Genomic DNA, 112,753 nt, shown 5'->3' with positions numbered 1-112,753 from the left:
CCACGCGGGCAACCTCGACCACGACCTCGCCCGGGCCCGGCTCCGGGTCCGGTAGGTCAACTACCTCAGCGCTTCCGGGGCCGACCACGACCAGCCCTCTCATGGCCAACCGAGCGTAGCGGCCAGGGCTTCGATGACGGAGATTCCGCGAGACCAGTCCCCCAGCTGGTTGGTCAGGTACGCGAAGCCGAGTCTCGCGTCAGGATCGGCGAACGCCACTTGTCCACCGGCGCCGTCATGCCCGAACGAGGCCGGTGAGAGGTACCGCTGCCAGTCGGACGGGATCATGACTCCGGCGCCCCACGCCTGGTACGGAGGTGGTCCGGTCACGAAACGTGGAAGACCCACGCTGCGTGGCTCCCGAAGCGCTTTGGCCATGTCCTCACCGATCAGCAACACCCCGTCCGTCGGCGTGACGGCGGCCGACCAGATCTTCGCCAGCCCGCTGGCCGATGCGGTACCGCTTACCGCCGCCAGCTCCGCTGCATGGACTCGCCGGCTGTTGAAGAACTGCGGCGTGATCTCGCCCAGAAACGACGTGGCGCGCTCGGACCAGTAGACCGATTCCGGGTCGCCCGCCGGATCCGCCGGCGGTGACGGGTCCTCGATCAGTTGACTCACTCGAGCTTCCTCGGACGCGGGGAGACCCAAGAAGGCTTCGGCGCGAAGTGGGCCGGCGATGTGCTCGTTGAAACACTGACTGATCGACTGACCGGTCGCGAGCATCACCAACTTGCTCGTGATCGCGCCGTGGGTGACGGCGTGGTACTGGTGATGCTGCCCCGGCGGCCACAACGGCTCCTGGCCGGCGAGGACATCAGCAACTGTCAGGTCGTCCAATGCCTGCTCGGGACTCAGATCACGACGCGGCGCCGACAGACCGGCCCGATGTGCCAGCGCATCCCCGATCGTGACCTGTTCCTTGCCATAGGCACCGAATTCGGGCCAGAGGTCTGCAACAGGGGTGTTCAGCGGCGGCATCTCACCACGATCGATGAGCAGAGCAACAAGCAGCGACGCGAGCCCCTTCGTGCACGAGAAGATCACCGTCAGCGTGTCGAGGTCGAACGGCTGTCCGGTTCGTACGTCGGCAACTCCTCCCCACAGCTCGACGACCGGTGCCCCGTCGATCCAGACCGACATCGCTGCGCCACTACTCCCATCGCCCGGAACAGTGCGGAAGAACGCATCGGCAACCGCGTCGAATCCGGGTGCCACCGTCAGCTCGCTCATGGTTCTCGATCCTCCGATCAGTGGACGACCACGCGGACACGGCCCAGGTTCTGTACCCGACCGAACGCGGTGGTGGGATCACCCTCGCGTTGCGAGGCGGCTCGCAGGACCGGGAAGTACGTGCCTGGCTTCGTGTAGGTGAACGAAGTCGTCACGTCGACCGTTGGCCTCGGCACGCCGAACGCGCGTGGGGCGAAGGTGCCGGCACCGCTGAAGTCCCATTCTGTCGCCACGACTTTCCCCGCTGCGGGCGGCACCTGGATCCTGGCTCGGAACGTCACCGGCCGGCCGGCGAGCACGTCGACGCGATCGGTGCCGTTGACGGTGAGGTCGACCACAGGTTGGATGCCGTGCCGCGCAGTTGCCCGGGCCGGGACACCGACTTGGCCGTTCGACACGTCGTACTGGGTCGAGCTCGGCGGCGTCACTCCCTGCTCGACCCAGGCGCTGAGATCACGAATCGCCTGCTGGACACTGCCGGTGTACTCGACGAGACGTGCGGCTCGAGAACCGGTGACCGTACCTTCGAGATGGTCGGCGTTGTCGTTGTACCAAAGGCGGAAGTTGTCGTCGAAGCGGCTGCCCAAGGCCTGCTTGACCTGTTGGGCGTACCAGTCGGCGTGCCACGGGTACGCGTCGACGTCGAGCAGGTTCCCGACCACGATGACCTTTCCGGTGATCCGGCCGGTGTAGGTCCCGCCGCCGGAGACGCCGGAAGAGATCAGCGGGCCGACCTCGACGGGCCGCTGCGGGTAGATCGGAGTGCCGTCTGGAACCTGACCGTCTCCGAACTCCCCGGCACGTACGAAGGAACGTTCACCCTGCCGCTGCCGGCCCGCCCCTACATCGCGATCCGCCTGCAGGCAGTCGATGACTAGCAAGCGGGCGCTCGTGACCGGAGGCGCCAGCGGACTGGGCGCCGCAACCGCTGAGCGACTCCGTACCGACGGCCTCGAGGTCGTCACCCTGGACCTGCATGGCGCCGAGGTCTGTCTCGACGTCACCGACGAGCACGAGCTCGCCCGGGTCGCCGATCAGATCGGGCCCGTTGACGTACTCATCAACTCCGCCGGCATCGTCGGGCCCAACAAACCGCTCGTGGACACCACCGCTGAGGAGTGGCGACGAGTCCTGGATGTCAACGTCGTCGGTACGGTGAACACCATCAGAGCCTTCGTCCCAGGCATGTGCGACCGAGGCTGGGGCCGGATCGTCAACTTCGCCAGCATGGCCGGGAAGGACGGCAACCCCAACCTGTCGATCTACTCGGCGTCCAAAGCAGCGGTCATCGGGCTGACGAAGTCCCTCGGCAAGGAACTCGCCACGACCGGCGTCCTGGTCAACGTCATCGCCCCAGCAGTCATCGCCACCCCGATGAACGACGACACCGCCCCGGACGTCCTCGCCCGGATCACCAGCCTGATCCCCATGCAACGCATCGGCCGCCCCGAGGAGGTCGCCGAACTCGTAGCCTTCCTCTCCTCAAACCGCCTCACCTTCTCCACCGGCGCCACCTACGACATCAGCGGCGGCCGCGCGACGTACTGACAGCTTCGGCTTGCCCTCGCAACTCGACACGCACCGGAATCTCACCGTCCGAGAACGTTCTGCAACAAGCTGCAAACTGACCCCGAACGCCTGCCGATCATCATCGCGAGTACATATACTCGCCGTAGCGGATTGTTACTTCGCCCGGGCAACCGAGGTTCGTTCGAGCTACTGCCGGGCGGAGCCGAATCGTTACGTCCACACAAAGCCCGAGCTCCGAGAATGCATGCCGGCGTGCGCTGAATCAATGAACAGTCTTGAGCATCGCGCCACGAAATACCTCGGAGCCCGAGATGATGCCGGGGGTCGAAGTGCACAATTCCACCGACGACGGGTTGCTACGTCAGAGCGAGCGATGCGCAGGGGACGGTACGCAGCGGCCCGGCCGGCCGCGACCCGGCGTGGTGGACAGACTCTCCATGGATCTCCCGATCGACGATCGGCAGCGGAAACTGCTCAGTCTGCTCCTGGCCGGGCATACCGACAGCAGCGCCGCCCACCGGCTTGGCGTCAGTCCCCGCACCGTGACCAACATGCTCCGGTCCCTGATGGACCGGCTTGGGGTCGAGAACCGGTTTCAGCTCGGGGTGGCCATCGGCGGCCGCACCGATCTACCGGCCGGCTGTACCCGAACCCGGGCCGACTGCTCCGCCCTGGGACTGAGCTGCAACCGGACCGGCTGCTGAGGAAGCCCTGCCCTTGCGGCCATCAGGTCCGCAAGGGCAGGGTCGGCTCACGACCCGGCCGGAGCTCCGTCCGCCTCGGACCAGAAGTGGACCGTCACGGTCTTGCGGGTGGTGGGCGCCGCGGTCAGTACGGCGGACACACCGTGCAGCGAGCGGGCGGTCGTCTCGATCAGCACGCTGCGAGTGAACTCCGGAAGAATGCGGGTCCGTGGTTCGTCGGAGTCCGGCGCACCGAGCTCGAGCCACCCGCCGAACTCGGGTCGCCAGTCCTCCGCGATGTAGGTGAACAACGAGTAGCGCCGAAGGCGGCCTGTCTCGGGATGGCGGTTCGATCCGACGTGGGCGTGATGCACGGCCCCGCTGCCCATCAGCCGGTAGCTGCCCCAATCACCGTCGGGCTCGGTACGCAGGCCGGCCGTCCCGGTCGCCTTCTCGACGACGGCCAGGACGTCGTTCCCGAGCAAGGCAGAGCACAGCTCCTGCAAGGCCGTCCCCGCCAGCGCACGATCCTGGGAGTGCCACCGCGGAAGTCCGGGCTTGGCAATCATCACCGAGGTGTCCGGATAGCCTGCCGCGGCGGCGCGGGCGGCGTCGGGGAGCAGCACACCGTCCCAGACCCAATGTGGGAACGGCGTGGCCGAGAAGCCATTCGCGGGGTGCGCGTCGAGTTGCGCTTCCAGCGCGGCGAAGTTGATCACGTTTCCTCCTGTTGTCACGGATGTCGGTCCTCAGTCGGTGTCCGGAACCGGCCGCACGCCGAGGACCGCCCGCCCGTTCGCACAGTCGCCGGTGGGTAGCGAGAAGCGCCAGCCGTGCTGTGGACACACGACGGCGTGCAGATCCGGGTCGTAGTCCTCCGGACCGAGCCGTCCGCCAAGATGCGGACAGGTGTCCGACACGGTGAACGTCCCCGCGGCGGTACAGAGCCGGAACGTCCCTGCACGCCGATCGCTCCGCAACCGCAGCTGATGCAGGTACTCGGCAAGGTCACCCGGCGAGCTGCACCGAAGGACCGACATCAGCTCCTCGTTGTAGGCAGCGATGCCCGGGCGCCACGCGGTGAAGCGGAACGAGAAGAAGAACTCCTCCCAGCTCGCCTCACCGGCGAAGATGTGCGGAAGGAATCTGGACTCGATCGTGAAGCGGTAGTCGGGCAGCTCGTTCTCCCCACGCCCCGGCCGGACACTCAAGTCCCGGAAGTCGACGAGCCAGAACCCACCGCCGGGCCCGCGAACGTCGAAGGCGACCAGGGCGTCCACGGCACTGCACAGCACCTCGCCCGCCATGAAGAGCTCGGTGAAGTGCGCGGCGAACGCCGGGTAAAGGTCACCCGTGGGGTACGGATGCTCGTTCAGTACTGCGGCGATCGCCGGGGCGCGCCGCTTTGCGTACTCCTCGAGGTACGGCTGCAGATCGGACCAGTCGAAGCTCGAGTGCATCCCGGCGGCGCGCGTCATCGATCCGCTCGCCACGTCGAGGATGTCGCCCGGCAGCGGCGCCTCCGTTCGCTTGGCCAGCTCGGGGTGCTCGTCCTGGAGCCAGTCCAGCAACTGCGGTGGGGTGGTGAAGACCGACGACGGTGACAGGAAGTACGGCGCGATTTCCGGATCCAGCAGCGCCGGCGGACCGGCGAAGGCGACGGCGATCCGTGGCTCCAGCGCCCGCATGTACCGGTCCCAGCGGCGCATCGAGTTGATCCGCTTCCGCTCGGCCGCCGCGTCCTGCTCCGCGGCCGAGAAGTCGTACACGAACGGGAACCAGGTCGCGCCGGAGAACTGGGCCAGGACGACGTCCACGCGCGGGTGCCGCGTCCGGATCGTCGCCAACTGGTCACGGTCGACCTGACAGTCGTTGAGGTTCACGACGACTTCACCAGTGGCGGTGTCCTCGATGATCAACGCCGAGTCCTGATGCCGTGGCGTCGGAGAGATCATCAAGCGCAGCCGCAACGTACCGGCAACGAACACTTCGTCGTCCCGTAGCAACGTCGGCGCCGGCGCCTGCAGTGTCCGGGTCAGCCGGCGCCAGCTCGGCAGCGGGTAGTCCGGCATCAGCAAGGTGACCCGCGGATCGAGAGCAGCGAGGACATCCGCGTCGAAGTGATCCTGATGATCGTGCGAGACGTAGACGTGGGTCGCCGTGTCCATCAGGCTGGCGCAGTGACTGTTGTCAGGCAACTGGTGCCAGCCGGACAGGAAGGCTCCACCCGCGGAGAACCACGGATCGCAGGCCAGGCGGACATCGCCGGTCTCGACGAGCAGGCCGGCATGTCCCAGGAACGTGATCTTCACAGCGTCTCCACGAATCGGTCGGCGGTGGACGGGGTGGCGGCAACGAGGTGGCGGCGCAAGTTCGGGTCACTGGTGCCGGCGAAGGGTTGCCCGGCGACGCGGATCTCCAGCCCCAGCGCGGCCAGCTGGGCGGTCAGTGCGGCGAGAGTCGGCACGTGCAGCACGGAGTGGAAGACGGCCGGCGCCGGGTCGCCGGCATCGGTGCCCACGGCAATGATGCGGTGACCGATCAACCGGCCGTCGGCGGCGACGAACCCTTCGCCGAGCAGCAGGTGCGGGCCGTCCCGGAAGACCGACCCGTTCGGTCGTCGCTCGACCTGCCGCCCGTCGTCGAAGCCGATGGCACCGTCCTCGGCGAGCCGGAGGTCGAGCAGCAGGATGCCTCCGGGACGCAGTCGCCGTACCAGACTGTCGAGCAGCGCCTCGGCCTGCAGCGGAGTGAAGAAGTTGAAGGCGTCGTAAGAGAGCAACACGGTGTCGAAGACGCGATCGGGCGGCAGCATGCCGGGATCAGTGACATCGCCCAGGACGAAGGCACACTGCGGCACCGACGCGAGCCTGTCACGCGCGTACGCAACGACCGCCGGCCCAGCGTCGATACCGACGTACGACGTCGCGCCGTGCGCCTGCAGTGCTTCGGCCCAAACGCCCGGGCCACACAACGGGTGCAGAACGTCCCCGGCAGCTCGCCCCGGAAGCCGGCGCCCGAGCCAGCTCAGCTGACGACCGACAAGGGCGGGCGGACGTGAGGAGTCTGTGGTGGCCGGGTCGAGCTGTTCGCGGAGCAGGCGGCGGCTGAAGGCCTCGTCGCCGTAGGGCAGCCCTGGCAGTTCCGCAAGGGCGGAATCACTCAGTGCGGCAACATCCGGCAAATGCGGACAGACGGCCGGGCCGCCGTTTCTCAGGAAAGCGGCGGAAATCTGCTCGACGGATTGCCGCGCCACTGTCATTCGCGCTCCCCTGCCGGAATTTGTCACATTCGCTTCTATCACCGGAATCGGTCGGCCCGGAACGACATTGCTGATATCCGCTATTTTGGCGGTCCGATGGACCCGACCGCATAATGGTCGGCATGTTCTCCGACGCTGCTCCGACGGTCCTGGACGTCCTGCCACACTGTTCTTCGGTCCCACGCGGCGAGTGGGCGGGAGCGGACGACGACAAACGTCCGCTGAGCGAGAAGGGCTTCCAGGAGGCCGCGGTCCTGGCCGTGGTGGCTGCCGAGGGCGTGCAGGCCGTCTACACCAGCCCGTCGGCCCGCTGCCGGCAGTCGGTCGAGCCGCTGGCGGCTGCCGCCGGAGCACCGATCACCGTCGACGAGCGGCTCCGGGAGGCGCGAGGCTTCCTCGAGCCCACGGCCTGGACCGAGGGCACGTTCGCTCCGGTCGGCCAAGCGCTCGGTGGCGCCTGGGCCGCCGGTCGCGGTATGAGCCTCGTCGACGAACTCGTGTCCCGGCACAACGGCGGCCAGGTCGTGCTGTGCTCACACGGCGATCTCATCCCGGCCGTCCTCGTCCACCTCGCCGCGGCCTTCGAGTGCCCACTCCCCCGCATCGTCGGGCGTGGCGGCTGGTTCCGGCTGCGCTTCGAGGCCGGCCGCTTGTCGATGACCGGGATGCACCCGGACGACGGCCGCTCAGCCACCCAGCGTCTGAAGGTCGGGTAGTACGTCACTCAGGAGCGATGCCATCACCACGATCCGGCCGCGCGTGGACCGATCCTGCGCGGCCGCCGCGCGCTCCTCGGCGGACATCTCCGCCAGCCGCTCGACGAACCGGGCCAGCGGCAGCCCGAAGTGGTAGCCGGCGACCAGGCGGTAGGCCAACGCGGTGTCGCCCGGGTCGAGCAGGCCGCCTGCCCCGCGTCGATGCCGCTCGAGAGCAGCCCGGCCGAGGTCGCCCAGATCGGCGGGATCGATACGATCCGCGCTCACCGAGGTCAGGACGAGCGTCGCCAGGTCCTCGCCCGCCGGTCCGCGACCTGTCTGCCCCCAGTCGATGGCGACCGTTCCGTCCGCCGTCTGGAAGACGTTCCGCGGAGTCAAGTCGCGGTGCAGCACGACCGCCCGCATCCGGCGCGTCCGGGCCACCACCTCAGCGTGATGCTCCTGCAGCGTCCGGAGTGCGGCGATGTCCTTCGCCGATACCACTGAGCGCAGGGCCGCGTCCGCCGTGCCCCACGCCCGTACTGCGCGGTCGACCACAGCGAAACGCTCCTGCAGCGCGGCCTGCTCGAGGAACGGGCGACAGAACCACTCGTGGTCGGTGCCGGCCACGCCGACCGACCGCGCGTGGAACGCGCCCGCCTCCTCGGCCGTCGCGAGCAGGTCGTCGGCCTTCCACTCCGTTCCCGGCGTGCCGTCGACCTTCTCCAACCACAGCCGCAACCGGTCTCCGGGCAACTCCTCGATTGCCAGACAGCGTGGCGCCCGGAAGGCCGGCGTGAAGATTGCAGTCAGGTCGGGCGATGCCAACGCGAGTGCTTCGCGCCGCCAGTACGCCCAGTCGGCCGGTCCTTCGCCACCGTCGTCGATCTGACGGGCCAGATCCCGGCGGGACGGCGTCCACTGCCGGTGGACGACCTGCTTGAGGATCAGCTCCCACGGCCGCTCCGCACCGCGGACCTGCGCCGTACCGCGGACGAGATGCAGGCCGTCGCTCGCCCGGCTCCAGCTGTCGTACACGACCGGCTCGGACGACACCGAGGTGATGTGCGCGTCCGGGTCGCCGAGCAGCAGCCGTACCGGCGCCTGCGCCTGCGCAGGGTCGATCTCGAGGTGGCCGTCCTCGTGGTGGTACGGCGGGCCTTCCATGGCTGTCTCTCCTTCAGGCGGCTTTCCGGACGGCGGCGATCGCGTCGTGCAGGTAGGAGCGCAGGCGGTCGCTGCTGACCTGCTCGAAGCAGGCAAGCGCAGCCTCGTGACCGATCTCCAGCGACTCCAGCTCGACGGCGAGGCGCTGCCGGAGGACCGCAGCCAGCGGTGAGGCGTCCTGCGGATCCGGCTGGATACGCGCGAGATAGTGAATCACGTTCGCGAAGGCCAGCGCAGCGTGAACGATGCCGAACGCGGGTCGCTCCTCGTTGCGCCACGGCGAGTGGAAGGTCGGCGCGTCGTCCGGGAACTCCACCCCTTCGGCGACCAGGGTCTCGTTGAGCCAGGAGTGGGTGGCCTCGTGCACCAGCGTCTCCCCTAGCCGAAGCGCCTCGTCCGGCCAGTCCAGCACGACGGTTCCCGGGAGGAAGTCGAGGGTGTGGCTGTGGCTGACCTCGTGCAGAGCGATCTGCCGCACGCGGACGACCACGGCGGTCGAGGAACGCACGACGTCGCTGCCGGTGGCGAGTGCGGCGTCGATGGCCGCGTTCAGCACGGTGGCAACCCGCTCGTCTCCCGCTGCGCTCGAGGGGGTGGACTCGTCGAGCAGCAGCATCCGGCTTCCAAGCCGATCGTCGTCGACGGGCGTGCAGTCGTCGGCGTCGACGACCAGCACCGGACCGACGGCTGTAGGCACCGCGCGCTTTCGCAGCTCGTCGCGTTGCTGCCACAGGCGCACCGCTCGCATGGCGCGCTCGGGGTCCGTTGTCCGGGCGGCCAGCTGCGCTTGCTGAAAGGCGTGGTGCAGGACCGCGTTGTCGAACGCATCCGGGACGTCTCTGCTCTCGCTCAGTTCGATGCCTGGGACCAGCGAGCGCAGGCTCGCGAGTACGGCGCGCTGCCGCGCGAGGCGTTCGCCCACCATGGCCGTCGTCAGCACGGTCTGCTGCTCGGCAAGGGCGGTGTCGGTGTCGGTGTCGGTGTCAAGCATGTGACTCTCGATTCTCTGCGATGGGATCGGCGGTGTGGTCAGCGCACAGCGCTCGGCGCGCACCATTTGGCGAGGTGTTCGGTCCGCTCGGCGTCCGTGAGCGGACGGATCTCGCGGATGTAGTCGAACGGAGACTTGACGGCGAACTGCCGGCGGTTCCAGCACGGATAGCTGGTCCCGATCAGCTCGGCGACGATCCCCATTCCGGTGATCCGGCCGAGCCGGTCCGTCAGGCCGGAACGCTCGGCGCGCAACTGCTCGAGCAGGACTGAACTCCGCCGGGCCGCGGACTCCTGCATCGGCCCGGCTGTGCGCGCCAGCCGGTCGTGCAGCTGGAAGGCCAGGCAGTCGGCGAACAAACCCGTCAGCCACCTCTCGTCGGTGTCCGGCAACGGCCCGGACCGCATTCCGACGTTCTCCTCGACGTGAAGCCACTGACCCATCCAGGAGCGAGCGGCCTCACGCACGAGCGCCTCCGCCCACGCTGTCGGCTCGGCCCCGGCGACCTGCAGCCAGGCCAGATCGGACAACTGGCTGACGCTGTCCGGCACCGGCGCGTCGGCCACGACGATCACTCCGACGGCAAGGTCGATCAGATAGCGCAATCCGACACTGTGCAGGGTCTGTACGGCGGCTTCAACCGCGGTCCGGGTGAACACGTCAGGGGCGTCGAGCTCCGGTACGACGTCGTCGGAGGACCTGAGCACCACGACCGAGGGGCCGTTCGCGAGCCTGATCACGGCCCCACCCGGGAGTGGGTCCGGTACCTCGACCGCCCCGGTGGCGCAGATCCCGGCCAGTGCGCGATCGCGCGCACAACCTCCGCCGGCGGCGTTGCTGTACGGCTCGACCCACAGCAGGAACGAGTGGATCGCCCGGCCGTCCAGTGAGGCGTTCCACCGGTGGTTGTCGGAGTTGTCGTCGTCGACAACGGGCAGCAGGAACATGTCGCCCCCCTCAGGCGCTGACCGGCAGCGCGGCCGAGACGTGATCGATGACCTTGCGCCGGTAATCGCAGTACCGGTCCTCGAAGCCGGTCCCTTCGAAGCGCAACCGCTCGGGCAGCGCGCCGCCGCGGCAGGACGCCTCGTGCGAGCACCCGGTGCACTGCGCGAGCAGGTTGGTCAGTCCGTCGCGCAGCTTGGTATTGCTGTTCATCGTCAGCAGGTCCTCCAGGCTGGTCGCGGTGTCGACGGTGCCGAGCAGTGCGGCGGGCATGCTGAGCTCGTCCGAGCTGCCGATCCGGCCGTCCGGGTAGAGCGTGACGACGAACGGCTCCTTGCGCAGGCTGTAGCCCGTGTAGCTCGTCGGCAGGTCGGCCAGCGACCGGATCACGCTGAAGAACGGCTCCAGGACGTAGCGCTGATAGCCGCCGGTACCCAGCCAGTGCTCGAAGGCCTCGATGAGGAAGTCGGCGTACTCCTCGGGCGTGGTCGCCCAGCCCGGCATGCCGACACCGTCGGGATTCAGGACCTGCAGCGATCTGCGGTTGGCCGTGCGATAGTCCTTCGTGGTCACGTTGAAGTCCAGGCAGCCGGACAGCTTGATCACCTTGACTGCCTCGAAAGCGCTCAGCGTGTCGAGGATCTCGCTCGCCCGGCCGAGGATCCGGCGGGTGACCACCGCGATCACTCCCACGTTGCGTCCGCGGGCAGCCAGGCCCTCCAGGGCCTTGACGACCTTCGGATAGGTGGGCAGGTCCTTGAAGTCGACCCGGTGCGCGTTGCCCTGCTCGTCGCCGTCCAGGCTCACCCCGATCTCGATGCCGGGCCAGTGCTCATCGAAGAAGTCCAGCCACGCGTTGTCCAGCAGGATGCCGTTGGTCTGCATGGCGATCGTCATCGGCCCCTCGTAGGCCTTCAGCTCCTCGAAGAGCGGCCCCATCCGCTTGCGGCCGATCAGCAACGGCTCGCCGCCGTGCAACTCGATCGCCAGCGGGCGCCCGCCGCAGAGCCGGAGGAAGTTCCGCAGCACCTCGGGCTTCATCATCAGCGCGTTCGGATACGGCTTGCGGCGCTCGTAGCAGTAGTGGCAGTTGATGTTGCAGATCTCGCCCGGCAGCTTGAGTATCGCCAGTACGGTGTCGTCGCGCTCCGGCATTCTGAGTTCCATGGCCAAACACCCTTCTCAGTGACGTTCTGCAAGGACGCCGGGCGATCCGGCCGTCCGGCTGTGCGCGGTCTTGCCGACCAGCGCGGCGATGTCGAGCCACTCGGTCGCCCCGACCGCCGCGTCGAGCGCCGCGAGCGACGGGACCCGCCCGGTGACGTCGGTCCGTCCGGGGAAGACCGACGTGTAGGGCACGTACGTGGTACCGGCCGCACTCCCGGTCACCTCGAGCACCAGCCGGGCCAACTCGTTGATGGTGGTTTCGCGGTTCGACCCGATGTTGAAGACGGCCGGCTCCGCGCGCCAGGCCGCCGTACTTCCGGCGAGACGAAGCAGTCGCTCGGTGAACTGATCGACGTCGGTGAAACACCGGCGCTGTGTTCCGTCACCGTGCACGGTCAGCGGCTCGCCGGCGGCCGCTTGCCGCAGGAAGGTCGGCAGCACCATGCCGTAGCGCCCACGTTGCCCGGGGCCGACGACGTTGAACGGACGGACCGTCAGGACCGGTCGCGATCGTGCGGCCTCGGCTCCCAGCCGCTCGAGCTCCCACTTGCCCGTGGCGTACCCGGGTCGGCCGCCGTCGTAGTCCAGCGGTGTACTGCGGTCAACCGGGACGTCCTCGCGCAGCGCCACCGAGCCGTCGGAGAGACCGTAGACCGCGGAGCTCGACACGAGAACAGCAGGTACGTCGCCAGTGACCGCCAGCACGTTCCTCGTGCCGTGGAAGCCGACATCGTATGCGTAGGCCGACTGACGAGCGGCAAGTCGCATGCCGACGATCCCGGCCAGATGGACGACCAGGCCGATCCCCTCTGCAGCCGTCGCGACGTCGTCGACGTCCATCACGCTGCCGCGGACGAGCGTCACGCCCGCAAGATCCGCCACCGACTCGGCACGACCCGTGGACAGGTCGTCGAGCACCACGACCTCGTGGCCGCGGTCCGCCAGAGCTCGCACGAGGTGGCTGCCGATGAATCCGGCGCCACCGGTCACGAGCACCGGCGCGCCCGGAGAGTCTGGGTTCCACATGGGCTTCTCCTTGAGTTCGGGGCGTGGCTTCGAGGTGACGCGTGCCGGGCCGACTGCCCGGACGACGGCCGGGACCAGCTGCCGGGCCCACAGCACCAGGCGGAGCCGCCAGCCGCGGCGATCCTGAGGTTCTGCCTCCTGGAGGAGACCGGCGTAGGTGACCAACTGGTTGAGGACGGCAACCGGCTCGGCCAGCCGGCAGATGTCGAGCAGGTCGCGGCGATCGAGTACGCCGTCCCACGCCTCGACGTACCGGTCCACGGCGGAGCGGCGGATCCGGGCGTCGGGGGCACTGCGCAGGGCCGGCGCGATGTCGTAGCAGGGATGGCCGACGGCGGCCTCGGCCCAATCCAGCAGGACTGTCCGCCCGTCGTCACGGGCGATGCCCCAGTTCCCGGGATGGAGATCGCCGTGGACCAGCGTGTTCCCCGGCGGCGCCGCGGTCAGCTCCGCGCAGATGGCCGAGAGCCGCCCGGCGGCATCGGCAACGCGTCGGTACTCCCCGGCCGACAACGTTGCCTCGGGTGGGCCTTCCACCGCGCCGAGAAGGTCCGGCTCCAGCAATGCCGGCGCGGCGGCGGCCAGGGCCTCAGGTCGTCGGTCCCAGCACCCGAGAGCCGTGAGCTCATCGGTAAGTCCCGTCCAGTGGCGCTGAACCGCCACCAGCGCCGCCAAGGCGGACCCACGGAGCGCCGGCGGTTCGTCTGTACCTGGCCGCAGGGCAACCTCGCGGGTCAGCCAACCCTCCTGCCACGGCGCGGACCCAACCAGCTCCGGCACCGAGCCGGGCGAGCGCTGTCCGACCGCGGCGGTCACTGGACCCTCGTGTTGTAAGGCCGCGTAGGTCTGCTTGAAGAACAGGACGCCGTGATCGGTAGGCACCGCCAGGACCGCGGACAAGGACCACCGCCGTACCTCCCGCAGCTGTCCGGTACGCCGCATGCCGAGCTCGGCGAGCCGTCGATCGAGCCGGGTCGCGGTCTGCGCGATCCAACCGGTCGCCTGCCACGGGCGCGGGGCAGGCCGGCGGTCAGTGCCGGAAGAAGCGTTCACCGGTCACGATCCAGTTCATGCCGTACTCGGCGCAGGCCTTACGAAGCGCAGCGCTGTCCGCGCAGCCCTCAGGGGTGACGAGCTGGGTCACACCGTGCCGCGCCGCGAGCTCGACGACCTCGACGAACGGGAAATGGTTGTCGGCGGCAAGCGTCAGACCCCGCGGGGCCGGTGCCTGAGTCCAGTCGAACTCGTGATCCGCGTCGGCCGGGTTCGCCAGTACCCGCGCGAGGTCGGCCCGGACAGAAGCGGTCAGGTCACCCTCGGCCACCCGAGCCCGCCAGACCGCGCGCTCGTGCGGGCCGATGTCCGCGCGGAAACGCAACGCACCCAGCTCGGGATGGCAACGACGCTGCCAGACGGCCGCTCGGCCACCAGCCAGCCGTGTGCAGTCCAGACGGTTCTGCTGACCCATGCCGATACCGGTGGTGAGTCCGTCCTTGACGAAGACCATCGCGTTGGACTGTGCATGCCGCACGGTCACGACGGCGACCGCCAGATCGTGCGGATCGCCGGCCACACCGTGCTCGACCCGGACCCCACCCGCGAAACCGGCCGGCGGAAGACCTGTTCGGGCGAGCCGCATACCACCGGTCTCGACAACAGCTCGCGCCGGCGCGCTCGGCACCGCGAAGGCATCCGCCGACCCTCGGAGCAGGATGAACCGGCCATGGTTGTACCGGGACAGCCGCTCGACGGCTCGCGCCGAGAACGCGGGGGCGATGACCCCGATCGCGTTCGCGAAGAACGGGACCTCCTCCTCGTCCACCGGTTCGGAGACGGCGACGAGATCTCCGTACGCACACTTCGGCGAGGTGCGCCGGGCTCGCAGGACAGCACTGGCCGACGGTGTCGGCGGCACCGGATCGCCGTCCGCGAACACGCCGGTCCCGGGCTCGACCGGCCGTGCCAGCGCGATACCGGCGGGCGAGGTGTGCTTGAACGACGCGCAGGCGGCCACGCCCGTGGTTGCACGGAGCGCGAGCGCCGCCTCCCACGCCCCCAAGGCGTCGAGCACATTGATGTACGACGGCGTACCGTGCAGCAGGTCGAACGACGACCGGCCAGGGACGACCGGCTCCGCCGTGGCCGCTTCGTGCGGGTTCAATCCGCGGGACAGCTCGATCATGTCGCCTCCGGGACAACCGCCGACGGTGCCGAGACCATCGCCCGCCGCCGCACCAGCGCGGTGAGTACGCCGACCTGCCAGCCGGTCTCCCACACGAGGCCGGATCGGCCCGCCGGAGCAGCGATCCGTGGCAACTGGGCAGGCACCTTCAGCCAGTCGCGGAGGTGCTCGCCCCAGGTGATCGGCTCGACTCCGTGCTCGGCGAACTTCGCTCGCAGAGCGACGATGTCCCCGCCCTGGAACCGTCCGCGCCGCCATCGACCGCGCTGGGTACTGCGCACGCCGACCGACACCGTGGTGCCGGCCACGCCGATCGGCACGCCGGCCAGTTGCGCCCGCCACGAGATGTCGACGTCCGCCAGGGCCGGCAGCCGTTCGTCGAATCCCCCGATCAGGTCGAAGAGCCGGCGGGACATGCCCATCAGTCCGCCCAGTACATGCGGTTTGAAGAGGCTGGGGGTCAGGATGTCGCAGAGCTGGTCCGGTGGGGTGCTCCGCAGGACGTCCGGCGGGTTCAGTCGCCGGTAGTCGATCCGCGCGGTGACGAACTCGTCGACCTCCAGCGCCGCCGCCATCGCGTCGAGGTAGTCGTCGGCGATCAGGTCGTCGGCATCCAGGAAAAGCAGCCGGTCGGCAGTGGCCGCCGCGCGTGCTCCCGAATTGCGGCCGGCACCCGTCCCCCGCCGGGTGCTGTGCCGAACCACACGCACCGCCCCGGGCAGCTTCGGCGCATACCGGCGGACCGTACCTGCCAGATCGTCGGTCGAGCCGTCGTCGACCAGTACGACGTCCCAGTCGTCACGCGGTCGTTGTGCCGCGAGCGCGGAGAGCTGGTTCCCGACCAGGTCCGCCGCGTTGAAGCACGGAATCACCACCGCCATCCGGCTCACGTCCGCTCCAGCACGGGCGTACCGGCCACGGCCGCGCCGTCGATCGCGCGCAGGAGCTCGGCCATGCGCTCGTCGCGATGGGCACCCGCCGTGTTCTCGAAGACGTGCACGGGAGGGAGGTACGGGGGCGGATCCTCCAGCAGGACCGACCGGTAGACCCGGGCCACCTGGTCCAAGGTGTACCGATTCTCGTAATGACGCATGCTCTTGCCGCGGGCAACGACTCGTTCCGCCGCGGTGGTCGCCGCGACGTCGAGGTAGACCACGAGATCGGGCAGCAGGCTCCCGGCCCGGTGGTGCCGGTCCAGCGTTCTCCGCGCCGGGACGCCGTACAGCACCTCCAGGTAGACCGCGTCGCTGAAGATGTACCGGTCGGCCAGCACGGCACGATCGCTGAGGAGGTCCTCGATCGCCCTCCCGTGCAGCACCTTGTCCCTGAAGTACGCCTCGGTGATCTGCTCGGGGGTGTGGCGATGCGGGCGGTCCTCGCGGACATCCATGATCACGCGCGCGGCCTGCGGATCCAGCCAAGAGTGCTGACCGATCCGGGACAACGGCCGGCCGGTGCCACGCACGTGTTCGGCGATCAGCCTGGCGGTCGTCGTCTTGCCCGCCCCGTCGATACCTTCCAGGACGAGGAATTGGTGTCTTGCTGGAGTGGACACGGCGCTCCTAGGTGAACGGTTGGTCATGACGTCGTCCTAATTGCGGCCCAGGCGAAGGCCGCACTCATCACCTGCGACATCGACGAGTAGGTCCAGCTCCCGTACCGGCCGAGCAGGGTGATCCCCCGATCACCCAGGAACTGCCTGGCCTCGTCGGCGACTGCGCGTGCCACGTCGGTGAACACCACGTAGGCCGGATCGCAGGTGATGACCCGGGTCCCGATCACCTCGGTCCCCGCGGGCAGCAGCCCGACCTCGCGGACCCCGTCCCGAACCGCGGAGATCAGTTCGTGGTCCGGGGCCGCGGAAGCTTCGGAGGGTTCGATGATCTCGGCCAGCAGGCCCCACCCGTCGTCCGGAGCCATCCGCGGGTCGAACTCCGTCATGAAGACCAGCCGGGTGAACGGAACGTCCTGTCGGGTGTAGTAGCGCCAATGGCCGGTGCCGACCGGACGAGGACCGCGGATCGCGAGGGCCACGGACCGCACCCGGTTGCGGGGCAGAGCCTTGACGTCCGCGGCCAGACTGCCCCCGGTGGCCTGCCGGCACAACTCGATCGTGGTCGGGAGTGGCAGGGTCGAGACACAGTCCCCGGCGTAGTGGAAGTCGGTGGTACCGCTGGGCGAGGACGTCCGCACCACCCGCCGGTCGGCGTCGATGCCGATCACGGTGTGCTCGGTCCGCAGATCTGCGACCTGAGCAGCAAGAGCCTCGGACAGCACCTCCATGCCGCGCGAGCCGTGCGCGGGACGTGGGTACCAGCCGGCCGAGTTGTAGCCGTCGGCCGGGCGCGCGGTCCAGGCTCCTCGCTCGACCTCGGCGATCCCGGGGCGGGTGAGATTCCAGTGGAAGCCCGAGGCCGACAACTCGCTCAGTGGCCGTCGCCAGAGCTTCCGGTTGTACGGGAAGAAGAACAACTCACAGAGCCGCGACCCGAACGCGCCGAGCAGCAGTTCCTCGTAGTTCGCCGCCGGATCGTCTCGGCGGTGAGCATCGCGCAGGTCCGCGATGCACGCGGCCCGTACGTCCGAGGGCAGACCGGAAAGGTTCAGCTGGACCGGAAAACGCGCGACGCCGTCAGCAGTCTCGACCCAGGCAGTCGGCGGGCAGGGCTGCAGGACTTCGCCGAGCAGCTCGTGGATGCGGCGCGCGACGTCGGGGTCGCTGAAATACAACAGATGAATGACGTGGTCGAACCAGTAGTCACCGATCCGCTCGGTGCGGACGAGGCCGCCCGGCCGCGCCGCGGATTCGACCACGACGGCTCGATCGGCGAGCAGCGAACCGGCCGCCAGGCCGGCCAGACCGGCACCGAGAATCAGCGTTTCGGTCTGCACGTGATGATCGGCCGGCCGGTCCCAGTGAATCAGGTCCGAGCGCCTGCCGAAAACGCTGGGAGAAGACACGGTCTCGATCACAGGAATCCGATCTCGGGAGAAAGAACAATGGGCAGTTCAGGTCCGGCCGGTCAGCCGCCCGGCCTGCGGCCGGCCGAAGAATTCGGCCGACCGCGGGTACTGCAAGGGTTTCGATCAGTCGTTGTCGGTCGCCTGGTCGGTGACGTGCTCCCACGGCTTCACCGAGACGGCCGCCGAGTGTGCGGTGTCCTTCGCGCTCAGCGCATCCAGGTCGTACGACTTCACTGCATCGACGAACGCGCCGAACGAGACTTCGTCCTTTGCCGGCATGGTGTTTCCTTTCGATCGATGGGACAACGTGCGGGGATGTTGCTCAGTCGCGGTCGCTGGTCTGCTCGGCGACGTGCTCCCACGGCTTCACCGAAACCGCCGAGGAGTGTGCGGTGTCCTTCGCGCTCAGGGCCTCCAGGTCGTACGACCTGACCGCCTCGACGAACGAGCCGAAGGAAATTTCGTCGGTGCTCGGCATTTCTACCTGCTTTCTCCCTTGACAGGGATCGGATAGACATTCACAACCGAGTGAATCGCAGCGATTGACGACGGTCAACAAGATCCCCGCCCGGGATATTTCGGATATCAGCAACACCGAGCCGCCGATGAATACACGGATTCACAGCTGAACGACATTACGGCCGACGATCCGGCCGCTCGTGTCGAAAAGCAGCCGGGCATTGTCGGCGAGCAGCGCCAGGTCGTAGGCCAGATGTGGCTGCAGGAGTACGACGATGTCCGCCGCCGCGACCGCGACTGCCAAGGATTCCTGGCACACGAGCACCGACGTCCCGACATCGAGCGTGCGCAGGTACGGGTCGTGGTAGGTCACCTCGGCCTCCAGTTCGACCAGGTGCTTGGCCACCGGGACAGCGGGCGCACCGCGGCCGTCGGCGATGTCCGCCTTGTAGGTGGCACCGAGGAGCAGGACTCTGGAGCCACGTACGCCCTGCCCTCGGTCGCGCAGCAGAGCGGCGATGCGTTCGACGATCCAGGCCGGCATCCGGTCGTTGATCTCTTGCGCCAACTCGGGCAGCAGGAGCGGCTGCCCGATGCTCCGCCCGCTGTAGGCGAGATACCCCGGATCCACCGGGGTGCAGTGGCCGCCCACCCCCGGGCCGGGACTGAAGGACTGGAAACCGAAGGGTTTGGTACCGGCTGCCGCCACCACCTCCCAGACGTCCACCCCAAGCCCGTGGCAGTACCGCGCCGTCTCGTTGACGAGGGCGATGTTCACCTGCCGGTAGGTGTTCTCCAGGAGTTTGGTCAGCTCGGCAGCCTCCGGCGTACTGACCTCCACGACCTTCTGGACCATCCGCTCGTACAGCACGGTCGCCGCCGCCGCACAGGCCTGGGTGATACCGCCGACCACCTTCGGCGTGTTGTGCAAGCCGTAGTCCCGATTGCCGGGATCGATGCGTTCGGGCGAGTACGCGAGGAGGAAATCCACTCCTACGCGGCGGCCGCCGTTCGCCAGGATCGGCAGCAGCAACTCGCGGGTCGTTCCTGGAAAGGTCGTCGACTCGAGAACGACCAACGCGCCGTGCCGGATCCGGGGCGCCACGGTGTGGGCGGCCTGCAGGACGGCTGACAGGTCGGGGGCGCCGTCGCGCAACGGGGTCGGTACGCAGATCACGACGGCCTTCGCGCCGGCGAGGGCATCGCAGTCCGAGGTCGGGACGAAACCGAGGTCGAGCGCCGCGGCGATGTCGGCGCCGGTGATGTCGTCGACATGACTGCGCCCCTGGGCAAGTCCGGCCGTCCGCTGTGTGTCGACGTCGAAACCCACGACGCGCAGTCCGTTCCGGACGCCGGCCATGGCCAGTGGCAGACCCGCGTAACCGAGCCCGACCACCGCCAGATCATAGAGTTCGGCCACTTCCGGCTCCTCCCTGAAAGACGGACGACACTGCCTTGGTAGCTTCGCCGAACCCGCGCGGCCGATCCACGGATCTGCGGATTTACGAACCCGGGAATTTCGGCGGAGTTGCGGAAATCGGAAATACTCGCCGACCGGACGTGGATAAGATCGCGGAACGCCGCTTCACCCGGAGGTTGTCATGGAAGACCAGACGAGTCCCACCCAACGGAAGTGCACACTGCTGGGCCGGCGATTCCGGAACCCCAACATCATGCCGGACGTGACCGAATTCCTCGCCCGCTGGAACAATCCGGCCGCGCCCCGGAAAGCCGCGACCCTGAAGCGCAGCACGGACGGGAACATCAATACCGTCGGCCTGCCCGGAATTCACGAGGCCGACGACCTGGATCCCGCGCATCCCCAATGGCGGGCAGCGATCGAGAACGGCGTCTGGCCACTCGTCGATGCGGTGACCACCGGCGGCTGGCAGGCACCCACCTACGACAGCTGCCAAGGCCACGCCTACCGGTCGTCTCCCGGCCTCGAGCCCGGATGGCGTCGGGTGGCGCTCCTGCCGCGCACGGAGGACGAGTTCGACCGGACCGCGGCCGCTTTGTGTACGGCGGTTCGGGGCGCGCGGTCCGCGGTCCCCAGTGGTGTGTCGGTCATGCTGACCACCTCCGACCTCACCTGTGGGTTCAGCGGCACGATCTACCCGACGCTCGATCTGTCCCTCGAGCCGGCCACCGACCCAGGTCTGTACTGGGCGGAGGTCGACGCCGCCACCGACACCCTTGCTCGCGCGTTGCGCGCGCACCCGCCGTCCGAGGCCGTCGAATGCGCCTGTCCCGCGTGAGGCGGGATCACAGCTGCCGGCACACCAGTCCGGCCACGGCGATGGTCGGTGCCGATACCTGGAACGGGGAGCGCTGACCTCGCTTACGGCAGGTACCCGCGGATGTGTGGACATCGTCTGCGATACCGAGGATCCCCGCCGAGAGAACGTCCTCGGCGGTGCCGGTGAGCTCGAAGTTGCGGAGCGCGTGAACGCGCTCGCCTCGCTGGTACAGGGCACCGTGGCTCACCAGCAGCCGGAAGTGGCCGGTGCGCGAGTTGACCGACGCGGCCCGGCAGCCATCGGCGACAACGACAGCCCCGGTCCCGACAAGGTCGGCCGGGCGCGCCCTTCCCGGATCGACGACCATGTTCGTCATCCGCGTCACGGCCGGTTTGTCGAAACGCTCCCGAAAGCGGTTCTGCGCCGTGCCCGGCTCGGACCCGCCGCCGACGTACGTCACCCAGTGCCCGCCCCGGACCAGGACGGCACGGCGAGCGGGCGTACCCACGTCATCGAGTACGGCGTGCGCATACGCACCAGGCAGATCCGGAACGTCCGCGACCGTGAGCTCGGGATGGACCCGCGTCGCCGGCGACCGCCAGCCGCATCGAACGTCCGGCTCCGAGGCATGACCGATCAACTCATGCATCAACACACCGGACACGATCGGCGAGAGAACCACTGTCCCGGGGCCTTCTTCGCATTCACCCACAGGTTCGGAGCCCGCCTGCTCGGCCAGTGCGAGCCAGCCCCGTACCTGCGCCGGCGGCGGCATCGTGAGACCACCGGTCCCGTAACTCCAGGCCATCGGAGCCCCGGCTGCAGCCCACTCGATCATGATCCGGCTCCGGGCCCGATGTTCCGCCCGAGCCGGGAAGATCAACGACCGGACCGCACAATCGACGCGCAGCCGCAGGGCGTCCGGAACGTCGCCCAGCAGCGCATCGACCAACGTTGTCGCGTTCGCCTCGAGGACTGCCATCAGCTCCGCGGCGCCGCTCGCCGTACCACCTGTCTCCGGCACCGGCTCGCCGTCCAGTGGCACGGCCCCGGCGATTCGTCTGAGGGGCCAGTCCGCCTCCTGATGAATGCCGACGGAAAGACTGAGCGAGTCGTCGACAAGTACGTCGCCCGCCATCACCGGACCAGGCCGGCGGCCTGCAACCGATCAAAGCCTGCATCGCGGAGCGTCCCGCCATCGAGGCGTGCCCAGGTGGCCAGCGCGGCCGGCGAGAGGCGCACCAGGCGGCCGTTCGGATTCACGGCGACGAGCCGACCGTCCGGATGTCGCGCCGGCAACCACTCGGGTGCACGCGCGCCGGTTCCGTCGAAGGCGTCGCTCAGCGTCGAATCGTACGTCGCGCTCTCGGTGCTGAGGAGCGCAGCCGCCAACAGCGCTTGCGAGCGGGCGATCGCCGTCAGCTGCGCCTCCCGGCTCAGCGGGATGCTCAGCAGCGTCGCGGCGACGTTGTCCAGGGTTGCCACCGGGGCGTCGATCTGCCGGACCTTCCGCGCCAGCCACTTGTCCGCGAGGTAATACCTGCCGTGACTCGCGGTCCACGCCTCGACGGCGAGGTGGACCAGTCGCGAGATCGCGAGTCCCGCGTCCTCGTACCGTCCGTCCGCGACTGCGCCCAGCGCATCCTCATGAGGACCCATCGCTCGGACGATCGCGAAGTCGACCAGAAAGCGCCGCAGGGCGTGCTCGTTATCGCGCAACTCGGTCATCAGCGCGGCGTACTCCGGACCTTCGAGCAAGGGAATGCTGTACCACAACCGGGTGACCGTTTCCGGCCGGACGCTGGGTCTGTGCAACTCGAGCAGCGACCGACGGCCCTCCCCGCCGATACCGGCGACGAACGCCCGCATGGACTCGAGCCAGGCGAAGTCTCGGTGCTCTATGTCGAAGCGGAGGCCATCGCGGCGCACGATCGTCGGCGTGGTCGCGTCGCCCGGTTGCCGGGAGATCAGGTGGATGTCGACGTCACTCGTCGAACCCCCGAGCCCGGCGGTCAGGCTGCCTGTCATCAACGCGACGGCACCGGACGCACCGGCCAATTCCCGGGCGATCGACGTCGCCGGCGGAACGATCTCGGCCAGCTCCGGCCGTCCGGCGCGCCGGCCTGCGACTTCGTGACTCGTCGTCATCACACGCTCCTTCGTGTCGGCATCATCTCCGGGCGATCGCAATCATGTTCGGGCTCGACATGGCCAGCCGGCCGCCGTCCCGGGCGCAGAACTCCACCGACCCGAAGCCAGCCGAAAGGAGCCACCCCTCCAGGTCGCCCGGTGTCAGCAGGCGCAGCGACAGCTGGCAGCGGCTGGTCCGCCCCGCCCGCACATAGCGGCGGTCCGCGGTGAGACGGTTCCCGCGCTCGGTCAGCCGCATGTCGTCGATCAGGCAGTCGTCACCCAGGTCGACGTATTTCACGAGTCGATGCCGGTTTGCAAGCTCGGCGTGGAAGGCCACTGCATTGGCCGTTTCCAGCACGAGCACGCCGCCCGGTCGGAGCCTGGCGGCCAGCGTGGCCAGTGACCGTCGGCTCGACTCGTCGTCGTCGTACCCGAACGCCGAGAACCAGGAGATCGCGGCGTGCGCATCTGCCGTCGGCTCCAGCTCGGTGACATCGGCGCAGCGATAGGTGACACGCGGATGCCCGTATCGCCGGGCCGCGATGTCGAGCAGGTCGCGGCGCCGGTCGACCGCGAGGACGTTCACCTCGTGGCGACCGAGCTCCAGAGCCACCCGGCCATACCCGCAGCCCGCGTCGACCACCGAGTCACCGGGCCCGATCCCGGCCAGCTTCAGCACGAGCTCAACCTCGGCAGCCGTTCGCTCGGCCGGCTGGAACGCCTCCATGAAATGGACATAATTCTCGTCACACGCAGATTCACATCGATGGTCCGCAACCGCGGGCGACCGAGCCATCACACACCTCGCATCGGATCGAAACAAAAGAACGAGACAATGGATGGTGGAAATAACATCCCACCATCCATTGCGCTTGATCAGATCTGCCAGTCGAGCGTTTCCTCAACTTCTTCGATCTCGATTTCCTCGACCTTTTCGTCCATTGTTGCCCTCCTTCCGAGAACTCCCGGCAATTGGTCGTCATCACGCTACGCAGCAGCCAGAATCGGTGTCAACGGAAGCACTTCAGGCGAATCTGCGTGAATTAGCAGCGGCCCGGGCCTGTTCGCACGTTGCTGAAAATCGCAAATACTCGGCTGCCGCCGCCGCGACGAGTAGGGTCGGCGAGTGCCCGCCACGCAGACGACCCGAGACGCTTTAGCGCCGCTGCACGAACCGAACTTCCGCTGGTACTTTCTGTCCCGGCTGGTGAACCTGTCCGGGTCGACCATGAGCGGCATCGCGTTGGCGTTTGCAGTGCTCGAGACCAGCGGCTCGCCCACCGCCCTGGGAACCGTTCTGGCCGCTCACAGCATCCCGATGGTGGCCCTGCTGCTGATCGGCGGTGTGATCGCGGACCGGTTCAGCCGGGCCGTGGTGATCCAGTTCTCGAACATCGTGGCCGGTCTCACTCAGCTGGCGATCGCTGCGCTGGTACTGCTCGGAGTCGCCCAGATTTGGCAGATCGTCGTACTGAGCGCGGTCAACGGGCTCGTCGCGGCGATCAGCATGCCGGCGATCGCCGGGGTCATGCCGCAGCTCGTGCCACGCGAACAACTGCAGTCGGCGAACGGTCTGATGTCGGTCGTCCGCAACGCGCTGACCATCCTCGGCCCAACGGTCGCCGGTCTGCTGGTGGCCGGGGCCGGTGCGGGGTGGGCGCTCGCCTTCGACGGCTTCACGTATCTCCTCGCCGCCGCGCTGCTCACTCAGGTCAAGCTGCCGTCGTCGTCCCGCAAGGGAAGGAAGTCCGTGTACGCCGACCTCTCTGCCGGCTGGTCGCTGTTCGCCAGGACGACTTGGTTGTGGGTCGTCGTTCTGGTGTTCTGCCTGCTCAACGCGCTCAGTCAAGGAGGCCTGAGGACCCTCGGCCCGGTTGTCGCCAAGAGCACGCCGATTGGCGAGACGGGCTGGGGCCTGATCCTGTCGGCGCAGGCGGTCGGCCTGCTCGTGGCGACCCTCTTCCTGCTGAAGGTCAAACTCCAACGACCGCTGCTGGCGGGCATGCTCGGTTGCTCGCTCCTCGGGCTTCCGATGATCGCGCTCGGGCTGTCGTCGCACGCGCCGCCGGTAATGCTGGCGGCCTTCTTCGCGGGAGCCGGGAGCCAGGTCTTCGGCATCGGCTGGAGCCTGGCCATGCAGGAGAACATTCCCACCGACATGCTCGCGCGGGTCTACTCCTACGACATGCTCGGGTCACTGATCGCGGTCCCTGTCGGCCAGCTCGCGTTCGGTCCACTCGGGGCGGCCTTCGGTCTTCAGCCCGTCATCATGCTCGCAGGGGTCGCGTGCGTTGCCATCGCCCTCGCCACCCTCACAGTACGTCCCGTCCGCGCTCTGTCTCGCGCGGACGAGGAGCAGAGCCCGGGTTGAAGCCATCGGGTTACGGGATGATGGGGCCTTCGGGCTTGGGGATGCGGGGTAGTAGGAACAGGGCGACGAGGAGGGCGGCGAGGGCGAAGGTGGTGCCGGCGGTGAAGCCGTTGTGGAAGACGGTGGTGCGGGCGGCGTCGATCAGGTGTGGGTTGCCGGCGGCTGCGGCGGTGAGTTTGTCGACGTTGCGGAACGCGTACGTGGCCGCGACCGCGACGCCGAGGGCGCCGCCGACTTCCTGGCTGGTGTTGATCAGACCGGCTGCGAGCCCGGCGCGCTCTTCGGGGACGCCTACCTGGGCGGCGATCTGGAGCGGGACGAACGAGAGTCCCATGCCGAGCCCGGTGAGCACGAAGACCGGGAGTACGGCGGTGAGATACGAGGCCGAGCTCGGCATCCGGGCCAGCAACAGCAGCGCGGTGGCTACCATGACCAGCCCGATCGCGAGGACGACCTTGCCGGGGACCTTCGCAACGAGCCCCGACGCCAGGCCGGCGCCGACTGCGACCACGAGCGCGAGCGGCACGTAGGCCAGCCCGGTCTGCAGCGGCGAGTAGTTCAGAACCTGCTGCAGGAACAGGCTGGCGAAGAAGAAGACCGTCACCACCGTCCCCAGCAGGAACAGAGTGGCCAGGTTGGCGTAGCGCAGAGTGCGGGCGGCGAACACGTCGAAAGGCACCAGCGGCGCGGCCACGCGGCGCTCGACGAATCCGAAACCGATCAACAGCAGCGCGGCGATGCCGAGGCTGGCCACAACGACCGGGTCGGTCCAGCCGTGGCTGATGGCCTCCTCGAGCGCGTACAGCAGGGTCAGCAGTCCGCCGGTGAGCAGCACTACGCCGAGGGTGTCGAAGCGGCGTCGCGGGCCGCGGCTCTCCGGCAGTACGCGGGGCGCCAGCAGCACGGTGGCCAGGGCGATCGGTACGTTGATGAAGAAGATCCACCGCCAGCCCGGCCCATCGGACAACACCCCACCGAGAGTCACACCGGCCACCGACGCGATCCCGGTCAATGCTCCCCAGACGCCCAGCGCCTTGGCACGCTCCCGGCCACCGACAAACGTGGTGGTCAGCGTCGAGAGTGCGGCGGGCGCGATCATGGCCGAGCCGAGGCCCTGCAGCCCCCGGGCGGCGAACAGCAGGCTCTGGTCCTGCGCGATGCCGGCCGCCAGGGACGCGGTCCCGAAGACCGCAAGGCCGATCTGCAGCATCCGCCGGCGGCCGAACATGTCGGCCAGGCGAGAGCCGAACAGCAGACACCCGCCCAGGACCGTGCCGTACAGAGTCACGACATAGGGCAGGTTCGCCTCGTTGATCCGCAGCGCCTTCTCGATCGAGGGCAACGCGACATTCACGATGCTCACATCGAGGAACACCATGAACTGTGCGATCGACAAGAACGCCAGCACGAGGCCGGGCCGGCGGACCCCTCCCGCGACTCCCGTCCCACCAGAGACGGACGGTGCTGGATCAGCCTGTGACTCTCGTGCCGTACGGCCGGCGTCGGACATGGTCGTCTCCTCGGAAAGACGTGGCGTGGAAGTAGGTACGCGAGGACGCTAGTTGCTTGCGCACACTAGGTACCTAGAGGAAACCGACCAGATAAGATCATACGTATGGCGAAAGACTCGATTCACACGGCGCAGTTGATCCCGCGGCGGCTGCCCGTGGGGCGGCTCGGCGTCTCGGTTGTTGCCGAACTTGTGGATCTCATCGTGACCGGGCGGTTGAAGGAAGGCGATCTGCTTCCGCCGGAGGGGCCGCTGAGCGAGCATTTCGGCGTGAGCCGGACGGTGCTGCGTGAGTCGGTGAAGCGCCTCGAGGAGAAGGGTCTGGTGACCGTCTCACAGGGCAGGGGTACTCAGGTACGTGCGCCGGGGTACTGGAACATGCTCGACCCGATCGTGCTGTCGGCCCTGATCGACAACGACGAGAGCCTCGGCGTCCTCGACGAGCTGACGGTCGTACGCGCGAGCCTCGAGTCGGCGATGGCCGGGGCGGTCGCCAAATCGCACAGCACGGATGAGCTCAGGCGGCTGGAGAACGCGTTGACGGCCATGCGGGAGAGCGAGTCGGAGACGGACTCGTTCCGGCAGGCGGACGTGATCTTCCATTACGCGGTCATGGAGATCTCCGGGAACCGGCTGGCGGAGAACATCGCCAAACACATCTACAAACGCGCTGTAGAGTCCAGCCGTTACCAGGGCATCAACCCGCCTGACGCGGTGGCCGTCACCCTCAAGGAACACGAGGCAATCGTGAAGGCCATCGCGCGCAACGACGTGGCCACCGCCGAGAAGGCCATGCTCGAGCACATTCGCGGGTCGTGGGAACGTCGCCGGCTGCCCGGGCACGCCCCCCGGCCGCGCACCAGGAAGCGCGGTCAGCGAAGGCAATAGACCTCGGCCGCGCTGCCACCGAGCACCCGTTGGCGTTCTGCCTCGGACAGTCCCGCCAGCAGGCTGTCCACCGCCGCCTTCCAGGCCGCCGCTCCACCGCCGAGTTCGGCTAGTGGCCAATCCGACCCGTACATAAGGCGATCCGGCCCGAACGTCTCAAGCGCGGTCGTCACCCGATCGGCGAGATCTTCTGCACGCCACGAACCCGGAGCCAGGCCGGAAACGAGGCCCGAGATCTTCGCGGCGACGTTCGGCCGGCCGGCCAGTTCGCGCAGGCCGGCCGCCCACTCACGTTCGTACAGTCCAGGTGCAGGCGGACCGCCGAGGTGGTCGAGCACGAAGTGCAGCCCCTCGTGGCGAGTGCTCACGACGGCCGCCTGCGGGAGTTGCCAGTCGCGCACGACCAGGTCGAAGCAAAGTCCCTCACGCTCGAGAGCGGCGAGGCCGCGGCCGACGTCCTCCCGCAGCATCCACTCGGGATCGGGGTCGATGTGGACCAGATGCCGCACACCCACCACGGGAACGGTCGCGTCCCGGCGGATCCGATCGAGTTGAGGACCGAGCTCCGCGGTGAGGTCGACCCAACAGATCAGACCCGCGACCACCGCCGGATCCAGCTGGGCAAGCCGGACACTCTCCTCCAGGCTGTTGCTCGACTGTACGACGAGCGCACGCTCGAGTCCCGTCGAAGCAAGCATGGCACCGAGGTCCGGCGAGCCGAAGTCGCGGGCGATCGGCGCCATCGTCTGCGGATCGATCCAGTCCTGCGGGTCCAGTGCTCGATTCCACAGGTGCACATGCGCGTCGATGCCGAGCGTCATCCGAGGTGCCACACTTCGTCGAGGGGTTGCCATAACGCGCCGGGGTTCCGTTCCTCGGCGATCCTGACCTGGCACGGATCGGTGTGCGTCCACCACTCCTGCGAAACCGGGTCGTCCGCGATCCGCTGCATGTCGGCGTCATGGTCGTCGCCGACGTACTCGTAGTACGCGAACAAGATGTCCCCGAAGACGAAGATGCTGTAGTTGCTCACGTTGCACTCGATCAGCTTCTGCTCGACTCCGGGCCAGACCGCGCGATGCAACTCCAGGTACTCCTCGCGCTTCTCGGGCCGTACGCCGACGACGAACGCCCGGCGCTCCGGTTCGCGCGTCACGAGACCGGCCTCAGCGGTACGGCGGGAACGTCGATCACGTCCGGCTCGGCCACCAGCCGCAGCGCGGCGCGCCCAGGCCGGATGTGCGGTCCGGTCGCTGCGGCGACGACCGCCGCGGAACCACCCGTCGACATCTTGGACTCGTCGACCACGATGCCGAGCCCCGGCCGGTCGCCCAGGATGATCCCTCCGTCGTCGAACTCCTGGTCGACGTCCAGCCCCACGGGGAAGTGCAGATCCTGGACCTCGTACGTCAGCAGGTTGGGTACGGCGGCGGCCGCGTGCGCGATCGGATTCGCGTTGTACGCGACGGGGCTCACCGGAAGGTCGTGCCCGTGCGCCAGCGTCGCCACCCGGAGGAAGTGGGTGATACCCCAGACGTTCCCGACCTGGACGATGTCGAGCGCTCCGGCGTCCAGCAGCGGGCGGTACTGCTCGAGCCCGGTCAGGTTCTCACCGCTGGCGATCGCCGCACGAACCTTTCCGCGCAGCGCGGCCAGTCCGGCCGCGTCCCATCTGCGCAGCGGTTCCTCCACCCAGGTGAGATCCAGGTGAGCTTCGACAGCAGCCACATAGCGCGCGGCCTGTGCCGCGTTCCACGACTCGTTGGCGTCGAGCATGAGGGCCGGACGGCGCGAGTTGCGGCTGAGCACGTCCCGGACGATCTCCAGCCGGGGCAGGTCACGATCCAGGTCGCGACCGCCCTTCACCTTGCCGGCCTTGAACCCGCGATCCGCGAACCGGCCGTACAGCTCGGCGAGCTCCTCCTCGGTCAGGCCGTACTCGAGACCGGACGCGTAGCCGGGAACAAAACGTTCGCGGGCCCCGAGCGTCCGCCAGAGCGGCTCCCCCGCCGCCTTGGCCTTGATGTCCCACAAGGCCATGTCCATGGCACCGATCGTGCCGAACACGGAGCCGGAATGGCCGGTCTTGAACACCCAGTCGAGCATCCGGTCGTAGAGCGCGACGACCGATCGTGGATCCTCTCCGTCGATGGCGGGAAACACCCGGGCGATGTCGCCGTGAGCACCGACGCCCACTCCTTCGATACCTTCGTCGGTCTCCAGGATCAGGACGGGTACGGGTGTGGTCTCGACGCTCTGCACACCGTTGACGTCGCCGGTAAGTCTCCCCCAGTCGTGGACCGTGCTGAGGCTGCGGTATCCGGTGATCTTCATATCTGCTTCTCCTTGAGAGCCGGGGCGTTCATTCCTTCGTACCTCCCGCAGTCATGCCCGTGACCAGGAACCGTTGGGAGAAGAGGAAGACGATCAGGACCGGCAGGATCGACACGACCGTTGCCAGCGCCAACGTCGGCAACTGGACGGAGTCCGATCCGGCCGAGCTCGGGTTGAACGCGGGCGTCGCGGCGAGCAGTGAGGTGAGGCCGACCTGGATGGGGTAGCCGTCGCTGGACGGCAGCATCACGAACGGCAGGAAGAAGTTGTTCCAGTTCTGCACGAAACTGAAGAACGCGACCAGGGCGACGATCGGGGCGCCCAGCGGAAGCGCGATCCGGGCGAAGACCTGGAACTCCGAACATCCGTCGATGCGCGCGGCCGCCAGCAGGTCCCGCGGGATGCTCGTCGAGAAGTAGATGTAGGTCAGGTACACACCGAACGGAAAGAACGACATCGGCAGGATCACCGACAGCGGACTCCCGATCAAGCCGACGCTGTTCAGCTCCAGGAAGATCGGCAGCACCAGCGCGGTACTGGGAATCAGCATGACGACCAGGGTCAGCACCAGGAGGGCCCGGCGCAGCTTGAACTCGGTCAGCGCGAGCGCGTAGCCGGCCGGGATGCTCACCACGAGAGTGACCACCAGGGCGCCCACCGCATAGACAGCGGAGTTTCCGATCCAGGTTGTGACCGCTCCGTCCTGGAAGCCGAACAACTGGTGCCAGTTGGCGACGAAGTCGTGCCACGACCCCACGGAGAACGGGTTCGCGACGGTCAGTACCTTCGCGGACTTGGTGACCGACAGCAGCAGCCAGACGATCGGGATCACGAAGAAGAAGACGAACAGACCCATCACGACGCCCGCGATGGTCCGGCCGCTCCAGCCTCGGAGGCTCAACATACTCATTCCTTCTCGAAGAGGCCGCCGCGGGTCACGAACACCCAGGACAGCAGGAGCGCAACCACGAGCAGGATCAGGGAAATGGCGGCGGCGCCGTTGAAGTCGTTCTGCTGGAACGCGTACTGGTAGGCGAGCTGGTTCAGCGAATAGTCGTTGGGGACCACCGCGTTGCTGGCCTGACTGAGCAGCTGCGGTTCGACGAACAGCTGCGTGCCCGCCGCCAGCGACATGACGCCCATGTAGGCGATCCACTTGCGCAGCATCGGGAGCTGGATCCGGAGCGCGATCTGTACGGCGCCCGCGCCGTCGACCTGGGCCGCCTCGATGATCTCCGTACTGATGTTGTTCAGGGCGCCGTACATGATCACGATCCAGCCGCCGGCTCCGGTCCAGAACGCGATGATCGCGAAGATCGCCGGCAGGTGCCCGGGCTGGATCACCGCTACGAAGCTGTCGAACCCGAACGCCCGGAGCAGGCCGCTGACCGGACTGGCGGTGGGATCGAGCACGAAGAGCCAAAGCAGGACGCTGGATGCACCGGCGAGAGCGCCGGGAAGGTAGTAGACGAAGCGCAGAGCCGTGCTTGCCCAGCGGAGACGTACGGCGTGGACGAGCAGCGCCAGACCCACGACGAAGACGACCAGCCCGATGAGCCAGATGGCCAGGTACAGGGTCACGTGCAGCACGGCCGGCCAGAACCGGAAGTCACCGACGACCTTCGTGAAGTTGCCGACACCCGCGAATCCGCCGTCGGCGTTCGTGAACGCGAGCACGACCGCGTACAGCGAAGGAACAACCCCGAACGCCAGCGCGAGCAGGGCGTACGGCGACGCGAAGACGTAACCGATCCGGGTGCGACCGGGTGCCCGGCGATCCGGCCGGGCCGGCCGCCGGCGCTCGGAGGCGCCGGCGGCCACCTGGTCGCTCGGTGGAGCGATGGTCATCTCAGTTCACCGAGTATCCGTTGACCTTGGCCTGGTTCTCGATCGCCTGCTGCCAGGCCGGCAACAGGTCGACGAGCGACTTGCCGCCGGTGACTCCCGTGGTCATCGTCTTCGCCCAGATCGCTTCCTGGCTGAAGACGCCGTACCCCCAGCCGTCCCACACGTCCGAGGCGGCGGTGACCACCGGCTGCAGTGGGGTCGCGAAGTACTTGCTGGACTCCTGCTTCGCGATCCACTTCTCCGCGGCCGGTGCGTACGCGGGGTAACCCGGCGCGACGTTCACCTGGTAGTCGTCGGCGGTGGTGACGAACTGGACGAACTTCTCGGCTGCCGCGAGGTTCTTCGAGTGGCTCGAGATGAACCACGTGCCGCCACCCACGTTGCCGGTGACCGCCTTGTCGTCGCCCTTCCACGGCAGGGGTGCGGCGACGCCGAGCTGGCCGGCGGGCACGTTCAGCGACTGCGGGTTGTTGAAGATCGCCCCGGCGTACCAGGCCGGACCGGGCATCATCAGCACCTTGCCGGTGTACTTCTTCACGAACTGCGGGGTGAAGACGCTGACGACCGGGACGGTTCCGTTGCCGCGGAGGGTGTCGAGCATCGATGCCACTCGCCGGCACTCGGGCGTGTCGACCTTCACCGTGACGGCCTTGGGACCGGTGACCCCGTTGGCCTGGCACTTGCCGGCCCACAGGTAGATCTCCGGGGTGAACCCGTCGCCGGCCGCCCCGATGATGTACCCGGGATGCTGCTTGGCCACCTTCTCACCGAGGGCCTGGTAGTCCTCCCAGGTCGTCGGCAGGGCGTAGCCGAACTGGTCCATCAGCTTCTTGTTGTACCAGAGCACGGTCTGCGCGAGGTCGTTCCGCAGGCAGTACACCTGGCCGTCGACCTTGCACGGGTTGAGCGATCCCTCGGTGAACTTCGCGAGCGTGTCACCAGGAACCAGACCTTTGTCCAGCACGGCCGCGAATGCCTGCTTACCACCGCTCTTCTGGCTGGCCCAGGCCGCGTCGTTGTTCTGGGTGGAGAACACGACGTCCGGCCACCCGCTGCCGGCCCGGTCGAAGAGCTGCATCTTGGTACGGAACGAGTTCGACCCGTTCGCCGAACCGTCGTAGGCGACGACGTTGATCTTGGTGTCCGGGTTGGCCTTCTGGAACGCCTTCGCGGCGGCCTGCCGGTCCGCGTCGACCCAGACCGTGATGGTCGACGAGCCTTCCTGCTTGACCTCGGGGAAGCCGTACGACCCGTTCGCCGAGCTGGTACCGCCGCCGCATCCGGCGAGCGCCAGGAGCGCGGTTGCGGCGCAGAGCCCGGCGACGATCGACGCCGGCCCGCGGCGCGTCCGAACCACTGTGTGGATTCCGACCATGAGAGTTCCTTGTCTGTCGACTCCGGTCACGACCCGGAGCGGAGCTTGGCCTGACTATAGGGCATACGTATGATGTTTTACCACGGCTGTGTACGGCGGAACAGGGCGAAGCCCTCAGCGGCCGAGCCAGCCGCCGTCGACCGGAAGAACGGTGCCTGAGACGTACCGGGCGGCGTCCGACGCGAGGAAGACAGCGGCGCCCGCGACGTCCGACGCCGTACCCCATCGCCCGGCCGGGATCCGTTCGAGGATGGCCTGGGAGCGCGCGGGATCGTCCTGCAGCGCTTGGGTGTTGTCGGTCGCGATGTAACCGGGGGCGATGCCGTTCACCGTCACGCCGCGGCCCGCCCACTCGTTGGACAGCGCGCGGACCAGTCCGGCCACACCGGACTTGGCGGCCGCATAGCCCGGCACATTGATACCGCCCTGGAACGACAGCAGCGAAGCTGTGAAGACGATGCGGCCGTACTCAGCCTGCAGCATCCGGCGTCCCAGGATCTGACTGAGTACGAAGGTGCTGGCGAGATCGACCTCGATCACTTCGTCGAACCATTCGAGCGGGTGCTCTGCGGCCGGAGCACGACGGATGGTTCCGGCGTTGTTCACCAGGATGTCCACCGGGCGAACGTCCGCCGCGAGCGCTTCGGCGAACTCGGTCACCGCAGTACGATCCGCGAAGTCCACGCGGTATCCGGAGAAGTCGCGGCCCAGCTCACGCACCCGGTCCCCGATCGCCGACGAGGCGGGGTCGAGCGTGGCCGATACTCCGACGATGTCCGCGCCGGCGGCAGCCAGGGCCTCGGCGACGGCAAACCCGATTCCGCGCTTCGCACCCGTCACCAGGGCGAGGCGACCGGTCAGATCGAAAGGATTCATCAGGCGCTCAGCTCCACGAGCAACTTCATCGCCCGACCCGCTTCGAGAATCCCGAAAGCCGATTGAACCTCGGTCAGCGGTACGACTCCGGTCACGAGTTCGTCCACCGGTATGGTGCCCTCGGCAACGAGTTCGGCGGCGCGCTCGAAGTCCTGCCGCTCGTAGACCCGCGCGCCGAGGATGCGCAGCTCCCGCCAGAAGACCCGATGCAGGTCGAGCGGGCGCGGCTGCGGGTGGATGGCGACGACGACGAGAGTCCCGCGGACCTTGACCAGATCGGTAGCACCCGCAACCGCGCCGGCCGAGCCCGAGACCTCGAACACGACGTCCGCGCCGGCACGTGCCGTCCACTCCTCGACCCAGGAGGCCTGATCGACGGACGACGGATCCAGCGTCACGAGCCCCAGCTCAGCGGCGGCTGACCTCCGGGCAGGGTCGATCTCCGCGATCACCACCTCGGCACCGGACGCGGCCGCGACGGTCGCGATCAGTACGCCGATCGGGCCGGCGCCGATCACGACGACCTTGTCGCCGGCCCCCAGCTCAGATCGACGTACGTCGTGAACCGCCACCGCCACCGGCTCCACGAGGGCGGCGTCCCGCAGCGACACCCCGGAGGGGAGCCGCACGAGCGTCGACGCCGGAACGTTCCAGTACTGCTGGAGGGCCCCAGGGCTGTCGATGCCGATGAAGTCCAGGTGCTGACAGATGTGTTCGTTACCGGCACGGCACGCGGGACAGGTGCCGTCCCAGACGAGCGGCATGACGGTCACCGCATCACCGATCGACCAACCCTCGACACCGGGGCCGACGGCGGCGATCCTGCCCGACATCTCGTGCCCGATGGTCGCCGGCTTACTGACGCGGCTGTCCATGTCCCCGTGGAACACGTGCAGGTCGGTGCCACAGATGCCGACGTAGGCCACGGCGATCTGGACCTCGCCGTCGCGCAGATCGGACGGCTCGCGTTCCTCGACCGCCATCGTCCGATCACCGACGTAGTTCACCGCCAACATTGGTCTCACCTCGTTCTCGCTCACATCCCCGGACCGAGGCGGCCACGGGCGCTGCGCAGCCTAACCCAGGATTCACGGAAACGTAATACGTATGTTGAAGCGCGAGACTCTGCCGACTGCCGCCGCACGAGCTCTTGTCGCAAACATCATACGTATGTTAACTCTGTGTTCCGGGGGTATCGACGCCCCCGACGACAGGAAGCGATCGAACATGACATTGACGTCTGAATCGCGACGCTCGATGACCAGGTCCGGACGACGCGGACCGGCCGTTCTCGCCTTGCTCGGCGCCGGCGCCGTCATCGCCTCGGTGCTCAGCGCGTCGAGTGCGCAGGCCGCCCCCGCGACGATCTACTACGCAGCGCCTGACGGCAAGGACACCGGGCACTGCAGCCAGGCGATGCCGTGCACGCTGGAGCGAGCACAGAAGATCGTCCGGCCGGCCGCGAAGTACGGCGACGTGACCGTTCAACTTGCCGACGGCAACTACCGTCTGACCGCGCCGCTCCGGTTCGGGGCCGACGACGACGGCGGCGAACACACCGTCAGCTGGACCGCGGCGCCCGGCGCCCACCCCGTCGTCACGGGTGCGTCGAAGGTCGACGGCTGGTCCAGGTCCGGCGTGGGCCGCGGCATCTGGGAAGCGGACACCCCGAGCGGCCTCGACACCCGTCAGCTGTACGTGAACGGCGTGATCGCCCCGCGCGCCTCCATCCGCCTCGCCAACGCGGATGTCACTCCGACGGCGACCGGTCTCACCATCAACAACCCTTCCCTGAGCTACCTCGCAACCCTTCCCGACCAGACCCGGATCGAGTTCGAGTCCCTGGGCGACTTCACCAACCGGTACTCACCGGTCCAGAGCATCAGCCCGACCGCGATCACGATGGCGCAGCCCGCGTGGGACAACAACACCTGGGGCTGGGACACGGTCCAGCGGTCGTTCCTGGCCGGACCGTCCTGGTACCTCGACAACTCGCTGAGCTTCCTCACCCAGGCCGGTCAGTGGTACATCGACCCGGCGGCCGGAAAGCTCTACTACAAGCCGGCCGACGGCGTCGACCCGAACCAGCTGGACGTCGAACTCCCCCGGCTGCAGTCGCTGATCAGCATTGGTGGCACCTACGATGAGCCGGTCACCGGGCTGTCGTTCGAAGGCATCCAGTTCTCCGGGACGTCGTGGCTCGGTCCCTCGGTCGACGGGTACGCCGACCAGCAGAACGGGCTGTTCATCAAGGGTGCTTACGACTACCGGCCCGCCGACGCCTTCACGAGCTGCTCACGCGGCTGCGAGATGTTCGAACGGGCCCGCACCAGCTGGTACCAGGAACCCGCCGCGGTCCAGGTGTCGGCGGCGAGCCGCGTCTCGTTCACGGGCAACACCTTCACCAACCTCGGACAGTCCGCGCTGGGAATCGGCAACGACGCGAACGCGACCGCGACCGGAGTGGGACTCGGCGCGAACGATATCGATGTCGTCGGCAACCAGTTCGTCGAGAACAGCGGTCATGGCGTCGCGGTCGGCGGAGTACTGCCCGACGCTCATCACCCCAGCGACCCGCGGATGACCAACCAGGACATCCTGATCGAGAACAACACGATCAACCGGGTCGGGGTCGACTACAAGGACAACAGCGGCATCCTCAGTACGTACGTCACCGGCGCCAGGATCCTCCACAACGAGGTCTCCAACGTCCCGTACGACGGGATCGACACGGGCTACGGCTGGGGCATCAACGACGCCGGCGGGTCGAACGACTACGTCGACCGCGGCTACTACAACTGGAACACCAAGTACTCGACACCGACCACACTCAAGGACACCCAGGTCGAGGGCAACCTCGTACACAACACGAAAGCACGCTTCGCCGACGGCGGGTCGGTCTACAACCTGTCGGCGAACCCCGGCGCAGTGGTCAGCAACAACTACTTGTTCAACATCTCGGGCGTCGGGCTGTACCTCGACGAGGGCTCGCGTTCGATGACCTACGAGAACAACGTGGTCCAGGGCGGCTCGTTCGTGTTCACCAACGCGGGCAGCCTGCGGAACAACACCAGCGACAACGTCATCCAGAACAACTGGTACAACTCCGGTGGAATCTCCGCACCGAACGCCGCCGCGCACAACAACAAGCTGATCAACAACGTCAAGATCAGCGGCGCCAACTGGCCGGCAGCCGCGCGGGACGTGATCTGTGCCGCCGGTGTCGCACCGCAGTACCGGACGTCGCTCAACGCGAACCAGTTCGGCTTCACCGGCTGCTCGATCGACGCACCCGTCGCGGCTGAGTTCGCCAAGACGTCGGCGGTCAGCTCGTACTTCGGTCAGAGCGGCGGCGCCTTCGGTATCGCGGCCGCCGGCGCGGATGTCTGGGGCGCCGGTGGTCAGCACGACGACCAGTTCGGCTCGATCTACAAGACCGCCTCGTTCACCTCACAGGCGAGTGTTTCCGCCCGGGTCGTCTCGATCAACGACGCCAACCCGTGGGCGAAGTCCGGAGTCATGGTCCGCAACGACATGACGAAGGCCGGAGCCTCGGCCGGGTACGCCGTCGTCGCGGCCACCGCCCGCAACGGCGTCGTGTTCCAGTGGGACGCCAACGGTGACGGCTACCTGGACACCGCTGCCGGCGCGAGCGTCGACAACTACCGTCCTGTCTGGGTCAAGCTCACCCGATCCGGTACGTCGTACAGCGCCGCGTACTCGTACGACGGTCAGAACTACGTCCCGATCGGCGCGCCAGTATCCCTCCCGTCGGCGGCAGCCCAGCAGGACGCCGGAATCTTCTCCACCTCGCACGACGTGTCCCAGTCCGCTGTCAACCAGTTCGACAACGTCGCGTTCACCAGCTGAACACCCGAGACCTGAACCGGCAACCGCCGGTTCAGGTCCGCACGGGCTTCGCTGGGGGCTAGCCCAGCTGCTGGCTGGGTCGGTCCCTTCGACTGGCCGCAACCGATGGCCGCGAGCCATCGGATGGGCCTGCCGGACGTTCCTGGGTTGCTGTCGGTTGCGTGGTGAATAGGCGTACCTGCTCCGCCAGCTGAGGGTCGGGCCCGCGCTCCTCGCGGAACAGCTGCTCCACGTTGGACTGACCGTTCCGGTCTGTGGTCACCAGGTGAATCGGCTCTGAGCGGGGTACGCCGTCCCACGGCGGCCGCATCGGCGGTGTGCCGTTCTGGCCCTGGTTCCAGGTTTGCTCGTCCACACCGCAGTTCACGCGCAGAGCCTGCTCGGCGAACTCGCGCGCCGCCGCCGGATCGTTCCGGATCGCCTCGTGCAGGCGCCCAGCCACCGATGCCGGCAGTACCGCTTGCACGTTGAGGAAGTTCCCCGGCTGATTCGGCTGTGAGGACGGATAGATCGGTAGATCCGGCCGGCGACGCTGACCCAACTGGTGCGGATCGAACGCGTACGTCACCCGGACGCCAGGTTCAGGACCGTTCGGTCCCGGCACCTGCAGCGGTTTGTTCCCGTCTGTCGCCGGTGCGAAGGCCACACCTTCGTACATCCCACGTGGCGCCTTGGCGAACGCCGACCTGACGTCCGGAGAAGGCCCGCCACTCATGCGGTGTGCGCCATCGCCGAAGCTGTGGTTGCCCGTGTCGGTGTCCAGCCCGTCGCGATACCTGACGGTCGCGCCTCGCGGTCGCTGGGTCGACGCGGTGACCGTACCGGCCATCCCGCGCGCAACCGCAGCGCTGAGACCTGGATCTCCAGCGATCCTGTGCTGGGCCGTTTGCCATTGCCGATGACGTTGGTTGCTGTCTCGCACTACCGCCGGTTGGCCGTTGAGGTCGTCCAACCGAAAGAGCGTTGCGTCGAGATGCACTCGCTGCTGCAGGCTCAGATCCCGGCCCAGCTGACCCGAGGACCCGTTCAGGATCCGGACCAGGTCAGTGCCAGTGGTCGCACGAGCCCGCAGTCCCATCGCCAGAACCGCCTGCAGCGCGACTCTCTGATCCTCGACCTGGGACCGCTCCAGCAGACCCCTGACGTGATCGAGAAGCTCTACCGCGGACAGCGGGTCCTGGCCTGTGGGATCCATGCCTTCCTCCTCAGCCTGGTGGAGCCGACGCGGTACCGGGCATCATACGAATCCGCCGGGGTCACCCGTGTGTCCTGAGGCCGGAGCCCGCACCACTCACCCCGCCGACCGACCTGGGCGAACTGGAATCGGTCGGCGACTTCGTCTACGGCATGCAGTACAACGGCAACCACGCCATCACCAGCACGCACCACGGAAAGACCTGGAAGTACTTCCTGCCCCGCTAGGGGAGCGTACGAGGTAGGCCGAAGTGCGGCAGGACCTCTGGGGTGAAGCAGGTGATGGCGGTGATGTGGGCTCCGGAGGTGGTGATGACCAGGAGGCTGTAGGCGTGGCCTGCGAGATACAAGGCGAATGCGGGTTGGCCGTTGGCCCTCGTCGGGACGACGCGGTACGTGAGGCCGGGGCGGAAGGTGACAGCGGCCAGAACGCGGCGGGCTGATTCGATGCCGCGGTATTCGAGCATGACGGGGGGCATGCTGAGTCGTACGTCGGTGACAAGTAGGGCGATGAGGCCGTCGAGGTCGGCGCGTTCGAAGGCGTCGGTGAGGCGGGCGACGAGCCGGTGCTCGGCGGCGGTGTCAGGTTGCGGTGCGGGGCCGGGCTCCGAGGCGAGGTGGTTGTCGACGGTGGCGCGGGCCCGTTTGAGGGCGCTTTGCACAGACTCCTGGGTGGTGTCGAGCATCTCGGCGGCTTCGGTGGCGCGGTAGCCGAGGACGTCGCGCAGTACGAGTACGGCGCGTTGGCGTGGCGGCAGTAGTTGCAGGGCGGTGACGAAGGCAAGGGAGATCGCCTCCCTCGTTTCGTAGCGGGCGTCCGGTCCGGGGTCTTGGTCGAGGAGAACGTCGGGGTACGGCTCCAGCCAAGGCGGGTCGCCGGCGCCGCTGGGCTCGGGGAGCCTCACCTCAGGCAGAGCGATGCGCGGGCGTCGGCTGTCGGCGCGCAACATGGTCAGGCACCGATTGGTCGCGATCTTGTAGAGCCAGGTCCGCAGCGAGGACCGTCCGCCGAACTCGCCGAGGTTGCGCCAAGCTGCCACGAACGTCTCCTGTACGGCATCCTCCGCGTCCTGCAGGGATCCCAGGATGCGGTAGCAATGCACCTGCAACTCGCGGGCATGGACCTGGACCAGGTCGCGGAACGCGTCGTGGTCGCCGGCCCGGGCCCGGGCGGTCAGATCCGTCGTGTCGATCTCCAACGGGATGCCTCTCCAGCTTCGGTCGAGCCCGTTCGGCCCGCTCAACTGTACGGACTCCGCCGGGCGCGCGAACTGGGCGGTCTGGCGGGGCCCAATTCGGGCCGGGGGTGTCGTCTACCCAGTTGAACAAGCCAATCAGCCGAAGGAGCCGGGAATGGGAACGATCGTCGTCAGTTCGAATGTGACGCTGGATGGAGTCGTGCAGGATCCGGATGGGGAGGAGGGGTTCGAGCACGGCGGCTGGTTTCACCAGGTTGTGGGAAGCAAGGACCTGGCGGAGTGGGTCGCCCGAGAGACCGAGGAACTGCGGGACGTGAAGGCACTGCTGTTCGGCGGGCGGTCCAGCGATTGGTTCGCGTCGCGGATGGTGGCGCGTGAGGGCGCTGAGTTGCGGGTCAGCCGGGAGTGGGCGGACCAGGTGAAGAGCCTCCCGAAGTACGTCGTGTCGTCGACTCTCGAAGATCTGCAGTGGAGCAACGCGACCGTCGTCGACGTGAAGGAGATTTCGGAGCTGAAGCGAACCGTGGACGGGGAGATCCTCGTCTACGGCAGCTATCAACTCATCCGCGCCTTGGTCGAACAGAACCTGATCGACGAGCTACGACTGGTTGTCTTCCCGGTCGTACTCGGAACCGGCCAACGCATCTTCGAGACCGTCGACAGGTTGCCGCTGCAGCTGGTCAGCACCCGCAAGCTCGGTGGCAGCCTGCTGTTCTGCGCCTATGAAGTCGGCAAGAACTGACCCGACTACGTCCAGGAAGGCGTCGCGGGCAGGGTCTTCGATGCCCGTCAAGGCGACCAACGCACAGGTCGATGGTGGTAGGTCGCGTAGCGGGACGGTGACGACGTCGGGGTGCTGGAAGTGCGCCGCGAACGGCGCCACCGTCGGGTGTACCAGGCGGCCTTTCGCCAGCAGATAAAGGAGTTCGGCGTTGTCGTCGACGGCTGCGTCGACGAAGTGGATCTGGCGTCCGGACGGAGTTGTGGACGGGCAGGTCGCCTCGGCGGCCTCGGTGGTGAGGCCGTACGGGCGTCGTACGTCGTGATCCGCGAGATCCTCGACGGAGACGTCGGTACGGCCGGCCAGCGGATGCGTTCGGCCCACCATCACGACGCGCTCGTCCGCAGCGCTCAGGATCGGGCCGATGGCGATGTCCGGCTGGTCGAGGGGCAGCCGCGCGACCACCAGGTCGACCTCGCGCCGGCGCAGCGGACCGAGGCGGTCGTCGAAGGGCGTGGTGCTCAGCTGCACCGTCGCACCGGCGTACGAGGACTCGAAGCGCTCGATCGCTCGGCTCAGCACGTCCACACCCGAGGCGGCGTTGAGCAGTCCCACGCGTACGACGCCAGGTCCGGCGGCCCGGAACGCGGCGGTTCGCAGTACTCGATCGAGACCTGACACGGCTGGGGCGAGCTCGGTGTGGAGGGCGCGTCCGGCGTCGGTCAGTTCGACGACCCGGCTGGTACGGCGGAACAGCTCCGGACCGCCCAGCTTTCGCTCGAGGGCCTGCAGGCTCTGGCTGACCCGCGAGGTCGTCAGGCCGAGGCGACCCGCCGCACGCCCGAAGTGCAGCTCGTCGGCGAGCGCCAGGAACACGCGAAGCTCACGCAGGTCGATGTCCGGCATCGTTGAGCGATGCTACACGTTCCGTGCTGCAGATCGCCGTTGATCGCGCTCGCGCACGCTGCGAGGGTCGAGACATGGTGATCACGGTCGGCGTACTCACTCCGCACGTCACGCCGGGCCCGGAAATCGAGCTGCCGGAGCTGGCATCGGGACAGGTCCGGGTCGTGGTGTCCCGTGCTTCTGAGCTCGAGCAGGCAGCTGCCAAGCTCCCCGCAGTTGACGTACTCGCGATCGCGTCGACGGGCACCGGATACACCCTCGGGTACGACGAGGAGTCCGCACTCGTGAAGCGGCTCCACGAACGGTGGAGCGTGCCGGTCTGCGCCACCTCGATGGCCGCGGTCGAGGCGCTGCGATCCGAACACATCCGTCGCATCAGCCTCGTCCACCCGCCGTGGTTCGGGCAGGAACTCAACGAGCTCGGCGCCGAGTACTTCCGCAGTCAGGGCTTCGAGGTCGTCCAGGCCGAGCTGGCCGAGCTTCCCGACGACCCGGATCAGATCCAACCGGCGATGGTCGCCGACTGGGTCACGCAGCACCTCAACCGTCGAGCAGAAGCGGTCTTCCTCGGCGGCAACGCCTTCCGAGCCGCCCGCGCCGTCCCCGACCTGGAACGAAACACCGGACGCCTCGTCCTGACCGCGAACCAGGTCCTCCTCCGCTTCATCAACAAATAAAGGAGAAAACCTCATGCGCGACGTCATTCTGTACATGTCGATGTCCCTGGACGGGTACGTGAGCAGCGACCGCGAGCACCCCGGGACGGCGATCCCGGAGCCCGCCGAGCTCAAACGGTGGAAGCTCGACCACATCTCCACGGTCGGCGCCCATCTCATGGGCCGTACGACGTACGAGCAGATGTCGTCCTACTGGCCGCACTCGGACGACGTGTACGCGGCCCCGATGAACGACATTCCGAAGGTCGTGTTCTCCAAGACCCTCGACGATGCCGGCTGGCCGGAGACCCGGATCGCGCGCGGCGACCTCGCGACCGAGATCGCCGCGATCAAGGCCGAGCCCGGACCGGACGTGATCGCGTGGGGCGGTCGCAAGTTCGCCGGCGCGCTGGCCGCGGCGGACCTGATCGACGAGTACCGCCTGCTGATCCAGCCGCTCGCCCTCGGCGCCGGCCAGTCCCTGTTCGACCAACTACCGACCTCGAGACACCTGAAGCTCGTCGAAGCCCTGACGTTCGCCAACGGAGTGGTGGCACACATCTACCGCCGTTGACGAGTGCGCTATCGTCCGCAGGCATGCGCGGAAGAACAGCTCATCTAGCCTGGTACCGGACCGATGAGAAGGCGGTCGACGTCGTCTTCTTGCACGGGTTCTCCGACTCTGCGCGGTGCTGGGATCCGTTGCTCGCGGCGATGCCCGGGATCCGGGCGCTCGCGATCGATGCGCGGGGGCACGGTGAGTCCGGGCTCCCGGAGGAACCCATTCGGTACGAGGGACACCGCGACGACGCCGCCCTCGTACTCTCGGACCTGCCCCACGAGGTGGTCGTGGTCGGGCACTCGATGGGTGCGATGGCGGCCGCACACCTGGCGGCGTCGAGGCCGGATCTGGTCCGGGCGGTCGTACTGGAGGACCCGCCGACCGGAGGACCGGCGGGTCAACAGGACGAGTTGTGGTCCGAACCGGGTTGGCTCGCCGACCTGCGCGCGCTGGAGCTGCCGGCGCGGATCGCGGCGGGACGAGCTGCGGACCCGGACTGGCCCGAGGACGAGCTCGAGCCCTGGGCCGTGTCGAAGGGACAGGTGAACCCGCACCTGTTCGAGCTGACGTTCCGGGACGCGGGCCCGCTCACGGACCTCCTGGCCGACATCACCTGCCCGGTATTGCTCATCCACGGCGACACCGAACGCGGCTCGCTGGTCTCGGCGGACTACGCCGACCGCTGCGCCCAGGCAGCAGCCGGCGAGTTCCACGCCGTACACATCCCCGGCGCCGGCCACTCGGTACGCCGCGACAAGCGCCCGCAGTACCTCGCGGAGCTGACCGCGTTTCTTCAGCGTTGCCAGACGCGGACGTAGTCGATCGACTTCTTCGCGGAGACTGTGGCCGGGTCGGGGTCGTAGCCGGTGCGGGAGTAGACGTACAGGTCTTCGATGAGGTTGGTGTTCTCCGACGGAGCACCGGCCACCGTGCACACCAGCCGGCCGTCGATGTAGAACTTCGTGCCCTGGGCCGAGATGTCCGCGCCGTAGACGTGGTAGCCGGCACCGGGGTCGAAGTCGAGGTCCACCTCGCAGCCACCGCCGGCGTTGGCGTGCGACGTCAGGTAGAGGTGGCGCGGGTTGTCGCTGTACTGCTCGTACACGTCGGTTTCCTGCCAGGAGTCCACGCCCGCGGCCTGCCAGGTCCAGAACCCCGGCCAGAAGCCGCGCTTGTCGGACACGGGACTCCCCTGGGCGTTCACGACGTCGTACGTCAGCTTGGCCCGCGATTCCATGAAGCCGTACTTGAACGTGAATCCGCTGCTGCCGGTCGACGTCAGCAGACAGGACGTCCAGTCGTACGTCGTACCGGACGGGGCCTGGTACCGCTCGCGTTTCGCCGTGATCGTGACCGCGCCGTTGGACTCGCTGCAGTTCCGGTCCAGGCTGTACTCGAGCTGCTGGTTGCCCTTGTTGCCACGGCCGGCGTCCGGGAGGGCGATCGAGTTGCCCTTCCACTTCGTACCCCAGTCGACCGCCGTACCGTTGAACTCGTCCCACCACTTGATGGCCCAGCCGGTGCCGCCACCGACCGGCTGCACAGCTGCGGGCGGATCGTCGGCGCGCACCCGGTACGTGGCCTGCGGACCGTTGTCATCGGCAACGGCTGAATGGGCCCCGAGCAACGAACCCGACAGCGCCAGCACTCCGGCGATCGCCGGGACCGCGAACCTGGTACGAAACATGAGCGTTCTTCTCCTTGTGACTGTGCCGGATCGGCCGGCAACGAGGGGGCGGACACACGGATTGCGATTCCTGGAAACTCGTGGAAACGCACAACAACGATGCAGCAACACCTTGCCACGGAATTGGCTCATGTGCCAGCATCTGACCTGCGAAGGAGTACAGGGATGACGATCGAGCTGGTTGCCGAGACCGAGCTGACCGAGGAGCAGGACGCGCCGCTGCGGGACCTGCTGGCGAAGGCGTTCCCGAACCGGGCCGCACACTTCCGTCAGCAGTCGTGGTGGCTGGCGAGACCGCAATGGCGGTTGATCCTGCGAGACGACGACATACCGGTCGCACACCTCGGCATCGAGCGCCGCCGGGTCGGCGTCGGCGACGAGGACGTGTACGCCGCAGGTGTCGGTCACGTCTGCACGGATCCGGCCTACCGCGGCCGAGGTCTCGGAGTGGAATTGATGGCTCACCTGCGGGACGTGCTGCCAGCGCCGTACGGACTGCTCAGCTGCTCACGCGAGGTCCAGGGGTTCTACGAGGCCGCGGGCTGGGTCGAGGTCGCGCCGGGTGTGAGGATGACGAACGTCTACACCGGCGAGCCGATCGAGGATTTCAGCCACCCGGCAATGGTTCTGGGCGACGGCTTTCCACCGGGCCGCCCGATCGACCTACGCGGACTCCCCTGGTAGCCCGTGCGGCGGGTCAGTCGTGGCTGGGCAGCGGCCGGGACGGCCAGTGGACTTCGGTCGTCGCGGGTCCGGTCGACTCCCGGACGATGAGTTGGGTGTCGACCTCGATCGGTGCGGTGCCGGCCTTGCCCCCGGCCTGGATCAGGTTCAGCAGCAGGTCGACCGCGAGCGCGCCGATCTCGTCGACGGGGATCCGGACCGTCGTGAGCCGCGGACGGCACAGCGTCGCGACGAAGGTGTCGTCGACGCCCACGATGCTGATGTCGTCCGGAACGGACAGGCCACGGTTCGCCAGCTGCTGCATCAACCCGATGGCCACGAGGTCGTTGTTCGCGATCGCCGCCGTGACACCGTGCGCGGCGACGATGTCCGCCGCCTGGACGCCGCCTTCGACGGACTGCGCGAACGGGCCGAGCTCGACGAGCTCCATCCCGAGCGCCTTGCAGGCACGGCGGACCGCCGAGCGGCGATGCTGGTTGGACCAGACGCTGCGCGGAGCGTTGACGTACGCGCAGCGGGTGTGGCCGAGGGCGTACAGGTGCTCGACCGCCTGCCGCATGCCGTCCTCGCTCGAGGCGACGACGGTCGGCAGACCACCGGCGCTCCGGTTGACCAGGACGGTGGGAACGCGTCCGGCGACGTCGATCAGTGTCTCGCCCGGCAGCCGGGACGACCAGAAGATCAGCCCGTCGACCTGCTTGGACATCTCGGCGACGGCCTCGGCCTCCTCACCGGGACGCGCGTCGCTGTCGGCCAGGTAGATGCCGTAGTTGCGGGACCGTGCGCGGCGCTGCACGGCCTTGATCATCGGCGGGAAGAACGGGTTGACGATGTCCGGCACGATCAGCCCGACCGACCCGGTCCGGGCCGACCGCGGCGCCGGATCCGGGACGTAACCCAGCCGCCCGGCGACCTCCAGCACGTGCGTACGGGTCGCGGCATTCACCCGGTCGGGTACGCCGAACGTCCGCGACACCGTTGCCTTCGACACGCCGGCCTCGGCTGCGACGTCCGCGATGGTCACCGCCATTGCGCCCTCCTTGGTGCTAGAGCCTGCACCGGGCGCTGACAGCGAGTCAAGACCGTTCCGGAAACACGTGGCAGAGTTGCTGCAACCCGACAGAGTCAGCTCGACGGCACCTTCGCCAACTGGTGATTCAGTACCAGGCGTTTCGGCCGAAGCTGGGTCCAGAGGAACACGGCGGCACCCAGTCCCAGCCAGAGGTAGGCGTTGCCCGCGAGCTGTTCCCAGACGTTCCAGTGGAGCTCACGGTTGTCGCGGCGCGGCGGCCACCAGATCGGAGCGACGACGAAGGCCAGGTACCAGAGGCCGGCGACGGCAATCCGCCGACGGCCGTCGAAGCAGGCGGCCAACGAGATGCCCAGCGGGAGCACCCAGACCCAGTGATGGCTCCAGGACACCGGTGAGCACAGCAGGCTGACCAGACCGCAGACGGACAGTGCCGCGAGCCGTCGCCCACTGAGCCAGAGCGAACGCGACAGCCACAGCCCGGCGGCGGCCGTCAGGACAACGGCCCCGATCCAGACGATCCCGCCACCGCCGAGGTCGCCGCTGAGCCGGGCCAGGAATCCGTTCCAGGACTGGTTCCCCGAATACGCCAGGCCGCCGATCCTGCTGTGATCGTTGATGATCTCGGTCCAGTAGCGGAGCGCGGTCCGCGGGGCGATCACGAAGCCGGCCGCCACGGTACCCAGGAACGCCGCCGACGCGCGCAGGAACGCCTTGCGCTGCCCGGTGAACAACAGGAACGCCACGAACACCAACGGCGTGAGCTTGATCCCGGCTGCGATCCCGATGCCGATCCCCCGGCCGCGATGCTTCAGACCGAGCGCGTCGCCGAGGATGAGCGCGCAGAGGACCAGGTTGATCTGTCCGTACGACAACGTCTCGCGGACGGGTTCGAGCAGCGCCGACGCCGCGAACAGCGCGATCACCACCGGGACCGGTGGGCGTACGGTCAACGCCGGCAGGCAGACCTTCCAGATCAGCGCCAACGCCGCCAGCGACACCACGATCGTGATCGCGTACGCGACCGGCCACGGCAGCACCGCCACCGGAATCATCAGCAGGGCGGCGAAGATCGGATACGTGAAAGGCATCGAGATCGGTGCCGGACGTACGTCGTAGAGCCGCGACGGATCAGTGAGGACCGTCCAGCCTCCGATCCGGTACACCTTGAGATCCGCCCCGGTGTGATTCCAGGTCAGTACCACCAACACGGCCGCGACCAGCACGGCCGGCACCGTCAGCCGCCTCGCCCAACTGTTGCCCCACCCCATCGACACTCACCGATAGTTTCATTCAACGGGTCACAGAAACCGGTTCCTATGTTTCGGAATCCCATCAACTACCGCGAGCGACCCGGCTCGACCGAGGTCCGTCGATGCCCCAGCTGACGATCCGCAGCGGCGTGATCCGGATGACCTCCCGCGAGAAGTACGGCACTGGCGGCTCGACATCCCGCAGCGCCACCGCCGTACCCCTGATCTCGATGCCCCGCACCACCCACGGGTCCACCGACGCGAGATCGTCGACGACGAGCGCCACGCGACTCCCGCGCAGCACGTTCCGGAACTTCTTCGAGGCCCCCAGCGCATGCCCACCGATGACGATCGTGTCCGCGTCGACGAAGAAGCCGACAGGATTGTTCTGTACGACGTCGTCCTCCGACACCGTCGCCAACCGCCCGAGTCGCTGGGCCGCCAGGTAGTCGAGTTCCGCCTGCGTGAAAACCATGCCTGAAGTATCGAACCCTGCCCCTGGGGTCAAGGCAAACGGACGGGCATATCGCGGCAGGTGCGCGTGTTGCGGCAGGTATGAACGACTTCAATCAGCAGACGATCGACGAGTTCCGGGCCAACGATGGCAAGGTCGGTGGGCCGTTCGAGGGCGCACCGCTGGTGCTCGTGCATCACGTCGGGCGCAAGAGCGGGCGCGAGTTTGTGGCGCCGATGATGTATCTGGCGGACGAGACCGACCCGCAGAAGATGTACATCTTCGCCAGCAAGGGTGGTGCTCCGACCAACCCGGACTGGTACGTGAACCTGCTCGCGGCAGGCAAGGGGACCGTCGAGGTCGGTACGGAGACGTACGACGTGACCGTGCAGGAGATCACCGGCGCCGACCGCGACCGCATCTACGCCGAGCAGGCCAAGCGCTACCCGGGCTTCGCGGAGTACGAGCAGAAGACCGCGGGGATCCGTACGATCCCGGTGCTCGCGCTGACCCGCAACTGAGGTCGGGTGTAGTACCGCGGTACGACGGCGCTGGAGAAGATCAGGCCCCGGTACTACGGTTCCGGCGGCCTGGTCTTCCTAGGTTGGCTGCATGATCGATGCGAGACAGCTGACGAAGCGGTACGGCGAGACGACCGCGGTCGACGGGCTGGAGTTCACCGTCCGGCCGGGCGCGGTCACCGGGTTCCTCGGGCCGAACGGCGCCGGGAAGTCCACGACGATGCGGATGATCCTCGGCCTGGACGCACCCACCAGTGGGTCGGTGACCGTGAACGGCAAGCACTACCGGGAGCATCCGTCGCCGCTGCAGGAGGTCGGCGCGCTGCTCGAGGCGAAGTCCGTACATCCGGGGCGATCGGCCTTCAACCACCTGCTCGCCCAGGCGCAGACGCACGGTATCCCGCGCCGCCGGGTCGACGAGGTGATCGAGCTGACCGGTCTGCAGTCGGTCGCGAGGAAGCGGGCCGGTCAGTTCTCGCTCGGCATGGGCCAGCGGCTCGGGATCGCCGGCGCGCTGCTCGGCGACCCGGCGACGGTGATGCTCGACGAGCCGGTCAACGGCCTGGACCCCGAAGGCGTGCTGTGGATCCGGAACCTGCTGACGCAGCTCGCGGCGGAGGGTCGCACGGTGTTCGTCTCCTCCCATCTGATGAGCGAGATGGCGCTGGTCGCCGACCGGCTGATCATCGTCGGCCGCGGCCGGCTGCTCGCGGACACGACGGTCGACGAGCTGGTCCGCCAGGCGGGCGGTGACGCCGTACACGTGGCGACCGCGGACCCCGCGCGGTTGCGGGACGTACTCGCCGGGCCTGGCGTACAGATCGTCGGTACGGATTCCGAGGAGCTGGAGATCACCGGCCTGCCGGCACGGCAGATCGGAACGACGGCGGCCGAGCACGGGATCGCGCTGTACGAGCTGACGACCGTGAAGGTTTCGCTGGAGCAGGCGTTCATGGACCTCACCCGCGACGAGGTCGTCTACCACGGCAAGGAGCTCGCAGCATGACCGCCACGACTGTCGAGAAGGCGCCGCCGGCCGCGCGGCCGGCGTACAAGGTGACCGGTTCGCACGTACTGCGATCCGAGGCGACGAAACTGTGGTCGCTCCGGTCGACGTGGATCACGCTCGGGCTCGGCCTGCTCTTCTTGGTTGCCTTCGGCATCATCGCGGCGCTCCGGTACCACTCCGGCATCACCTCCGGCCGGCAGCTGGACCCGGACTTCGCCGGCGCGACGGGCCTGAGCCTGTCGTTGTTCGGCATCCCGCTGTCGCAGCTCGCGCTCGGCGTACTCGGTGTCCTCGTCACCGCGGGCGAGTACTCGACCGGTTCGATCCGCTCCACCCTCGCCTCCGTCCCGCGGCGGCTGCCGGTGTTGTGGTCGAAGGCAACGGTGTACGGCGTGGTCGCGCTGCTCGTCGCACTGGTCGGAACGTTCGTGACCTTCCTCGTCGACAGCGGGATCGTGCACAACACGCCGGCCGCGATGACGATCTCGACCGGCGGCGTCGTCCGGAGCCTGCTCGGCGCGACCGTCTACCTCGGACTGATCGGCGTCATCGGAGTCGCGCTCGGTGCGCTGCTGAGGTCCGTTGCCGGGGCGATCTCAACGCTGGTCGGCGCCCTGATGATCGTCCCGGGGCTCGTCTCGCTGCTCCCGAAGTCGTGGCGCAACTCGATCGAGCAGTACCTGCCGAGCAACGCGGGCGAGTCGATGTACTCGCTGCACCACGCACCTCACACCCTGTCGGCCGGATCCGGGCTCCTCGTGTTCGCAGCCTGGACAGCGCTCGCTCTGGCCGGTGCTGCCTGGCGGTTGTCCCGCAGCGACGCCTGAGCCGGAGCTGAGAACGGCTGTCGTCATGGACATCGACGGTCACAATGGAGTGGTGACGACGGCGACGGGCGGGCACGTACCGCCGGCGATCCCGCCGGGCGACCCCGATCCGCTGTGGCGCCACCCCTGGGTGGTCCGCCTCAGCCAGGTCGCCCGGCGGCTCCGCCGCGCGGACCGCGCACGCCCGTGGGTCCTCGACACGCTCGTGGTCCTCGTCGCCATCCTGCTGTTCTGCGTACCTGACCTTGTCCGCGGCCCCGATCCTCGTGAGCTGGCCGGCGTGTTCACCAGCCTCCCGCTCTGGGGCCTGATCGCGTTGCAGGCGGGCCTCGTGCTCCCGCTGTTCGTCAGGCGGCGGGCGCCGATGACCGCCTTCGTGCTGACGGCGGCAGCCTTCACCGTCCAGTGGTCGTTGCTGGTGTTCCTCCGAGCGGACGTCGCTCTGCTGATCGCGCTCTACAGCCTGACGTTGCACAGCTCGCTGCGCCGGTTGCTCTGGGCGTGCGCGATCACTCTCGCGGTCTTCACCCTCGCCATCGTGCGGATCTCGGCCGTCGCGGCCGTGGCCGAGGTCGCGTTCTTCCTGGTCAGTGCGATGACCGCCGCGATCGCGCTCGGCCTCGTGGTCCGGATCCGCCGCTCACAGCTCGCCGGGTTGCGGGACCGCGCCGCGCGGCTGGAGATCGAGCGTGACCAGCGCGCACTGCTCGCGGTCGCGGGCGAACGTACCCGGGTGGCCCGCGAGATGCACGACATCCTGGGGCACAACCTGTCGGTGATCATCCGGCTCGCCGACGGCGGTGCGTACGCCGCCCGGGTCAACCCCGAACGGACCGTCCAGGCGCTCGAGCTGATCGGCGAGACCGGGCGGGACGCGCTCAACGACCTTCGCCGTACGCTCGGTGCCCTGCGCGACGAGCCCGCCGTACCCGAGCTCAGCCCGCAGCCGGGGATCGTGGACGTCGAGGCGCTGTGCGAGCGGATCCGGGCCGCGGGCCCGCGGGTCACCTACCGGACCGCGGGCGAGTTCCCGGCCGATCGCGGTCTCCAGCTGGCCGCGTACCGGATCGTCCAGGAGGCGCTTACGAACGCCCTCAAGCATGCCGGGCCGGAGACGGAGGCGCAGGTGTCGCTCGAGGTCGTGCACCAGCAACTCCGGATCCAGGTCGAGGACACCGGGCCGCTCGGCGTACCGCCCGTCACCTCCCCGGAAGCGGGCCAGGGCCTGATCGGTATGCGGGAACGAGCCGCGCTGTACGGCGGTGTCGTCCGGACCGGGCCGACCCGGACGGGCGGCTGGCGGGTGCAGACCGAACTCGATCTCACGCCGAGGACCTCATGACGACCGTGCTGATCGTCGACGACCAGCCGCTGCAGCGCCTCGGGCTGCGGATCCTGCTCGAGTCCGTGCCGGAGACCCAGGTCGCCGGTGAGGCCGGCAGCGGTTCGGAGGCGGTCCGGCGGACCGCCGAGCTGCGCCCGGACGTGGTGCTGATGGACATCCGGATGCCCGGGATGGACGGGATCGAGGCGACCCGCCAGATCGTTGCCAGCGGCGATCGCTCGCGGATCCTGGTGCTCACCACGTTCGACCTGGACGAGTATGCGCACGCCGCGCTGCGGGCCGGGGCGAGCGGTTTCCTGCTGAAGGACGCGCGGCCGGAGGAACTGCTCGGCGGCATCCGCGCGGTCGCGGCCGGGGACGCGATCATCGCGCCGGCCCTGACCCGGCGGCTGCTCGACACCTATGCGCTCCAGGTTCCACGCGGGACCCGTACGGACGACGACGGCAAGCTCCGCGGGCTGACCGACCGCGAGCGCGAGATCCTGGCCGCGATCGCGCACGGATGGACCAACCCGGAGATCGCCGCCCGGCTGCATCTGTCCGAGTCGACGGTGAAGACCCACGTCGGCCGCGTCCTCGCCAAGATCGGCGCCCGCGACCGCGTCCAGGCAGTGATCTTCGCCTACGACATCGGCCTCGCCTCGCCGAATTCCCCCTGAGCACTCAGGCGCCGCTCAGGCGTTGTCCACGACACTGGCAGACACACGATCCGAGAAGGAGCGCTCCACTTGCCGGTGATCTCCCGACTCCGCCGTGCCAGCGTCCGCAGCAGGTCCACCGCCGCCGCGGTCGTGGTCGTCGCCGCTGCCATGGCCCTCGGCGCCGCCGTACTGCTGCTGCTCCTGCAACGCGCCCTGATCACCAGTGCGTCCGACGCCGCCGACGGACGGGTGGCGGATGTCGCCGCGCAGGTCGGCGGGGAAGGTACCGGCAACCTCGGCAGCTACCTCGCGAAGACGACTCGCTCGAGTCAGATCGTGCAGGTACTGGACAACACCGGGCGGGTCGTCGCGGCGTCGTCGGCCCGGGCCGAGTCGGTTCCACTCACCTACCTGCGGCCCGCTCCGGGGGCGGTGCAACGCGCCGAGGTCGGCGAGATGCCGTTGCTGGACGACGATCACGACTACCTGATCGTTGCCCGTGGCATCGAGTACGGCGGTACGACGTACACGGCCGTCGTCGCCGCGTCGGTGGAGACGCAGCGGGCGACGGTCGCCACGGTCACGGAGTACTTGATGGTCGGGTTCCCCGCCTTGCTGGTCGTGGTCGGGCTGGCGAGCTGGATGCTGAACGGGCAGGCGCTGCGGCCGGTCGAGCGGATCCGGATGCGGGTGCGCGGAATCGAGTCGACCGACCTGACCGAGCGGGTACCGGTACCGCAGACCGACGACGAGATCGCCCGGCTCGCGTCCACCATGAACGAGATGCTGGACCGGTTGCAGGCCGGCCAGGCGAACCAGCGCAGGTTCGTCGCCGACGCCAGCCACGAACTGCGGTCGCCACTGGCAACGGTGTCGGCCGGATTGGACGTGATCGAGCCGTCCGCACGCGGGGAGACGTGGCAAGGGCTGCACCAGTTGATGACGGGCGAGGCTGAGCGGATGCGGCGCTTGGTCGAGAACCTGTTGCTGCTCGCGAAGGCCGACGACGCCGTCCTCCCGATGCACCGCGCGGACGTCGACCTGGACGACCTGCTGGAGACCGAGGTCCTGCGTCTGCGGGCGGACGACCGGCTGAAGGTGCTGTCCGACATAGCGCCGGTCCGGGTCGTCGGGGATCGGCTGCGGCTCAGTCAACTGATCCGCAACCTGGTCGAGAACGCCGCAACCGCCGCGCACAGCACGGTCCGGCTCGCCGCGACCGAGCGGGACGGTGTCGCGGTGCTCACGGTCGAGGACGATGGCGACGGGATCCCCGCGGCGGATCGGCAACGGGTCTTCGAGCGGTTCGTCCGCCTGGACACCAGCCGCGCCCGGGCCAGCGGCGGCTCCGGCCTCGGCCTGTCGATCGTCCAGGAGATCGTCAAGGCCCATCACGGCACCGTCACACTGACGCCTGCCGCGTCCCAGGGAACCGTCGCCACGGTCACGTTGCCGCTCCCGGGGCAGTGACTCAGGTTGCTCTCAGCGTCCTGGCACCACACTAGGTAGATGAGGGTGCTGATAGTCGAGGACGAGGTCCCCCTGGCCGAGACGGTTCGGCACGGGCTGACCGAGGACGGGTTCGTGGTCGAGGTGGTCCACAACGGCGAGGACGCCGTCTGGGCCGCGACCGAGAACCCGTACGACGTGATCGTGCTCGACATCATGTTGCCGAAGCTGAACGGGTACAAGGTGCTCGAGCAGATCCGCGAACGCGGCGTCTGGGCGCCCGTACTGATGCTGACCGCGAAGGACGGCGACTACGACCAGACCGACGCCTTCGACCTCGGCGCCGACGACTACCTGACCAAGCCGTTCAGCTTCATCATCCTGGTCGCCCGGCTGCGCGCGCTGATCCGGCGCGGCGCACCGGAACGCCCGGTGGTGATGACCGCCGGCGACCTGCACCTCGACCCGGTCCGCCGCCGGGTCGAACGCGCCGGCCAGGAGGTCGTACTGACCCGCCGCGAGTACGGGCTGCTCGAGTTCCTGATGCGGCACCGCGGCGAGACCGTCAGCAAGACCGAGATCCTGGACAACGTCTGGGACCCGGCCTTCGAGGGCGACCCGAACGTCGTCGAGGTGTACATCCGCTACCTGCGCCGCAAACTCGACGCGCCCTTCGAACGCAACGCCATCCAGACGCTGCGCGGGATGGGCTACCGCCTCGACCCCGACGGCGGCTGACCACCGAAATTTTCGTGGCAAGCGTTTGCTATTGATCGGCCCAGCGCCCGCGGAGAAGGTTTCAGGGCCCCGCCGCCCACTTCGAGGAGCCTGATGATCGATCGACGCACCCTGCTGAAGAGCACCGGAGCCATGGCTGCTGCCGCGGCCGGAGTCGCCGCACTCGGCCCACGCGCGGACGCCGCGCCGGCCACCTTCACCCATCCCGGAGCGCTGCACAACTGGGGTGACCTCAACCGGGCCAAGGTCCGCGTTGCCGCTGGCAACGACCCGTGGCTGGCCGGCTGGAACCGGCTGGTCGCGAACGGGCACGCCCAGTCGACCTGGCAGCCGAACCCGCAGGCCACCGTCATCCGCGGCGGCACCGGCGAGAACTACGGCATCCTCTACAACGACATCCACGCCGCGTACCAGAACGCGCTGCGCTGGAACATCCAGGGCACAACCGCACATGGCGACTGCGCCCGCAACATCCTCAACGCCTGGTCGGCAACTCTGACCACGGTGACCGGAAACGCAGACCGGTTCCTGGCGGCCGGCATCTACGGATACCAGTTCGCGAACGTCGCCGAGCTGATGCGCGGCTACCCGGGCTTCGACCTCGCCCGGTTCAAGACCATGATGCTGAACGTCTTCTACCCGATGAACAACTCGTTCCTGACCAACCACAACGACGCCTGCATCACGAACTACTGGGCCAACTGGGATCTGTGCAACATGAACTCGATCCTTGCCATCGGCATCCTCTGCGACGACGGCGCGAAGTACGACCAGGCCGTCAACTACTTCAAGCACGGCGCCGGCAACGGCTCGATCGCGCACGCGGTTCCGTTCGTGTACGACGACCTGGGGTTGGCGCAGTGGCAGGAGTCGGGCCGCGACCAGGGCCACACGATGATGGGCATGGGCCAGATGGGCGCGTTCTGCGAGATGGCGTGGAACCAGGGCGACGACCTGTACGGCTACGACAACAACCGCTTCATGAAGGCCGCGCAGTACGTCGCGAAGTACAACCTGGGTGAGGACGTGCCGTTCACGAAATACACCTGGGGAACTGGGCAGAACTGCGCGTACCAGGAGCAGACTGTGATCTCCAGTGCCAGCCGCGGCCAGCTGCGGCCGGTGTGGGAGATCCTGCACTTCCACTACACCCGGCGGAAGTACCTCTCCGTGCCGTACATCTCCGCGATGGCCGCGCAGGTCCGGCCTGAGGGTGGAGGCGGCGACTACGGCTCCACCAGCGGCGGCTTCGACCAGACCGGCTTCGGAACGCTCGCCTACGCCAAGTAGCACGACCTGTGGCCCGGCCCCGGCCGGGCCACAGGTTTGTTCAGGCCAAGGACACGTTGTCGAAGACTGCTGTGCTCAGGGCGAAGGGGTCGCCCGAGACGACCGCCAGGCCTGCGTAGTACTGCGCAGATCCGAAGGACGAGATCTCGCCCGGTACGCCGAGCGCGGTCCAGGTTTCGCCGTCGCTGGATGTCTCCGCGGCGAACGTGGTTCCGGTACGCCGGATGCGCAGCCAGCTCGGCGTACCGGTACCGGCCGTGGTCACGAGGCTGGTCGCGACGCGCAGTCGCTGTACGAACTGGGGCGTACCGTTGCTGAGAACCGCGCCGGAGAGCTGGTCGAACGGCGACAGCGACTTGGTCATCAGCATCCCGACGCGGCCCGCGCCACTGACGACCCGGGCGGTGAGCGTCGCATCGCCCGTCACGGGCAGATAGGCGTACTGGACGGTCATCCCCTGGCCGATCACGTTCAGGTCCGAGCCGGCGCCGCGGACGACGAAACGGCCGTCGTAGCTGGTGATGCCGGGCGTCCGGATCGCGACGGCGCTGAAGCTTCCCAGTTGCCGCTCGTCCAGCACGTAGTCGCCGATGTCGGCGTACCGCCACGGCGCCGGCGGTGGGGTGCCTGTCGTCAGCGTCACCTCGGCCGTCGCGGTCCCGGCAGCGTTGCGGGCGGAGACGTGTAGCACCGCCGTCCCGGTTCGGCGCGGCGTACCGCTGATGATGCCGGTCTTCCGATCGAGGGCGAGCCCGTCCGGCAAGCCGGTCACCACGAAGCTGACCGGATCGTTGCTAGCGGCAACCCGGAACCGGAAGTCCACACCGGTATTGGCGAACGCGGTCGCGGCGCTCGTGATGGTCGGCACGGCCGGCGTCGGCATCGTCAGGCTCAGGCTCGGTGAGTCGGGTCCGGTTCCCGCGGTATTCGTCTTCGCGACCACGTAGTCGTAGCTCCGCCCCGGTACCGCCGTGACGTCCCGGTACCTGGTCTCCACACCGAACCCGATCGGTTGCACGCCGGTCGCGATCACCCGGTACGACCCGCCGGCGTCCCGCCGTTTGACGGTGTACGTCGCCGACACGTCCAGCTCGGACCACGCCAGCTCGATCGCACTCGGGTCGCTACCAGCCCGCAACCCACCGAGCGGCACTCCCGGTCGCCCGCCGACCCAACCGAGAGCGGCCCCGTTCTCGACGGTGACGTTGTCGAAGGCTGCTGTGGTCGTCTCGGCGTACGGCTGGTCGACGCCGAGGGCCGAGCAGACCGCGAGACCGGCGTACACGTCGCGGCCGAGGTGGACCCGCGACGAGCCGACCTCGGTCCAGGTGCTGCCGTCCGGTGAGATCAGCCCGGTCAGGACGTCACCGTTGCGAATCAGCCGGACCCAGTACGGCCGCCGCAGCCGGTACCCGTCGCTCGCGGCCTCGACGTACGGTGGCGGCAACGGCGTCGCCGACTGCGGGAGCGTCCCGAGATCGGAGATCGGGAAGCCCGCGTTGATCGTGATGCTTTCCTGCTGAGCCGGTGGTACGACGGTACTGCCGGTCGCGGTGGTCTCGCCGCCGGACCGCACAGTCCAGACACCGCTCCAGGTGTGCAACGGCAGACCCTTGATCAGCATCGACGCATGCGCCGACGACGCCGACAGGCTCTGGCGCATCATCACCCCGACGGTCGAGTACTGCGAACTCACCGGATGCACGACCCGCGCCGTGAGGACACCGTCACCGCGCAACGGCACGTACACGAACCGGAAACTGTCCTGGGCTCCGCCGATGTCCGAACCACCCGCCTCGATCGTGAACGTCTCCCCGTCGAAGCTCGTCGCACCCGGTACGACCACGTGGCCGATGTCAACGCCGACCCAAGGATCCAGCCGCGCCACGGTCACGGGCAACGACTCGAGGCTCGCGCCGATCGCGTTCACCGCCTGCACCTTGTACGTCGCCGTGCTGCGGAAGGAGTCGATCCACGACGTCGATCGGATGCCCTCGGCAACGACCGTGAAGGTTGTCCGGTCGGTCGCCCTGAGGATCGTGTAGCTGCTCGCGGCCTCGCCACTGTGCGGCTCGACCGACGCCGCCCACGTCAGCGCGGCACCGGTGTTGGTCGTCCGTGCCGTCAGGCCGCTCGGCGTACCAGGCGGTGCCGTCGGCACACTTGCAGCAGCGGCTTCCCGCGCCTGCGTGAAGGTGCCCCACGCGGGATGGTCGTCGCTCGTCCCCTCGATGAAGCGCGTGCCACCACGGAACAGCACGCGTTCGACGTTCGGTGCCTGGAGCCCGCGCCGGCTGACGTAATGCGCGTACGCAAGCTCGTAGATCGGTTGGAACGACCCACGGTTGATGGTCGAGATCACCTTCTTGATGTACTTCCCGGTCCGGTCGAGGTCCGCGGTGAACGGCACCGTGTCGTCGCCGAGGTTGTAGCGAGCCGTGTACTCGAACCCTTGCAGGATCCGGTTGTCCAGGTGACCGAACAGGTCGATGCCTTGGTTCCACGCCACCGCGGCACAGTTTGCCAGCAGCCCGATCGCCAGCTGGGCATAGGACTGCGAGCGGCCGCTCTCCTGCCCCTGTCCGGTCGCGGACACGACGATGTGCTCGATCCGGCCGTTGCCCGCACCGGCGACGGCGTACCGTACCGCGTTCTCGAGCATCACCCGGTCGTCGCAGAACACAGCAATCGCCAGGATCGCCTGCAGGGCCGCGAGGTCCCAGTTGCCGTTGGCAAACAGTGCGTTGCTGGAAATCGCCGGGTACCAGACCTTGCGGAACGACTCCTCACAACGACGGATCGCGTCCGGCGCCCAACCGTCGTACCCGCCGTACCGCAGTATCTCGGCGGCGTTGACGAACTTGAACACCTGCAGGCCGGCCCCGAGCTGACCGTCCGCACCGGTGATCGCGGTCAGGCTGGCCGACCAGGCGTCGAGAATGTCGCGCGTCTTGTCGGCGTACCGCACATCCCCGGTCGCCGACCACATCAGCGCGTTCTGGTACGCGGCGCCGGAGTCGCTGACCGCCTCGTTCATGTAGTTCGCCGGACCACGCCCCCACGAGGTGATCTGGCCGACGTTGCCGACCACATAGTCGTACGACGACCTGTTGCTGGCCGCCATCGCCAGAAACCCTTCGTACACAGGGCTGATCCGGTTCGCCACACACTCCCGCATCCGCCGCAGGTCGTCGACGTCGTGCAGCAGCCCGGGATGTCTGAAGTCCGCAGAACTGCTGGTTGCCCGGGCCACAGATCCGAGCTGCGCTGCGAGCACCACTCCACCTGCACCGGCGAGCAACGTACGGCGGCTCATCGTCGACAACGAGGCGATATCGGACTCGGCCATCTGCACTCCTCCTCGGAACCGCTGCTTGAGCGGCCAAGGTAATGAGATCGACGCACACCCGGTCAACGGGTCGCCGGTGCCCTGCCCGGACTGAAACTTTCGCTACCGCAGTTCTAGCGGTGCATCGAGCGCTGCCACATTTCGTAGTTGCCGCATTCGGCCGTGATCTCGGCCGCCGCCTGAGCCGCAGTGAAGAAGTCGTCGACCACAGGTGACAGACGTGATGCCGGCACGGCGAGGCACACCTGGTCCGGCGCCAGGTCCGGGACGGGCACGTACGCGACCTCCGGATGCGTGTAGAAGACGGTCGCCGATCGCGCCAGGAACGAGATGCCCCGGCCGGAGGCGACGTGCTCGAGCGTTTCGTCCACGCCCCGAACCAGGTATCCGGCGTTGTGGTGCTGGCGCCTGGTGGGCTGCGTGCTCGCGTCGGCGTGCCAGAGCAGCGGCTCACCGGCCAGGTCGGCCTCGGTGAGTTCTTCCTTGCCGGCCAGCCGATGGCCGGCGGGCAGGACCGCGACCCGCGGCTCGGTGTAGAGCGGTACGACCCGCAGGCCGGCCTCGTCGATGGGCAGCCGTACGTAGCCGATGTCGATGCGGCCGTCGAGCAGCATCGCGGCTTGCTCGTCGGCTTCGATGCGTTGCACGTCGACCGGCACATCCGGGTGCCGGACGGCAAACTGCTGTATCGCTGGGGCCACCGGAATGCCTGCCCGGAAGCCGACCATGATCCGCCGGTTGCCCCGCGCGGCCGCAGTCACTCGGCGGCGGACCGCGTCGGTGGAGGCAAGCAACGGGGCGGCGTCGGTCAGCAACTGCGTGCCGGCGTCGGTCAGCACCACCCCGTGGCTGTCCCTGGTGAACAGCGCGGTGCCGAGATCCTGTTCGAGCGCGCGGATCTGCCGGCTCAGCACCGGCTGCGCGATGTGCAGCTGTTCGGCGGCTCGGCCGAAGTGCAGCGTTTCGGCGACCGCCATGAAATAGCGCAGCTTGCGCAGGTCGAGATCCATCAGGTCTCCCAGGTCCGGCAATGCCACCAGGGTATCGCCGCGGCTGAAAGAGGTCTTGGACATCGGCTCGGACCGGTGACAACCATGGAGGTCGAACGCCGAACTTCCAACTCCAGAAAGCAGCACCTCATATGAGCACCATCAGCATCATCGGTCTCGGCGGCATGGCCCGCGCCATCGCCACCCGCGCGGTCGCGGGCGGCAACACCGTCGAGGTCATCGGCCGCGACGCAGCCAAGGCCGACAGCCTGGCCGCCGAGCTCGGTGGCAACGTGACCGCCGGAACATTCGGCGCCACCCCGGCGGGTGACATCGTGATCTCCGCGGTGCCTTATGCCAGTGCCGCGCAGGTCCTCGCCCAGTTCGGGGACGCGCTGGCCGGCAAGGTCGTTGTCGACATCTCCAACACCTTCAACGCCGACGCCACCGATGTCGTCACCCCGGCCGGCACCTCCGGTGCGCAGGAAATCGCCAAGACCGCTCCGGCGAGCGCGTACGTCGTGAAGGCGTTCAACACCGTCTTCGGCCACGTTCTGGCCCAGGGTGGCCGGCTGGACGTGCTCATCGCGGGCGACGACGCGGACGCCAAGAAACGCGTGTCGACCTTCATCGAGAGCCTCGGTCTGCGCCCGCTGGATGCCGGCGAGCTGGCGGCGGCGCGGTGGCTGGAGGCGGTCGGTCCGCTGCTGATGGGGCTGGCAAAGCACGGCGCCGGATTCAACATCAGCCTCGGCCTCACCATCGCGGACTGAGTACGCCGTACTCACCACCTCTCGCGTCACGCCTTTCAACCACTCTCGTAAGGACACGTTTGTGCGAGTTCTTGTTACCGGTGGGACCGGTCATCTCGGTTCCTACATCATCCCCGAGCTCATCGCCGCCGGGCACGAGGTCACCGGCCTCGCCCGCTCGGACGCGTCGGCGACGGCGCTGTCGGCGCTCGGCGCAAAGGTGCGTCACGGGGATCTCGAGGATCTCGACGGGCTCAAGGAGGCAGCCGCGGACTCCGAGGGCGTCATCCACCTCGCCCACAGGCAAGACCTGCTCCCCACCGGCGGAATCGATGCTGTCGCCGCCGCCGAGGTCCCGATCATGCTCGCCTACGGCGAAGCGCTCGCGGGCACCGGCAAGCCGCTGGTCGCGGCGGGCAGCATTGGATCTTCCGGAAGTCTGGGCCGACCGGCCACCGAGCAGGACCCGGCCCTGCCCGGCAGCGACGAGCACACGGGCACCCTGCGGGTCCGCAACATCGTGGAGACCACCGTCATCGGCCTGGCCGACCGACGTGTGCGTTCGTCGATCGTTCGGATCGCCAACATCGCGCACAGCACGACCGACCAGGTCGGCTTCCTCCAGCAGCTGATCGCGCTCGCGAAAGCGAAGGGCGTCGTCGGCTACCCCGGGGACGGCGCCAACCAGTGGAACGCCGTGCACGCCCGCGACGTCGCTTCCCTCTTCCGCCTGGCGCTGGAGAAGGGCCCCGCAGGCAGCTACTGGCACGCGGTCGGCGACGGGGGCATCCCGCTCCGCGAAATCGCCGAGGCCATCGGCAGCCGGCTCGGCCTGCCGGTCGTGAGCATCCCCGCTGACGAACTGATGGTGCCGGGGTACTTCGGGTTCCTCGCCAACATCGTCACGCAGAGCTACCCGGCGTCCAACCTCATCACTCGCCAGACCCTCGGCTGGGAACCCGTTCAACCGGGCCTGCTCGCCGATCTGGACAACGGCCACTACTTCCCCGCCGGCTGAGAAATACCTATCAAATCAAGGAGAGATCGTGGGAAAACTCACCGGCAAGGTAGCGGTGATCACCGGCGGATCGACCGGCCTGGCGCTGGCCGGCGCGAAGCTGTTCGTGGAAGAGGGCGCGCACGTCTTCATCCAGGCCCGGCGACAGGACGCGCTGGACGACGCCGTCAAGCTGATCGGCCGGAACGTGACCGCCGTCCAGGGCGACGCGGCCGACCTGGCCGACCTCGACCGCTTGTACGACACGGTCAAGCGGGAGAAGGGCTCGATCGACGTGCTGTGGGCCAGCGCCGGAATGGGCGAACCCGCCGTCCTCGGCGAGATCACCGAGGAACAGTTCAACCGCGCCTTCTGGCTCAACGCCCGCGGGACCCTGTTCACCGTACAGAAGGCCCTGCCGCTGCTCAGCGACGGCGCCTCGGTCCTGATGACCGGCTCGAACGCCTCTCTCGGGGCCTTCCCCGGCTGGAGCCTCTACGCCGGAAGCAAGGCCGTGCAACAGGCCTGGGCCCGCGTGTGGCTCAACGAGCTGAAGGACCGCAAGATCCGGGTGAACGTCCTGACCCCCGGCCAGGTCGCCACCGCCAAACAGGAAGAACTGTTCGACCAGGCAACCAGGGCCGCCTTCGAATCTCTGATCCCGCGGGGAACGATGGGCCGCCCCGAGGAGATCGCCACCGTCGCGCTGTTCCTCGCCTCCGACGACTCCAGTTACGTCAACGGCCTGGAACTGGTTGCCGACGGCGGCACCACCGCCCTCTGAACAAAGCGACACCTCGAGAACAGGAAGAGAGCTCACCTCATGAGCAGCATCACCCTCATCGGTACCGGGAACATGGCTCGTACCATCGGCACGCTCGCGGTGGCGGGCGGCAACACCGTCGAGGTCATGGGACGCGATCAGTCCAAGGCCGCTGACCTGGCCAAGGCTCTGGGCGACGGCGCGACGACGGGCAAATGGGGCACCGTCCCGGCCGGGGACATCGTCATCATGGCCCTGTTGTACGACGGCGTCGTCCCGGTCGTCCGCGAGTACGGAGACGCACTCGCGGGCAAGGTCATCGTCGACATCAGCAACCCGTTCAACGCGACGTTCGACGGACTGGCCCACAGCGAGGAGACCTCGATCGCCCAGGAAGTCGCCAAGGTGGCCCCAGCCGGCGTCGGCGTGGTGAAGGCGTTCAACACCATCTTCCGTAACGTCCTGGAGAAGGGCCGACCCGACGTCTTCATCGCGGGCGACGACGCACAGGCCAAGGCGGACGTGGCGGCATTCATCAAGAGTCTCGGGCTGCGCCCACTGGACGTCGGCGGCCTGAAAATGGCGCACTGGCTGGAAGGCGCAGGCGTACTCACGGTGAGCCTCGCCGGCAACGGCGTCGGCCACTGGAACTTCGCCCTCGGCGTCAACGAGTTCTCCGGCTGAGCGCGAGCGACGCCAGCCAACTCTCCACCAGGTCGACGAACTCGCGGGGGCGTTCGTGGTGGAGGAAATGGCCGCAGCCGTTCCAGAGGACGATTCGGGAGCCGTACGGGAGCGACAGGCTGATGTCCCATTCGGCCATGGACGGGACCGGGCGGAGGCACAGGAGTGGGCGGGTCAGTCCGGCCAGGCGGGCCGCGGCTGCTGGACGTGCTCCGAAGGCGCCGGGGTCGGTGTACATGCCGGCGTAGCTCTCGGCGAGAACGTGTCCCGGGGTCCTGAGCAGCTGGTCGCGGATCGCTCCGGCCGGCAGCCCGAGTTGGCGGACGGCCGCGGCCGCGCCGTCCTTCCGCAGCCCGGCGAGGCGGTCCGCGAACGTCGCTGCCTCGGTCTCGTCCGCGCCGTACGCCGGATCGACGGCGACGACGGCCGCGACCAGGTCCGGCCGTTCGAGGGCGAGCTCGGCGACGATCTGCCCACCCATCGAGTGGCCGACCGCGATCACGGGACCGATGTCCAGCCGTTCGACCAGCGCTACGAGGTCCTGGGCGTAGTCGGCCGGGCGGTACCCGGTCCGCAGTACCGGCGAACGCCCGTGGCCCCGCAGGTCGACCGTGATGATCCGGCGCTGTGCGAAGTCGATGCCGCTCCAGGCGCCGGCGTCGCCACCCCAACCGTGCACCAGCAGCAGCGGCTCTCCAGTGCCGGTGTCGTCCAGCCGGAGCGGAACGCCGGCTTCGACATTCGCGGTCATGGATGGCAGCATAGTTAACGTTTTCTACGTGCTGTCATGGCCGCGCGAGGCCAGAAAATTTCGACAGGAGCCGCCGCGTGCCCAGAGTCAGCGTTCAGGGCCGCCCCACGGTCAAGGATGTCGCGGCCGCCGCGGGGGTCAGCGCCACGACGGTGTCGCGGGTGCTCGCCGGCAACTATCCGGTCAGCGCGTCGACCCGCAACCGAGTACTGCGCGCCGTACAGGACCTCGACTTCGTCATCAACGCCCAGGCGCGGGCCCTGGTCGGCGGCTCGACCCGGACTGTCGCGTTCGTCGTACGGGACCTGGTCGGTCCGCTGTTCGCGTACATCGGGCAAGGCGTCGAGCAGCAGGCCACCGCCGAGGGCAGGGTCTGTCTCGTCTGCACGCACCACGGCGACGCCGACCGCGAACTCGAGCTGATCGAGCTGATGCGCGAACAGCAGGCTGAGGCGGTGGTGCTGGTCGGCGGCGGTCTGCGTACGCCCGAACACCTCGAACGGATGGCCCAGATCGCGCGATCCCTGGAGCGGGTCGGATCGCGCCTGGTGCTCTGCGGCCGCCCACCGATCGGCCCGGACGCTCCCGCGACAGTCGTCGAGTACGACAACGAGGGCGGCGCGTTCGCCGTGACCAACTACCTGATCTCGCTCGGCCATCGCCGGATCGCGTTCGTCGGGGCGGCCGAGCCCGAGCACACCACGACCAGCGCGCGCTTCGACGGCTTCACCCGGGCGCACCGCGCGCACGGCCTGGCTGTCGACACCGAGCTCGTTGTCGGCGGCAACTTCGACCGCGAGTCCGGATACCAGCAGACAAAGGCGTTGTTGCAACGAGACACCGGCATGACCGCGATCATCGGCATCACCGACATGGTCGCCAGCGGAGTACTCGCTGCCCTCCGCGAGGCCGGGCTCCGGGTCCCGGCGGACATCTCGGTCGCCGGGTACGACGACATCCCGCTCAGCGCCGATCTCAGCCCGGCGCTGACCACGGTCCACATCCCGCACGAGGAGCTCGGCCGCGCCGCCGTCCGGCTCGCGCTGCACCGCGACGAGTACGCGCTGGACCAGCATCTGCTGCTCGGAACGCACGTGGTGATCCGGGACTCGACCGCCCCGCCCAGGGAGCACCATGGCTAGACGCAAGACCACGAACTCCCCCACGCTGGCCGATGTCGCCGCGCACGCAGGGGTTTCGCCCGCCACCGTCTCCCGCGTACTGGCGGGCAACTACCCCGTCTCCCGCTCCGCGAACCAGCGCGTCATGCGGTCGATCCGCGAGCTCAACTACGCCGCCAACACGCACGCCCGCGCGCTGGCCGGCGTGCAGTCGAAGACGATCGCGTTCATCCTCGCCGACGTCCGCGGGCAGTCGTTCGCGGACGCGGCGCACGGCGTCGAGCAGGAGGCGTCCCGGCGCGGCTGGCTCAGCCTGATCGGGACCAGCCAGGGCGAGGCGGCGCGCGAGCTCGCCCTCGTCCAGCTGATGCGGGAGCAACGCGCCGGCGCCGTCATCCTGATCGGTGGCGTCACCAACGAATCGGCGGAGAACCGCGCGCGGATGACCGAGCTGGCCCGATCGCTGCACGCCTCCGGTTCGCTGCTCGTGCTGTGCGGACGCCCCTCGCTCGGCGACGACGTACCGACGGCCGTCATCGAGTACGACAACGAACAGGGCGCGTACGCGATGACGAGCCACCTGTTGTCGCAAGGCCACCGGCGGATCCTGTTCCTGGCCGGTCCCGAACGGCAGAGCACCAGCGTCCAGCGGCTGTCCGGTCATCACCGAGCCTTGCACGACTACGGCGTACCGGATGACGACACCCTCGTGGAGCACGGCGTGTTCACGCGCGCGTCCGGCTACCAGCTCACCAAGAGCCGACTGGTCGCCGGGCAGGACTTCACCGCCGTGTTCGCGGCCACCGACGTGGTCGCCGCGGGCGTGTACGCCGCTGCCGCCGAGTTCGGCCTCACCGTACCCGAGGACCTCTCGGTCGTCGGGTACGACGACGTCGAACTCGCGCAGGACCTCCGCCCGCGGCTGACCACCGTGCACGTTCCCTACGAGGAACTCGGGCGGACAGCAGCGAAGATCGCGCTGGACTCGGCCCACCAGCAGCCCGGCTGGACCGGAGACCACCGGCTCTTCACGACCCACGTCGTGGTGCGAAGCTCGGTCAGCCGGCTCGGCTGAGGTACCGACCGTCCAGGACGGCCGCCAACGCCTCTGGACCCGATGCCCCGGAATCCATTGCCACACACGGAATCTCGTACGCGGCGAGGTACGCCAACTGAGTCTGCGTGAACTCCACGTCGAGGCCGACCACACCGCGCGTACCGCGGGCGAACAGCCGTTCCAGCCAGAGCCGGGGCACCGGCTCTGCCCCGTCGACCGTCGTCACGACCAGCGCCAAACCTGGCTCGCGCGCGGCATCGGCCAGGCCGGCCAGTACGTTGCCGGCCCAGCCGCTGCTCTGACTGGCGACGACCACGTCGACGAGCGCGGACTCCTCGCGACGATCGCGGTCCACCGGATACCCGGCGCGACGCAGGACCTCACGGACCCGCGTCCGGGTCGCCGGTGCGACGTCGGGGTACGCGCGCAGGACCTTCGACACCGTCGAGATCGACACCCCGGCCTCGCGCGCGACCACCGCCAGCTTCCTCCGTGGGGCGGACATCGGGGTCACTGCCCCTTGAGGTACGCGTTCGCCTGCTTCTCCATCTCCGACTGCAGGTCGGAAAGCCCGGCCTTGTCGACCGCCTTCTTCAACGTGTCGAGCCCCTTGTCGACGTCGACCGCGCCGATCCACAACGGGTTGCCGTACTGCGTCATCGCGGCGGCGACCTGGCTGTCCTGCCGTTTCACCGGCGTGACGTCCGGGACGAACGACGCGTACGGGTCGAGGGTGAAGTTGTCGTAGCTCTGCGCCCACTCGAACCAGGCGTCCTCGGTCGGCGTGATGTCCTTGATCTTCAGCTCGAGCTTCTGCCGCCAGCACAGCGCGTACCCCGGGAAGCCGTACCCGGTGAGCTGCTCGAACTTGTCCGTGCCGACCGGCTTCCAGTCCTTGCCCTCGACGCCGTAGCTGAGCAGGTCGTGGTTCTCCTTGATCGAGACCCAGTCCTCGAGCTGCATCGCCCGCTCGTTGCTCTGCCCCTTGACGTTCAGTACGACGAAGTTGTCGGCCTGGAACGTCTGGTTCGGCTTCGACGCCTTCCCACCGCCCAGCGGTACGACGTTCGCGATCTGCGCGGTCGGGACCGCCTTGCGCAGCGGCGCCAGCGACTGGGAGGAGAGCCCGTCCGTCATCGCCCACCGGGTCGCGATGCGGCCGGCCTCGAACTGCGACCCGATCGTGCTCGAGTCGACGTTCAGCGCGTCCTTGTTGATGATGCCGTCGAGGTAGTACTGCCGTACCTTGCGGAGCGCGTCGACCACACCGGGCGCCTCCCAGAACGGGATCGGGTGCGCGGATCCGGTGCTCTTCCCGTCCTGCGCCAGGTAGAACGGGAACGACCCGCCGCTGAAGCTCTGCACGCTGACGTGCGGGTTCTCCCAGTCGTGCTGGTTCAGCCAGCCGACCGGTGCGAACGCGACCAGCAGCTTCGGCATGTTCGAGGAGACGCCGACCGGCGTGATCTTCTGCTTCTGCTTGACGTCGTACCAGAACTTCTCGAGCTGGTCGAACGAGGTGATGTCGCCGACGCCGAGCTTGTCGGCGAGGTCCTGGCGGACCGCGAAGTGGTGGAACCGGGCGGCCGAGTTGACCTGCGGGATGCCGTACAGCTTGCCCTTCCACTTGTTCTGGTCGAGCAGCTGCGGGGCCAGGTTCTTGCTCAGGTTCGGGTACTTCTTGATCAGGTCCTCGACCGGGACCAGCGACTTGCTCGCGACCAGCTGGACCATGTTCAGCCAGCGGGCCTGCAGCGCGGTGTCGAAGTTCTCGCCGGCGGTGAACTTGAGCAGCGACTGCTGCTGGTAGTTGGACCAGGCAATGAACTGCGGAGCGATCCCGAAGCCGAGGTCCTTCTTGAGTTTTTCGTTGACCTTGGCAAGTACTGCGTCCCAGCCGGTGGGGGCGTCACCGGGCAGCAGCAGCGCGAGCGTGTCGGCGGACTTGCCGGAACCGGTCGCGGACGATCCGCCGCAGGCGCTGAGGCCGAACGCGGCTGCGAGGGACAGGCCGCCGCCGGCGGCCAAGAAGCCGCGCCTGCTGAGGCCGGCGGGAGATGTGGCGGGCACGATGCCTCCTGATAGGTGGTGGAGCCGTCAGCCTTTGGTGGCTCCCAAGGTGATGCCTTTGACGAAGTAGCGCTGCGCGAACGGGTACGCGAGCAGGATCGGGCCGATGGTGACGACCGTGAGCGCGAGCCGGAGCTGGTAGACCGGCGTCGTCTGTTGGGCGGCTGCCGGCAGCATCTGCGAGAACGAGACGTTCGAGATCAGGTTCTGCAACAGCAGCGGTAGCGGGTACTTGTGCACGTCGGACATGAACAGCAGCGCGGTAAACCACTCGTTCCAGTAGTGCACCGCGTAGAACAGACCGACGACGGCGAGGATCGGTTTGGACAGCGGCAGCCCGATCCGGAAGAAGATCGCCATCTCCCCCGCGCCGTCGACGCGCGCGGAGTCCAGGATCTCCTCCGGCAGCTGGCGGAACGCCGACACCTGGATGAAGACCAGGAAAGGTGCCACCAGCAACGGCAGGATCACCGCGAAGTAGCTGTTCTGGAGTTTCAGGTACTGCGTGACGAGCAGGTAGAGCGGGACCAGCCCGCCGCTGAACAGCATCGGGATGTACGCGAACACCGCCAGCGGCCGGCTCACGTACGGCAGCCGCCGTGCGATCACCCAGCTCAGGCCGGACGTGAAGCTGAGCGCGAGCGCCGTACCGACGAGGGTGATGAAGACGCTGGCGAGGTACGCACTGACCAGGGTCGGGCCGGTGAAGATCAGCTTGTACGCCGCGATCGAGAACGGCTGCGGGAGGAGACTGTAACCCTTCCCGGCAAGGGTTTGCTCGTCGGTGAACGAACCCGACACGATCACCCAGAACGGGATCAGGCACGCGATCATGAACAGTGCGACGCCGACGATGCTGATCAGGGTGAACGGCTCCAGACCGCCGGTCCTTCTCGTCTTCGTCCGGGCCGCGGCCTTCGCGAGGCTCGTGGTCATGGTGGTCACAGCAGACTCGTCTCCTTGGAGTAGCGGCGCTGGATCAGTACCGCGGCCGACACCAGTACGAAGCCGACCACCGACTGGAACAGGCCGATCGCGGCGGTGGTGCCGAAGTCACCGATCTGGCGCAGCGACCGGAAGACGTACGTATCGATCACGTCGGTGGTCGGGAACAGCGTCCCGTTGTCGCCGACGATCGCGTAGATCGTGCCGAAGTCGCCGTAGAAGATCCTGCCGACGCCGAGCACCAGCAGCACCGCGGCGGTCGGCTTCAGCAGCGGCAAAGTGATCCGGAGCGCCATCTGCGCGCGGCTCGCGCCGTCGATCTGGCCGGCCTCGTACACGTCCTCCGGGATCGAGGTGATCGCGGCCAGGAAGATGACGCTCATGTAGCCGCCCATCTGCCAGACCTTGACGAAGGTCAGGATCCACGGCCACGGCCCCGGCTCGGTGTACCAGCCGACCGTCGGCAGCCCGAAGCCGGCGAGCGCGTCGTTGACGACTCCCCCGGATCCGTTCGGCCCGGACAGCAGGACCTGCAGCATGATCGCGATCACGACCGGCGAGACGAAGTACGGGAAGAAGATCGTCGACTGGGCCGCGCGTTTGAAGAACCGGCCGCGGATCTCGTTCAGCATGATCGCCAGCGTCACGCCGGCCGCCAGCGTCGCGGCCAGGAACAGCACGTTCAGCAGGATCGTGTTGAGCAGGATCCGCTCGGCGTCACCCGAGCTGAAGAAGTAGCGGAAGTTGGCCAGGCCGTTCCACGGGCTCCCGAAGATGCCCTTGCTGATGTCGAACTCCTTGAACGCCACCACCAGGCCGGCCAGCGGCGCGTAGCTGAACACCAGGAAGAACACCACCGCGGGGACTGCCAGCAACCCCAGCCAGAGTCCGGAGCGGACGGTTCGGTTGGTCATGGCCGGTCTCCTTCAGCGGTGATCTAGAAAGCGCTTTCCATTTGCCGTGAAGTTAGCGCCGGTGATTTGGACTGTCAAGGTGTGGCAAACGTTGTCTTTGAGCTCAGGCGGCGCGGTCAAGGTCTGACGCGGTGATGCCGAAGTGCAGCGGTTCGCCGTTGCGGAAGCGCTCGAGTTCGGCCGTCACGCAGGCGCCCATCCGGGCGAGTTCGTTGCCGTGGGAGCCGGCGATGTGGGGCGTGACGAAGGCGTTCGGGAGCGTGAAGAGCGGCGAGCCGGCCGGCAGTGGTTCGGGCTCGGTGACGTCGAGTACGGCGCTGATCCGGCCGGTGCCGAGCTCCGCGATCAGTGCGTCCGGATCGATCACCGGGCCGCGGGCGGTGTTGATCAGCGTCGCGCCGTCGCGCAGGTGGGCGAGCTCGGCGGCCCCCAGCAGGTGCTGGGTTTCGGCGGTCAGTGGAGCGTGCACGCTGACGATGTCGCTGGTGCTCAGCAGGGTTCGCAGGTCGACCGACGGCAGGTCGTCGGCGTACGGGTCGTACACCTGGACGCGGAACCCGAACTGGCCGAGCAGGCCGAGCACCTGGCGGCCGACCCGGGAGGCGCCGATCAGCCCGACCGTACGGCCGTGGTTGCCGACATCGGGATGGATGTAGCCGAGCTCGAACCAGCGGTCCCGGCGATAGCGTTCCCGCAGGTCGAAGGCACCTTTGCCGGCCAGCAGGATCGCGCCGAGGGTGAACTCCGCGACCGGTACGGCGTTCGCTGCGGCCGCGGACGAGACGACGATGCCGCGCTCCCACACCTCGCGGCCCAGATGACCCTTGACGCTGCCGGCCGCGTGCAGGATCGCGCGCAGCTTCGGGGCCTTGTCGAGGATCCGATTGTCGACAATCGGACAGCCCCAGCTGGTGATCAGAACTTCGGCCTCGGCCAGCTGATCCACCTCGAAATCGTCGATCGGGCCGGCCGGATCGAGGTGCACGACCCGGTCGAGGCGGAGCCGGACGTCGGGCGGGAACAGCAGCGGCCAGTGCTCGGCGGACATGACCACCAGCGCGGGCAGTTTCTCGGGTGTGGGAGGCATGCGGTCAGGTTGGCATAGAAAACGTTAACTAGCTGCCGAGCTAAATTTTCGATCGCCGTTGCGCGCTGGTGACGACGCGGACGCGGTGCGAGGCTCCGACGCGCCCGCCACAACGCTTGGAGTGTTCCGATGGCCCTTCTCAGATCGATCGCACTGGCCACGCTGGCCGGGCTGCTGGCAGTCGTCGGCGTCGTACCGGTCGCCGCCGCCCCGGCCGATACCCCGTTGCCGGTGCTGACCCCGGTGACGTCGAGTGCAGGATTCGTCCACCCGGGTCTCGCAGTGAGCGCCTCGTCGCTCGAACTCGCCCGCCGGCAGGTCCACGCCGGCGTCGAGCCGTGGGCGTCGTACTACGCCGCGATGACCGCAACGGCGTACGCGTCCAAGACCTTCAGCTCGCGCAACCAGGGCAGTGTCCTGGACCGCCCGGGGACCGCGGCGTTCAACTCGCAGGGGGTCGAATCGAAGTTCATCGACGACGCGTTCCGTGCGTACACGCAGGCGATCCTGTACTTCCTCAACGGCGACCCGGTCTACCGCGAGAACAGTCTGAAGCTGATCCGGATCTGGGCGCACATGGACCCGAACGGGTACGTGTACTACCCGGACGCGCACATCCACAGCGGCGCGCCGCTGCTGCGGATGCTGGCAGCCACCGAGATCCTGCGCTACTCGACCGTGACCGGACCGGCCGCCGACGGCTACGACCTGACCTGGAACGACAGCGACACTGCGGACCTCACCGGCAACCTGATCGTGCCGCTGACGCAGACGTTCCTGTACCGCAACCGCAACTTCATGGGACAGCACGGCTATTCGCTGATCGGCGCGATCGCCGGCTACATCTTCACCGACAACCAGGCGCGCTATCGCGAGGCGGTCGAGTGGTTCTCGGTGAACTCGACGAACCCGGACGACGACACGAACGGTGCCCTGAGCAAGGTGATGCCGGTGATCTCGAAGGACGATCCGCGCAATCCGTACCACAAGACGTTCGTGCAACTGCAGGAGATGGGACGCGACCAGGCGCACGCCTGGGACGACGTCACGATGTTGACGCAGCTGGCTCGCGTGATCGATGTCCAGGGCACCGAACTCGACCCGGTCCGCGGCACGGTCTCGACGCAGCCGGACGCGGTCTCGGTGTACGCGTTCGGCGGCGACCGGTTGCTGCGCGGCTCGGAGCAGTTCTTCGCGTTCATGATGGGCAAGACGATTCCGTGGATCGACACCACCCAGCGCGGCGGCGTGCTGTCCCAGGCGTACCGCGGCCGGATCTTCGACCCGACCAACGAGTTGTACACGATCTACCGGCAGCAGCTCGGCCCGGCGATCGCCACGATCGCGCCGAGTATCACCGAGCTCGCCACCACGCAGGACGCCGGCGCACAGTTCTACTGGGGCACGTCGGCGTACAACTTCTGGAACAGCAACCCGGACTTCAACCCGGACTCGTGGCTGTCGTTCCCCGCATCGGTCGCCGGGACGACTCCTCCGGTGCAGCGGGACGCACTCGTGCAGGCGGAGACGCGGACCCTTCCGATCACGCCCGGTACGACGGTCGGGGACGGGTACGTGCGGATGCGGCCGCTGTCGGGCGGTACGACGATCGCCGTACGGACATTGCTGTACGACAGCCGCGATGGCTACAGCCCGGTCGGCGTGCGCATCCGGACCCGTGGAACGGCGACGTTGCAGATCCGCAAGGAGCTGGGGTTGACGCCGTACTACACGCTGACGCTCCCGGACACGGGCGGCGCCTGGCGGTATATCACGTACGACATGGACACGAGCAAGCTCCGTGGGAGCGCGGGTGGTGAATCGCTCGCGTACTACACGGTCACCGGTTCGCCCACGGCCACCGTCGACATCGACGCGATCAACCTGCAGGCGAAGACGCAGCTCACGTCGCCGCAGTTCGCCCAGGGTTCCGACGTACGGCTGATCGCGGTTGCCGGGGAGCCCTTGTCCACAACGCTTTCCGCGACCAACGCCCTGACTTATCGTGCGACGTTGCCTGCGGGCGCATCGCTCGACGCGGTGACAGGCACGTTGACCTGGCAGCCCACGGCGGATCAGGTCGGCGATCACAACACGTTCGTCGTGGCATCCAACGCGACCACGGATGCCGTACTGCGGGTGCGCCTGTCCGTCAGCGCGACGCGACAGGACGCGATCAATGCGACGCTCACTGGCTACGACGCAGGTACGACGTACGTCCGATCGACTCGCGCCGCCGTCGAGTCGGCCAAGGCCGCGGCCGAAGGTGCTGTAGCTGCGGACTCGGCAACCTTCGCGGCGAAGCTCGTCGCGCTGCAGACCGCGGTCGCGCATCTCGAGAAGCTGACGCCGACGATGAGCGACGACGGATCGTTCGACTACTGGGGCCGTGCGACCTCGCCGACCCTGTCCCAGGTTGCTCTGGGCAACATGCTCGACGGCGACTTCAACACGTTCTCCGGGGATCTGCGGGCACCGGCGGTCATCGACCTCGGCGCCGGGTTCCGGGTCAGCGCGGACGCCTTCGGACTGCAGGCGCGGTACAACTTCGCCAACCGGTCGCAGGGCGCGAACGTGTACGGCTCGAACGACGGGCGGACCTGGACCCTGCTCACCTCACGAGAGACCACCGACACGTCCGACCAGGCGTTCGCGATGGAGAAGATCCCGGTCCGGGACGAGGTGAAGGGGCTCGCGTTCCGCTTCCTGAAACTCCAGGTCGACCACCCCGGCGTCCCCACGGACCCGGCGTACCCCGGGCTGTCCAGCTTCAGCGAGTTCCGGATCTACGGGCAGCGGACGGAGATGAGTACGGCGCTGAACGCCGTGTCGATCGCCTCCTCGAACAGCGACCCGAAGCGCGCGCAGAACGGCGACACCGTGACGTTGACGATGTCGTCGACCGAGCCGTTGAGCCAGGTCTCCGCATCGATCGAGGGACAGGCTGCCGACGTCACGAGTACGGACGGCCTGCACTGGAAGGCAACCGCGACGCTGCCGGACGACGTCACGTACGGACGCCCGCTGCGCTTCACCGTCGACTACACGACCGCCGCCGGCGAACCCGGCGGGACGATCGTCAACACCACCGACGGCACATCGCTCGAGCTGTGGAACACCCGCGTCAGCACGGTCGCGATCCAGCAGAGCTGGGTCACCGCCTCCAGCCCCGCCTTCCCCGGCGTCGGCACCGCCGAGGCCAACGGCTGGCGGATGTTCGACGGCGACCTGAACACCTTCACCGACACCACCTCCGGCAACGGCTGGGTCACCGTCACCCCGCCCGCAGGTACGAACCTCACCTTCGACGCGGTCCGGGTCCACCCCCGCAGCAACTTCCCCGACCGCGCCAACGGCGACCTCGTCCAAGCCTCCACCGACGGCGGCACCACCTGGACCACCCTGACCACCATCACCGGCATCACCACCGGCACCCAGTGGTACGTCTACCCCCTCACCACGAAGGCGACGTACCCGATGATCCGCATCACCGACCCCCACGGTGGCTTCACCAACCTCGCCGAGGTCCGACTCCTCACCAGCTGACCCGTTTCGGCTGGCCTGGGGAGGATCTTGTCCCGATCCGGGGGCAAAATCCTCCCCAGGTGGGCCGGATGCCGGAGGCCTAAGCTTGGTGGTGGTGCCGACGAGTTCGGCGGTGACGAACGACTCGTTCCGGCCGGGGCAGCCCTGGCTGGACACGGGCGGGAAGGTGATCCAGGCGCACGGCGGCCAGGTCGTCACCGCGAAGGACGAGGACGGGCGCCGGATCTACTACTGGTACGGCGAGGACCGCAGCAACGGGTACTACAACAGCCCCGGCGTGCACCTGTACTCGTCGTACGACCTCTACAACTGGAAGGACGAGGGGCTCGCGCTGCGGGCGATGAGCTCGGTCGACCAGTTCGACAACGACACGTACTTCGCGAAGCTGTACAAGCACTACACGGCCGCGCAGAAGGAGCTCGTCTGGCGGGACCTGTCGACGAACAACGTCCGTACCGACGGCTGGGCCACCTCGTCGATCCTCGAGCGCCCGAAGGTCGTCTACAACAGATCCACCGGCAAGTGGGTGATGTGGGTGCACTCCGACGGCCCGTCGTCCCCCACGAGTACGTCGAACTACGCGCGGGCCGAGGCCGGCGTGGCGATCGCGGACTCGCCGAAGGGTCCGTTCCGCTGGATCGACTCGTACCGGCTGGACCACGTACCGAGCGACTCGGTCCCGTGGTGCGGCAGCGGGTCGTCGTTCGACCCGGCCGGCGGGATGGCGCGGGACATGAACCTGTTCGTGGACGACGACGGTACGGCGTACATCATCTACTCGTCCGAGGAGAACCGGACGATGTACATCTCCAAGCTGAACAAGTCCTACACGTACCTGTCCGCGCCGCCCGACCAGGCCGTACAGGGCAAGGACTTCACCCGGACGCTCGTGTGCAACCAGCGTGAGGCGCCGGCGATGTTCAAGTCGGAGGGCACGTACTACCTGCTGACGTCGGGCGCGACCGGGTGGGACCCGAACCCGGCGCACTACGCGACCTCGCAGAACATCCTCGGCCAGTTCACCGACCGCGGTGTCCCGATCACCGGTTCCGGCGCGGCGACGACGTACGGGTCGCAGAGCACCAACGTGATCACGATCGACCAGAAGCAGAACAAGTTCCTGTTCATGGCCGACCGCTGGACGCCGAGCGATCTGGCGAACGCGCCGTACGTCTGGATGCCGATGAGCTTCGGTGAAGGTGGATCGTTGACAATCGGACCAGATACCGAGTGGAGGTTGAACGACCTCACGCCGTACACCCGCTGGACCGTGACCAGCACGATCCCGGATCACGTCTGGCTCAACGACACCAGTACGCTGCCGACGACCGTCACGGTGACGACCGCAGCCGGCGCGCAGCAGGTCGCCGTCACGTGGGATCCGGTCGGCGTCTCCCAGGCCGGGCCGGCGAGCCTCCGCGGAACCTTGCCGGACGGCCGGACCTTCACCCGTTCGATCGTTGTCATCCCCCACAATCTCCGGTACGCCGTGAACGCCGGCGGCACGGCGACACCCGACTGGACGACCCTGACCGGGGCCGCGGGACCACTCCTCAACTCGTCGCCCGAGCAACCGCTCGGGACCGACCCGGTCACCGGGACGACCTGGGGGTACACCGGCTCCAGTGCTCCGGCCGGCACCGGCGACCTCTACACGACGCTCCGGTACGCGAAGAACCACGAGCCGCTCGTGTACACCTTCGGCAACCTCGACCCCGGCACCTACACGGTCCATGCCGGGTACTACGACCCGTGGCCGTGGGCGAACCGCGCGGCGCAGGTGACTGTCAACAACACGATTGTCGACAATCAGCGGCTGTTCACCGCGACCGGCGTCGCGGCGTCGTACGGCGGGATCGAGGTCGGGGCCGACGGCAAGATCACCGTCTCGATCGCACCCACCCGCTCCCCCGACATCCAGGTCAGCTGGCTGATGGTGTCCCGGGAGAACTGAGAACGCTCCCCTTTCCCTCCCGCCCCGAGCGAAGCGAGGGGCGGAAACCCCGCTGACCAAGCCTCCACTCCTTATATTGATCACATGTCGAACCAGGTCAGGCCGTCGCGTCGCGGAGTCAAGGGGCATCCGAAGTCGGGCCCCTCGATCGGTGACGTGGCGCGCTTGGCCGGGGTCTCGGCGCAGACCGTCTCCCGCGTCTCCACCGGCGCGGAGCCGGTCCGCCCGGAGACCAAGGAACGCGTACTGCAAGCGATGCGGGAGCTCGGGTACGCCCCCAACCACGCTGCCCGCGCGCTGCGCCGCGGCAACTTCCGGTCGATCGGGCTGATCGCGCACCAGGTGATCCGGACCGGCGAGTCGCGCACCATCGAGGCGGTCATCGAGGCCGCCCGCCGCGAGGGGTACTCGGTCAGCCTGGTCGACGTGGAGACGCCGTCGTCCAGCGACGTCAGCGACGCCGTCCAGCAGCTGAATCACCAGGCGATCGACGGCCTGATCATCATCCGCGCCGAGACGGCGACGCCGACCACACTCTCGCTCCCGCCGACGCTGCCCGTCGCGGTCTCCGACTCCCGGTTCATCGGGCACCACCCGGCGATCGGCGCGGACCAGGTCGGCGGCAGCCGGGCCGCCGTACAGCACCTGCTGGACCTGGGCCACAAGACTGTGCACCACATCGCCGGACCGGCCGACTCGGGACCGGCGGAGCTCCGCGCGACCGCCTGGCAGCGGACGCTGGAGGACGCCGGCTGCAAGATGCCCGCGATCCTCCGGGGCGGCTGGTCCGCGGACTCGGGCTACGAGATCGGGCAGGTGCTCGCGAAGCGCAAGGACGTGACCGCGGTCTTCGCGGCCAACGACGAGATGGCGTGCGGGCTGATCCACGCCCTGCACGAGGCCGGGCGCGAGGTACCACGCGACGTGAGCGTGGTCGGCTTCGACGACATCGACCTCGCCGCGCACTTCTGGCCGCCGTTGACGACCGTCCGGCAGCAGTTCCAGCAGATCGGCAACGAACTGGTCGAGCTGATCCTGCGGCAACTGCGGCAGCGCGCACCGCTGGTCGACTTCCACGGCACGGTGGCCGCGCCGCTGATCGTGCGCGAGAGTACCGCGGCCCCGCGCAAACGCCGCTGACTGCTACCTCACAAGCTCCGGAGGTTTCGCACCTCTAGACATGTTCACGTAAACACGCTAGCGTCCACGCCAGATGTTTGCGTAAACAGAAACAAACAGAAACGGAGGTCGACGGACATGGCGGAGTCCGTGGCCCAAGAGTCGGCCCAGCAGGTGGTGAGCCTGCCGAGGACCCGGCGGAAGCGGGCGTCCAAGGACGGCAAGGGGTGGCTGTTCGTCGGGCCGTTCCTGGCCGTCTTCGCGGTGACGTTCCTGGCCCCGATCGGGTACGCGATCTACCTCAGCCTGTTCCGCGAGCAGGCGTTCTTCGGCGGCCGCGCGTTCGTTGGCCTGTCCAACTACACCGAGGCGCTGCAGGACCCGAAGTTCTGGCAGGCGTTCGGCCGGGTGGCGATCTTCCTGGTCGTCCAGGTGCCGATCATGCTGGCGCTGGCCCTGCTGGCGGCGCTCGCGATCGACAGCGCCCGCCTGCACGCGGCCGGCTTCTTCCGGATCGTGATCTTCCTGCCGTACGCCGTACCGGGTGTGGTCGCCGTCCTGATGTGGGGCTACATCTACGGCGACAACTTCGGTCTCGCGGCGAACCTCAACGACTGGCTCGGCACGGCGATCAAACCCCTGGGCAGCGGCTTGATGCTGCCGTCGATCGCCAACATCGTCACCTGGGAGTTCGTCGGCTACAACATGCTGATCTTCTTCTCGGCACTGCGCACCGTCCCCGGTGAGCTGTACGAGGCGGCCGCGATCGACGGCGCCGGGACGTTCCGGACGATCCTCGCGGTCAAGCTGCCGGCGCTGCGCGGAGCGATCGTGATCGCGACGATCTTCTCGATCATCGGCAGCTTCCAGCTCTTCAACGAGCCGAACATCCTGCGCACGCTGGCGCCGAACGTGATCAACACGTACTACACGCCGAACATGTACGCCTACAACCTCTCGTTCGCCGGCCAGCAGTTCAACTACTCCGCCACGGTGGCGATCGTGATGGGCGTCATCACCGCGATCATCGCGTACGTCGTCCAGCTCCGCGGGTCCCGGGAGGCGCTGTGAGCACCATGACCTCTCCGCTTCGGCCGAAGCGGTCCAAGGTACTGACCGGCGTGATGGTGCTGTACCTGCTCTACACGATCGTGCCGCTCGCCTGGTTGTTGCTCAGCGCAACGAAGACCCAGGACGACCTGCTGTCGACGCCGGGGCTGTGGTTCGGGAAGAGCTTCGCGTTCTTCACGAACATCAAGGACACCCTGACGTACAACGACGGGATCTTCCTGCGCTGGCTCGGCAACACCGTCCTGTACGTGGTGGTCGGCGCCGGCGGGGCGACCCTGCTCGCGACGGCGGCCGGCTACGGGTTGGCGAAGTACAAGTTCACCGGCCGGCGCGCGGTGTTCGCCGTACTGCTCGGAGCGGTCGCCGTACCGGGGACCGCGCTCGCCGTACCGACATTCCTGATGTTCTCGAACCTCGGGCTGACGAACACCGTATGGGCGATCATCATCCCGTCGCTGGTCAGTCCGTTCGGCCTGTACCTGATGTGGGTCTACTCGACCGACGCGGTACCGCCGGAGCTGCTCGAGGCGGCCCGGATCGACGGCGCCGGTGAGGTCCGGACGTTCTTCACGGTGTCGCTGCGAATGCTTGCCCCGGGCATCGTCACCACGTTGCTGTTCGCAATGGTCTCGACCTGGAACAACTACTTCCTGCCGCTGATCATGCTCAGCAAGCCGAATCTGTACCCACTCACCGTCGGGCTCACCCAGTGGAGCAACCAGGCGACCGGAGTGGGCGCCCACCCCATCTACAACCTGGTGATCACCGGATCGTTGCTGACGATCGTCCCCTTGGTGATCGCCTTCCTGCTCCTCCAGCGGTTCTGGCAGTCCGGCCTGTCCGCAGGCTCCGTCAAATAGCGTCAAACAGCTCTGAAAGGCAACAAGATGAAGGTACATCGGTGGGGCATCCGGCAGCTGGTGGTTGCCGGAGCCGCGGTCACGGCCCTCGCGGTCGTCGCCGCGTGCGGCGGCGGGTCCGGTAACTCGGGTGGGTCGAGCAGTGCGACCACGGGATCGGCTGATGCGGTCGACGCCGCGCTGAAGGCCGGCGGCGAGATCACGTACTGGAGCTGGACGCCGTCGGCGCAGGCCCAGGTCACCGCGTTCATGAAGCAGTACCCGAACGTGAAGGTGAACTACGTCAACGCCGGTACCGGCAACGACCACTACACCAAGCTGCAGAACGTCATCAAGGCCGGTTCGGGCGCGCCGGACGTCGCGCAGGTCGAGTACCAGGCGCTGCCGCAGTTCGCGCTGCCGGGTTCGCTCGTCGACCTCAACCAGTACGGGTTCTCGCAGTACGAGTCGTCGTACACGGCCTCGACCTGGGCGTCGGTGCACGCGGGCAGCGGGCTGTACGGGCTGCCGCAGGACTCCGGGCCGATGGCGCTGTTCTACAACAAGGAGGTCTTCACGAAGTACGGCATCGCCGTACCGAAGACCTGGGACGAGTTCGTCGCCGCCGGGAAGAAGCTGCACGCCGCGAACCCGAAGGCGTACATCACCAACGACTCCGGTGACGCCGGGTTCACCACCAGCATGATCTGGCAGGCCGGCGGTACGCCGTTCAAGACCGACGGCAAGAACGTCACGATCAACCTGCAGGACGACGGCACCAAGAAGTGGACCTCGACCTGGAACCAGCTGGTCCAGGGTGGCCTGGTGTCGAACATCCCGGGCTGGACCGACGAATGGTTCAAGGCGCTCGGCGACGGCACCATCGCCACCCTGCCGACCGGTGCCTGGATGCCCGGCGTGATGGAGTCCTCGGTCAAGGCCGGCGCCGGCAAGTGGGCGGTCGCGCCGATGCCGACGTACGACGGCCAGCCGGCCACCGCGGAGAACGGCGGCAGCACCGAGTCCGTCCTGAAGCAGAGCAAGAACCCGGCGCTCGCGGCGGCGTTCGTACGGTGGCTGAACCACGACGAGGGCGTCAAGCCGTTCCTCGCCAGCGGTGGTTTCCCGGCCACCACCAAGGACCTGAAGGACCCGGCGTTCGTGGACCAGGCCAGCGCGTACTTCGGTGGCCAGAAGATCAACCAGGTGCTGACCGGCGCGGCCGACACCGTGGTGAAGGGCTGGAGCTACCTGCCGTACGAGCTCTACGCGAACAGCATCTACGGCGATACGGTCGGCAAGTCGTACCAGTCGAAGTCCGACCTGAACACCGGCTTGAAGTCCTGGCAGGATGCCTTGGTGACGTACGGCAACCAGCAGGGCTTCCAAGTAAACGGCTGACCGCCCCGACCGAAACGAGATCCCGTGCCTGACTTCACGATCGGACCGTCCGACTTCCTGCTCGACGGCCGCCCGTTCCAGATCATCTCCGGTGCACTGCACTACTTCCGGGTGCACCCGGACTACTGGGCCGACCGGATCGCGAAGGCCAGGCAGATGGGGCTCAACACGATCGAGACGTACGTACCGTGGAACCTGCACAGCCCGCGGCCCGGTGAGTTCGACACCACCGGGATCCTCGACCTCGGCCGCTTCCTGCGCGAAGTGGCCGAGGCGGGGATGTACGCGATCGTCCGGCCCGGCCCGTACATCTGCGCCGAGCTGGACAACGGCGGGCTGCCGCCGTGGCTGCTGCGTACGGAAGGTCTCGGTGTTCGGCGGTTCGAGCCGCAGTACCTGGCGGCGGTGACACGCTACTTGCAGGATGTGCTGGCGATCGTACGGCCGTTGCAGATCGACCAGGGCGGGCCTGTCGTGCTCGTTCAGGTCGAGAACGAGTACGGCGCGTTCGGAGACGACCAGACGTACTTGAAGGCGCTGGCCGAGGTGATCCGGGGCGCGGGGACGACCGTACCGCTCGTCACCGTCGACCAGCCGACCGACGAGATGCTCAGCGCGGGCGGGCTGGACGGCGTACTGCGGACCGGGTCGTTCGGGTCCCGGGTCCCGGAGCGGCTGGAGACGTTGCGGAAGCACCAGCCGACCGGACCGTTGATGTGCATGGAGTTCTGGGACGGGTGGTTCGACTACTGGGGCGGGCGGCATCACACGACGTCCGCGGCGGAGGCAGCCGCCGAGCTCGACGCGTTGCTCGCGGCGGGCGCGTCGGTGAACATCTACATGTTCCACGGCGGGACGAACTTCGGGTTGACGAGCGGGGCGAACGACAAGGGCGTGTACCGGCCGACGGTGACGTCGTACGACTACGACGCGCCGCTGGACGAGGCCGGTCGTCCGACGGAGAAGTACTTCGCTTTCCGGGACGTGATCGCTCGGTACGCGCCGGTGCCTTCGTCGGTGCCGGCGGCGGCTCCTGCTGCGCCTGAGTTCAACGTTGCATTGAGTGATCCGGCCGGGTTGCTCTCGTGCCTTGCTGGTCGTTGGTCGGACCATCGGTCGGTACCGACGCTGGACGAACTCGACGCGCGGCTGGCGATCTTCCGGACCGAGCTGCGGCAGGGCGGGCCGGCGTTGCTGACCTTCGGCGAGATCCGCGACCGGGTCCAGGTGTTCCTCGACGGGGCGCCGGTCGGGATCCTGGAGCGCGAACGGCACGAGCGGTCGCTGATGCTCCCGCATACCCGCGGCCGGTTGGAGCTCGTCGTCGAGGACCAAGGGCGGGTCAACTACGGGCCGCGGATCGGCGAGGCGAAGGGCTTGATCGGTCCCGTCGTGCTCGGCACCGTCGAATTGCACGACTGGTCCGTGTGCGGCATCGATCTGGACCAGGTCCCGCGGCTGTGGCAGGCGACGCCGTCGGCCGTTGTCCCCGGTCCGACGGCTTGGCGCGCGACCTTCGAAACCGAACGGTCCGACCTGTTCCTCCGAACCGATGCCTGGGGCAAGGGTTACGCCTGGATCAACGGCTTCAGCCTCGGCCGCTACTGGCGCCGCGGTCCGCAGCAGACCCTGTACGTCCCCGCGCCACTACTCGTTGACGGTCCCAACGAACTCGTCGTACTCGAACTGGAAACCCTCGAGCCGACCGCCACCTTTGCCCCCGGCCCCTGGCTGGGCTACACCGACCTGTAGTGGAGCTGCTGGTCCTCGCCGGCGTCGTGCTGCTGGGCGCGTTCGTGCAATGGCTGACCGGCATGGGCTTCGCGCTCGTGTCGGTCCCGGCGCTGGTGATCGTACTCGGCCCAGCAGACGGCATCACCTTCGCCAACTGCGCCGCCGGCGTCGTGTGCGTACTCGGTTTGTTGCGTGGCTGGCGATACGTACGTTTGCGCGCTATGGTCCCGCTGATCCTCGCAGCCGCTTGTACTGCTCCCCTCGGCGCGTGGTTCGCCCGCGCGCTTCCCGCCCCGGTCCTGCTCCTGGTCATGGGCGCACTGGTCACGACCGCGGCCGTCGTACTCCTGATCGGCCTGAGAGTCCCCGCCCTGAAAGGCCTGACCGGCGCTCTCACAGCCGGCGCCACCGGCGGCTTCATGAACACCGCCGCCGGCCTGGGCGGCCCGCCTGTCTCCCTGTACGCGGTCAACGCCAACTGGACCATCCGCGAGTTCGTCCCCAACGCCCTGTTCTACGGCGCGCTCGTCAACATCTTCTCCCTCGTCACCCGAGGCATCCCGCCCCTCAGCGCACCCGAGTGGCTGGTCTCAACCCTCGCCCTACTCACCGGCGCCACCCTCGGCGCCCTCCTGTCGCCCCGAATCCCCAACCACACCGCCCGCCTCCTCGTCCTCCTCCTAGCCATCACCGGCGGCCTCGCCACCGCAACCAAGGGCCTCTTCAACCTGTGATCGCCGTCAAAGACCATGGGCACGCAGCCAGCGTTCGACGCTCTCCCGCTCCGCCTCGGTGAGGAAGGTCAGTCGGCGGAGTGCTTCACGGATTCGTTGGCGGGTCCAGTGGCGCGCGAGGATCGGGAGGATGTCGATCAGGAAGATGCGGGCGGTCTCCGCGCCGTACAACGCCCGAGCCGACCAGGTCAGCTCGGGCGTTCCCGGGCGGTAGGTCTGCAGGCTCACGGCTGCCAGCGTTCGGCGTTGCGAGCGCGCCGGCGTTGGCGGACGACCTCGAGGTCGTGGAACGCATCGGCGTAGATGTCGTCGTCGAAGCCGGCCCGGTCCAGGGCGTTGCGGCCCCACTGGTGAGCGCTCGCCGTCGCCAGGATCGGGACGACGTCACGGGCGATGACGCGCGCCCGGTGGTTCATCAGCGCGAGTTGTACGCGCTGGTCGTGCACCGCCTCGACGGCGACGGTTGTGACCTCGCGCGCCGCCGCGGCCAGCGCCCGTACGGTTGTCGTGATCACCGGTACCAGCGCCTTGACCGCAACCTGCCCGGCGAGGTGCCCCGGGACTTGGACAATCACGTCGCGCCCGTCGATCTTGACCAGTTCGTTGCCCACTGTTCTCTCCCAGCTCTCGAGGCTTGAAGTCAGGATCGGGGAACGACCGGCATTCGAGCGGCGAGGCTGGAAAGGTCTGTAAAACTCGCTGGCCTGAGCGGGTGACGACGCCGGAGCTCGAGCTTGGCGAAGGCCCGCCGGTCGCCAGGGCACGGGGCAGCCTGGGCCATGCGCTGAAGAAGCTGGTGCTGCGCGTCGAGCGTTCTGGGCGCAGTGTCAAGGTGGAGTCGCTGGCCGGCCGCATCAACGTATCTCAGGCCAGCCTGTACGCGTATCTCAGTGGCAAGACCTTGCCGCGCGCCCGTGCACTCGACCTCCTGCTGACCGAGCTGGACGTTTCCGGCGCCGAACGCCGCTGGTTCCATGACCTGCGCGACGACATCGCGGTCCGCTTCCCCGGGCGTCCCAGATCCGGCGCCGCCGACGCCGGACCGCCACTCATCGAGGTCGCGCTGTCCGACGGTTCGGTCGAGGTCGCGGAGATCCTCGACGGGGCAGGGCTCCCGGAGGAGGACAAGACACTCGCGGGACCGTACGTGATCGAGCAGCTCGGCGAGCACGTACACGTCGACGTACACCGGACCATGCACCGCGTCGACTGCCGGCGCCGCATCCGCGCCCTGGACGCCGGCGTACGGCGCTTCTCGTACGCCTTCGAGTGCGACCCCGGCTCCGGCCTGCGCCGGGTTGTCATCGAGTCGCAGGACGATACCACCGTCTCGAAGGTGATCCAGGTCGGGCGGAGCTCGTACGTCTTCCACTTCGACCTCCCCGAACCACTCGACGCCGACCAGACCGCCGACCTCAGCTTCTCCCTCGTCACCTGGGAGAATCCGGCAGACCAACCTGGCGACATCTACGGCAAGCGCCAGTTCGTCGCCACCGAACGCGTCGACCTCTCCCTCGAGTTCGACCCGGAGGTCGCCCCGGCCGAAGTCACCTGGTTCGTGGCGGCCTTCCCGATCGGCAACTTCCCCGACGGATTCACCTTCCCTCCGGAAAACGCCGTCACCCCCGAACCCGATGGCCGCTACCAGAGGACCTTCCTACGTACCGACCTCCCAGAAGGCCGCATCGTCGGCCTGCGATGGGACTACCAGAAGTAGGACCAGGCCGCGACTACGGCGCCGGTCAGCACGGCCAGGAGGATCGTTGCCGAGAGCAATCGCTGTCGCCGCTGCGCCCGGCCGACCTCTCGCCGGAGCTCGTCGAACTGCGCGCGACGGTTCAGATCGGCCTCGTCGTCTGCGTGGGCACGCCAGGTGGCCGCCGTACCGACGACGCCCTGGACTGCCTCGAGTTGCTGCTCGGTGAGCACCTGCCGGCGCCTCTTCAGCCAGCGCACCAGTGTCCTGGCTTCCATGACGCGTACGCCGGCCGGCGCCTCCTTGAGCTTGAATTCCGCCGAGCCCAGTACCGCGATCACAGGCTGCACCGGCACCGGCCAACCGAGCGCATCCGTGAGGACCTTCGCAACCCGCCGCGCCTCGAACTCGCTGTTGCGGATGTAGTCCTGACGCTGCCCGGCGACCAGGAACCCGCGGCCCGCCACCCAGACCCGCTGCCCCCGATGATGCTTCGTGTTGACCGTGAACACGCCGGCCTGTCCGACGATCAGGTGATCGATGTCGGCGTCGCGTACGCCGATCGGCACCGCGTGCAGCACCGTCCACCGAGGACCGAGCTTCCGCAGCATCCGGCCGACCTCGATCTCGCCGAGCGCACCGGAGTACCAACTGTTGCCCGCTTCCGTCACCGGCGATCGCCCCACCAGCCGCGCGACCGTACCGCGACTCCGCACCATCCCCGGCTGCGACAGCAGCGCATGAATCACCGCATGCCCAGGCCCACGCTCCGAGACCTCGACCCGCAAATCCCCCGACTCCATCAGTCCCCCCACAGGAAAGGTGGTCCCCCCGACCACACCCCCGATGGTGACACGCAGTAAGCCCACCGGGAAGCCCACGACTCCGAGGGGAGGGTGTTGCACAACCCGGAGAAACTCGGCGGGCTGTCACATCCGGCGCAGCTGACTCGTCCGTAAGGCACCCTACGGATCGGAGACCTCGTGCACGCCGCTTACCTGTCCACCACGCTGCTCACCGCGCTCACCGCGCTTGTCGCGCCCGCCCTCACGGTGGCCTACGACCGAGCGGGCACATCCGCTGGGGTCTGGAGACAGGCTATTGCTTATCTCCAGACCCCGGGACCTCTGCCCAGTCCGGCGGGCTGGCGGCGAGCGACGGGCGGGCGGTGACCTCTCGCCGCGCGGATGGGCGGGCGGCGGGCTGGCGCTGGGCGGGCGGTGGGGCTGGCGCCGGGTGGCGGGTGGGGGCGGGCGGCCGGACGGACGGCGGGTGGGGCCGGGTGGTGGGCTGGCGGCGGGACGTTGGGTTGGCGGCGGGTGGCGGGTGGGTCGGCCGTTCGGCGAGCGGCGTCAGCGGGTGGGTGGGCGTTTATGCTGGGGCGATCATGGGGTTGGACGGGGCGGATCAGCCGCGGTTGCGGCAGCTCAATGAGCGGGTGGTGCTGGCGGCGGTGCGGGCGGCCGGGGAGCTGCGGGTTGCGCAGATCGTGGAGCAGAGTGGGCTCGGGCGTACGGCGGTCGAAGAGGTGCTGGGCAGCCTGGTCGAGCGGCGGTGGTTGGTCGAGGAGAGCCCGGCGATTCGTGGGCGCGGGCGGCCGGCGCGGAGCTATCGGTTCCGGGCTGAGGCCGGGTACGTCGTGGGGCTCGACATCGGCGCGCACTCCGTTCGCGGAGTACTCACGGACCTCAACGGGCGGATGCTCGCGAGCACCCGGCGGACCGTCACGCCGGAGGCACCACGGACCGTACGGCTCGCAGCGGCGGACGAGGTGATCGCCGCCTGCGCGGCCGCAGCGCGCGTGCCGGTCTCGAAGGTGTGGGCTGTCGGGGCCGGTACGACGGGACTCGTAGACCCGACCGGCACCGTCGTCCGCGCCAACGCGATCCCCGACTGGGCCGGTACCAACCTCACCACCCACTTCACCACCCGCCTGGTGGTAGCCGACAACGACAGCCAGCTAGCCGCCCTCGCCGAACAACACCGAGGAACCGACGCGACCTCCGCTCCGGTGGAGGACATGGTGTTTTTGCATGCGGGGCGGCGTACTGGTCTTGCGCTGGTCTTGGACGGGAAGTTGCGGCGGGGGGCGTTCGGGGCGGCAGCTGACATGTCGGCGTTGCGTGGGGTCGCCTGGGAGGCGGCGCTCCAGTATCTGCACGACGTCGTGCCTGTTGACATTCCGATTGTTGACAAAGCCGAGCGTGCCTTCGCCGCCGCCAGGGACGGGGATCGGGCCGCCCGCACAGCCGTACGGAAGTACGCCCACGCGATGGCGGTAGCGGCGGCGACGGCGATCGCGATCGTCGACCCGCAACTCCTCGTCCTCGGCGGCGCGTTCTCCCAAGCGGCCGACGTACTGCTCGAACCCCTCCAAGCCGAGCTGGAAAAGCTCTGCCCCCGCGTCCCTGAGGTCCGCGCCTCCAACCTCGGCGCGCTGTGTGTAGCGCTCGGCGCGGCGAGTCTCGCCCTGGACGCGCTCAACGAGCGTCTGCTCTCCCCCGCCCGCGGACCCCTTCCGCAGTTGGCCGTTCGCAGTATCTGAGTTCGGCCTTTGTTCAGCAGGCCGTTGACGCCCGTCCGATCCGCAGGCTTAATAATGTCGGAAAGAGGCAATAATGCGCACGAACGCGCAACCCCCTGCCAGGAAGTAGGTTCGCTGTGAACAGTCGGATCCGCCGCCGGACGTTCCTCACCGCCACCGGAGCCCTCGCCACCGCCACGGCCGTCGGCGACGTCGCCTACGCCAGTCCGCACGCCCTCGACGACGCGCCCGAGTACGTCGACGTACAACTGCTGAACATCACCGACCTGCACGGATACCTGCAGCCGACGACGCCCAGCCAGGGCAGCGTGATCACCGGTGCCGGCGGCGTCCAGGTGACCGTCGGCGGTGTCGGGTACCTGGCCACGCACCTCAAACGGCTCCGCGAAGGCCGGACGAACTCGATCTTCTTCTCGTCCGGGGACAACTTCTCCGGCTGGCCGTTCGAGGTCGACGCGCACGCCAACGAGCCGACCGTCGAGGCGCTGAACGCGCTCGGCCTGCAGTTCAGCACCGTCGGGAACCACGAGCTCGACCACTCGGTGAGCTTCCTGGTCGACCACATGGAGCACGGTGCGCCGTACCCGGTGAACGGCCGCGACGACAACTTCGTCGACTCGACCGGCCACAAGTTCCGTGGCGCGAACTTCCGCTTCTACACGGCCAACATGGTGTACGCCGACACCGGCCGCACGATCGTCCCGCCGTACAACATCGAATGGATCGACGCCGGCAACGGCAAGAAGCTCCCGATCGCGTTCATCCACCTGACCGTGATGGGCACCGAGGTCGGGTCCACGTCGTACCAGCCGGGCCTCAAGTCGCTGTCCGACGTGGAGCAGGCCAACAAGCTCGCCGCCCAACTGAAGGCGCGCGGCGTCAACGCGATCGTCGTCAACATCCACGACGGCGGCGTCGCCGGCAACGACTACAACGCCGGTACGAACCCGTCCGGCCCGGTGTTCCAGCTGGCCGCGAACGCCTCCCCGGACATCGCCGCGATCGTCACCGGGCACTGGCACTGCCGCTTCAACATGATGGTCCCGGACCCGAACGGCGTACCCCGGCCGGTCGTCGAGGCGGGCAACCACGGCTCGCTGATCAACGAGATCAACCTGAAGCTGGACCCACGCACCGGCGCGGTGATCCGCGCGCTGACCACGTCGACGAACCACGCGAACACCCGCGACGTACCGGTCGACGAGGAGCTGCAGCACATCGCGGACTACTGGACCGCGAAGGGCCAGAAGCGGTACGCCACTCCGCTCGCGAAGATCACCGGCGACTTCACGCGTACGGCGAACGCGTCCGGCGAGAGCACGATGGGCAACCTGGCCGCGGACTTCGCGCACTGGGACGCGAACCAGCACGGCCGCGCCGACCTGGCGCTGATCTCGGCCAAACCGGTGTCCGGGTCGAACGCGCTGACCGGCGACCTGTTGTTTGCCAAGGGCACCAATGCGGCGGACGCGGACGGGACCGTGCTGTTCGGGGAGGCCTGGAACGCGTTCGGGTACGGCAACCCGATCCTGACCGTGACGCTGCCGGGGGCGCAGCTGCACGCCGCGTTCGAGGCGCAGTGGGTACCGCAGGCGAACGGGACGGTGAAGTTCGCGCCGTTCGCGGTGTCGCAGAACGTGAGCTACACGTACGACGTCACGAAACCGGTCGGCCAGCGGGTCGACGCCAAAGCAGTCCTCATCGACGGCAAACCGCTCGACCTGAACCGGAACTACCGGGTCGCCGCACTCGCGTACACGCTGATCGGCGGCGACGGTACGACGGTGTTCACCGGCTTCACCGACCCGGTCCGCAACGACCGCGACCACGAGGGCTTCATCGCCTACCTGCGGGCGCACCCGGTACTCACCCCGTCGACGCTCGACCGGGCACGCCCGGCCAGCTGACTGGAAGCGCTCCCAAGAACTGAGAGGTTCTACGAGATGGGGGCGGACGGTTGACGGGAGCGTGAGCGATCGGACACGATCGGTCAGGAAACTGGAAGCGCTCCCGGAGTGCCCGCCCCCTACTCGAAACAGGAGCAAGCGCATGAGATGGATCGTCAAGAGCCTGGTCGCGACCGGGCTCGCGCTCGCCGCCGTCGTTCCGGCCTACCAAGGCGCCGGCGCCGCCACGACCGGTAACCCGGTCCGGCTGACGAGCGGCCTCTACGTCGACCCGAACTCGAACCCGGCCGCCTGGGTCCGCAACAACCCGAACGACAGCCGGAGGACCGCGATCCAGAACTCGATCGCGTCCAAACCGATGGCCCGCTGGTTCGGCAGTTGGAGCAACCCGATCGGGACCGCGGTGGGCGACTTCACCCGCGCCGCCGACGCCGCGGACAAGCTGCCCGTACTGGTCGCGTACAACATCCCCGGCCGGGACGCGTGCGGCGGTCAGTCCGGCGGCGGCGCCGGCACGCCCGAGGCGTACCGGACCTGGATCCACGACTTCGCCGTTGCCATCGGCAACCGTCCGGCGATCGTGGTGATCGAGCCCGACGCGCTCGGCGACTTCAACTGCATGAACGCGGACCAGATCGCCGAGCGCAACGGGATGCTGAGCTACGCCGTACAGCAGTTCAAGAGCAACGCGCCGAACGCGTGGGCCTACCTCGACGGCGGCAACGCCGGGTGGGTCGCGGCCGACGTGATGGCGCAGCGGCTGCAGGGCGCGGGCCTGGCGAACGCGCACGGCTTCGCGCTGAACGTGTCGAACTACTACACCACCGCGCAGTCCGTCGACTACGGCAAGGCGGTGAACAGCCACCTGCCGACGCGGAAGCCGTTCGTCGTCGACACGAGCCGCAACGGCAACGGGGCCGGCAACGGCTGGTGCAATCCACCCGGCCGCAAGCTCGGCGTGACCGCACGGACCGGCGGCTCACAAACCGCGGAGATGCTGCTGTGGATCAAGGTGCCCGGCGACTCCGACGGTGACTGCGGGATCGGCGCGAGCATTCCGGCAGGTACGTTCAGCCCGGACCTCGCCGTACATCTGATCAACGGGAACTAGACTCGCGGACCACCAGCCGGGTCGGGAGGATCAGCGGCGAGGGGTTCTCGCCGGTGAGTACGGCGTGCAGCAGGCGGGCCATCTCCCGGCCCAGGGACCTGATGGGCTGGCTGACCGTGGTCAGCGGCGGGGTCGTGTGCCGCGCCATCGGGATGTCGTTGAAGCCGACGACCGCGACGTCGGCCGGCACCGACCGTCCGGCCGCGGCCAGGGCGCGGAGCGCACCGATCGCCATCTGGTCGGACGCGACGAAGACCGCGTCCAGATCGGGATGCGCCGACAACAGCTCCGCCATCGCCAGCCGCCCGCCGTCCTCCGAGAAGTCGCCGTGCGCGACCCGGTGCGCGTCCAGGCCCGCGACAGCGAGCGTCTCCTGGAATCCCTTGTACCGTGCGGTTCCGGCCGCCTCGTCCATCCGCCCGGTGATCGTGGCGATCCGGGTCCGGCCGGTCTCGACCAGGTGCTCGGTTGCGAGCCGGGCGCCGCCGCGGTTGTCGGCGTCGACGTAGTACCGCGGCTCGAAGTTCAGCGGGCGGCCGCCGAACACCACCGGCAGTTCCGCGTCCTCGGCGAGCCTCGCGATCGGGTCGTCGCCGTGCATCGACATCAGCATCATCCCGGCCGTGGTCCGGCTGCGGAGCAGCTTCTCCAGCCGCTGCTGCCCGCGGTTCGACGTCGCGGTGACGAGCATCAGTTCGAGGTCGGTCTCCTCGAGCACCGACAGGATGCCGACGACGACCTCCGCGACGAACTGGTCCGCGTACACGGCCGGGTCCTCCGCGGACACCGCGAGTACGACCGAACCGGACTGCCGCGACGCCAGCGCCCGCGCCGTTGCGTTGGGCACGTACCCCAGCTCGTCGATCGCTCGCTGCACGGCCGCCCGCTTCGCCGTGCTGACATGCGGCGCGTTGTTGATCACCCGGGAGGCCGCCGAACGGGACACCCCGGCACGAGCCGCGACCTCGTCCAGCGTCACCGGCCGGCTCCGTGCATCCACCCGCCGATCATCACACGAACCAGCTTCCGTACGCAGCCTTCGTAAGTGTGATCGGAGTTGCGCCTGAAATCGTCGTTTCTGGCAGGTTTGATCAGATTCCTCTTGCCGTGAGCGTGCCGCTCGGGGTGAGATTGGCAGATGACGGACACGCGACCCGCCGATACCGGCCAGTCAGGGGCGGCCGGGCAGGGGTTCTCCTACCGGCCGTTCGTCTGGCTCGCGGTCGCGACGTTCTCGATGGGCATCGACGGCTACGTGCTGGCCGGCCTGCTGCCGCAGATCGCCGGCGACCTGTCCGTCACCCCGGCGGCCGCCGGTCAGCTGATGGCAGTGTTCGCGTTCACGGCCGCGCTCGCCGGCCCGGTCCTCGGCACGCTGACGTCGCGGTGGGAGCGCCGTACGACGATTGTGCTGTCGCTGGGCGTGTTCGTACTCGGCAACGTGGTGGTCGCGGCCGCGACGAACTACCCGATCGCGCTCAGCGGCCGGGTGCTGGCGGCGCTCGGCGGCAGCCTGCTGAACGCGGCCGTCACCGGGTACGTGATCGCGCTGACGCCGGCCGAGCACCACGGCAAGGCGTTGTCGTTCGTGCTCGGCGGATGGATGACGGCGACGGCGCTCGGCGTACCGATCGGGCTGGTGATCGGCCAGTCCAGCTGGCGGTTCCCGATGATCATGGTCGCCGTAGTCGGTACGATCGCGCTGGTCGGCATCATGCTGCGGCTCCCGCGGCTGCACCTGCCCGGCGGAACACTCGTCGAACGTCTGCGCCCGCTCGGTCAGCCGCGGCTCGTCGCCGGTCTGCTCGTCACCACCGGCATCCTGTGCAGCAGCTACGCCTGCTTCACGTACGCGACGCTGATCCTCGAGCCGCACTTCCACGTCAAGTGGGCGATGATCGCGATCATGTTCGGGTACGGCGTCTCGAGCATGGCGGGCAACGCGGTGACGGGACGGCTGGTCGACATGTTCACCGCGCTGAAGGTGCTGACCGTCGTCCTGGTCGGGCTGTTCCTGAACGCCGTGCTCGGGATGGTCGCGCTGATGTTCGCGCCGGCGATGCTCGCGGCGGTGTGGGGACTCGTGTGGTTCTTCTCGGCCGGTGTCGGCAACGGCGGTGGCGCCGTACCGCAACAGGCCCGGCTGGCCTCGATGGCGCCCGGCTCCGCGGCGATCGTGATGGCGCTGAACGGCAGCGCGATCTCGCTCGGCTCGGCCCTCGGCAGCGGTCTGGGCGGCGTCGCGCTGACCGCCGGCGCCGCGCCGAACGGCCTGCTCGGCGTCTCGGCCGTCGTACTGGCGATCACCGTCACCCTGCACCTACTGGTCGCCCGTGCGTCAAAAGCTGCCGTCAGTTGAGTCAGCAGGTCGCGGCTGAGGCCGTGCGCAGTGCCTGGCGGTGCAGCGGGTCCAGGTGGTGGCGGGCGGCGGTGGTTGCGTCGGCGATCACGAGCGCGATGTCGCAGTGCAGGCCGCTCTGGCGGAGGTGATCGACGCGGACCAGCTCGGCGAGCAGCTGGGTGGTGAGCGCGTCGAGCTTCGCACGGATCACAGTGAGGTCAGGCCCGCTGGCCGGCGCCTTGTCCGGGTGCGCGGCCCAGTACGCCAGGAGGCCGCGCTGCACGACCTTGCTCGCGTCGATCTGCGCCTGGAAGAACGCCGCCGTCGAGTCCGGGTCGATGCCGAGTTGCACGGCCGACGCACGTACCGACGTCAGAATCTGCTGCTCGCGAACGGGGTCGTCAACAGGCTTCCCGCTGAAGTACTTCGACGCTGCCACGTCGTCACCGATCAGGATCCGCTGAACAACCAGCTCGGTGAGCCCGTCCAGCGTCACCTGCTCGCCAGGCACTCCCCCAACCTGCACGATCGGCACCGGTGCGGCACTCGCCGCCGGCACAACCCCCGCAGACAAACCAACGACAGCAACAACTCCGACAATCACAGTCCGAAGCACAAGCTCCACCCTCTCCAACGCTTCCCCTGAACGGCACGGAACTGTACGCCGCAAGAGGTCCGCGGCCCGAACGGTGAAAGTTGCTCGGGTAGAAGCCTTGACTCGCCCCGCGACCGGGCGATTACGCTAGGTGAGGAACGCCGACGGAACGGGTAACGGCGGCTTCCGACGCATCCACCGTCTCCCGGGCCACACCCTTCGCCGACGCCGCGCCCGTCGCCGACGCCCACCGCGTCTCCGCGGCCGACACCCACCCCCACCGCCGTGATCCCGTCCCCGAGTCCATCGGCCACCCCGACCCGCCCCGAGCCCCCGACACCTACCCCACCCGGTCCAACGCCCTCGCTCGACTTCGCCGTCGCCCGACCGGTGGCGACGGAACCGAAGGCCGTCACAACACCGTCCAGGTTCTCCGCCGCTGGTCCCTCGCCCTGCTCCTGGTGATCCTCAGCGCCGGCGCCGCGACGGCCGCCCAGCGCCGGATGCGGAGACGCCGCTGAAAATAGTTCTCATCGCAGCGATGAGTCCGGGGATTCGCGCCGGTCTGTACTGGTGTGAAGAGTCAACAACGATGGGTTCTCGGGCTGACCTCCCTCGGATCGGTCATGGTGGCGCTGGACACCCTGGTGGTGGCCGCGGCGCTGACGACGATCCGGGCCGATCTCGGTGCTTCGGCTGAGCAGCTGGAGTGGACGGTCAACGCGTACGGACTGAGTTTTGCGATGCTTCTGATGACGGCCGCCGCGATCGGCGACCGCCTGGGCCGGCGGCGTACCTATGCGGCCGGGCTGGCCTTGTTCACCGCCGCGTCGATCGCCTGCGCGCTGGCCACCACGCTGCCGTTCCTGATCGTGGCCCGCGCGGTGCAGGGTGTGGGCGCGGCGTTCGTGATGCCGTTGGCGATGAGCCTGCTCGGGGCGGCGTTCCCGCCGGAGGTACGGGGTCGCGCGATCGGCGTGTTCAGCGGCGTGACCGGGATCGCAGTACTGGGCGGGCCGCTGATCGGCGGCGCGGTCACCGAAGGTCTCTCGTGGCAGTGGATTTTCTGGATCAACGTGCCGATCGGTGTGGTCGCGATCGCGCTGGTCCTCACCCGGATCCCGGAGAGCACCGGCCCCGCCCGGCGGCTGGATCTGGCCGGCGCGGTACTGATCAGTCTCGCCGTACTCGGTCTGGTCTGGGGCACGGTCCGCGGTGAGTCGGCCGGCTGGTCGAGTACCGAGGTACTGACCGCGTTCGCGATCGGGGTCGTGATGCTGGTCGCGTTCGGGTTGTGGGAGCGTCGGACCGATCACGCGATGGTGCCGCTCGCGTTCTTCCGCAACCGGACGTTCACGGCGGCGAACACAGCCGGATTCTTCCTGACCTCGGCGCTGTTCAGCGCGGTGTTCTTCCTTTCGCAGTACATGCAGGCCGAGCTCGGTTCGGCGCCGTTCAAGGCCGGTCTGCAACTGCTGCCGTGGACGGCGACGCTGTTCATCGTCGGGCCGATCGCGGGCCGCCTGGTCGACCGGGTGGGCGAACGCCCGCTGGTCGTGATCGGTCTGGCGCTGCAGAGCGCCGGGATGCTCTGGATCAGTCGCGGCGCGGTCCACTACTGGGAGCTGATCCTGCCGCTGGTGATCTGCGGGTGCGGGGTCTCGCTCGCGATGCCCGCGGCGCAGAGCGCGGCGATGTCGGCTCTCCCCCGCGAGGCCGTCGGGATCGCGTCCGGCGTCTACTCGATGAACCGCCAGCTCGGCGGCGCGGCCGGGGTCGCCGTACTCGGGTCGGTGTTCACCGCGGCAGGCGGCTACACCGGTGACGGATTCGCCCGGGCGCTCGCGGGCTGCGGCGTACTGTCGTTGCTCGGGGCACTGGCCGGCGTCGCGATCGCCGCACGCCGCCGTACCAGCGAGGTCGTGCCGGCGAAGGTGGCGGAAGGAGTCCGATGAACCTCGAGGAGGAGTTCGCGGAGTACCGGGGTGAGCTGGTCGCGCACTGCTACCGGATGCTCGGCTCGCTGCACGACGCGGAGGACGCCGTGCAGGAGACGTACCTGCGCGCCTGGCGTGGGCACGCGGACTTCGAGCACCGTTCGACGGTCCGGACCTGGTTGTACCGGATCGCCACCAACGTGTGTCTCAACCTCCTCCAGCACAGCAGCCGGCGGGTCGTCCCGTCCGCACTGGGTGCCCCAGGCAACGATCCGGAGGACCTGCATTCGCAGGCGCCCGAGGTGCCGTGGCTGGAGCCGTTCCCGGACCAGTTGCTCGGGGCCGACCCGGCCACCGTGGTCGGCGACCAGGCGAGCCTGCGACTGGCGATGGTGGCCGCGATGCAGCACCTCCCGCCGCGGCAACGCGCCGTACTGATCCTCCGCGAGGTGCTCACCTGGCCGGCCGCCGAGGTCGCATCGTTGCTCGACACAACGACCGCGGCGGTGAACAGTTCGCTGCAACGCGCCCGGGCCGAGCTGGCCAGGCTACGGCCGCGGGAGGAAGAGTTGAGCGAGCCGGACGAGCCGTTGCGGCGAGCGCTGCTCGACCAGTTCCAGGCCGCGATGGAGAACAAGGATCTCGTCGTACTGGAAGGGCTGTTCAGCGCCGACGCACGCTGGGAGATGCCGCCGATCCCGACCTGGTTCAGCGGGCGTTCCGACGTACTGCGACTGCTCGACTCGAAGCTCCGGCCGGGACCGGGGCGGCGCGTCCTGGTCGAGGCGTCGGCCAACGGGCAGCCCGGATTCGCGATGTACATCCGCGGCACCGACGGGCAGTTCCACGCGCACTCGATCAAGGTACTGACGCTCACGAAGGACGCTGTGTCTTCGGTACTCGCGTTCCACCAACCTGCTTTGTTCCCAGCCTTCGGGCTGCCCCTGATCCATGGGAGATCCTGATGTCTTTGGCAACTACTTTGCGGGAGCTACACGTTCCCGGTACGCCGCTGGTGGTCCCGAACGCGTGGGACGCGGCCTCGGCCCGGCTGATCGAGGCCGCCGGATTCGCCGCGGTCGCGACCAGCAGCAACGCGACGGCCGCGGTCCTCGGGTACGACGACGGCGAGCACGCGCCGGTCGACGACGTACTGGCCGGCGCGGCCCGGATCGCGCGCTCGGTGTCCGTCCCGGTCACGGTCGACTTCGAGCGCGGGTACCGGCTCAAGCCGGCCGAGCTCGTCGAACGGTTCCTCGCCACCGGCGCCGTCGGCCTCAACCTCGAGGACTCCGACCCGGCGACCGGGACGATGATCGACCCGGCCGAACAGGCCGATTTCCTGGCGGCGGTGCGGGCCGCGGCCGGCGACGCACTGGTGATCAACGCCCGCGTCGACGCGTTCATCCGCAAGGCCGGTACGGCGGAAGAACAGTTACGGACCGCACTCGATCGCGGTACGAAATACCTGGCCGCCGGCGCTGACTGTGTGTATCCGATCGGGGTCGGCGACCTCGACGTGATCCGTACGCTGACCACCCAACTCGACGGTCCGGTCAACGTCGCCTACGGGCAGGGCGCGCACTCGGTCGCCGACTACGCGGCGCGCGGCGTGGCCCGGGTCAGCTTCGGGCCGATGTTCCAGCGGCACCTGTACGGCGTGTTCGCCGCGAGCGTACTCCCCGCGCTGCAGGCAGACCGGAATCCGTTTACCGGATGAACGCCGCGCCAACCGGCGGCGAGTCCTTGTGTGGAATCGGCCGGATCGGGTAAGACGGGCTACGTAGTGGAAGGCAACCATCGAAAGAACGGGGATAGACGATGGGTCTGTTCGACGAAATGAAGGACAAGGCCGAGGAACTGGCCAAGGAGCACCCGGACCAGGTCAACGAGGGCCTCGAGAAGGCCGGTGACTTCCTGAACGAGAAGACCGGCGACAAGTTCGGGGACCAGATCGAGCAGGGTGAGAACTTCGCCCGTGAGCGGCTCGGCTCGGACGGCGACAACCAGGACAACCAGTCCTGACCTGCAACTGGCCTGCGCCTGACCAGGGTCTGACGCAGAACGCACGGCGGCCGCGGCACTCGCCGCGGCCGCTGTAGTTTCTCGGGGTTTCCTGAGCGGATTCTCAGCGCCAGATCACGGCTTCGATCTCCCGCCGCTGCTCGGAGAACAAGCCGCCGTCCGACGCCTTCGTCAGCAGCTCACGCAGCTCCGCCTCGAACGCCGGCAACTCCGCACCGAACAGGTGCGGCGTCGAGCTCGACAACGAGAACACCGCAGCCACCACGTCGTCGACCGTCCGGTCCTCCACTTCGTTGCCTCCGACAACGATCCGGGTCGGCCCGGTGTACCCGGCCGCGCGCATGACGTCCTCCTCACCGCCCCGGGTACCGACAGGCAACGCACTCCGCCCGGCGCGCCGTACCGGCCCGAGGTACCGCGTCACCAACTCGCCGATCCCGTCCCACGGCGGCCGCGGATGTGGGAGCTGCTCGTCCCCGTCGACGCCCCGATGCGTGGTGGCACCAACATGTACCCACGCTCCCCCCTCCGCGAGCATCCCGCGCACCAGGCCGGCCACCAGCGCCTGATCCATCCAGTGGAACGACTGCGCGAACGTCACCACGTCGAACGTCCCGAGCGCCCCCGGCAGCTCCTCCGCACGTAGCTGCTTCCACTTCGCATTGCGTACGCCGAGTTCCGCGGCCCGCCCCGCCGCCACATCGAGCATGTCCGCATCCGCGTCCACACCGACCACCTCGGCAAAGTACGGCGCCAGCAACAACGTCACCGGCCCTGGCCCACAGCCGACGTCCAGTAACCGCCCGCGCCCGTCCAGCCCCAGCTCGGCCTGCAGCGCCTCACCGAGTGCCTTCGGATAGGCCATCCGCCCGACCGCATAGTGCGCGGCGCTCCCGGCATACAACGTCTCGTCCCACTCCCACTCATCCACTCGCCGAGGCTAGTCCCACCAGCGGGCTGACGGTGCTGTGGTCAGGCGGCTTCGGCGAACTGGGTTGCGTAGAGGTCGGCGTACAGGCCGCCGTGGGCCAGCAGTTCCTCGTGCGTACCTCGTTCCTGGATGCGTCCCTCGTGGAGAACCAGGATCACGTCGGCGTGTCTGATTGTGGACAATCTGTGCGCGATGACGAGCGACGTACGCCCGACCAGCGCGTTCGCCAGCGCCAGCTGGACGGCCGCCTCGGATTCGGAGTCGAGGTGTGCGGTCGCCTCGTCGAGGATCACGATCGACGGCGACTTGAGCAGCAGCCGCGCGATCGCGAGTCGCTGACGCTCACCACCCGACAGCCGGTACCCGCGATCCCCGACCACGGTGTCGAGGCCGTCCGGCAGATTGTCGACAAGCGGCGCGATCTGCGCTGCCTCGAGGGCCTGGTGCAACTCCGCGTCGGTCGCGTCCGGCCGGGCGAGCAGCAGGTTCTGGCGGATGGTGTCGTGGTACATGTGCGAGTCCTGCGTGACCACACCGACTGCCGCGCGCAACGAGCTCTGCGTGACCTCGCGTACGTCGTGACCGCCGACCAGCACGGCCCCACCGGTTGCGTCGTACATCCGGGAGACGAGCGACGACAGCGTGGACTTGCCGGCGCCGGACGGCCCGACGACCGCGACCAGCTGACCGGGCTCGACGGTGAACGTGACGTCCTCGAGGACCTCCCCACCGGTCTCCGCCGACAGCGTCGCGACCGACTCGAGCGAGGCGAGCGACACCTCCTCGGCGGACGGGTAGTGGAAGGACACGTGGTCGAACTCGATCGACGGCTCGGCCGTTGCCGGAAGCACCTTCGCATCCTTGCGATCGGCAACCATCGGCTCCAGGTCCAGGACCTCGAGCACCCGCTCGAAGCTGACCAGCGTGGTCATGATGTCGACCTGGATGTTGGACAGCGCGGTCAACGGCCCGTACAGCCGGTTCAGGTATGCCGTCAGCGCGACGACCGTACCGATCCCGAGCGTGCCGGCGACCGCGAGCACGCCGCCGACGCCGTACACGAGGGCGACCGCGAGCGCCGCGACCAGCGTCAGCGAGACGCGGAAGACGCTGGCGTACATGGCCGTGGTGACCCCGATGTCGCGGACCCGGGCGGCCTTGCCGGCGAAGTCCCGCGAGGAGTCCTGGGGCCGGCCGAAGACCTTGGCGAGCACCGCACCCGCGACGTTGAACCGCTCGGTCATGGTCTGCGCCATCGTGGCGTTCAGCTTGTACGTCTCAGCCGTTGCCTCACGCAACTTCCCGGCCAGCAGCCGGGCGGGGATCACGAACAGCGGCAGAACGACGAGCGCGAGCAGCGTGATCTGCCACGACATCACGAACATCGCGCCGAGAACCAGTGCGACGCTGAGCAGGTTGCTGACGACGTTGGACAGGGTGGACGTAAAGGCCTGCTGCGCGCCGAGTACGTCGCCGTTCAGCCGCTGGATGAGCGCGCCGGTCTGCGTGCGGCTGAAGAACGCGACGGGCAACTGCTGGACGTGGTCGAACACGGCGGTGCGCAGGTCGTACACGAGACCTTCACCGATCCGCGCCGAGAACCACCGCTCGGCCAGAGTGATCACGCTGTTGGCGAGGGCGAGGGCGCCGACCACGAGGGCCAGCCAGACGACCACGTTCGCGTGGCCGGGCACGATGCCCTTGTCGATGATCGCCTTGAACAGCAGCGGGGCGACGGCACCGGTCGCCGCGTCGAACGCGACCAGTACGAGAAACGCGGCCAGGTAGCCGCGGTACGGACGGGCGAACCCGAGGATCCGGCGGAGCGTGCCCGCCGACAGTTTGTGATGCCGGACCGAGGAGTCCTTGAGCAGCGAGCGCATCGCCCGCCCACCGCCGCCTCCCCCGCCCGGCATTCCGGAAAGCTGCGACATGCAGTTCCTTTCGCCAGGGACCAGATATACTGAGGTTAACTCATTATGAGGTAACCTCACAAGATCCCTGTCTATTCCCACGCGGGCGCGACCGAAGCGCATACGCGTGGGCCATTAGGCTCTGCACATGTCCGCGCGTGATGACTCGACCGATGCCGCCGAGCAGATCGCGGCGCTGCTGGACCGGATCGTCCGCCGTCAGCGCCGGGCCTCGCGCGAAGGTTTCGGGGAGAGCGTCACCCACGGCCAGTTCCGGGTCCTGCGCACCCTCGACAACGCGGCCCAGCCGATCCGCCTGAGCGACCTGGCCGGCCGCCTCGGCATCGTCCCGCGCTCGGCCACCTCCGTCGTCGACGACCTGGAATCAGCCGGCCTGGTAGCCCGCCAGCCCGACCCGGACGACCGCCGGGCCACCCTCGTCGACCTGACCCCCGACGGCCGCCAGATCCTCACCAGCCTTCGCGAAATACGCCGCGACGTGATGGTCAGCCAACTCGCACGCCTCAGCACGACCGAGCAACAGACCCTCGCCGACCTACTCCGCCGCCTCGCCGAGGACTGAGTGTCGACCACCGGACGCGCCGCACCGGAGGCGGAGGCGTTCCTCGCCACCTAGAGTCGAAAGTGGTGACCGTCTGTCGATGGGGGGCAGCATGGGACGACGCCGGGGCTTCTTCGCGGAGATGGAGCATCAGCAGAACCTGCGGCTCAAGCAGGCCGCCCGAGAGCAGCGCGAGCGGGACCGGCTGATCGCCCAGGCCCAGCGCGAACGCGAACGTCTGGCCAGGGCCGCCGCACAAGCCGACAAGCAAGCAGCCAAGGAGGCTGCCGCGCAATACCTCCAGTTGCGCCAGGCCGAAACCGCTGCGCTCAACGACGGGCTCGCCCAGCGCATCGCAGAACTCGACGGCATTCTGATCGGGAGCCTCCGCACCTCGGCTCGCATCCCGTTCGCGACGCTGCGGAGGCAACCCGACATCCGCCGGTTCGATCCTGGCGAGGACGGCGTCCCATTGCCACCGCCACTATGGGACCAGTTCGCTCCACCGCCACCGAGCACAATGCAGCGGATGTTCAAGAAGCAGACGCTCGAGCGGACGATGGCGCAACGCCAGGCCGCGTTCGCCGACGCCCAGGCGCAGTACCAAGCAGCCGAGGCGAGCCGGCTCCAGCGGCTCCGAGCGAAGGAGCAGGCACATCGGCTGGAATCCGAGGCTGCCCGGCAGCGCGCAGACGAAGCGAACGCGAAGGTGGATGCGTTCGAGCAGGCCTATCGGCAAGGACGTCCGGACGCGGTCAACGACTACCTCGAGCTGACGTTGGAGTCCCGTCCACTGCCCGCCGGATTTCCCTCGGACGTCGAGGTCGCGTACCAACCCGAGCTCCGGCGGTTGCTGGTGGTCATGGAGCTTCCGGGAGTCGAGGCGATCCCGGCGGAGACCGAGTTCAGGTATGTACGGGTGAAGGACGAGATCACGCCGAAGGCGCGTCCCCCGCGCGAGATCAATCAGCGGTACAGCAACCTCGTTGCTCAGCTCGTCCTGCGTACGATGCACGACGTGTTCGAGGTGATCGGCGAACAGCTCGTGGCGGAGGTCGCCGTCAACGCGCACGTTGCCACCCGCAACAAAGCCACCGGCAAACCCGAGAAGCCGTGTCTCGTCAGCCTGATCACGACGCGCGAGCAGTTCAGCGATCTCGTCCTGACCGACCTCGATCCGGGCGAGTGCCTCCGCCACCTCAACGCGCTGGTGTCGAAGCACCCGTGGGACCTCGAGGCCGTACGCCCCGTCTTCGACCCGGATCTGTCGCGGTACAAGTTCGTCGACGCTCATGACGCGGCGGCCGGCCTCGACAGCCGGCCGGTCCTGCTGGAGATGGACCCGACGGAGTTCGAGCACCTCGTACGCCAGCTCTTCGAGGCGATCGGCCTGAAATCATGGGTCACCCAGGCCTCGCGCGACGACGGCGTCGACGGGGTGGCCGTGAACGAGGACCCGATCATGGGCGGCGTCTGCGTCATCCAGGCGAAGCGATACCGCGGCGTGGTGTCGACCGAGGCCGTACGCGCGCTCGCGGGCGTCATGGGACAGCTGAAGGCGAGCCGCGGTGTCCTCGTCACGACATCCTGGTTCGGCAAACAGTCTCACGACTTCGCAGCCGAGCACGGCCGGATCCAGCTGATCGAAGGCAATCACCTGAAGCACATGCTGCAGGAACATCTCGGACTCGACGTCGTCATCGGCGAGCTCAAGAGCCCACCGAAACGCTTGTAGCCGGGCGGAGGTAGGCCTGCTGGGGAGGATCTTTCGCTAAGATCCTCCCCAGGCCGGGTCAGGCCTTCTTGAGGTGGGCGACGACGCCCTCGAGGTCCTCCGCGAGGCGGTCTTCGCGGATCATGTGGCCGCCTGCGTCTTCGTAGGCGGTGAAGGGGATGCCGGCCTTGTCCAGGGCGGCCTTGAACTCGCGTTGGCCGGCCAGGACCTGGGTTTCGTTGGCGTAGTCGAACGGGTCGGGGCTCGGGCTGGTGCCGGCGACCAGGAAGATGCGCTTGCCGCGGTAGCGCTCGAGGTTCTCCATCGGGTTGTCGGCCGAGACGCGCTTCTCGTCCCAGGCGGGGGCGCCGTACACGGTGCCGCCGGCGAGCTCGACGGCCGCGGACGACACGTTCGCCCAGTGCACGACCAGGCCGGCGTCGCGGCGCATGCTCGGCGGGCCGGAGTGGGCGCTGATCGAGCTGAAGGTGCCGTAGTACTTTGCCGTGTACTTGAGCGCCCCGAAGCCGCCCATCGAGAAGCCGGCCACCGCGCGGCCCGCGAACTCGGCGTACGTACGGAAGTTCGCGTCGACCCACGGGACCAGCTGGTTCAGGTGGAAGTTCTCCCAGTTGTGCGGGCCGGCGTTGCTGCTGACGGGGTTCGAGTACCAGCCGGCCTTGCCGCCGTCCGGCATCACCACGATCAACGGCTTGTCCGCGGTCAGTTCGCGGATGTGGTGGTGGTCGAACTCCATGAAGTCGCCGTTGCCGCCGTGCAGCAGGTACAGCACCGGGTACGTGCGTCCGCTGGTGTGGTAGTCGCTCGGCAGCAGGACGTTCACGCCCGGCGCCCAGCTGATCTCGGCGGTCTGGAAGCGGTAGTACCACATCCGCGGATCGCTCTCGTTCCGGTCGGTGATGTGCAGGCCGAATCCGTCGCCGGCGGCGCTCGCGGCGAGGGAGGTGGCCAGAATGGTGCCGGCGCCGAGGCCGGCGGCGATGGTCAGCCCGCCGGCAGCCTTGAGCATCGTGCGCCGGGTGGGGCGAGGTGCGCTCACCATGATCTCCTGAGGAGTAAGGAATAGAACTAATCACCGTCGGTGACGGCGTCGATCTAAGTTAGTAACATAACTTTGGGGTCAGGCCCCGACAGAGGAGCGTTGTGACAGCGAATCCGCCGCGCCGGAAGACCGGTGGCCGGCAGGCACAGATCACCGTCGCGGACATCGAACGCGAGGGCCTGCGGCTCGGGCTGCCGAACCTGACCGTGAACGGCGTCGCGACCGCGCTCGGAGTCAGCCCGACCGCGCTGTACCGGCACGTCGACGGCAAGCTCGGCCTCGAGGAGCTGGTCGGTGAGGCGGTCCTGCGAGATCTGCGGATTGTCGACAATCCGAAGGACGGCGTCCAGGCACACCTGCTGTCGTTCGCCCAGCAGATCCGCGACTTCGTCCTCGGCCGTCCGGGGCTGGCCGGGTACATGCAGAGCCTGTTCCCGCGCGGCGCGGCCGGCATCCGGCTCCAGCGGGAGGCGGTCGAGGCGCTCGGGCGCCGCGGGTACGGACCGGGAGCCGCGATGATGCTGTCCGGTAGCGTCGCCGCGCTCACGATCAACCTGAGCGCCGCCGAGGAACGCTACCGTCCGTACTTGGAGGGCTCACACCGCCGCGAGCTCGAGAAGGTGTACGCACTGCTCTCCGCCGACGACGTCCTCGCCGGCGCCCAGGCCGAGCTCCCCGCGATCAGCGGCGAGGCCTACTTCCGGATGGTGATGACCGCCTGCATCCGCGGCCTGGTCGGCGCGGCCGCGCCCGGCCGTCCGGTCGCCGACATCCTCAACGAGCTCGGTTTCGAGGCGCCGCCGCGCTGAGGTGGGCGAGTACGGCGAGGACGCGGCGGTGGCCGTCCTCACTTTCGGGCAGGTCCAGCTTGGTGAAGAGGTGGCGGACGTGCGCCTCGACCGTACGTTCGCTGAGGTAGAGGCGCTTGGCGATGCCGCTGTTGGTCAGGCCTTCCGCCATCAGGCCGAGGACGTCGCGTTCGCGCTCGGTCAGCGTTTCCAGCGGGTCGCGGTGCGCCATCAGCCCGGCGACCACCTGCGGATCCAGCGCCGACCCGCCGCGGGCGACCCGCTCGGCGGCGGCGAGGAACTCGGACACGTCGAGCACGCGATCCTTCAGCAGGTAGCCGAATCCGCCGAGCGACACGAGCTCCACCACGTACTGCGTCTCGATGTGCTGCGAGAGCAGGAGTACGCCGAGCTCCGGGTGCGCGCGCTTCAGCGCCTGCGCCGCCCGCGCGCCCTCGTCGGTGTGCGTCGGCGGCATCCGGATGTCCGCGACGACGAGATCGGGTTCGTACGTCGTGACCGCGTCGAGCAGGCCGTCCGCGTCGCCGAGGGCCGCGACCACCTCGTGCCCGCCGTCGACGAACAGCATCCGGAGACCCTCGCGCAGCAGTACCTGGTCTTCGGCGATCACGATCCGCATGGCAGCTCCGCGACGAGGGTCGTACCGGCACCAGGCCGGCTGTCGACGTGGAACGTACCGCCCAGCGCCGCGACGCGGTCGGCCAGCCCGGTGAGGCCGGTGCCGCTGCGGGGTGCGGCGCCGCCGACGCCGTCGTCGACGACGCGAACGACGAGGTGCTCGCGGTCGTGGTCGACGATCAGGTCGACCCGGGTCGCGGCCGCGTGCTTGACCGCGTTGGTGAGGCCTTCGCAGCAGATGAAGTACGCCGCCGCTTCGACGCCGGTGTCGAACCGCCGCTCGGGCATCCGCACCGAGACCGGCACCGGGGCCCGCCGCGCCAACTCCTGACACGCCGGCCCCAACCCGGCATCGAGTTGGCTGGGCGGTAGCCCGCGAGCCAACTCCCGCAACTCCCCGATCGCCACCGTCGCCTCGGCCACAGCTCCCTCCAGGGTTGCTCGTACTGGCGAATCACCCAACTGGTGTTGTGCATGGCGGAGCGCCAGGCCGATCGAGACCAGGCGTTGCTGGGCACCGTCGTGGAGGTCTCGTTCTATCCGGCGGCGTTCGGCATGGGTGGCGGCGACGATGCGGGCCCGGGAAGCTGTCACCTCGACGAGCTGTACGTTCAGCTCCGCGCGCAGCCGGGCGATCTCGACGGCGAGGCCGCCGTGTTCGACGACCCGTCGTACGAGCTCGGGTCCCAGCGGGCTCGTCCCGTCGCACAGCACCACGCCGACGGGCTGATCCCCGCGTTCGATCGCGATCCGCTGCCGCCCGTCGGCGTCGCCGTCGGCATGAGCCGCGCCGGCCAGATCGACGTACCGGCGGCTCTCCGGGAGGAACACGAGCAGCTCCAGCCCGGGATCGCCGAGGATCTCGCCGAGCACCGTCTGCACGTCCTCCGGCGGTCGCCGACCAGCGCGTACGTCGTCGAGGAACGCCGTCATCCGGTGCAGGGCGTCGTACCGCGACCTGTTGAACCGCCGATCGACCACGTCCTGGATCCGCGTCCGCAGCGGCCGGAAGAGTACTGCACAGACCAGCGTCGCGACGGCGACCGTCCACGCCGACCCGTGCCCGAGGAAGGTGCCCAGGGCAACGGTTACGACGGCGTACGAGGCGACGAGCAGCACCGTCAGGCCCGCGTAAGCAACGGTCCGGCTGATGAAGAAGTCGATGTCGTACAGGCGATAGCGCAGGATCGACGCGCTCGCGGCCAGCGGCAGACCGGTCAGCGCGACCGCCGCGATCACGGTGGCGGCTGGGCTCACGTACCAGAGCGCGAAACTCGTCGGCAGTGCGACGCCCGCGACCACCGCGGCAAACACGAACCACTTCAGTTGCTGGCGTTCCAGGCCCTGCGAGCGCCGGAACCGGACCGCGAGCGACGCCACCGCGGCGAGCAGCGAACCGAGGAACAACGGCATCCCGATCCCGAGCAGCAGCCCGGTCGGCAGGCCCCCGACCGCGATCGGGTTGCGCCCCGAGATGAAGTCGCGGCCGCGCTCCGGACTCAGCGACCACGCCGTCATGCTGATCAGCAGCCCGGCCGCACCGACCCACGGCACGACCCGCCACCGTCGGCCCGGGAGCCGCCCGGTCGGGAAGAGCAGGAACGTCAACGTCCACCCGTACCCGCTGGGCAGCCAGCTGACCGCGGAGATCGCCTCGGCGACGGGGCCGCCCGGCCACCCCTCCGCGGCCGCGCGGAGACCCCATCCGTGGGCGAGGTCGGCGGCGACCGTGTTCAGCAGGCCGAACCCGAGGAACAGCCAGCCGATCGAGTTCTCCGGCCGCCGCCAGGCGATCACCGCGCCGGCACCGACGGCCGCCAGGTTGAACAGGACGTACAGCAACGTGCTGTAGCCCGGATCCAGCCGCCACGACAGGACGATCGCGGCGATCTCCGCGACCAGTGCCATCCCGAACATCCCGGCCACCGCCGGCCGTCGCCCTCCCACGGCACCATCGTGGCAGCGCCGGGCCGTCCCGCCAACAGTGCTGGCACCTACACCCAACGGCGTACTGCTGCCGATGCGCGCGGCAACCACCGGAACCTAGCGTCGAACCACAATCTTCGAGAGGTGGGGAACCATGAACCGCAACCTGTCCGTCATCGGCCTGATCGGCGCCGCCGTGACCACCCTGACCGGCATCGGCGTCGAGGCCGTCGTCAAGCCCGCGTCCACGGTCTCCGACAAACTGTGGAGCTACCCGTGGAGCGCGGACGCGTTCGTCCCGGTGTCCATCGCGTACGCCGTACTCCATCTGCTGGTGTTCTGCGGCATGCTCGCGCTGCTCCGCGTGCTGACGACCCGTGCCGGTCGGGTCGGTGCCGCGATCGCCGGCGGTGGGACCTTGGTACTGCTGCTGGCCGAGCTGGCGTCGATTCCGATCGCGGACCAGCGGTTGAGCGACACCGGGGCGCAGGTGATCGGCGCATTCTTCGGGCTCGGCGTCGCGCTGACCGCGGTCGGACTGCTCGTCGCCGCGGTCCCCGTACTGCGGTCGTGGTCCGGGTGGCAGCGGTACACCGCGCTGGGCGCGGGCGTGTGGGCCGTGGTGATGATCGGCCTCAGCACGACCAGCGCACTCCCCCTCGGCGTCGCCATCTACGGCATCACCTTGTGCGCGGTCTTCGCTGCCGTCCTCACCCGCGATCGCCAGTCCGCTCCCGACGCACGCCTCCACGCCCGGCTCGAGAGCTGACCATGCGAAACCACACGCAGGCGCAGGACGTGCCGCAGCCGCGGGACGTCCTGCGGCCGGCGCGGGGTGTGGGGCGGTTGCTGGTCTTGGGCGGGGTTTGTGGGCTTGCCTGGGCTTGTGCGTTGCGGGGGTTCATGGCGCAGGTTGCCGGTGACGAGTCCGCCGTGAGCTGGTCCGGGACCTTCGGGTGGATTCTGCTGCCGGGTACGGCGGTGGGCGTGCTGCTCGGGTGGAGTGAGTGGTTGCGGCGGACCGGCAGACGGCGGCGCAACTGGCTGGCGTGCTCGCCGCTGCTGCTCGCCGCCGTTCTCCTTCCAGGGTTGGCGGATCCGGCCCACTTCCTTGCCGACGGCATCGGTGGCGGAGCGCTGGCAGTGCCTGTGTTCGGGATGGCTGGTGGATATGCGATCGCCGGCGCCAGTCGGTGGAAGCGGGCTGTTTGTACGGCCGTCGCGCTGGTACCGATCCCGGGTTGGCTGATCGCAACGCTCACCCAGGACACGACCATCGGGCCGCGCGAGGTGTGGGTGGCCGTCTACTTCTGGTCGTTGCTCGCCGTCCTGTACTTCGCGGCGGCGATCCCGTTCCGCCGGGACTAGTGGCCGGTAGCAAGCACTCTGGCGCTTGCCAGCTCGAACAGGAGTGTGTTGATCGGTGTCGGGACGCGGGACTCGCGGCCGAGGCGGACGACCGCTCCGGTCCAAGCGTCCAGCTCCGACGGGCGGCCGGCGATCAGATCGCGTTGGAGGGACGTGGTGCCGTCCGGCGGGAGCTGGTCGATCCAGTCGAGGGTGCGGTCGACGACGTCCGCGGGGAGCTGGACGCCGCGGGCCATCGCGAGGTCGCGGATCTCAGCGGTGGCCTCGGTGAGCAGTTGGCGCGTGGCCGGCTGCTTGCGGAGTACGCCGTACCCGGCGCCGGTCGCCGTACCCAGACCGCCCGTCGGCACCACCGACAAGAACTTCGTCCACAACGCCGCCCAGATGTCGTCCGGGACGGACGCCTGCAGACCGGCGCCGGCGAACGCGTCCCGCAACCGCTCTACTCGTGGCGTCGTCCCGTTGCGCCACTCGCCGAAGTTCAGCTTCCCGTTGCCGAGATGCCGGATCACCCCGGGGCTCTCGACGTACGCGATCACCTCGGCGGCCCCGGCCAGGACGGCGTCCTGCCCGTAGACCTGGGCCACCTGGTCCGGTGCCTCGACCCCGTTCTGCACGGTGACGATCGCGGTCTCCGGGCCGACGAGCGGGCCGATCGACTCGATCACCTCAGGCAGCTGCCAGGTCTTCACGCAGACCAGCACGTAGTCGACCACGCCGATCTGCCCCGGATCATCCGTTGCCTGCACCGGTAGTCGCAGGTCTCCCTCCGGGCTGTGCACGACGAGCCCTGCGGCGCCGACCGCCTCGAGGTGCTTGCCCCGGGCCACGAATGCGACGTCCTCCCCGGCCGCCGCCAGCCGCGCTCCGAAGTACCCACCCACACCGCCCGCGCCGACGATCCCGATCTTCACGCCCGACTCCTTCGTTACCGGTTTAACTGGTAACACCGATGGTAGACTATCCGGTATGCAGACGGAGTTCACCTGGGTCGGCGGCCGCCCGTCGGTCGACTTCACGGCGACCCTCGGCAAGCGGGAGCAGGCGCCGTTCGAGCGGATCCCGGAGGTGCGCGATCTCGGCCGGTGGTTCACCGAGTCCGGTCTGACCCGGCAGGCGCCGCCGGTCACGCCGGCCGTTCGCGGGATGGCGATCGAGCTGCGCGAGGCGCTGTACAGATTGTTCTCGGGTACGGCGGATGCCGCGGACGTCGGAGTGGTCAACCGGTGGAGCAGCCGCCGCCTGGCCGGTCCGCGGCTGACGCCGGAGCTCGCCCTGGAGGACGCCTCACCCGTGGCGAGCGATCTGCTCAGCACCTTGGCGCGGGACGCGATCGACCTGCTGACCGGGCCGTACGCCGAGCGCATCCGGGCCTGCGCCGCGGACGACTGCTCGCTGCTGTTCGTCGACACGAGCCGACCGGGGCAGCGGCGGTGGTGCTCGATGAACACCTGCGGCGCCCGGGCCAAGATGGCGGCGTACCGCGCGGCCGATTGAGCTTTTCGCGCAATCCAGCGGCCGTGTGTGGATTGTCGACTGTTTGATTGTCGACATGCGTACACCGACGACGACCCCGGCGCAGGCGGCCGGGATGATCCGCCGCGACCAGGAACTGCTGCTCAGCCGGGTCGAGGGCAAGACCGAACACGAACTCCGCACCCCGTACGACGTGAACGACGGACCACTCGGGCACTTCTGCGACTCATTGCACGACCTGGTCGCGCATGTGCTGATGTGGGACGAGATCACGCTGGCCGTCCTGCGTGACGCCCGCGCCGGCCGCCGGCACTGGAGTCTCGACCCACGCTGGGAAACCGCCGCCATCGGCAGCGCCCTCAACCACGGCGGGGTCGAAGCGGGCCGCCGCATCCCGTCGGAGCTGATCCTGCACCGCTTCCACAACGTCGGCGACGCACTGGTCGCCGAAATCCTCCAGTACGACGACAGCCGCTGGACGGACCCGGCAACCGGAGGTAGCTTCGACGGCGGCATCGGCGCGTTGGCCGAGTACGTGTCGACGACACCGGACGGGTTCTTGTTCGCGCACGCGGCTCGGCATCTGCAGCCGGTGGTGACCGCATGATTGTCGACAATCCTCAGTTCGGCCCGGAGACCGAGGCGCTGCTCAAGCACCTCGCCGACCTCCCGGGCAATCCGGACCTCGACCCGTACCAGGCGCTCCTGCTCGACCGAGAAGACCTACCGGACCCGGCGATCGCCGGTGAACGAGACCCACGGGTCGCCACCGAAGACATCTCCATCCACCTTCCTGGGCGTACGTTGCAGGCCCGGATCTACCGGCACTCGACCCGTCCCCGGCCGGTCCTGCTCTGGCTGCACGGCGGCGGGTTCGTCGGCGGCGACCTCCGCGACATCGAGTACGCGACCTCACGGATAGCTGCCGACGGCAACGTCACCGTTGTCTCACTCAACTACCGGCTGGCACCCGAAAACCCTTGCCCAGCAGGACTCCAGGACGTCTACGACACGCTGAGCTGGATCCGCGACCACCTGGGCGGAGACGGCAGGATCGCGATCGGCGGACAGAGCGCGGGCGGCGCGCTGGCCGCCGGCGCCTGCCTGCTCGCCCGCGACCACGGCGTACCGCTGCCCGACCGCCAGATCCTCTGCTACCCCGTCCTCGACCTGCACCCGAGCGCCGACTGGCACGAGTGGTACTCCGGCACCCGCGACATCCCGGCAGGCGCCGTACCACTGCACGCCTCGTCCCTGACGGGTCTTCCACCGACGCTGATGCTCGCGGCTCAACGCGACTGGCTGCGCGACGACGCAGTGGCGTATGCAGCCCGCCTCGAACAGGACGGCGTACCGGTGGAGCTGGTCGAGTACGCCGACACGATGCACGCGTTCCTCAACTTCCCCGCAGCACTGTCAGCCGGCCGCCATGCGATCGAGCTGATCGCGGCAGACCTGCAGACCGCCTTCAGTGGACACCGCTCGTGAGCGCCGGAACCCGGCGGCGCTCGACTAGTGGTCTGCTCGGTGGATGAAGAAGCGGGCAGGGTCGCCGGCGGCGCGGGGGTTCGAGGCGAGCCAGGTGGCGAACGAGTCGGGGTGGCGGCGTTCCAGTTCGTCCAGGTAGGCACGGCGTACGTCGACCATCGCCTGGCGGCGGTCGGCGCCCGCGGTGCGCTGGAGCTGGGTGAAGCTGCGGCGCCAGGCGAGGCACAGTTCCTCGTCGGTCAGCTCACACACACTGCGGACGACCGCGGTCAGGTACTTCGGCAGCGGCAGGTCCTGCAGCAATATGGGGGCCTTGGGCAACTTCTTGGCCGTACGGCGGGCCGGGTGCAGCGACGGTCTGCGGAGCGGGTGTGCCGGCCGTACCGGCCTTACCGGCCGGGGCGGGCGGCCCGAGCGCAGCCAGTCGACCACGGGTGGCGAGACGCCGAGGACCAGGAGAACCAGTGCGATGGTTCGCACGCCGACGGCGGCGGCATACCCGCAGACCGCGAGGACGCAGAGCCCGCCGAGCACCGCGCCGCGCGGTACGACGCGGACCAGGTCCGCATTCGGCAGGTCGCGGCCCAGACCGATACTCAGACAGACGGCGCCCATCGTGAGGGCGGCGACCAGGAACGCGGCCAGGTTCGTCGCGGGCGACACGAAGACCAACGCCGTCAGCACCCCGATGAAAGCGAGCAGACCCACGCCCGCCCGCCAGATCCGCTCGTACCGCGGCCCGACGTTCACCATGCTCACCAAGTGCCCCATCACCCGGTCCTCCAACCGGAGCCGTACGTGCTCCTACCTCAGTGTTACTCCTTTTAGCGCATCTATGAACGCTCTTGTGGCCGGCGGGTCTGGCGGATCTCCGTAAACGGCCAAGTGGATGTGGCGGACGATGGGGAGTTCGGTGGAGCGGACGCCGGGAGTGCG

At 68.4% G+C, this 112,753-nt stretch carries 109 protein-coding genes and 1 pseudogene (1 of these 110 cut by a window edge); 53 read left to right on the top strand and 57 right to left on the bottom strand.

Annotated features, from left to right (window positions below):
• The 3 genes in view from ACZ5BU_RS29395 to ACZ5BU_RS29385 are tightly spaced (at most 17 nt apart) and all read right to left on the bottom strand, a layout consistent with a single transcriptional unit that may run on beyond the window.
• On the bottom strand, positions 1-103 hold the beginning of the coding sequence (locus tag ACZ5BU_RS29395) for a zinc-dependent alcohol dehydrogenase (RefSeq protein ID WP_465703683.1). 923 nt of this gene lie to the left of the window's left edge; only the first 103 of its 1,026 coding nucleotides appear in the window; the start codon lies at positions 101-103; the stop codon falls past the left edge of the window.
• Positions 100-1,233: a serine hydrolase domain-containing protein gene (locus tag ACZ5BU_RS29390; RefSeq protein ID WP_465703682.1), complete on the bottom strand. Its 1,134-nt coding sequence runs from the start codon at positions 1,231-1,233 to the stop codon at positions 100-102. The genes ACZ5BU_RS29395 and ACZ5BU_RS29390 overlap by 4 nt, the downstream gene beginning before the upstream one ends.
• Before the next feature lie 17 nt (positions 1,234-1,250).
• Positions 1,251-1,571, bottom strand: coding sequence for a PKD domain-containing protein (locus tag ACZ5BU_RS29385; RefSeq protein WP_465704252.1), 321 nt, complete (start codon positions 1,569-1,571; stop codon positions 1,251-1,253).
• A gap of 192 nt (positions 1,572-1,763) precedes the next feature.
• Between ACZ5BU_RS29385 and ACZ5BU_RS29380 the strand changes: the two genes are divergently transcribed.
• The 3 genes from ACZ5BU_RS29380 (at position 1,764) to ACZ5BU_RS29370 (ending at position 3,467) form a co-directional block, all read left to right on the top strand.
• The gene (locus ACZ5BU_RS29380) at positions 1,764-2,111 is read left to right on the top strand and encodes a DUF5605 domain-containing protein (protein WP_465703681.1); all 348 of its coding nucleotides are present in this window, start codon (positions 1,764-1,766) and stop codon (positions 2,109-2,111) included.
• Complete coding sequence (locus ACZ5BU_RS29375) at positions 2,104-2,781, top strand: SDR family NAD(P)-dependent oxidoreductase (protein ID WP_465703680.1); 678 nt, start codon at positions 2,104-2,106, stop codon at positions 2,779-2,781. Before ACZ5BU_RS29380 ends, ACZ5BU_RS29375 begins: the two co-directional genes overlap by 8 nt.
• Before the next feature lie 257 nt (positions 2,782-3,038).
• Entirely contained in the window at positions 3,039-3,467 is a 429-nt protein-coding gene (locus ACZ5BU_RS29370) for a helix-turn-helix transcriptional regulator (protein WP_465703679.1), read from the top strand.
• Positions 3,468-3,514: 47 nt separating this feature from the next.
• Here the strand turns inward: ACZ5BU_RS29370 and ACZ5BU_RS29365 are convergent, their stop codons facing one another.
• The 3 genes from ACZ5BU_RS29365 to ACZ5BU_RS29355 are packed head-to-tail and all read right to left on the bottom strand — an operon-like array spanning position 3,515 to position 6,708.
• Entirely contained in the window at positions 3,515-4,183 is a 669-nt protein-coding gene (locus tag ACZ5BU_RS29365) for a 2OG-Fe(II) oxygenase (RefSeq protein ID WP_465703678.1), read from the bottom strand.
• A gap of 12 nt (positions 4,184-4,195) precedes the next feature.
• Positions 4,196-5,758, bottom strand: coding sequence for an MBL fold metallo-hydrolase (locus ACZ5BU_RS29360; RefSeq protein WP_465703677.1), 1,563 nt, complete (start codon positions 5,756-5,758; stop codon positions 4,196-4,198).
• On the bottom strand, positions 5,755-6,708 hold the full coding sequence (locus ACZ5BU_RS29355; RefSeq protein WP_465703676.1) for a class I SAM-dependent methyltransferase: 954 nt from the start codon (positions 6,706-6,708) through the stop codon (positions 5,755-5,757). The genes ACZ5BU_RS29360 and ACZ5BU_RS29355 overlap by 4 nt, the downstream gene beginning before the upstream one ends.
• Positions 6,709-6,830: 122 nt before the next feature.
• Here ACZ5BU_RS29355 and ACZ5BU_RS29350 point away from each other — a divergent pair, with 122 nt between their 5' ends.
• Positions 6,831-7,424: a histidine phosphatase family protein gene (locus tag ACZ5BU_RS29350; RefSeq protein ID WP_465703675.1), complete on the top strand. Its 594-nt coding sequence runs from the start codon at positions 6,831-6,833 to the stop codon at positions 7,422-7,424.
• Here the strand turns inward: ACZ5BU_RS29350 and ACZ5BU_RS29345 are convergent.
• From ACZ5BU_RS29345 to ACZ5BU_RS29290, 12 genes are all read right to left on the bottom strand, one after another.
• Positions 7,395-8,570 carry a phosphotransferase gene (locus tag ACZ5BU_RS29345; RefSeq protein WP_465703674.1) on the bottom strand — a complete coding sequence of 392 codons (1,176 nt, stop codon included), beginning with the start codon at positions 8,568-8,570 and terminating at the stop codon, positions 7,395-7,397. The two genes, ACZ5BU_RS29350 and ACZ5BU_RS29345, sit on opposite strands and share 30 nt — an antisense overlap.
• 13 nt (positions 8,571-8,583) lie before the next feature.
• A complete protein-coding gene (locus tag ACZ5BU_RS29340; protein ID WP_465703673.1) occupies positions 8,584-9,561 on the bottom strand; it encodes an aKG-HExxH-type peptide beta-hydroxylase in 978 nt (325 codons plus the stop codon).
• Positions 9,562-9,599: 38 nt separating this feature from the next.
• Positions 9,600-10,508, bottom strand: a complete 909-nt coding sequence (locus ACZ5BU_RS29335; RefSeq protein WP_465703672.1) for a hypothetical protein — start codon at positions 10,506-10,508, stop codon at positions 9,600-9,602.
• Positions 10,509-10,518: 10 nt separating this feature from the next.
• Positions 10,519-11,673, bottom strand: a complete 1,155-nt coding sequence (locus ACZ5BU_RS29330) for a radical SAM protein (RefSeq protein WP_465703671.1) — start codon at positions 11,671-11,673, stop codon at positions 10,519-10,521.
• Between the two features lie 15 nt (positions 11,674-11,688).
• Positions 11,689-13,752 (bottom strand): NAD-dependent epimerase/dehydratase family protein, encoded by a 2,064-nt coding sequence (locus ACZ5BU_RS29325; protein ID WP_465703670.1) that lies wholly within the window; start codon positions 13,750-13,752, stop codon positions 11,689-11,691.
• Complete coding sequence (locus ACZ5BU_RS29320) at positions 13,730-14,881, bottom strand: hypothetical protein (RefSeq protein ID WP_465703669.1); 1,152 nt, start codon at positions 14,879-14,881, stop codon at positions 13,730-13,732. The genes ACZ5BU_RS29325 and ACZ5BU_RS29320 overlap by 23 nt, the downstream gene beginning before the upstream one ends.
• Positions 14,878-15,762, bottom strand: coding sequence for a glycosyltransferase family 2 protein (locus ACZ5BU_RS29315; protein ID WP_465704251.1), 885 nt, complete (start codon positions 15,760-15,762; stop codon positions 14,878-14,880). The genes ACZ5BU_RS29320 and ACZ5BU_RS29315 overlap by 4 nt, the downstream gene beginning before the upstream one ends.
• Before the next feature lie 5 nt (positions 15,763-15,767).
• On the bottom strand, positions 15,768-16,436 hold the full coding sequence (locus tag ACZ5BU_RS29310; RefSeq protein WP_465703668.1) for an AAA family ATPase: 669 nt from the start codon (positions 16,434-16,436) through the stop codon (positions 15,768-15,770).
• 23 nt (positions 16,437-16,459) lie between these two features.
• A complete protein-coding gene (locus ACZ5BU_RS29305; protein WP_465703667.1) occupies positions 16,460-17,773 on the bottom strand; it encodes a protoporphyrinogen/coproporphyrinogen oxidase in 1,314 nt (437 codons plus the stop codon).
• Between the two features lie 195 nt (positions 17,774-17,968).
• Entirely contained in the window at positions 17,969-18,124 is a 156-nt protein-coding gene (locus tag ACZ5BU_RS29300) for a hypothetical protein (protein ID WP_465703666.1), read from the bottom strand.
• Positions 18,125-18,167: 43 nt separating this feature from the next.
• Complete coding sequence (locus tag ACZ5BU_RS29295; protein ID WP_465703665.1) at positions 18,168-18,323, bottom strand: hypothetical protein; 156 nt, start codon at positions 18,321-18,323, stop codon at positions 18,168-18,170.
• 141 nt (positions 18,324-18,464) lie between these two features.
• Positions 18,465-19,724 carry a nucleotide sugar dehydrogenase gene (locus ACZ5BU_RS29290; protein ID WP_465703664.1) on the bottom strand — a complete coding sequence of 420 codons (1,260 nt, stop codon included), beginning with the start codon at positions 19,722-19,724 and terminating at the stop codon, positions 18,465-18,467.
• A 262-nt stretch (positions 19,725-19,986) separates the two neighbouring features.
• Between ACZ5BU_RS29290 and ACZ5BU_RS29285 the strand changes: the two genes are divergently transcribed.
• A complete protein-coding gene (locus ACZ5BU_RS29285; RefSeq protein ID WP_465703663.1) occupies positions 19,987-20,562 on the top strand; it encodes a hypothetical protein in 576 nt (191 codons plus the stop codon).
• A 7-nt stretch (positions 20,563-20,569) separates the two neighbouring features.
• On the opposite strand, the gene ACZ5BU_RS29280 is transcribed toward ACZ5BU_RS29285, so the two are convergent.
• Genes ACZ5BU_RS29280 through ACZ5BU_RS29270 form a run of 3 tightly spaced genes read right to left on the bottom strand, consistent with a single transcriptional unit; the run spans position 20,570 to position 23,404 of the window.
• A complete protein-coding gene (locus ACZ5BU_RS29280; RefSeq protein WP_465703662.1) occupies positions 20,570-21,682 on the bottom strand; it encodes a metallopeptidase TldD-related protein in 1,113 nt (370 codons plus the stop codon).
• Positions 21,682-22,692 (bottom strand): hypothetical protein, encoded by a 1,011-nt coding sequence (locus ACZ5BU_RS29275; RefSeq protein ID WP_465703661.1) that lies wholly within the window; start codon positions 22,690-22,692, stop codon positions 21,682-21,684. Before ACZ5BU_RS29275 ends, ACZ5BU_RS29280 begins: the two co-directional genes overlap by 1 nt.
• A 22-nt stretch (positions 22,693-22,714) precedes the next feature.
• Positions 22,715-23,404, bottom strand: coding sequence for a class I SAM-dependent methyltransferase (locus ACZ5BU_RS29270; protein WP_465703660.1), 690 nt, complete (start codon positions 23,402-23,404; stop codon positions 22,715-22,717).
• A 399-nt stretch (positions 23,405-23,803) separates the two neighbouring features.
• Between ACZ5BU_RS29270 and ACZ5BU_RS29265 the strand changes: the two genes are divergently transcribed.
• Positions 23,804-25,048 carry an MFS transporter gene (locus tag ACZ5BU_RS29265; RefSeq protein ID WP_465703659.1) on the top strand — a complete coding sequence of 415 codons (1,245 nt, stop codon included), beginning with the start codon at positions 23,804-23,806 and terminating at the stop codon, positions 25,046-25,048.
• 10 nt (positions 25,049-25,058) lie between these two features.
• Here the strand turns inward: ACZ5BU_RS29265 and ACZ5BU_RS29260 are convergent, their stop codons facing one another.
• Entirely contained in the window at positions 25,059-26,558 is a 1,500-nt protein-coding gene (locus ACZ5BU_RS29260) for an MFS transporter (RefSeq protein WP_465703658.1), read from the bottom strand.
• A 105-nt stretch (positions 26,559-26,663) separates the two neighbouring features.
• Here ACZ5BU_RS29260 and ACZ5BU_RS29255 point away from each other — a divergent pair, with 105 nt between their 5' ends.
• Positions 26,664-27,446, top strand: coding sequence for a FadR/GntR family transcriptional regulator (locus ACZ5BU_RS29255; protein ID WP_465703657.1), 783 nt, complete (start codon positions 26,664-26,666; stop codon positions 27,444-27,446).
• Here ACZ5BU_RS29255 and ACZ5BU_RS29250 read toward each other — a convergent pair.
• The 8 genes from ACZ5BU_RS29250 to ACZ5BU_RS29215 form a co-directional block, all read right to left on the bottom strand.
• Positions 27,431-28,267, bottom strand: a complete 837-nt coding sequence (locus ACZ5BU_RS29250) for an amidohydrolase family protein (protein ID WP_465703656.1) — start codon at positions 28,265-28,267, stop codon at positions 27,431-27,433. The genes ACZ5BU_RS29255 and ACZ5BU_RS29250 overlap by 16 nt on opposite strands.
• On the bottom strand, positions 28,264-28,602 hold the full coding sequence (locus ACZ5BU_RS29245; protein ID WP_465703655.1) for an L-rhamnose mutarotase: 339 nt from the start codon (positions 28,600-28,602) through the stop codon (positions 28,264-28,266). Before ACZ5BU_RS29245 ends, ACZ5BU_RS29250 begins: the two co-directional genes overlap by 4 nt.
• Positions 28,599-29,780, bottom strand: a complete 1,182-nt coding sequence (locus tag ACZ5BU_RS29240; protein ID WP_465703654.1) for a mandelate racemase/muconate lactonizing enzyme family protein — start codon at positions 29,778-29,780, stop codon at positions 28,599-28,601. The genes ACZ5BU_RS29245 and ACZ5BU_RS29240 overlap by 4 nt, the downstream gene beginning before the upstream one ends.
• 28 nt (positions 29,781-29,808) lie before the next feature.
• A complete protein-coding gene (locus tag ACZ5BU_RS29235) occupies positions 29,809-30,684 on the bottom strand; it encodes a carbohydrate ABC transporter permease (protein ID WP_465703653.1) in 876 nt (291 codons plus the stop codon).
• Between the two features lie 2 nt (positions 30,685-30,686).
• Positions 30,687-31,628: a carbohydrate ABC transporter permease gene (locus ACZ5BU_RS29230; RefSeq protein ID WP_465703652.1), complete on the bottom strand. Its 942-nt coding sequence runs from the start codon at positions 31,626-31,628 to the stop codon at positions 30,687-30,689.
• A gap of 1 nt (position 31,629) precedes the next feature.
• A complete protein-coding gene (locus ACZ5BU_RS29225; protein ID WP_465703651.1) occupies positions 31,630-33,003 on the bottom strand; it encodes an ABC transporter substrate-binding protein in 1,374 nt (457 codons plus the stop codon).
• A gap of 114 nt (positions 33,004-33,117) precedes the next feature.
• Positions 33,118-33,879: an SDR family oxidoreductase gene (locus ACZ5BU_RS29220; RefSeq protein ID WP_465703650.1), complete on the bottom strand. Its 762-nt coding sequence runs from the start codon at positions 33,877-33,879 to the stop codon at positions 33,118-33,120.
• Complete coding sequence (locus tag ACZ5BU_RS29215; RefSeq protein ID WP_465703649.1) at positions 33,879-34,895, bottom strand: zinc-dependent alcohol dehydrogenase; 1,017 nt, start codon at positions 34,893-34,895, stop codon at positions 33,879-33,881. The genes ACZ5BU_RS29220 and ACZ5BU_RS29215 overlap by 1 nt, the downstream gene beginning before the upstream one ends.
• 211 nt (positions 34,896-35,106) lie before the next feature.
• On the opposite strand from ACZ5BU_RS29215, the gene ACZ5BU_RS29210 reads away from it, so the two are divergent.
• Complete coding sequence (locus ACZ5BU_RS29210) at positions 35,107-37,749, top strand: hypothetical protein (protein ID WP_465703648.1); 2,643 nt, start codon at positions 35,107-35,109, stop codon at positions 37,747-37,749.
• Between the two features lie 58 nt (positions 37,750-37,807).
• Here ACZ5BU_RS29210 and ACZ5BU_RS29205 read toward each other — a convergent pair whose 3' ends face one another.
• Positions 37,808-38,407, bottom strand: coding sequence for a hypothetical protein (locus ACZ5BU_RS29205; RefSeq protein WP_465703647.1), 600 nt, complete (start codon positions 38,405-38,407; stop codon positions 37,808-37,810).
• 60 nt (positions 38,408-38,467) lie between these two features.
• Here ACZ5BU_RS29205 and ACZ5BU_RS29200 point away from each other — a divergent pair, with 60 nt between their 5' ends.
• Positions 38,468-39,022, top strand: coding sequence for a hypothetical protein (locus ACZ5BU_RS29200; protein WP_465703646.1), 555 nt, complete (start codon positions 38,468-38,470; stop codon positions 39,020-39,022).
• Between the two features lie 145 nt (positions 39,023-39,167).
• Here ACZ5BU_RS29200 and ACZ5BU_RS29195 read toward each other — a convergent pair whose 3' ends face one another.
• Positions 39,168-40,142, bottom strand: coding sequence for a sigma-70 family RNA polymerase sigma factor (locus ACZ5BU_RS29195; RefSeq protein WP_465703645.1), 975 nt, complete (start codon positions 40,140-40,142; stop codon positions 39,168-39,170).
• Positions 40,143-40,296: 154 nt separating this feature from the next.
• Here ACZ5BU_RS29195 and ACZ5BU_RS29190 point away from each other — a divergent pair, with 154 nt between their 5' ends.
• On the top strand, positions 40,297-40,884 hold the full coding sequence (locus ACZ5BU_RS29190) for a dihydrofolate reductase family protein (protein WP_465703644.1): 588 nt from the start codon (positions 40,297-40,299) through the stop codon (positions 40,882-40,884).
• A gap of 9 nt (positions 40,885-40,893) precedes the next feature.
• Here ACZ5BU_RS29190 and ACZ5BU_RS29185 read toward each other — a convergent pair.
• Positions 40,894-41,769, bottom strand: a pseudogene (locus ACZ5BU_RS29185) (LysR family transcriptional regulator); the annotation flags it as partial.
• A gap of 74 nt (positions 41,770-41,843) precedes the next feature.
• On the opposite strand from ACZ5BU_RS29185, the gene ACZ5BU_RS29180 reads away from it, so the two are divergent.
• The 3 genes from ACZ5BU_RS29180 to ACZ5BU_RS29170 are packed head-to-tail and all read left to right on the top strand — an operon-like array spanning position 41,844 to position 43,805.
• Positions 41,844-42,446: an aspartate racemase/maleate isomerase family protein gene (locus ACZ5BU_RS29180; RefSeq protein WP_465703643.1), complete on the top strand. Its 603-nt coding sequence runs from the start codon at positions 41,844-41,846 to the stop codon at positions 42,444-42,446.
• 13 nt (positions 42,447-42,459) lie between these two features.
• Complete coding sequence (locus ACZ5BU_RS29175) at positions 42,460-42,999, top strand: dihydrofolate reductase family protein (RefSeq protein ID WP_465703642.1); 540 nt, start codon at positions 42,460-42,462, stop codon at positions 42,997-42,999.
• A 23-nt stretch (positions 43,000-43,022) separates the two neighbouring features.
• Positions 43,023-43,805, top strand: coding sequence for an alpha/beta fold hydrolase (locus ACZ5BU_RS29170; protein WP_465703641.1), 783 nt, complete (start codon positions 43,023-43,025; stop codon positions 43,803-43,805).
• On the opposite strand, the gene ACZ5BU_RS29165 is transcribed toward ACZ5BU_RS29170, so the two are convergent.
• Positions 43,781-44,674 carry a glycoside hydrolase family 16 protein gene (locus ACZ5BU_RS29165; RefSeq protein WP_465703640.1) on the bottom strand — a complete coding sequence of 298 codons (894 nt, stop codon included), beginning with the start codon at positions 44,672-44,674 and terminating at the stop codon, positions 43,781-43,783. The two genes, ACZ5BU_RS29170 and ACZ5BU_RS29165, sit on opposite strands and share 25 nt — an antisense overlap.
• Before the next feature lie 165 nt (positions 44,675-44,839).
• Between ACZ5BU_RS29165 and ACZ5BU_RS29160 the strand changes: the two genes are divergently transcribed.
• The gene (locus ACZ5BU_RS29160) at positions 44,840-45,358 is read left to right on the top strand and encodes a GNAT family N-acetyltransferase (RefSeq protein WP_465703639.1); all 519 of its coding nucleotides are present in this window, start codon (positions 44,840-44,842) and stop codon (positions 45,356-45,358) included.
• Positions 45,359-45,371: 13 nt separating this feature from the next.
• Here ACZ5BU_RS29160 and ACZ5BU_RS29155 read toward each other — a convergent pair whose 3' ends face one another.
• The 3 genes from ACZ5BU_RS29155 to ACZ5BU_RS29145 all read right to left on the bottom strand — a co-directional run bounded on the left by ACZ5BU_RS29155 (position 45,372) and on the right by ACZ5BU_RS29145 (position 48,116).
• Positions 45,372-46,388, bottom strand: a complete 1,017-nt coding sequence (locus ACZ5BU_RS29155) for a LacI family DNA-binding transcriptional regulator (RefSeq protein WP_465703638.1) — start codon at positions 46,386-46,388, stop codon at positions 45,372-45,374.
• Positions 46,389-46,483: 95 nt separating this feature from the next.
• A complete protein-coding gene (locus ACZ5BU_RS29150; protein ID WP_465704250.1) occupies positions 46,484-47,659 on the bottom strand; it encodes a glycosyltransferase 87 family protein in 1,176 nt (391 codons plus the stop codon).
• Between the two features lie 64 nt (positions 47,660-47,723).
• A complete protein-coding gene (locus ACZ5BU_RS29145; RefSeq protein WP_465703637.1) occupies positions 47,724-48,116 on the bottom strand; it encodes a PPOX class F420-dependent oxidoreductase in 393 nt (130 codons plus the stop codon).
• 80 nt (positions 48,117-48,196) lie between these two features.
• Here ACZ5BU_RS29145 and ACZ5BU_RS29140 point away from each other — a divergent pair, with 80 nt between their 5' ends.
• The 8 genes from ACZ5BU_RS29140 to ACZ5BU_RS29105 all read left to right on the top strand — a co-directional run bounded on the left by ACZ5BU_RS29140 (position 48,197) and on the right by ACZ5BU_RS29105 (position 55,915).
• On the top strand, positions 48,197-48,616 hold the full coding sequence (locus tag ACZ5BU_RS29140) for a nitroreductase family deazaflavin-dependent oxidoreductase (protein WP_465703636.1): 420 nt from the start codon (positions 48,197-48,199) through the stop codon (positions 48,614-48,616).
• Between the two features lie 91 nt (positions 48,617-48,707).
• The gene (locus tag ACZ5BU_RS29135) at positions 48,708-49,622 is read left to right on the top strand and encodes an ABC transporter ATP-binding protein (RefSeq protein ID WP_465703635.1); all 915 of its coding nucleotides are present in this window, start codon (positions 48,708-48,710) and stop codon (positions 49,620-49,622) included.
• A complete protein-coding gene (locus ACZ5BU_RS29130) occupies positions 49,619-50,452 on the top strand; it encodes a hypothetical protein (RefSeq protein WP_465703634.1) in 834 nt (277 codons plus the stop codon). Before ACZ5BU_RS29135 ends, ACZ5BU_RS29130 begins: the two co-directional genes overlap by 4 nt.
• Positions 50,453-50,504: 52 nt before the next feature.
• Positions 50,505-51,794 (top strand): sensor histidine kinase, encoded by a 1,290-nt coding sequence (locus ACZ5BU_RS29125; protein WP_465703633.1) that lies wholly within the window; start codon positions 50,505-50,507, stop codon positions 51,792-51,794.
• Positions 51,791-52,456 (top strand): response regulator, encoded by a 666-nt coding sequence (locus ACZ5BU_RS29120; protein WP_465703632.1) that lies wholly within the window; start codon positions 51,791-51,793, stop codon positions 52,454-52,456. Before ACZ5BU_RS29125 ends, ACZ5BU_RS29120 begins: the two co-directional genes overlap by 4 nt.
• 75 nt (positions 52,457-52,531) lie before the next feature.
• Positions 52,532-53,908, top strand: a complete 1,377-nt coding sequence (locus tag ACZ5BU_RS29115; RefSeq protein ID WP_465703631.1) for a sensor histidine kinase — start codon at positions 52,532-52,534, stop codon at positions 53,906-53,908.
• A 39-nt stretch (positions 53,909-53,947) separates the two neighbouring features.
• On the top strand, positions 53,948-54,625 hold the full coding sequence (locus ACZ5BU_RS29110; protein ID WP_465703630.1) for a response regulator transcription factor: 678 nt from the start codon (positions 53,948-53,950) through the stop codon (positions 54,623-54,625).
• A gap of 93 nt (positions 54,626-54,718) precedes the next feature.
• Positions 54,719-55,915, top strand: a complete 1,197-nt coding sequence (locus ACZ5BU_RS29105; RefSeq protein ID WP_465703629.1) for an alginate lyase family protein — start codon at positions 54,719-54,721, stop codon at positions 55,913-55,915.
• Positions 55,916-55,955: 40 nt separating this feature from the next.
• Here the strand turns inward: ACZ5BU_RS29105 and ACZ5BU_RS29100 are convergent, their stop codons facing one another.
• On the bottom strand, positions 55,956-59,264 hold the full coding sequence (locus ACZ5BU_RS29100; protein ID WP_465703628.1) for an alginate lyase family protein: 3,309 nt from the start codon (positions 59,262-59,264) through the stop codon (positions 55,956-55,958).
• A gap of 113 nt (positions 59,265-59,377) precedes the next feature.
• Entirely contained in the window at positions 59,378-60,337 is a 960-nt protein-coding gene (locus ACZ5BU_RS29095) for a LysR family transcriptional regulator (RefSeq protein ID WP_465703627.1), read from the bottom strand.
• Positions 60,338-60,405: 68 nt separating this feature from the next.
• Here ACZ5BU_RS29095 and ACZ5BU_RS29090 point away from each other — a divergent pair, with 68 nt between their 5' ends.
• The 4 genes from ACZ5BU_RS29090 to ACZ5BU_RS29075 all read left to right on the top strand — a co-directional run bounded on the left by ACZ5BU_RS29090 (position 60,406) and on the right by ACZ5BU_RS29075 (position 63,449).
• Entirely contained in the window at positions 60,406-61,026 is a 621-nt protein-coding gene (locus tag ACZ5BU_RS29090) for an NADPH-dependent F420 reductase (RefSeq protein WP_465703626.1), read from the top strand.
• A gap of 61 nt (positions 61,027-61,087) precedes the next feature.
• A complete protein-coding gene (locus ACZ5BU_RS29085; RefSeq protein ID WP_465703625.1) occupies positions 61,088-62,023 on the top strand; it encodes an SDR family oxidoreductase in 936 nt (311 codons plus the stop codon).
• 28 nt (positions 62,024-62,051) lie between these two features.
• On the top strand, positions 62,052-62,786 hold the full coding sequence (locus tag ACZ5BU_RS29080; protein ID WP_465703624.1) for an SDR family NAD(P)-dependent oxidoreductase: 735 nt from the start codon (positions 62,052-62,054) through the stop codon (positions 62,784-62,786).
• A gap of 39 nt (positions 62,787-62,825) precedes the next feature.
• Positions 62,826-63,449, top strand: coding sequence for an NADPH-dependent F420 reductase (locus ACZ5BU_RS29075; protein ID WP_465703623.1), 624 nt, complete (start codon positions 62,826-62,828; stop codon positions 63,447-63,449).
• Here ACZ5BU_RS29075 and ACZ5BU_RS29070 read toward each other — a convergent pair.
• Positions 63,430-64,200 (bottom strand): alpha/beta fold hydrolase, encoded by a 771-nt coding sequence (locus tag ACZ5BU_RS29070; protein ID WP_465703622.1) that lies wholly within the window; start codon positions 64,198-64,200, stop codon positions 63,430-63,432. The genes ACZ5BU_RS29075 and ACZ5BU_RS29070 overlap by 20 nt on opposite strands.
• Positions 64,201-64,277: 77 nt before the next feature.
• Here ACZ5BU_RS29070 and ACZ5BU_RS29065 point away from each other — a divergent pair, with 77 nt between their 5' ends.
• The gene (locus ACZ5BU_RS29065; protein ID WP_465703621.1) at positions 64,278-65,342 is read left to right on the top strand and encodes a LacI family DNA-binding transcriptional regulator; all 1,065 of its coding nucleotides are present in this window, start codon (positions 64,278-64,280) and stop codon (positions 65,340-65,342) included.
• Positions 65,335-66,396 (top strand): LacI family DNA-binding transcriptional regulator, encoded by a 1,062-nt coding sequence (locus ACZ5BU_RS29060; RefSeq protein ID WP_465703620.1) that lies wholly within the window; start codon positions 65,335-65,337, stop codon positions 66,394-66,396. Before ACZ5BU_RS29065 ends, ACZ5BU_RS29060 begins: the two co-directional genes overlap by 8 nt.
• Here the strand turns inward: ACZ5BU_RS29060 and ACZ5BU_RS29055 are convergent.
• From ACZ5BU_RS29055 to ACZ5BU_RS29035, 5 genes are all read right to left on the bottom strand, one after another.
• Entirely contained in the window at positions 66,380-66,883 is a 504-nt protein-coding gene (locus ACZ5BU_RS29055; RefSeq protein ID WP_465703619.1) for a LacI family DNA-binding transcriptional regulator, read from the bottom strand. The genes ACZ5BU_RS29060 and ACZ5BU_RS29055 overlap by 17 nt on opposite strands.
• Before the next feature lie 5 nt (positions 66,884-66,888).
• Complete coding sequence (locus ACZ5BU_RS29050) at positions 66,889-68,448, bottom strand: ABC transporter substrate-binding protein (protein ID WP_465703618.1); 1,560 nt, start codon at positions 68,446-68,448, stop codon at positions 66,889-66,891.
• A gap of 27 nt (positions 68,449-68,475) precedes the next feature.
• A complete protein-coding gene (locus ACZ5BU_RS29045) occupies positions 68,476-69,384 on the bottom strand; it encodes a carbohydrate ABC transporter permease (RefSeq protein ID WP_465704249.1) in 909 nt (302 codons plus the stop codon).
• 5 nt (positions 69,385-69,389) lie between these two features.
• Positions 69,390-70,307 (bottom strand): ABC transporter permease, encoded by a 918-nt coding sequence (locus ACZ5BU_RS29040; protein ID WP_465703617.1) that lies wholly within the window; start codon positions 70,305-70,307, stop codon positions 69,390-69,392.
• A gap of 103 nt (positions 70,308-70,410) precedes the next feature.
• A complete protein-coding gene (locus ACZ5BU_RS29035) occupies positions 70,411-71,394 on the bottom strand; it encodes a hydroxyacid dehydrogenase (RefSeq protein ID WP_465703616.1) in 984 nt (327 codons plus the stop codon).
• Between the two features lie 129 nt (positions 71,395-71,523).
• On the opposite strand from ACZ5BU_RS29035, the gene ACZ5BU_RS29030 reads away from it, so the two are divergent.
• The 8 genes from ACZ5BU_RS29030 (at position 71,524) to ACZ5BU_RS28995 (ending at position 83,792) form a co-directional block, all read left to right on the top strand.
• Entirely contained in the window at positions 71,524-74,940 is a 3,417-nt protein-coding gene (locus ACZ5BU_RS29030; protein WP_465703615.1) for a putative Ig domain-containing protein, read from the top strand.
• A gap of 94 nt (positions 74,941-75,034) precedes the next feature.
• A complete protein-coding gene (locus ACZ5BU_RS29025) occupies positions 75,035-76,894 on the top strand; it encodes a glycoside hydrolase family 43 protein (protein ID WP_465703614.1) in 1,860 nt (619 codons plus the stop codon).
• 84 nt (positions 76,895-76,978) lie between these two features.
• The gene (locus tag ACZ5BU_RS29020) at positions 76,979-78,034 is read left to right on the top strand and encodes a LacI family DNA-binding transcriptional regulator (RefSeq protein WP_465703613.1); all 1,056 of its coding nucleotides are present in this window, start codon (positions 76,979-76,981) and stop codon (positions 78,032-78,034) included.
• A 117-nt stretch (positions 78,035-78,151) separates the two neighbouring features.
• Entirely contained in the window at positions 78,152-79,084 is a 933-nt protein-coding gene (locus tag ACZ5BU_RS29015; protein ID WP_465703612.1) for a carbohydrate ABC transporter permease, read from the top strand.
• A 5-nt stretch (positions 79,085-79,089) separates the two neighbouring features.
• Complete coding sequence (locus ACZ5BU_RS29010) at positions 79,090-79,944, top strand: carbohydrate ABC transporter permease (protein ID WP_465703611.1); 855 nt, start codon at positions 79,090-79,092, stop codon at positions 79,942-79,944.
• 27 nt (positions 79,945-79,971) lie between these two features.
• On the top strand, positions 79,972-81,324 hold the full coding sequence (locus ACZ5BU_RS29005; protein WP_465703610.1) for an ABC transporter substrate-binding protein: 1,353 nt from the start codon (positions 79,972-79,974) through the stop codon (positions 81,322-81,324).
• A 24-nt stretch (positions 81,325-81,348) separates the two neighbouring features.
• Entirely contained in the window at positions 81,349-83,076 is a 1,728-nt protein-coding gene (locus ACZ5BU_RS29000; protein ID WP_465703609.1) for a glycoside hydrolase family 35 protein, read from the top strand.
• Positions 83,076-83,792 (top strand): TSUP family transporter, encoded by a 717-nt coding sequence (locus ACZ5BU_RS28995; RefSeq protein ID WP_465703608.1) that lies wholly within the window; start codon positions 83,076-83,078, stop codon positions 83,790-83,792. Before ACZ5BU_RS29000 ends, ACZ5BU_RS28995 begins: the two co-directional genes overlap by 1 nt.
• 6 nt (positions 83,793-83,798) lie before the next feature.
• On the opposite strand, the gene ACZ5BU_RS28990 is transcribed toward ACZ5BU_RS28995, so the two are convergent.
• Both ACZ5BU_RS28990 and ACZ5BU_RS28985 read right to left on the bottom strand, forming a co-directional pair.
• Positions 83,799-84,020: a hypothetical protein gene (locus tag ACZ5BU_RS28990; RefSeq protein ID WP_465703607.1), complete on the bottom strand. Its 222-nt coding sequence runs from the start codon at positions 84,018-84,020 to the stop codon at positions 83,799-83,801.
• A complete protein-coding gene (locus tag ACZ5BU_RS28985; protein WP_465703606.1) occupies positions 84,017-84,403 on the bottom strand; it encodes a hypothetical protein in 387 nt (128 codons plus the stop codon). The genes ACZ5BU_RS28990 and ACZ5BU_RS28985 overlap by 4 nt, the downstream gene beginning before the upstream one ends.
• Positions 84,404-84,504: 101 nt before the next feature.
• Here ACZ5BU_RS28985 and ACZ5BU_RS28980 point away from each other — a divergent pair, with 101 nt between their 5' ends.
• Positions 84,505-85,509, top strand: coding sequence for a helix-turn-helix domain-containing protein (locus tag ACZ5BU_RS28980; protein WP_465703605.1), 1,005 nt, complete (start codon positions 84,505-84,507; stop codon positions 85,507-85,509).
• Here ACZ5BU_RS28980 and ACZ5BU_RS28975 read toward each other — a convergent pair.
• Positions 85,497-86,291, bottom strand: a complete 795-nt coding sequence (locus tag ACZ5BU_RS28975; RefSeq protein WP_465703604.1) for a nuclease-related domain-containing protein — start codon at positions 86,289-86,291, stop codon at positions 85,497-85,499. The genes ACZ5BU_RS28980 and ACZ5BU_RS28975 overlap by 13 nt on opposite strands.
• A 584-nt stretch (positions 86,292-86,875) precedes the next feature.
• Between ACZ5BU_RS28975 and ACZ5BU_RS28970 the strand changes: the two genes are divergently transcribed.
• The 3 genes from ACZ5BU_RS28970 to ACZ5BU_RS28960 all read left to right on the top strand — a co-directional run bounded on the left by ACZ5BU_RS28970 (position 86,876) and on the right by ACZ5BU_RS28960 (position 91,051).
• Positions 86,876-88,033, top strand: coding sequence for an ROK family protein (locus ACZ5BU_RS28970; protein ID WP_465703603.1), 1,158 nt, complete (start codon positions 86,876-86,878; stop codon positions 88,031-88,033).
• A gap of 116 nt (positions 88,034-88,149) precedes the next feature.
• A complete protein-coding gene (locus ACZ5BU_RS28965) occupies positions 88,150-89,940 on the top strand; it encodes a bifunctional metallophosphatase/5'-nucleotidase (RefSeq protein ID WP_465703602.1) in 1,791 nt (596 codons plus the stop codon).
• Between the two features lie 142 nt (positions 89,941-90,082).
• Positions 90,083-91,051 carry a glycoside hydrolase family 6 protein gene (locus tag ACZ5BU_RS28960; RefSeq protein WP_465703601.1) on the top strand — a complete coding sequence of 323 codons (969 nt, stop codon included), beginning with the start codon at positions 90,083-90,085 and terminating at the stop codon, positions 91,049-91,051.
• On the opposite strand, the gene ACZ5BU_RS28955 is transcribed toward ACZ5BU_RS28960, so the two are convergent.
• The gene (locus tag ACZ5BU_RS28955; protein WP_465703600.1) at positions 91,038-92,051 is read right to left on the bottom strand and encodes a LacI family DNA-binding transcriptional regulator; all 1,014 of its coding nucleotides are present in this window, start codon (positions 92,049-92,051) and stop codon (positions 91,038-91,040) included. The two genes, ACZ5BU_RS28960 and ACZ5BU_RS28955, sit on opposite strands and share 14 nt — an antisense overlap.
• A gap of 138 nt (positions 92,052-92,189) precedes the next feature.
• Between ACZ5BU_RS28955 and ACZ5BU_RS28950 the strand changes: the two genes are divergently transcribed.
• A complete protein-coding gene (locus ACZ5BU_RS28950; protein WP_465703599.1) occupies positions 92,190-93,410 on the top strand; it encodes an MFS transporter in 1,221 nt (406 codons plus the stop codon).
• Between the two features lies 1 nt (position 93,411).
• Here the strand turns inward: ACZ5BU_RS28950 and aroQ are convergent, their stop codons facing one another.
• Positions 93,412-93,903: a gamma subclass chorismate mutase AroQ gene (gene aroQ, locus ACZ5BU_RS28945; protein ID WP_465703598.1), complete on the bottom strand. Its 492-nt coding sequence runs from the start codon at positions 93,901-93,903 to the stop codon at positions 93,412-93,414.
• 710 nt (positions 93,904-94,613) lie between these two features.
• Here aroQ and ACZ5BU_RS28940 point away from each other — a divergent pair.
• The 4 genes from ACZ5BU_RS28940 (at position 94,614) to ACZ5BU_RS28925 (ending at position 97,949) form a co-directional block, all read left to right on the top strand.
• Positions 94,614-95,942: a DHA2 family efflux MFS transporter permease subunit gene (locus ACZ5BU_RS28940; protein ID WP_465703597.1), complete on the top strand. Its 1,329-nt coding sequence runs from the start codon at positions 94,614-94,616 to the stop codon at positions 95,940-95,942.
• Entirely contained in the window at positions 95,939-96,889 is a 951-nt protein-coding gene (locus ACZ5BU_RS28935; RefSeq protein ID WP_465703596.1) for a sigma-70 family RNA polymerase sigma factor, read from the top strand. The genes ACZ5BU_RS28940 and ACZ5BU_RS28935 overlap by 4 nt, the downstream gene beginning before the upstream one ends.
• Positions 96,889-97,644: an isocitrate lyase/PEP mutase family protein gene (locus ACZ5BU_RS28930; protein WP_465703595.1), complete on the top strand. Its 756-nt coding sequence runs from the start codon at positions 96,889-96,891 to the stop codon at positions 97,642-97,644. Before ACZ5BU_RS28935 ends, ACZ5BU_RS28930 begins: the two co-directional genes overlap by 1 nt.
• A 101-nt stretch (positions 97,645-97,745) precedes the next feature.
• Positions 97,746-97,949 (top strand): antitoxin, encoded by a 204-nt coding sequence (locus ACZ5BU_RS28925; RefSeq protein ID WP_465703594.1) that lies wholly within the window; start codon positions 97,746-97,748, stop codon positions 97,947-97,949.
• 103 nt (positions 97,950-98,052) lie between these two features.
• On the opposite strand, the gene ACZ5BU_RS28920 is transcribed toward ACZ5BU_RS28925, so the two are convergent.
• Both ACZ5BU_RS28920 and ACZ5BU_RS28915 read right to left on the bottom strand, forming a co-directional pair.
• On the bottom strand, positions 98,053-98,880 hold the full coding sequence (locus tag ACZ5BU_RS28920; RefSeq protein WP_465703593.1) for a class I SAM-dependent methyltransferase: 828 nt from the start codon (positions 98,878-98,880) through the stop codon (positions 98,053-98,055).
• A 41-nt stretch (positions 98,881-98,921) separates the two neighbouring features.
• The gene (locus tag ACZ5BU_RS28915) at positions 98,922-100,814 is read right to left on the bottom strand and encodes an ABC transporter ATP-binding protein (RefSeq protein ID WP_465703592.1); all 1,893 of its coding nucleotides are present in this window, start codon (positions 100,812-100,814) and stop codon (positions 98,922-98,924) included.
• 127 nt (positions 100,815-100,941) lie between these two features.
• Here ACZ5BU_RS28915 and ACZ5BU_RS28910 point away from each other — a divergent pair, with 127 nt between their 5' ends.
• Complete coding sequence (locus tag ACZ5BU_RS28910; RefSeq protein WP_465703591.1) at positions 100,942-101,376, top strand: MarR family winged helix-turn-helix transcriptional regulator; 435 nt, start codon at positions 100,942-100,944, stop codon at positions 101,374-101,376.
• 91 nt (positions 101,377-101,467) lie between these two features.
• Positions 101,468-103,090: a restriction endonuclease gene (locus ACZ5BU_RS28905; protein WP_465703590.1), complete on the top strand. Its 1,623-nt coding sequence runs from the start codon at positions 101,468-101,470 to the stop codon at positions 103,088-103,090.
• A gap of 58 nt (positions 103,091-103,148) precedes the next feature.
• Here the strand turns inward: ACZ5BU_RS28905 and ACZ5BU_RS28900 are convergent, their stop codons facing one another.
• On the bottom strand, positions 103,149-104,132 hold the full coding sequence (locus ACZ5BU_RS28900) for an alpha/beta hydrolase (protein ID WP_465703589.1): 984 nt from the start codon (positions 104,130-104,132) through the stop codon (positions 103,149-103,151).
• 101 nt (positions 104,133-104,233) lie between these two features.
• Between ACZ5BU_RS28900 and ACZ5BU_RS28895 the strand changes: the two genes are divergently transcribed.
• Complete coding sequence (locus ACZ5BU_RS28895) at positions 104,234-104,941, top strand: hypothetical protein (RefSeq protein WP_465703588.1); 708 nt, start codon at positions 104,234-104,236, stop codon at positions 104,939-104,941.
• Here the strand turns inward: ACZ5BU_RS28895 and ACZ5BU_RS28890 are convergent.
• Both ACZ5BU_RS28890 and ACZ5BU_RS28885 read right to left on the bottom strand, forming a co-directional pair.
• Positions 104,907-105,560, bottom strand: a complete 654-nt coding sequence (locus ACZ5BU_RS28890; protein WP_465703587.1) for a response regulator — start codon at positions 105,558-105,560, stop codon at positions 104,907-104,909. The two genes, ACZ5BU_RS28895 and ACZ5BU_RS28890, sit on opposite strands and share 35 nt — an antisense overlap.
• Positions 105,548-107,506 (bottom strand): sensor histidine kinase, encoded by a 1,959-nt coding sequence (locus tag ACZ5BU_RS28885; protein ID WP_465703586.1) that lies wholly within the window; start codon positions 107,504-107,506, stop codon positions 105,548-105,550. The genes ACZ5BU_RS28890 and ACZ5BU_RS28885 overlap by 13 nt, the downstream gene beginning before the upstream one ends.
• 133 nt (positions 107,507-107,639) lie before the next feature.
• Here ACZ5BU_RS28885 and ACZ5BU_RS28880 point away from each other — a divergent pair, with 133 nt between their 5' ends.
• Positions 107,640-108,254: a hypothetical protein gene (locus ACZ5BU_RS28880; RefSeq protein WP_465703585.1), complete on the top strand. Its 615-nt coding sequence runs from the start codon at positions 107,640-107,642 to the stop codon at positions 108,252-108,254.
• 2 nt (positions 108,255-108,256) lie between these two features.
• A complete protein-coding gene (locus tag ACZ5BU_RS28875; protein ID WP_465703584.1) occupies positions 108,257-108,853 on the top strand; it encodes a hypothetical protein in 597 nt (198 codons plus the stop codon).
• Here the strand turns inward: ACZ5BU_RS28875 and ACZ5BU_RS28870 are convergent.
• Entirely contained in the window at positions 108,850-109,767 is a 918-nt protein-coding gene (locus tag ACZ5BU_RS28870) for a 2-dehydropantoate 2-reductase (protein WP_465703583.1), read from the bottom strand. The genes ACZ5BU_RS28875 and ACZ5BU_RS28870 overlap by 4 nt on opposite strands.
• Before the next feature lie 55 nt (positions 109,768-109,822).
• Between ACZ5BU_RS28870 and ACZ5BU_RS28865 the strand changes: the two genes are divergently transcribed.
• Genes ACZ5BU_RS28865 through ACZ5BU_RS28855 form a run of 3 tightly spaced genes read left to right on the top strand, consistent with a single transcriptional unit; the run spans position 109,823 to position 111,817 of the window.
• Complete coding sequence (locus ACZ5BU_RS28865) at positions 109,823-110,350, top strand: CGNR zinc finger domain-containing protein (protein WP_465703582.1); 528 nt, start codon at positions 109,823-109,825, stop codon at positions 110,348-110,350.
• Positions 110,351-110,405: 55 nt separating this feature from the next.
• A complete protein-coding gene (locus ACZ5BU_RS28860) occupies positions 110,406-110,936 on the top strand; it encodes a hypothetical protein (RefSeq protein WP_465703581.1) in 531 nt (176 codons plus the stop codon).
• Positions 110,933-111,817, top strand: coding sequence for an alpha/beta hydrolase (locus tag ACZ5BU_RS28855; protein ID WP_465703580.1), 885 nt, complete (start codon positions 110,933-110,935; stop codon positions 111,815-111,817). Before ACZ5BU_RS28860 ends, ACZ5BU_RS28855 begins: the two co-directional genes overlap by 4 nt.
• Before the next feature lie 24 nt (positions 111,818-111,841).
• On the opposite strand, the gene ACZ5BU_RS28850 is transcribed toward ACZ5BU_RS28855, so the two are convergent.
• Entirely contained in the window at positions 111,842-112,588 is a 747-nt protein-coding gene (locus ACZ5BU_RS28850; protein ID WP_465703579.1) for a hypothetical protein, read from the bottom strand.
• Positions 112,589-112,753: the final 165 nt, after the last annotated feature.

This window comes from Kribbella sp. NPDC031520, from assembly GCF_055580825.1.
The sequence above is the reverse complement of the archived record's forward strand: the minus strand, read 5'-3'. Positions and strand labels throughout refer to the sequence as shown.

Bases quoted from the DNA above. Each gene is read 5' to 3' on its own strand.
- ACZ5BU_RS29230 (WP_465703652.1), bottom strand. From the start codon at position 31,628: ATGACCATCGCTCCACCGAGCGACCAGGTGGCCGCCGGCGCCTCCGAG.
- ACZ5BU_RS29355 (WP_465703676.1), bottom strand. From the start codon at position 6,708: ATGACAGTGGCGCGGCAATCCGTCGAGCAGATTTCCGCCGCTTTCCTG.
- ACZ5BU_RS29235 (WP_465703653.1), bottom strand. From the start codon at position 30,684: ATGTTGAGCCTCCGAGGCTGGAGCGGCCGGACCATCGCGGGCGTCGTG.
- ACZ5BU_RS29005 (WP_465703610.1), top strand. From the start codon at position 79,972: ATGAAGGTACATCGGTGGGGCATCCGGCAGCTGGTGGTTGCCGGAGCC.
- ACZ5BU_RS29330 (WP_465703671.1), bottom strand. From the start codon at position 11,673: ATGGAACTCAGAATGCCGGAGCGCGACGACACCGTACTGGCGATACTC.
- ACZ5BU_RS29045 (WP_465704249.1), bottom strand. From the start codon at position 69,384: ATGACCACGAGCCTCGCGAAGGCCGCGGCCCGGACGAAGACGAGAAGG.
- ACZ5BU_RS29270 (WP_465703660.1), bottom strand. From the start codon at position 23,404: ATGGAGGCGTTCCAGCCGGCCGAGCGAACGGCTGCCGAGGTTGAGCTC.
- ACZ5BU_RS29210 (WP_465703648.1), top strand. From the start codon at position 35,107: ATGACATTGACGTCTGAATCGCGACGCTCGATGACCAGGTCCGGACGA.
- ACZ5BU_RS29090 (WP_465703626.1), top strand. From the start codon at position 60,406: ATGAGCACCATCAGCATCATCGGTCTCGGCGGCATGGCCCGCGCCATC.
- ACZ5BU_RS29135 (WP_465703635.1), top strand. From the start codon at position 48,708: ATGATCGATGCGAGACAGCTGACGAAGCGGTACGGCGAGACGACCGCG.
- ACZ5BU_RS28970 (WP_465703603.1), top strand. From the start codon at position 86,876: ATGGGGTTGGACGGGGCGGATCAGCCGCGGTTGCGGCAGCTCAATGAG.
- ACZ5BU_RS28890 (WP_465703587.1), bottom strand. From the start codon at position 105,560: ATGCGGATCGTGATCGCCGAAGACCAGGTACTGCTGCGCGAGGGTCTC.
- ACZ5BU_RS28900 (WP_465703589.1), bottom strand. From the start codon at position 104,132: ATGGTGAGCGCACCTCGCCCCACCCGGCGCACGATGCTCAAGGCTGCC.
- ACZ5BU_RS29250 (WP_465703656.1), bottom strand. From the start codon at position 28,267: ATGACGCTCGGCATCGACGCGCATGTGCACCTGTGGAATCGAGCACTG.
- ACZ5BU_RS29170 (WP_465703641.1), top strand. From the start codon at position 43,023: ATGCGCGGAAGAACAGCTCATCTAGCCTGGTACCGGACCGATGAGAAG.
- ACZ5BU_RS29040 (WP_465703617.1), bottom strand. From the start codon at position 70,307: ATGACCAACCGAACCGTCCGCTCCGGACTCTGGCTGGGGTTGCTGGCA.
- ACZ5BU_RS29380 (WP_465703681.1), top strand. From the start codon at position 1,764: ATGGTCGGCGTTGTCGTTGTACCAAAGGCGGAAGTTGTCGTCGAAGCG.
- ACZ5BU_RS29140 (WP_465703636.1), top strand. From the start codon at position 48,197: ATGAACGACTTCAATCAGCAGACGATCGACGAGTTCCGGGCCAACGAT.
- ACZ5BU_RS29155 (WP_465703638.1), bottom strand. From the start codon at position 46,388: ATGGCGGTGACCATCGCGGACGTCGCAGCCGAGGCCGGCGTGTCGAAG.
- ACZ5BU_RS29390 (WP_465703682.1), bottom strand. From the start codon at position 1,233: ATGAGCGAGCTGACGGTGGCACCCGGATTCGACGCGGTTGCCGATGCG.
- ACZ5BU_RS29240 (WP_465703654.1), bottom strand. From the start codon at position 29,780: ATGAAGATCACCGGATACCGCAGCCTCAGCACGGTCCACGACTGGGGG.
- ACZ5BU_RS29075 (WP_465703623.1), top strand. From the start codon at position 62,826: ATGAGCAGCATCACCCTCATCGGTACCGGGAACATGGCTCGTACCATC.
- ACZ5BU_RS29205 (WP_465703647.1), bottom strand. From the start codon at position 38,407: ATGTACGAAGGTGTGGCCTTCGCACCGGCGACAGACGGGAACAAACCG.
- ACZ5BU_RS29335 (WP_465703672.1), bottom strand. From the start codon at position 10,508: ATGTTCCTGCTGCCCGTTGTCGACGACGACAACTCCGACAACCACCGG.
- ACZ5BU_RS29295 (WP_465703665.1), bottom strand. From the start codon at position 18,323: ATGCCGAGCACCGACGAAATTTCCTTCGGCTCGTTCGTCGAGGCGGTC.
- ACZ5BU_RS29035 (WP_465703616.1), bottom strand. From the start codon at position 71,394: ATGCCTCCCACACCCGAGAAACTGCCCGCGCTGGTGGTCATGTCCGCC.
- ACZ5BU_RS29150 (WP_465704250.1), bottom strand. From the start codon at position 47,659: ATGGGGTGGGGCAACAGTTGGGCGAGGCGGCTGACGGTGCCGGCCGTG.
- ACZ5BU_RS28940 (WP_465703597.1), top strand. From the start codon at position 94,614: ATGGTGGCGCTGGACACCCTGGTGGTGGCCGCGGCGCTGACGACGATC.
- ACZ5BU_RS28915 (WP_465703592.1), bottom strand. From the start codon at position 100,814: ATGTCGCAGCTTTCCGGAATGCCGGGCGGGGGAGGCGGCGGTGGGCGG.
- ACZ5BU_RS29215 (WP_465703649.1), bottom strand. From the start codon at position 34,895: ATGTTGGCGGTGAACTACGTCGGTGATCGGACGATGGCGGTCGAGGAA.
- ACZ5BU_RS29145 (WP_465703637.1), bottom strand. From the start codon at position 48,116: ATGGTTTTCACGCAGGCGGAACTCGACTACCTGGCGGCCCAGCGACTC.
- ACZ5BU_RS28910 (WP_465703591.1), top strand. From the start codon at position 100,942: ATGTCCGCGCGTGATGACTCGACCGATGCCGCCGAGCAGATCGCGGCG.
- ACZ5BU_RS29375 (WP_465703680.1), top strand. From the start codon at position 2,104: ATGACTAGCAAGCGGGCGCTCGTGACCGGAGGCGCCAGCGGACTGGGC.
- ACZ5BU_RS28935 (WP_465703596.1), top strand. From the start codon at position 95,939: ATGAACCTCGAGGAGGAGTTCGCGGAGTACCGGGGTGAGCTGGTCGCG.
- ACZ5BU_RS29070 (WP_465703622.1), bottom strand. From the start codon at position 64,200: ATGACCGCGAATGTCGAAGCCGGCGTTCCGCTCCGGCTGGACGACACC.
- ACZ5BU_RS29100 (WP_465703628.1), bottom strand. From the start codon at position 59,264: ATGGCCGAGTCCGATATCGCCTCGTTGTCGACGATGAGCCGCCGTACG.
- ACZ5BU_RS29350 (WP_465703675.1), top strand. From the start codon at position 6,831: ATGTTCTCCGACGCTGCTCCGACGGTCCTGGACGTCCTGCCACACTGT.
- ACZ5BU_RS29010 (WP_465703611.1), top strand. From the start codon at position 79,090: ATGACCTCTCCGCTTCGGCCGAAGCGGTCCAAGGTACTGACCGGCGTG.
- ACZ5BU_RS29020 (WP_465703613.1), top strand. From the start codon at position 76,979: ATGTCGAACCAGGTCAGGCCGTCGCGTCGCGGAGTCAAGGGGCATCCG.
- ACZ5BU_RS28975 (WP_465703604.1), bottom strand. From the start codon at position 86,291: ATGGAGTCGGGGGATTTGCGGGTCGAGGTCTCGGAGCGTGGGCCTGGG.
- ACZ5BU_RS29315 (WP_465704251.1), bottom strand. From the start codon at position 15,762: ATGGCGGTGGTGATTCCGTGCTTCAACGCGGCGGACCTGGTCGGGAAC.
- ACZ5BU_RS29225 (WP_465703651.1), bottom strand. From the start codon at position 33,003: ATGGTCGGAATCCACACAGTGGTTCGGACGCGCCGCGGGCCGGCGTCG.
- ACZ5BU_RS29260 (WP_465703658.1), bottom strand. From the start codon at position 26,558: ATGTCCGACGCCGGCCGTACGGCACGAGAGTCACAGGCTGATCCAGCA.
- ACZ5BU_RS28850 (WP_465703579.1), bottom strand. From the start codon at position 112,588: ATGGGGCACTTGGTGAGCATGGTGAACGTCGGGCCGCGGTACGAGCGG.
- ACZ5BU_RS28875 (WP_465703584.1), top strand. From the start codon at position 108,257: ATGCGAAACCACACGCAGGCGCAGGACGTGCCGCAGCCGCGGGACGTC.
- ACZ5BU_RS28865 (WP_465703582.1), top strand. From the start codon at position 109,823: ATGCAGACGGAGTTCACCTGGGTCGGCGGCCGCCCGTCGGTCGACTTC.
- ACZ5BU_RS29280 (WP_465703662.1), bottom strand. From the start codon at position 21,682: ATGGCGGGCGACGTACTTGTCGACGACTCGCTCAGTCTTTCCGTCGGC.
- ACZ5BU_RS29320 (WP_465703669.1), bottom strand. From the start codon at position 14,881: ATGATCGAGCTGTCCCGCGGATTGAACCCGCACGAAGCGGCCACGGCG.
- ACZ5BU_RS29030 (WP_465703615.1), top strand. From the start codon at position 71,524: ATGGCCCTTCTCAGATCGATCGCACTGGCCACGCTGGCCGGGCTGCTG.
- ACZ5BU_RS29255 (WP_465703657.1), top strand. From the start codon at position 26,664: ATGGCGAAAGACTCGATTCACACGGCGCAGTTGATCCCGCGGCGGCTG.
- ACZ5BU_RS29220 (WP_465703650.1), bottom strand. From the start codon at position 33,879: ATGAATCCTTTCGATCTGACCGGTCGCCTCGCCCTGGTGACGGGTGCG.
- ACZ5BU_RS28960 (WP_465703601.1), top strand. From the start codon at position 90,083: ATGAGATGGATCGTCAAGAGCCTGGTCGCGACCGGGCTCGCGCTCGCC.
- ACZ5BU_RS28880 (WP_465703585.1), top strand. From the start codon at position 107,640: ATGAACCGCAACCTGTCCGTCATCGGCCTGATCGGCGCCGCCGTGACC.
- ACZ5BU_RS29130 (WP_465703634.1), top strand. From the start codon at position 49,619: ATGACCGCCACGACTGTCGAGAAGGCGCCGCCGGCCGCGCGGCCGGCG.
- ACZ5BU_RS29300 (WP_465703666.1), bottom strand. From the start codon at position 18,124: ATGCCGGCAAAGGACGAAGTCTCGTTCGGCGCGTTCGTCGATGCAGTG.
- ACZ5BU_RS28905 (WP_465703590.1), top strand. From the start codon at position 101,468: ATGGGACGACGCCGGGGCTTCTTCGCGGAGATGGAGCATCAGCAGAAC.
- ACZ5BU_RS29120 (WP_465703632.1), top strand. From the start codon at position 51,791: ATGACGACCGTGCTGATCGTCGACGACCAGCCGCTGCAGCGCCTCGGG.
- ACZ5BU_RS29060 (WP_465703620.1), top strand. From the start codon at position 65,335: ATGGCTAGACGCAAGACCACGAACTCCCCCACGCTGGCCGATGTCGCC.
- ACZ5BU_RS29095 (WP_465703627.1), bottom strand. From the start codon at position 60,337: ATGTCCAAGACCTCTTTCAGCCGCGGCGATACCCTGGTGGCATTGCCG.
- ACZ5BU_RS28925 (WP_465703594.1), top strand. From the start codon at position 97,746: ATGGGTCTGTTCGACGAAATGAAGGACAAGGCCGAGGAACTGGCCAAG.
- ACZ5BU_RS28930 (WP_465703595.1), top strand. From the start codon at position 96,889: ATGTCTTTGGCAACTACTTTGCGGGAGCTACACGTTCCCGGTACGCCG.
- ACZ5BU_RS28950 (WP_465703599.1), top strand. From the start codon at position 92,190: ATGACGGACACGCGACCCGCCGATACCGGCCAGTCAGGGGCGGCCGGG.
- ACZ5BU_RS29110 (WP_465703630.1), top strand. From the start codon at position 53,948: ATGAGGGTGCTGATAGTCGAGGACGAGGTCCCCCTGGCCGAGACGGTT.
- ACZ5BU_RS29190 (WP_465703644.1), top strand. From the start codon at position 40,297: ATGGGAACGATCGTCGTCAGTTCGAATGTGACGCTGGATGGAGTCGTG.
- ACZ5BU_RS29055 (WP_465703619.1), bottom strand. From the start codon at position 66,883: ATGTCCGCCCCACGGAGGAAGCTGGCGGTGGTCGCGCGCGAGGCCGGG.
- ACZ5BU_RS28860 (WP_465703581.1), top strand. From the start codon at position 110,406: ATGCGTACACCGACGACGACCCCGGCGCAGGCGGCCGGGATGATCCGC.
- ACZ5BU_RS28855 (WP_465703580.1), top strand. From the start codon at position 110,933: ATGATTGTCGACAATCCTCAGTTCGGCCCGGAGACCGAGGCGCTGCTC.
- ACZ5BU_RS29340 (WP_465703673.1), bottom strand. From the start codon at position 9,561: ATGCTTGACACCGACACCGACACCGACACCGCCCTTGCCGAGCAGCAG.
- ACZ5BU_RS29275 (WP_465703661.1), bottom strand. From the start codon at position 22,692: ATGACGACGAGTCACGAAGTCGCAGGCCGGCGCGCCGGACGGCCGGAG.
- ACZ5BU_RS29175 (WP_465703642.1), top strand. From the start codon at position 42,460: ATGCGCGACGTCATTCTGTACATGTCGATGTCCCTGGACGGGTACGTG.
- ACZ5BU_RS29160 (WP_465703639.1), top strand. From the start codon at position 44,840: ATGACGATCGAGCTGGTTGCCGAGACCGAGCTGACCGAGGAGCAGGAC.
- ACZ5BU_RS29180 (WP_465703643.1), top strand. From the start codon at position 41,844: ATGGTGATCACGGTCGGCGTACTCACTCCGCACGTCACGCCGGGCCCG.
- ACZ5BU_RS29345 (WP_465703674.1), bottom strand. From the start codon at position 8,570: ATGGAAGGCCCGCCGTACCACCACGAGGACGGCCACCTCGAGATCGAC.
- ACZ5BU_RS29105 (WP_465703629.1), top strand. From the start codon at position 54,719: ATGATCGATCGACGCACCCTGCTGAAGAGCACCGGAGCCATGGCTGCT.
- ACZ5BU_RS29015 (WP_465703612.1), top strand. From the start codon at position 78,152: ATGGCGGAGTCCGTGGCCCAAGAGTCGGCCCAGCAGGTGGTGAGCCTG.
- ACZ5BU_RS29165 (WP_465703640.1), bottom strand. From the start codon at position 44,674: ATGTTTCGTACCAGGTTCGCGGTCCCGGCGATCGCCGGAGTGCTGGCG.